This window comes from Proteocatella sphenisci DSM 23131, from assembly GCF_000423525.1.
Lineage (GTDB): Bacteria > Bacillota > Clostridia > Peptostreptococcales > Filifactoraceae > Proteocatella > Proteocatella sphenisci.
This window is the reverse complement of sequence record NZ_AUID01000007.1, coordinates 1-115,343: the sequence shown is the minus strand read 5'-3', so window position 1 is coordinate 115,343 and position 115,343 is coordinate 1. Positions and strand designations below refer to the sequence as shown.

At 40.1% G+C, this 115,343-nt stretch carries 104 protein-coding genes, 1 pseudogene, 1 riboswitch and 1 other annotated feature (1 of these 107 running past the window's edge); of the genes and pseudogenes, 78 read left to right on the top strand and 27 right to left on the bottom strand.

Features of this window, described 5'->3' with window-relative positions:
* The 3 genes in view from G558_RS0103725 to G558_RS0103715 are tightly spaced (at most 40 nt apart) and all read right to left on the bottom strand, a layout consistent with a single transcriptional unit that may run on beyond the window.
* Nucleotides 1-6,158 carry the 5' portion of an S-layer homology domain-containing protein gene (locus tag G558_RS0103725; RefSeq protein WP_028828972.1) on the bottom strand. It extends 352 nt beyond the left edge of the window, so 6,158 of the gene's 6,510 nt are visible here — the first part of the coding sequence; it begins with the start codon at nucleotides 6,156-6,158; its stop codon lies off the left edge, out of view.
* Nucleotides 6,159-6,198: 40 nt separating this feature from the next.
* Nucleotides 6,199-6,540, bottom strand: coding sequence for a hypothetical protein (locus G558_RS12295; RefSeq protein WP_051188441.1), 342 nt, complete (start codon nucleotides 6,538-6,540; stop codon nucleotides 6,199-6,201).
* Nucleotides 6,537-6,914: a response regulator gene (locus tag G558_RS0103715; protein ID WP_028828971.1), complete on the bottom strand. Its 378-nt coding sequence runs from the start codon at nucleotides 6,912-6,914 to the stop codon at nucleotides 6,537-6,539. The genes G558_RS12295 and G558_RS0103715 overlap by 4 nt, the downstream gene beginning before the upstream one ends.
* Before the next feature lie 171 nt (nucleotides 6,915-7,085).
* Here G558_RS0103715 and G558_RS0103710 point away from each other — a divergent pair, with 171 nt between their 5' ends.
* From G558_RS0103710 to G558_RS0103700, 3 genes are read left to right on the top strand one after another with little or no spacing between them, the layout of a single operon-like run.
* Nucleotides 7,086-7,811, top strand: coding sequence for a LytR/AlgR family response regulator transcription factor (locus tag G558_RS0103710; protein ID WP_028828970.1), 726 nt, complete (start codon nucleotides 7,086-7,088; stop codon nucleotides 7,809-7,811).
* Entirely contained in the window at nucleotides 7,808-9,574 is a 1,767-nt protein-coding gene (locus tag G558_RS12290; RefSeq protein WP_051188440.1) for a hypothetical protein, read from the top strand. Before G558_RS0103710 ends, G558_RS12290 begins: the two co-directional genes overlap by 4 nt.
* Entirely contained in the window at nucleotides 9,567-11,492 is a 1,926-nt protein-coding gene (locus G558_RS0103700; protein WP_028828969.1) for a sensor histidine kinase, read from the top strand. Before G558_RS12290 ends, G558_RS0103700 begins: the two co-directional genes overlap by 8 nt.
* A gap of 37 nt (nucleotides 11,493-11,529) precedes the next feature.
* On the opposite strand, the gene G558_RS0103695 is transcribed toward G558_RS0103700, so the two are convergent.
* On the bottom strand, nucleotides 11,530-12,135 hold the full coding sequence (locus G558_RS0103695) for a TetR/AcrR family transcriptional regulator (RefSeq protein ID WP_028828968.1): 606 nt from the start codon (nucleotides 12,133-12,135) through the stop codon (nucleotides 11,530-11,532).
* A 154-nt stretch (nucleotides 12,136-12,289) separates the two neighbouring features.
* On the opposite strand from G558_RS0103695, the gene G558_RS0103690 reads away from it, so the two are divergent.
* Together G558_RS0103690 and G558_RS0103685 are read left to right on the top strand one after the other, a co-directional pair.
* Nucleotides 12,290-14,506, top strand: coding sequence for an efflux RND transporter permease subunit (locus G558_RS0103690; protein WP_028828967.1), 2,217 nt, complete (start codon nucleotides 12,290-12,292; stop codon nucleotides 14,504-14,506).
* Nucleotides 14,493-16,529, top strand: a complete 2,037-nt coding sequence (locus G558_RS0103685; protein ID WP_028828966.1) for a hypothetical protein — start codon at nucleotides 14,493-14,495, stop codon at nucleotides 16,527-16,529. Before G558_RS0103690 ends, G558_RS0103685 begins: the two co-directional genes overlap by 14 nt.
* An 18-nt stretch (nucleotides 16,530-16,547) precedes the next feature.
* Here the strand turns inward: G558_RS0103685 and G558_RS0103680 are convergent, their stop codons facing one another.
* Nucleotides 16,548-17,903, bottom strand: coding sequence for an MATE family efflux transporter (locus G558_RS0103680; RefSeq protein ID WP_028828965.1), 1,356 nt, complete (start codon nucleotides 17,901-17,903; stop codon nucleotides 16,548-16,550).
* A 202-nt stretch (nucleotides 17,904-18,105) separates the two neighbouring features.
* On the opposite strand from G558_RS0103680, the gene G558_RS0103675 reads away from it, so the two are divergent.
* The 5 genes from G558_RS0103675 to G558_RS0103655 all read left to right on the top strand — a co-directional run bounded on the left by G558_RS0103675 (nucleotide 18,106) and on the right by G558_RS0103655 (nucleotide 23,521).
* Nucleotides 18,106-19,350: an HlyD family secretion protein gene (locus tag G558_RS0103675; RefSeq protein ID WP_028828964.1), complete on the top strand. Its 1,245-nt coding sequence runs from the start codon at nucleotides 18,106-18,108 to the stop codon at nucleotides 19,348-19,350.
* Entirely contained in the window at nucleotides 19,351-20,289 is a 939-nt protein-coding gene (locus G558_RS0103670; RefSeq protein WP_028828963.1) for an ABC transporter ATP-binding protein, read from the top strand.
* A 1-nt stretch (nucleotide 20,290) separates the two neighbouring features.
* Nucleotides 20,291-21,049, top strand: a complete 759-nt coding sequence (locus G558_RS0103665) for an ABC transporter ATP-binding protein (protein WP_028828962.1) — start codon at nucleotides 20,291-20,293, stop codon at nucleotides 21,047-21,049.
* Entirely contained in the window at nucleotides 21,046-22,173 is a 1,128-nt protein-coding gene (locus G558_RS0103660) for an ABC transporter permease (protein ID WP_207636194.1), read from the top strand. The genes G558_RS0103665 and G558_RS0103660 overlap by 4 nt, the downstream gene beginning before the upstream one ends.
* Before the next feature lie 109 nt (nucleotides 22,174-22,282).
* A complete protein-coding gene (locus G558_RS0103655; RefSeq protein ID WP_028828960.1) occupies nucleotides 22,283-23,521 on the top strand; it encodes a TolC family protein in 1,239 nt (412 codons plus the stop codon).
* Nucleotides 23,522-23,748: 227 nt separating this feature from the next.
* Here the strand turns inward: G558_RS0103655 and G558_RS0103650 are convergent, their stop codons facing one another.
* From G558_RS0103650 to G558_RS12285, 4 genes are read right to left on the bottom strand one after another with little or no spacing between them, the layout of a single operon-like run.
* Complete coding sequence (locus G558_RS0103650) at nucleotides 23,749-24,705, bottom strand: siderophore ABC transporter substrate-binding protein (protein WP_036931521.1); 957 nt, start codon at nucleotides 24,703-24,705, stop codon at nucleotides 23,749-23,751.
* 18 nt (nucleotides 24,706-24,723) lie between these two features.
* Nucleotides 24,724-25,479 carry an iron ABC transporter ATP-binding protein gene (locus G558_RS0103645; protein WP_207636193.1) on the bottom strand — a complete coding sequence of 252 codons (756 nt, stop codon included), beginning with the start codon at nucleotides 25,477-25,479 and terminating at the stop codon, nucleotides 24,724-24,726.
* Nucleotides 25,476-26,438, bottom strand: coding sequence for an iron chelate uptake ABC transporter family permease subunit (locus G558_RS0103640; RefSeq protein WP_028828957.1), 963 nt, complete (start codon nucleotides 26,436-26,438; stop codon nucleotides 25,476-25,478). The genes G558_RS0103645 and G558_RS0103640 overlap by 4 nt, the downstream gene beginning before the upstream one ends.
* Entirely contained in the window at nucleotides 26,438-27,418 is a 981-nt protein-coding gene (locus tag G558_RS12285; protein WP_051188438.1) for an ABC transporter permease, read from the bottom strand. Before G558_RS12285 ends, G558_RS0103640 begins: the two co-directional genes overlap by 1 nt.
* Before the next feature lie 332 nt (nucleotides 27,419-27,750).
* On the opposite strand from G558_RS12285, the gene G558_RS0103630 reads away from it, so the two are divergent.
* From G558_RS0103630 to G558_RS12280, 5 genes are read left to right on the top strand one after another with little or no spacing between them, the layout of a single operon-like run.
* A complete protein-coding gene (locus tag G558_RS0103630; protein WP_036931518.1) occupies nucleotides 27,751-28,608 on the top strand; it encodes a nucleoside hydrolase in 858 nt (285 codons plus the stop codon).
* A 56-nt stretch (nucleotides 28,609-28,664) separates the two neighbouring features.
* Complete coding sequence (locus tag G558_RS0103625) at nucleotides 28,665-29,906, top strand: ABC transporter substrate-binding protein (RefSeq protein WP_028828955.1); 1,242 nt, start codon at nucleotides 28,665-28,667, stop codon at nucleotides 29,904-29,906.
* Nucleotides 29,906-30,790, top strand: coding sequence for an ABC transporter permease (locus tag G558_RS0103620; protein WP_051188437.1), 885 nt, complete (start codon nucleotides 29,906-29,908; stop codon nucleotides 30,788-30,790). The genes G558_RS0103625 and G558_RS0103620 overlap by 1 nt, the downstream gene beginning before the upstream one ends.
* Nucleotides 30,783-31,598 (top strand): ABC transporter permease, encoded by an 816-nt coding sequence (locus G558_RS0103615; RefSeq protein ID WP_028828953.1) that lies wholly within the window; start codon nucleotides 30,783-30,785, stop codon nucleotides 31,596-31,598. Before G558_RS0103620 ends, G558_RS0103615 begins: the two co-directional genes overlap by 8 nt.
* Nucleotides 31,561-32,250: an ABC transporter ATP-binding protein gene (locus G558_RS12280; protein WP_156888496.1), complete on the top strand. Its 690-nt coding sequence runs from the start codon at nucleotides 31,561-31,563 to the stop codon at nucleotides 32,248-32,250. Before G558_RS0103615 ends, G558_RS12280 begins: the two co-directional genes overlap by 38 nt.
* A gap of 146 nt (nucleotides 32,251-32,396) precedes the next feature.
* Here G558_RS12280 and G558_RS13320 read toward each other — a convergent pair whose 3' ends face one another.
* The gene (locus tag G558_RS13320; protein WP_028828952.1) at nucleotides 32,397-33,620 is read right to left on the bottom strand and encodes a C40 family peptidase; all 1,224 of its coding nucleotides are present in this window, start codon (nucleotides 33,618-33,620) and stop codon (nucleotides 32,397-32,399) included.
* A 421-nt stretch (nucleotides 33,621-34,041) separates the two neighbouring features.
* Between G558_RS13320 and G558_RS0103600 the strand changes: the two genes are divergently transcribed.
* The 21 genes and pseudogenes from G558_RS0103600 to G558_RS0103500 all read left to right on the top strand — a co-directional run bounded on the left by G558_RS0103600 (nucleotide 34,042) and on the right by G558_RS0103500 (nucleotide 54,651).
* Entirely contained in the window at nucleotides 34,042-34,920 is an 879-nt protein-coding gene (locus G558_RS0103600; protein WP_028828951.1) for a copper amine oxidase N-terminal domain-containing protein, read from the top strand.
* Nucleotides 34,921-34,934: 14 nt separating this feature from the next.
* Nucleotides 34,935-36,629: an S-layer homology domain-containing protein gene (locus G558_RS14410; RefSeq protein WP_028828950.1), complete on the top strand. Its 1,695-nt coding sequence runs from the start codon at nucleotides 34,935-34,937 to the stop codon at nucleotides 36,627-36,629.
* Between the two features lie 52 nt (nucleotides 36,630-36,681).
* The gene (gene glpX / locus G558_RS0103590) at nucleotides 36,682-37,680 is read left to right on the top strand and encodes a class II fructose-bisphosphatase (RefSeq protein ID WP_036931516.1); all 999 of its coding nucleotides are present in this window, start codon (nucleotides 36,682-36,684) and stop codon (nucleotides 37,678-37,680) included.
* Between the two features lie 54 nt (nucleotides 37,681-37,734).
* Entirely contained in the window at nucleotides 37,735-39,222 is a 1,488-nt protein-coding gene (locus G558_RS0103585; RefSeq protein WP_028828948.1) for a phosphohexomutase domain-containing protein, read from the top strand.
* 27 nt (nucleotides 39,223-39,249) lie between these two features.
* A pseudogene (gene rho, locus G558_RS12270) lies at nucleotides 39,250-40,422 on the top strand (transcription termination factor Rho); the annotation flags it as partial.
* A 94-nt stretch (nucleotides 40,423-40,516) separates the two neighbouring features.
* Nucleotides 40,517-40,720 (top strand): 50S ribosomal protein L31, encoded by a 204-nt coding sequence (gene rpmE, locus G558_RS0103575; RefSeq protein ID WP_028828947.1) that lies wholly within the window; start codon nucleotides 40,517-40,519, stop codon nucleotides 40,718-40,720.
* Between the two features lie 128 nt (nucleotides 40,721-40,848).
* A complete protein-coding gene (locus tag G558_RS0103570) occupies nucleotides 40,849-41,424 on the top strand; it encodes a thymidine kinase (protein WP_028828946.1) in 576 nt (191 codons plus the stop codon).
* Between the two features lie 3 nt (nucleotides 41,425-41,427).
* Nucleotides 41,428-42,402: a DUF1385 domain-containing protein gene (locus G558_RS12265; protein WP_051188435.1), complete on the top strand. Its 975-nt coding sequence runs from the start codon at nucleotides 41,428-41,430 to the stop codon at nucleotides 42,400-42,402.
* A gap of 12 nt (nucleotides 42,403-42,414) precedes the next feature.
* The gene (prmC, locus tag G558_RS12260; RefSeq protein ID WP_051188434.1) at nucleotides 42,415-43,377 is read left to right on the top strand and encodes a peptide chain release factor N(5)-glutamine methyltransferase; all 963 of its coding nucleotides are present in this window, start codon (nucleotides 42,415-42,417) and stop codon (nucleotides 43,375-43,377) included.
* A gap of 88 nt (nucleotides 43,378-43,465) precedes the next feature.
* Entirely contained in the window at nucleotides 43,466-44,530 is a 1,065-nt protein-coding gene (gene prfA / locus G558_RS0103555; protein WP_028828945.1) for a peptide chain release factor 1, read from the top strand.
* A gap of 17 nt (nucleotides 44,531-44,547) precedes the next feature.
* The gene (locus tag G558_RS0103550; RefSeq protein WP_028828944.1) at nucleotides 44,548-45,627 is read left to right on the top strand and encodes an L-threonylcarbamoyladenylate synthase; all 1,080 of its coding nucleotides are present in this window, start codon (nucleotides 44,548-44,550) and stop codon (nucleotides 45,625-45,627) included.
* Nucleotides 45,628-45,644: 17 nt separating this feature from the next.
* A complete protein-coding gene (gene rpiB, locus G558_RS0103545) occupies nucleotides 45,645-46,091 on the top strand; it encodes a ribose 5-phosphate isomerase B (RefSeq protein WP_028828943.1) in 447 nt (148 codons plus the stop codon).
* A gap of 1 nt (nucleotide 46,092) precedes the next feature.
* Entirely contained in the window at nucleotides 46,093-46,722 is a 630-nt protein-coding gene (gene upp / locus G558_RS0103540) for a uracil phosphoribosyltransferase (protein WP_028828942.1), read from the top strand.
* 103 nt (nucleotides 46,723-46,825) lie between these two features.
* Nucleotides 46,826-48,067: a DUF1576 domain-containing protein gene (locus tag G558_RS0103535; protein WP_028828941.1), complete on the top strand. Its 1,242-nt coding sequence runs from the start codon at nucleotides 46,826-46,828 to the stop codon at nucleotides 48,065-48,067.
* A gap of 16 nt (nucleotides 48,068-48,083) precedes the next feature.
* Nucleotides 48,084-48,464 carry a hypothetical protein gene (locus tag G558_RS12255; protein ID WP_036931513.1) on the top strand — a complete coding sequence of 127 codons (381 nt, stop codon included), beginning with the start codon at nucleotides 48,084-48,086 and terminating at the stop codon, nucleotides 48,462-48,464.
* Between the two features lie 126 nt (nucleotides 48,465-48,590).
* A complete protein-coding gene (gene acpS, locus G558_RS0103525) occupies nucleotides 48,591-48,977 on the top strand; it encodes a holo-ACP synthase (protein ID WP_028828940.1) in 387 nt (128 codons plus the stop codon).
* Nucleotides 48,974-50,131 (top strand): alanine racemase, encoded by a 1,158-nt coding sequence (alr, locus tag G558_RS0103520; protein WP_028828939.1) that lies wholly within the window; start codon nucleotides 48,974-48,976, stop codon nucleotides 50,129-50,131. Before acpS ends, alr begins: the two co-directional genes overlap by 4 nt.
* Before the next feature lie 28 nt (nucleotides 50,132-50,159).
* Nucleotides 50,160-50,522: a type II toxin-antitoxin system PemK/MazF family toxin gene (locus tag G558_RS0103515; protein WP_036931540.1), complete on the top strand. Its 363-nt coding sequence runs from the start codon at nucleotides 50,160-50,162 to the stop codon at nucleotides 50,520-50,522.
* Nucleotides 50,523-50,638: 116 nt separating this feature from the next.
* Entirely contained in the window at nucleotides 50,639-52,807 is a 2,169-nt protein-coding gene (locus tag G558_RS0103510) for a DUF5693 family protein (protein ID WP_028828937.1), read from the top strand.
* Nucleotides 52,797-53,924 (top strand): polysaccharide pyruvyl transferase CsaB, encoded by a 1,128-nt coding sequence (gene csaB / locus G558_RS0103505; protein WP_028828936.1) that lies wholly within the window; start codon nucleotides 52,797-52,799, stop codon nucleotides 53,922-53,924. Before G558_RS0103510 ends, csaB begins: the two co-directional genes overlap by 11 nt.
* Nucleotides 53,905-54,651: a WecB/TagA/CpsF family glycosyltransferase gene (locus tag G558_RS0103500; RefSeq protein ID WP_028828935.1), complete on the top strand. Its 747-nt coding sequence runs from the start codon at nucleotides 53,905-53,907 to the stop codon at nucleotides 54,649-54,651. Before csaB ends, G558_RS0103500 begins: the two co-directional genes overlap by 20 nt.
* Before the next feature lie 60 nt (nucleotides 54,652-54,711).
* Here G558_RS0103500 and G558_RS0103495 read toward each other — a convergent pair whose 3' ends face one another.
* Together G558_RS0103495 and cobT are read right to left on the bottom strand one after the other, a co-directional pair.
* Nucleotides 54,712-56,460: a phospho-sugar mutase gene (locus tag G558_RS0103495; protein ID WP_028828934.1), complete on the bottom strand. Its 1,749-nt coding sequence runs from the start codon at nucleotides 56,458-56,460 to the stop codon at nucleotides 54,712-54,714.
* Between the two features lie 34 nt (nucleotides 56,461-56,494).
* Entirely contained in the window at nucleotides 56,495-57,574 is a 1,080-nt protein-coding gene (gene cobT, locus G558_RS0103490; protein ID WP_036931510.1) for a nicotinate-nucleotide--dimethylbenzimidazole phosphoribosyltransferase, read from the bottom strand.
* Nucleotides 57,575-57,711: 137 nt separating this feature from the next.
* Here cobT and G558_RS0103485 point away from each other — a divergent pair, with 137 nt between their 5' ends.
* Together G558_RS0103485 and cls are read left to right on the top strand one after the other, a co-directional pair.
* Nucleotides 57,712-58,578: a DNA-3-methyladenine glycosylase family protein gene (locus G558_RS0103485; protein WP_028828932.1), complete on the top strand. Its 867-nt coding sequence runs from the start codon at nucleotides 57,712-57,714 to the stop codon at nucleotides 58,576-58,578.
* A 23-nt stretch (nucleotides 58,579-58,601) separates the two neighbouring features.
* A complete protein-coding gene (gene cls, locus G558_RS0103480) occupies nucleotides 58,602-60,092 on the top strand; it encodes a cardiolipin synthase (protein WP_051188433.1) in 1,491 nt (496 codons plus the stop codon).
* Nucleotides 60,093-60,175: 83 nt separating this feature from the next.
* Here cls and G558_RS0103475 read toward each other — a convergent pair whose 3' ends face one another.
* From G558_RS0103475 to G558_RS0103450, 6 genes are all read right to left on the bottom strand, one after another.
* On the bottom strand, nucleotides 60,176-60,808 hold the full coding sequence (locus G558_RS0103475; protein WP_028828930.1) for an amino acid ABC transporter ATP-binding protein: 633 nt from the start codon (nucleotides 60,806-60,808) through the stop codon (nucleotides 60,176-60,178).
* A gap of 9 nt (nucleotides 60,809-60,817) precedes the next feature.
* On the bottom strand, nucleotides 60,818-61,459 hold the full coding sequence (locus G558_RS0103470; protein ID WP_028828929.1) for an amino acid ABC transporter permease: 642 nt from the start codon (nucleotides 61,457-61,459) through the stop codon (nucleotides 60,818-60,820).
* Between the two features lie 22 nt (nucleotides 61,460-61,481).
* Nucleotides 61,482-62,294: an amino acid ABC transporter substrate-binding protein gene (locus G558_RS0103465; protein ID WP_028828928.1), complete on the bottom strand. Its 813-nt coding sequence runs from the start codon at nucleotides 62,292-62,294 to the stop codon at nucleotides 61,482-61,484.
* A gap of 103 nt (nucleotides 62,295-62,397) precedes the next feature.
* Nucleotides 62,398-62,673: a binding site (T-box leader), on the bottom strand.
* A 96-nt stretch (nucleotides 62,674-62,769) separates the two neighbouring features.
* The gene (locus G558_RS0103460; RefSeq protein WP_028828927.1) at nucleotides 62,770-63,519 is read right to left on the bottom strand and encodes a sulfite exporter TauE/SafE family protein; all 750 of its coding nucleotides are present in this window, start codon (nucleotides 63,517-63,519) and stop codon (nucleotides 62,770-62,772) included.
* A gap of 21 nt (nucleotides 63,520-63,540) precedes the next feature.
* A complete protein-coding gene (locus tag G558_RS0103455) occupies nucleotides 63,541-63,873 on the bottom strand; it encodes a cyclic-di-AMP receptor (RefSeq protein WP_028828926.1) in 333 nt (110 codons plus the stop codon).
* Nucleotides 63,874-63,962: 89 nt separating this feature from the next.
* Entirely contained in the window at nucleotides 63,963-64,817 is an 855-nt protein-coding gene (locus G558_RS0103450; protein WP_036931508.1) for a tRNA 2-thiocytidine biosynthesis TtcA family protein, read from the bottom strand.
* 162 nt (nucleotides 64,818-64,979) lie between these two features.
* Between G558_RS0103450 and scfB the strand changes: the two genes are divergently transcribed.
* From scfB to G558_RS0103410, 8 genes are all read left to right on the top strand, one after another.
* Nucleotides 64,980-66,362 (top strand): thioether cross-link-forming SCIFF peptide maturase, encoded by a 1,383-nt coding sequence (gene scfB / locus G558_RS0103445; protein WP_028828924.1) that lies wholly within the window; start codon nucleotides 64,980-64,982, stop codon nucleotides 66,360-66,362.
* Between the two features lie 55 nt (nucleotides 66,363-66,417).
* Nucleotides 66,418-67,527: an AI-2E family transporter gene (locus G558_RS0103440; protein ID WP_028828923.1), complete on the top strand. Its 1,110-nt coding sequence runs from the start codon at nucleotides 66,418-66,420 to the stop codon at nucleotides 67,525-67,527.
* Nucleotides 67,528-67,645: 118 nt separating this feature from the next.
* Nucleotides 67,646-68,905, top strand: a complete 1,260-nt coding sequence (murA, locus tag G558_RS0103435) for a UDP-N-acetylglucosamine 1-carboxyvinyltransferase (RefSeq protein WP_028828922.1) — start codon at nucleotides 67,646-67,648, stop codon at nucleotides 68,903-68,905.
* A 43-nt stretch (nucleotides 68,906-68,948) separates the two neighbouring features.
* A complete protein-coding gene (gene mreB / locus G558_RS0103430) occupies nucleotides 68,949-69,965 on the top strand; it encodes a rod shape-determining protein MreB (protein WP_028828921.1) in 1,017 nt (338 codons plus the stop codon).
* 65 nt (nucleotides 69,966-70,030) lie between these two features.
* The gene (locus tag G558_RS0103425) at nucleotides 70,031-70,894 is read left to right on the top strand and encodes a DUF5685 family protein (protein ID WP_028828920.1); all 864 of its coding nucleotides are present in this window, start codon (nucleotides 70,031-70,033) and stop codon (nucleotides 70,892-70,894) included.
* Nucleotides 70,884-71,528, top strand: a complete 645-nt coding sequence (locus tag G558_RS14405; protein ID WP_028828919.1) for a DnaJ domain-containing protein — start codon at nucleotides 70,884-70,886, stop codon at nucleotides 71,526-71,528. Before G558_RS0103425 ends, G558_RS14405 begins: the two co-directional genes overlap by 11 nt.
* A complete protein-coding gene (locus G558_RS13315; protein WP_051188432.1) occupies nucleotides 71,519-72,037 on the top strand; it encodes a hypothetical protein in 519 nt (172 codons plus the stop codon). The genes G558_RS14405 and G558_RS13315 overlap by 10 nt, the downstream gene beginning before the upstream one ends.
* A 3-nt stretch (nucleotides 72,038-72,040) precedes the next feature.
* The gene (locus G558_RS0103410) at nucleotides 72,041-72,871 is read left to right on the top strand and encodes a (Fe-S)-binding protein (RefSeq protein WP_028828918.1); all 831 of its coding nucleotides are present in this window, start codon (nucleotides 72,041-72,043) and stop codon (nucleotides 72,869-72,871) included.
* Here G558_RS0103410 and G558_RS0103405 read toward each other — a convergent pair.
* Nucleotides 72,843-73,529 carry a TVP38/TMEM64 family protein gene (locus G558_RS0103405; RefSeq protein WP_028828917.1) on the bottom strand — a complete coding sequence of 229 codons (687 nt, stop codon included), beginning with the start codon at nucleotides 73,527-73,529 and terminating at the stop codon, nucleotides 72,843-72,845. The two genes, G558_RS0103410 and G558_RS0103405, sit on opposite strands and share 29 nt — an antisense overlap.
* Nucleotides 73,530-73,612: 83 nt before the next feature.
* A complete protein-coding gene (locus G558_RS0103400) occupies nucleotides 73,613-75,544 on the bottom strand; it encodes an ABC-F family ATP-binding cassette domain-containing protein (RefSeq protein WP_028828916.1) in 1,932 nt (643 codons plus the stop codon).
* 179 nt (nucleotides 75,545-75,723) lie between these two features.
* On the opposite strand from G558_RS0103400, the gene G558_RS0103395 reads away from it, so the two are divergent.
* From G558_RS0103395 to G558_RS0103385, 3 genes are all read left to right on the top strand, one after another.
* Entirely contained in the window at nucleotides 75,724-76,374 is a 651-nt protein-coding gene (locus G558_RS0103395; protein WP_028828915.1) for a redox-sensing transcriptional repressor Rex, read from the top strand.
* Nucleotides 76,375-76,448: 74 nt separating this feature from the next.
* On the top strand, nucleotides 76,449-77,462 hold the full coding sequence (locus G558_RS0103390) for a PTS transporter subunit IIC (protein WP_028828914.1): 1,014 nt from the start codon (nucleotides 76,449-76,451) through the stop codon (nucleotides 77,460-77,462).
* Between the two features lie 99 nt (nucleotides 77,463-77,561).
* Nucleotides 77,562-78,638: a PIN/TRAM domain-containing protein gene (locus G558_RS0103385; protein WP_028828913.1), complete on the top strand. Its 1,077-nt coding sequence runs from the start codon at nucleotides 77,562-77,564 to the stop codon at nucleotides 78,636-78,638.
* A 73-nt stretch (nucleotides 78,639-78,711) separates the two neighbouring features.
* On the opposite strand, the gene G558_RS12245 is transcribed toward G558_RS0103385, so the two are convergent.
* Nucleotides 78,712-79,173, bottom strand: coding sequence for a threonine/serine exporter family protein (locus tag G558_RS12245; RefSeq protein ID WP_051188431.1), 462 nt, complete (start codon nucleotides 79,171-79,173; stop codon nucleotides 78,712-78,714).
* The gene (locus G558_RS0103375) at nucleotides 79,173-79,955 is read right to left on the bottom strand and encodes a threonine/serine exporter family protein (RefSeq protein ID WP_028828912.1); all 783 of its coding nucleotides are present in this window, start codon (nucleotides 79,953-79,955) and stop codon (nucleotides 79,173-79,175) included. The genes G558_RS12245 and G558_RS0103375 overlap by 1 nt, the downstream gene beginning before the upstream one ends.
* A gap of 148 nt (nucleotides 79,956-80,103) precedes the next feature.
* Between G558_RS0103375 and G558_RS0103370 the strand changes: the two genes are divergently transcribed.
* The 7 genes from G558_RS0103370 (at nucleotide 80,104) to G558_RS0103335 (ending at nucleotide 87,237) form a co-directional block, all read left to right on the top strand.
* Entirely contained in the window at nucleotides 80,104-80,850 is a 747-nt protein-coding gene (locus tag G558_RS0103370; protein ID WP_028828911.1) for a hypothetical protein, read from the top strand.
* Nucleotides 80,851-81,035: 185 nt separating this feature from the next.
* A complete protein-coding gene (locus tag G558_RS0103365; RefSeq protein ID WP_028828910.1) occupies nucleotides 81,036-82,427 on the top strand; it encodes a sodium-dependent transporter in 1,392 nt (463 codons plus the stop codon).
* Nucleotides 82,428-82,575: 148 nt separating this feature from the next.
* Nucleotides 82,576-83,187 (top strand): hypothetical protein, encoded by a 612-nt coding sequence (locus G558_RS0103360; RefSeq protein ID WP_028828909.1) that lies wholly within the window; start codon nucleotides 82,576-82,578, stop codon nucleotides 83,185-83,187.
* An 11-nt stretch (nucleotides 83,188-83,198) separates the two neighbouring features.
* Nucleotides 83,199-84,323: a tRNA 2-thiouridine(34) synthase MnmA gene (gene mnmA / locus G558_RS0103355; RefSeq protein WP_028828908.1), complete on the top strand. Its 1,125-nt coding sequence runs from the start codon at nucleotides 83,199-83,201 to the stop codon at nucleotides 84,321-84,323.
* Nucleotides 84,324-84,615: 292 nt separating this feature from the next.
* On the top strand, nucleotides 84,616-86,031 hold the full coding sequence (radA, locus tag G558_RS0103345; RefSeq protein WP_028828907.1) for a DNA repair protein RadA: 1,416 nt from the start codon (nucleotides 84,616-84,618) through the stop codon (nucleotides 86,029-86,031).
* Nucleotides 86,032-86,069: 38 nt separating this feature from the next.
* A complete protein-coding gene (locus G558_RS0103340; protein WP_028828906.1) occupies nucleotides 86,070-86,591 on the top strand; it encodes a transcription repressor NadR in 522 nt (173 codons plus the stop codon).
* An 82-nt stretch (nucleotides 86,592-86,673) separates the two neighbouring features.
* Entirely contained in the window at nucleotides 86,674-87,237 is a 564-nt protein-coding gene (locus G558_RS0103335; protein WP_036931504.1) for a hypothetical protein, read from the top strand.
* Nucleotides 87,238-87,355: 118 nt separating this feature from the next.
* Here G558_RS0103335 and G558_RS0103330 read toward each other — a convergent pair whose 3' ends face one another.
* A complete protein-coding gene (locus tag G558_RS0103330; RefSeq protein WP_028828904.1) occupies nucleotides 87,356-88,786 on the bottom strand; it encodes a YARHG domain-containing protein in 1,431 nt (476 codons plus the stop codon).
* Nucleotides 88,787-88,959: 173 nt separating this feature from the next.
* On the opposite strand from G558_RS0103330, the gene G558_RS0103325 reads away from it, so the two are divergent.
* From G558_RS0103325 to G558_RS0103235, 19 genes are all read left to right on the top strand, one after another.
* Nucleotides 88,960-89,796: an energy-coupling factor transporter ATPase gene (locus tag G558_RS0103325; protein WP_028828903.1), complete on the top strand. Its 837-nt coding sequence runs from the start codon at nucleotides 88,960-88,962 to the stop codon at nucleotides 89,794-89,796.
* Nucleotides 89,781-90,644: an energy-coupling factor transporter ATPase gene (locus tag G558_RS0103320; RefSeq protein WP_028828902.1), complete on the top strand. Its 864-nt coding sequence runs from the start codon at nucleotides 89,781-89,783 to the stop codon at nucleotides 90,642-90,644. Before G558_RS0103325 ends, G558_RS0103320 begins: the two co-directional genes overlap by 16 nt.
* Nucleotides 90,637-91,437: an energy-coupling factor transporter transmembrane component T family protein gene (locus G558_RS0103315; protein ID WP_028828901.1), complete on the top strand. Its 801-nt coding sequence runs from the start codon at nucleotides 90,637-90,639 to the stop codon at nucleotides 91,435-91,437. Before G558_RS0103320 ends, G558_RS0103315 begins: the two co-directional genes overlap by 8 nt.
* A gap of 89 nt (nucleotides 91,438-91,526) precedes the next feature.
* Nucleotides 91,527-91,955 carry a hypothetical protein gene (locus G558_RS12240; protein WP_051188430.1) on the top strand — a complete coding sequence of 143 codons (429 nt, stop codon included), beginning with the start codon at nucleotides 91,527-91,529 and terminating at the stop codon, nucleotides 91,953-91,955.
* Nucleotides 91,956-91,969: 14 nt separating this feature from the next.
* Nucleotides 91,970-92,374, top strand: a complete 405-nt coding sequence (locus G558_RS0103305; RefSeq protein ID WP_028828900.1) for a hypothetical protein — start codon at nucleotides 91,970-91,972, stop codon at nucleotides 92,372-92,374.
* A 105-nt stretch (nucleotides 92,375-92,479) separates the two neighbouring features.
* Nucleotides 92,480-93,097, top strand: a complete 618-nt coding sequence (gene fic, locus G558_RS0103300; protein WP_028828899.1) for a protein adenylyltransferase Fic — start codon at nucleotides 92,480-92,482, stop codon at nucleotides 93,095-93,097.
* A gap of 346 nt (nucleotides 93,098-93,443) precedes the next feature.
* The gene (locus G558_RS0103295) at nucleotides 93,444-94,439 is read left to right on the top strand and encodes a TAXI family TRAP transporter solute-binding subunit (protein WP_028828898.1); all 996 of its coding nucleotides are present in this window, start codon (nucleotides 93,444-93,446) and stop codon (nucleotides 94,437-94,439) included.
* Nucleotides 94,439-94,936 (top strand): DUF1850 domain-containing protein, encoded by a 498-nt coding sequence (locus G558_RS0103290; RefSeq protein ID WP_028828897.1) that lies wholly within the window; start codon nucleotides 94,439-94,441, stop codon nucleotides 94,934-94,936. Before G558_RS0103295 ends, G558_RS0103290 begins: the two co-directional genes overlap by 1 nt.
* Before the next feature lie 18 nt (nucleotides 94,937-94,954).
* A complete protein-coding gene (locus G558_RS0103285) occupies nucleotides 94,955-96,955 on the top strand; it encodes a TRAP transporter permease (RefSeq protein WP_156888495.1) in 2,001 nt (666 codons plus the stop codon).
* A gap of 138 nt (nucleotides 96,956-97,093) precedes the next feature.
* Entirely contained in the window at nucleotides 97,094-99,097 is a 2,004-nt protein-coding gene (locus G558_RS0103280; protein WP_028828895.1) for a phosphodiester glycosidase family protein, read from the top strand.
* A 79-nt stretch (nucleotides 99,098-99,176) separates the two neighbouring features.
* Nucleotides 99,177-99,277: riboswitch (SAM riboswitch) on the top strand.
* Between the two features lie 94 nt (nucleotides 99,278-99,371).
* Entirely contained in the window at nucleotides 99,372-100,553 is a 1,182-nt protein-coding gene (gene metK / locus G558_RS0103275) for a methionine adenosyltransferase (protein WP_028828894.1), read from the top strand.
* 112 nt (nucleotides 100,554-100,665) lie between these two features.
* On the top strand, nucleotides 100,666-100,824 hold the full coding sequence (locus G558_RS13920) for a hypothetical protein (protein WP_169337707.1): 159 nt from the start codon (nucleotides 100,666-100,668) through the stop codon (nucleotides 100,822-100,824).
* Nucleotides 100,825-100,964: 140 nt separating this feature from the next.
* Nucleotides 100,965-101,885 (top strand): DMT family transporter, encoded by a 921-nt coding sequence (locus G558_RS0103265; RefSeq protein ID WP_036931503.1) that lies wholly within the window; start codon nucleotides 100,965-100,967, stop codon nucleotides 101,883-101,885.
* Nucleotides 101,886-101,896: 11 nt separating this feature from the next.
* A complete protein-coding gene (locus G558_RS0103260) occupies nucleotides 101,897-102,541 on the top strand; it encodes a cyclase family protein (RefSeq protein ID WP_028828892.1) in 645 nt (214 codons plus the stop codon).
* A 3-nt stretch (nucleotides 102,542-102,544) separates the two neighbouring features.
* Nucleotides 102,545-103,228, top strand: coding sequence for a YkgJ family cysteine cluster protein (locus G558_RS0103255; RefSeq protein ID WP_028828891.1), 684 nt, complete (start codon nucleotides 102,545-102,547; stop codon nucleotides 103,226-103,228).
* On the top strand, nucleotides 103,228-104,427 hold the full coding sequence (locus G558_RS0103250; protein ID WP_028828890.1) for a DUF362 domain-containing protein: 1,200 nt from the start codon (nucleotides 103,228-103,230) through the stop codon (nucleotides 104,425-104,427). The genes G558_RS0103255 and G558_RS0103250 overlap by 1 nt, the downstream gene beginning before the upstream one ends.
* Nucleotides 104,428-104,545: 118 nt before the next feature.
* On the top strand, nucleotides 104,546-105,454 hold the full coding sequence (locus G558_RS0103245) for a hemolysin family protein (RefSeq protein ID WP_028828889.1): 909 nt from the start codon (nucleotides 104,546-104,548) through the stop codon (nucleotides 105,452-105,454).
* Nucleotides 105,455-106,458: 1,004 nt separating this feature from the next.
* Nucleotides 106,459-106,761 carry a LysO family transporter gene (locus tag G558_RS0103240; protein WP_028828888.1) on the top strand — a complete coding sequence of 101 codons (303 nt, stop codon included), beginning with the start codon at nucleotides 106,459-106,461 and terminating at the stop codon, nucleotides 106,759-106,761.
* The gene (locus G558_RS0103235; RefSeq protein ID WP_028828887.1) at nucleotides 106,754-107,347 is read left to right on the top strand and encodes a lysine exporter LysO family protein; all 594 of its coding nucleotides are present in this window, start codon (nucleotides 106,754-106,756) and stop codon (nucleotides 107,345-107,347) included. The genes G558_RS0103240 and G558_RS0103235 overlap by 8 nt, the downstream gene beginning before the upstream one ends.
* A gap of 93 nt (nucleotides 107,348-107,440) precedes the next feature.
* Here the strand turns inward: G558_RS0103235 and G558_RS0103230 are convergent, their stop codons facing one another.
* Together G558_RS0103230 and G558_RS0103225 are read right to left on the bottom strand one after the other, a co-directional pair.
* Entirely contained in the window at nucleotides 107,441-108,583 is a 1,143-nt protein-coding gene (locus tag G558_RS0103230; protein WP_028828886.1) for an NAD(P)-dependent malic enzyme, read from the bottom strand.
* Nucleotides 108,584-108,602: 19 nt separating this feature from the next.
* On the bottom strand, nucleotides 108,603-109,238 hold the full coding sequence (locus tag G558_RS0103225) for a flavodoxin family protein (protein WP_028828885.1): 636 nt from the start codon (nucleotides 109,236-109,238) through the stop codon (nucleotides 108,603-108,605).
* Between the two features lie 239 nt (nucleotides 109,239-109,477).
* Between G558_RS0103225 and G558_RS0103220 the strand changes: the two genes are divergently transcribed.
* Both G558_RS0103220 and G558_RS0103215 read left to right on the top strand, forming a co-directional pair.
* Nucleotides 109,478-110,038 (top strand): helix-turn-helix domain-containing protein, encoded by a 561-nt coding sequence (locus tag G558_RS0103220; protein ID WP_028828884.1) that lies wholly within the window; start codon nucleotides 109,478-109,480, stop codon nucleotides 110,036-110,038.
* Nucleotides 110,039-110,105: 67 nt separating this feature from the next.
* The gene (locus G558_RS0103215; RefSeq protein ID WP_028828883.1) at nucleotides 110,106-112,250 is read left to right on the top strand and encodes a Tex family protein; all 2,145 of its coding nucleotides are present in this window, start codon (nucleotides 110,106-110,108) and stop codon (nucleotides 112,248-112,250) included.
* Between the two features lie 72 nt (nucleotides 112,251-112,322).
* On the opposite strand, the gene udk is transcribed toward G558_RS0103215, so the two are convergent.
* Nucleotides 112,323-112,976, bottom strand: a complete 654-nt coding sequence (gene udk / locus G558_RS12230) for a uridine kinase (RefSeq protein ID WP_051188429.1) — start codon at nucleotides 112,974-112,976, stop codon at nucleotides 112,323-112,325.
* A gap of 73 nt (nucleotides 112,977-113,049) precedes the next feature.
* Nucleotides 113,050-113,901, bottom strand: coding sequence for a metallophosphoesterase family protein (locus G558_RS0103205; RefSeq protein ID WP_028828882.1), 852 nt, complete (start codon nucleotides 113,899-113,901; stop codon nucleotides 113,050-113,052).
* A 107-nt stretch (nucleotides 113,902-114,008) separates the two neighbouring features.
* Between G558_RS0103205 and G558_RS12225 the strand changes: the two genes are divergently transcribed.
* A complete protein-coding gene (locus G558_RS12225; RefSeq protein WP_036931502.1) occupies nucleotides 114,009-115,214 on the top strand; it encodes a DNA recombination protein RmuC in 1,206 nt (401 codons plus the stop codon).
* Nucleotides 115,215-115,343 lie beyond the last annotated feature (129 nt).

The window sequence follows — 115,343 nt, the reverse complement described above, 5'->3', positions numbered from 1 at the left end:
CTATATGGGCTGTTTGATTTTACATCTGTAAAGCTGCTGATAGTGTAGGCTTTGGTGTCCACTTCTGATAGTCTGCCAAGTGCTGTTACCAGCATGCCTCGCGTCATAGCTAAACTCGGTGAAAAGGTTGTATCAGAGGTTCCAGAAAGAAGTCCTCTTCCTACCACATAATCAATAGATTCCCTTGCCCAATGGCTTCCTATATCTGTGAATTTTGCTGTTGGTGAACTATAACCGACACCATAGCTTGAGAAATGCCTGGTTGTGAAAATAACATAGCCGCTGTTTGCATCATAGGCAGAGCCTGCAATGCGGGTGGCATTGCCCTTTGCGTCTACATAGACTGCATATAGGCCACCGACTGCTTCGTTCTTGACAGGCGTATATGGAATAGATACTGTTGCAATTCCATCTCCAAAGTTTGATACGTTCTTTTGGATTCCATAAGCAATGGTGATGTCATACACTGGTCTTTTGCCAATCATCTTTTTCGCTGCATCAGAAAGATTTGTTTTAGGTGCAATGGCAATACTTATATTGCCTGAGCTCTGCTTTTGGATTTCAGTAAGGGCCTCTTTGTCGAAGCTTACGGTAACAAGAGAGCTCTTGATTTCAAGATTGCTTACTCCTGAGCTTACAAGGCTATCTAAAGAACTGCGTGTAAGGACGGCTGCTAATGAAGATGATCCCTTTGGCATTATTACGTTAAGTGAAAGGGTGATGTCGTTTGCTGTCTTGCCCTGTGCTTTTGCATCCGCCTGTGCTTTGGCAATGGCATCCGTTACCGCTTTTTCTGGAATAGGTGCATTTGCTACTCCATTCGTCCCTGAGCTTGCTGTAATGGTAGTTGTTGATGTTGAACTTCCAGTAGGAGAAGAGCTGCCACTGGAGTAATCACCGCCGCCAGAAGATGAGCCGCCAGAAGATGGAGTGCTGACAATTAGCGTGCCGTTTACAACATTGCTGATTGTGTAATTGTTTGCTGCATCAGTCGTCAGAATAGGATCTGTCACAGTTATCGTATAGTTGCCTGCTGTTTTGCCATCGGCCACAGTTGTCGCGCTTGCAGGGGTCATAAAAATGCTACTCTCCGAGTCTCCCGTCGTAATGCCTGTATAGCTGATCGTGAAACTTGGGAGAGCTGAGCCCATCATCATGTTTTTATTGTCGGCTATTACGCTTATACTTGCCTTGGTTATGGTAAAGGTCACAGTTTTAGTGCCAATATAGTTATCGTTTTCACCAGTAATAACAACCTGATAGCTTCCAGCGTCCTTTGGAGTGGCATGGGGACTTAAATCTTCCCAAGTTGGAATACTGGTGGAGCCAGTGTTTTTCTGCCACTGATAGTTGTATTTTAGAGCGGAAGTTGAGGATGTTGGAGTCACGCTGACTGCTGAGCCATCGTAAACTTTGTCTGCTATGAAAGCAGTTATTGCCGCTTGTTCCTTATCAATGGAGTTGAAGGTCAGTGTAGCGGTGACATTTTCATAGTTATCGCTGGAAATTATTACTCTGCAAGTTGCAGACTGAGGAACTACAGTGGGTGAGATGGTATACTCGTTGCCACTAATAGTCAAAATATTCCCAGAGTCTTCCGTTTCGGTTACGCTTACGATATTTACGTTCCTGAAGCCTGAGGGCAACGTGAAGTCAGAAGGTGTTACCGTGCCAATGGTGGTTTTATTAACCACGGCGCTGATGTTGGAGCTTATAGCCGTGTCGTATGCTCCCTTGGTGATGGCAGCACCGGTAAAGGTATAGTTGCTGCTGGCGAGCTCATAGTTGCCTGCCTGTGAGCCATACGTCGTTAGAGTCAGATTTACGGTTTTTCCTGTTCCAAATTCCACATCGTCTGCTGCATACATGCCTGGAGTTGCAGCAACAAAAATATCGTCGCTATCAATTTTTCCGCTGAATACTAACATGCCAGTTAAGCTTCCAGCGCTTGAGCTTCCATCGTAAGGCTTGGTGAGCGAAACCGTACCATCACCGGTTATGGTAATCTGCGCAGGGCTAATGTTAACGGTGACGCCGCTTATGTCAGATAGGGTATAGTTTGCTGCAGAGCTGCCAGACAGCACGGGCTTTGTGATTGTGACCATCTTACCGATGCCTGCGTCCGCATCAGTGATTATACCGCTGGAAGGCATGGTAGCGCTTACACTGTCGCTTCCGACCTTTCCGTCCAGTGTGCCAACGGTTAAATCCACGGCAATTGTTCCGTCATAGAGACGGTTTGTAGCTGTAAGATCGGTAATATTTAACTGCTTAGGCGCAATTGTAAAGTTGATTTCATCGCTTACGCCGGTGTAGTTTGTGTTACTGTCCAAAACAGAAAGGACCAGTTTGTAGGAGCCGGCATTGGTAGGTGCAGTGGTGCTGGCATCATAGCTTGTACCAGCGCTACCGGTATAGGTATAAATTAGTGGACCACATTCGCTTGTCATGTCTTTTACGCCCGCATTGCAGGTTGCAGTACCTGTAGGAATAACGGCGTTGCCATTATATGCGCGGTCCGTTACACTGACCCCAGTAATTGTAGTGTCAGCTTTGTTTACGGTGATTCCGCCTACGATGCAGGTCTTTGTAATGCCGCCCTCGGTGTAGGAGAGTTCAATGGAGGTCTGACCAACAGACAGCGCATCGTAGGTAACGAAATTAGTTACGACCATGCTACTGCCGCCAAATTGTTGTGCAGTAACCGTCAATCCAGTTGTATCGAAGCTATCGCCGTAGACATAAGCGGTCTTGCTCGGCATAGTTGAGCCAATCGAAATTTGGGTCAGTCTGTCCGCTGTAATATTAAGAGAGACTATGCCGTCGGCCATCTCATAATTGTCAGTATCACTAGGTGTAAAAAACCAACTGTAGTCGGCGGTGCCAACGGTGAAGGTCGTATCTGCTGACAGCTCGAGTTTTCCATTCGTATTTCCGGTCTTGGATAGGTGAGTATTTACTATATTAAGTGCGGTTGTTGGCAAAATTTCTGATGAACTGTTGAATGATACCGTTCCCACATCAGGTTTAGCTTTCGAAGGGATGAAGGTATAGTTTGCTGTTATATCTTCATAGTCGGCACCGCCGGATTTGGTGGCAATAATGGTCACAGAGCTAGAGCTTGCGGCAATAATCTTGACATTACCTGAGCTATTCACGGTAGCAGCATCACCACCAGAGGTGACCTCCCATGTTACGTCTCCGCCTCCAGTGCCCCCGCTAGTGCCTAACGAAAAATTGTCGCTATAGCTTGTAGAATTGGGTTTGCCTGTAATAATAAGCTTAGCCTGGTCAGGCTTATTAATCTTATAGCTTAGGGCAGGGCTCTTAGCACTATTATAGCTTACACCATTGCCGGTGACTGAAGGAGTATAGATGGCTGTAATGCTATGGTTTCCGCCACTGACATTTGTCCAATCATAGAATACACCGTATGATGTTATAGCAATATTGCTGGCAATGGTGACCTCGCCATCCTTGATGGTCAAGGTGCCGGGAAGTATTTCGTTAGAGGCACTTGACAAGGCAATAAATAGTTTGACCGTACTGCCTTGAAGGGCGCCACTTTCCGGCGTGGGAAACACGGTTACTGTGGGTGTTATTTTTGTGATTGTAAAGGTCATTGTAGCATTAATAGTATAGCGTCCGCCTGCTACATCGGTTATTAAAACGCTAGCAGTACCCGCATTGAGGTTGTTACTGTAACTAACCGTGTACTCACTTGGATCAACAATGGTGCTTCCATCCTTAACGGTAATGGCAGGCTCCTGCGCATTACCTGTGTATGCGAAGCTGGTGCCTGCTATCTCGATGGTCGTGTCCGGTTCGGAGATGACCATGGCATTGCTGGTGGCTTTGGCGGCACTGATGGTCGCCGTTGCTTCGACAGAGGCTACGATATAGTAAGTGCCCGCATTTATGGGGGAACTTGACAGCTTGTTAGCCTCATCAGTACTGTCCTTGTACCATGTAAAAGTTATATTTTCATAAGAAGTGTTTTCCAGAGTAAGCTGGACTTCTGTGGGATTTGCAAGTGCAGTTCCGTCCCAAATTTTGCCTGGAGTGTAACTCTTAAAGCTGATGCGAGCAGGGGTCAGGTTGGTGTATGTTCCACTGGTTGCATGTACCGTCTCACCACTAAATTGTGGGTAGGTGTCCGCTGTTCCGACATCAACGTTCTGATACCAGACCTGCGTTCCATCTTCAACGCTGTTGTTCAAAAAATAGCAGACTTCACCACTGGTAAATTCTGCCCTAGTCTTGCCAGTCGCCGAGGTAGTACCTGAATAAAGGTGTCCAATTCCTTCTGAAACAGAAGAACGGGAAGAATCGAAATAGCAGTTGCTGATTGTGCTTTCACTATTCGCACCTACCACGGCGCCACACCAAGTATTGTTGCTCACAACTCCGTAATTGTAGCAACTCGTTATGCTTGAGTTTTTGTAACTGTCGCCACAGATACCGCCAGCTCTTTGATCTGCGCTGACCGTTCCAGAATTCCAGCAGTTTGAAATCGTTCCCTGATAATTATAACCAGAAATACCGCCGCAATAACTTGCACTCCCCGTCGAAATTGTTGTGGTAACAGAACCTGTATTTACACTCTTTTCGATTGTTGATGTAGAATTACTGCCGCAAATACCGCCCACATATTGATAACCAGAAACGACGGCACCGTTTGTGCAGTTGGAAATTGTGGTACCACCGCTGCTAGACCCACCGATACCTCCTACATAAATTGATCCATATACATATGAATCCGCCAGTTTCAAATTTTTAATCGTTGCGCCTACGCACCTTCCAAAGAATCCTATATAATATTTATCTCCTTCGTTGATGTACAGACCGCTGATGGTATGATTTCCGCCGTCAAAGGTGCCTATGTATTCAGTGACGCCCGAAGTGTACTTACTATTCCCGCTAATTGGCAACCATTCCGTCAGACTGCTTGTATCGGACACCAGCGAACCATCTTCAAGCACTTTTGCATTGTCTGTAATGTCCTTCATTAGAGTAGCACAGGCCGCCGTATTTTTCGCTGTTCCATCCGTCAGCGTGCCGTTGACAACTCCAGCAAACCAGTATAATTCCGCTATTGTTGTAATTTGGTATGGGGTACCAGCAGTGCCGTCACCCATTGCCGGTTTGCTGCTTCCTGATCCTGCTGTCAGAAGCATTGCCGAATACACGGTGAAATGCTCCGCCTCTGCTTCGAGTGTCCCTGTTTCCTGATCCACGGTGGTATCCAGTCCCTTCGCTTCGTTCAAGCTATCATCCATGTGAAAGACCTTTAGCTCCTGCTTTGCTGGACTGTATTCTTTTAGCATAGGTAACTGCGCAAAAGAAACCCTAACTTCGCCCTTGCTGGTGTCGGGCTGAAGCTCGTTGCCATCCGCGTCTGTGATGGTGATGTCAAAAGAAACCAGTTCTTCTGCGGTTTTAGCCGTATCCTCTGCTTTGATTTCTTTGCTGACAGCATCCTCAATTTTTGCCTTGTCTTGGGCACTTGTGACCTTTTCTACATGAAGGAAGGAGCCCACTGGGAAAACATCCTTTTCTGCCTTGACTGTGATTTGGATTCCGTCTATGGTCTTGCTCTCGTTGAATGCCCATTTGCCGATGTCTATAATTTCTACCTGAATCTGGGGCAGGCTTACGCTATCTTCAAGGATATAAGTCTCTGGGAGAACTGGCTCATAGAGAAATGTTGCTCCTGCACTCGCTGAATCAAAGCTATCCAAAGTGCTAAGCTCTTCATTAATTTTCCATGTGATTCCTGTCAACGCCTGCTCGGTATCTGCACTGTATAAATTCACACTGGTTACAGAGCCAGTGGTAATTTCGGTTAGAGCTACCGGGACATTGTCCAATGCCACTGTAGAGTCACTGTATGTAGCTGTGTTATTACCTGCGCTTCCCGATGCGTCTAATGAATAGACGCCGAGTGTTACGCTGAGCGTATCTGGCAGCATGATTTCCGATTCCTGAGTACCAACAGCAAGCTGCTGACTGGCAATCTTACTGGACAGCTCTGCAAAAGCAGTTATGCTTTTTGTATCCTGTGAATAGTCAGAAACGCCATATCCTGTGACTGGGTTTAGCATCAGCACGGCGAGCGTTGCTGCCAGTAGTCGCTTTATCATTTGTTTTGTTTTCATAATCTCCTCCATTTTCTATGCCCTTCTTTTTGAAGTGCTATTACCTTGTGATAAATTCTGTTGTTGCAAGCGGCCCGTTAGCGAAAAATGTTACGCCAAGCCGTTTTGCTTCCGGCTCAAACTCTCTTCTGTCGCACAGCCAAAGTATGGGAAGCGCAATGTTCTGTGTTCGCAGATAATCACAGGCTTTAAGACCCTCGGCTCCGGGATAACCGACAACAGCAAGTGATACCAGCCAACCATCTCTTAGAAAATACGCCAGCTTTACATCGCCGCGCTGCTCCGGATCGTCAAAAAAACTTAGAAAACTGTATTCTCCGCGCTGTTCCAGTGCAGCGGCAAGTGCTTGGTCTATCCCGCACAGTGCGATTGTCTTAGTCATTTTTTGTTTTCCTCTCCTTTTCCAAAAAGCATCAGACATCCTGCCACTGCTTCGCTCAACTTAATATCAGATACTGGTTTACACAAAAATCTGCTTACACGGTACTGATAGCCGAACAGGCTGTAATCCTCATCAGAAATCCACAAAATGGGCACTTCAGGTGCTTTTTCCCAAAGCTGACGCACTGTTTCCAGACCTGTTACACCATTTAACGCAACAATTAGCAGTGAAAATGTTTTTAATTCCAGTATCCTAAGAAGTGCTTGGACGTTATTACAATTTGTAATTTCAAGTTTTTGGGGCAAAGCGGCCACCAGCAGACGGCTTGCCCAGACATCCTCTTCCAAAAACGCCGTACACAATCCAACATTCACGTGACCGCCTCCTTTCCTCAGTTTGATAGTTTGTTTTAACATAACATTTCGTAAATTGATCTTCAATACTTTCTGAACAAGCGGTCGAAAATCTGAACAAGCGGTCAAAAAAATTGCAAAATATGTGATATACTATTTAATGGATAGTTATATGTAAGGGAGGATTTTTAAATGAATGTTGCAATAGTAGATGATATGGCTTCTGAGTGTGACATACTCTTTGGCCTTTTGAAAAAATATGAAACTGATCACAAGCAAACAATACAAATAAAAGTTTTTCGCAGTGGCAGGGAACTGCTTAGCGATTATATACCGGGAAGCTATGATGTTATTTTTATGGATATTTTCCTCAACAAGGAAAATGGTGTGGATTGCGCGATCAGGCTGCGTCAGCTTGATGAGAATGTAAATCTCATTTTTCTTACCACCAGCTCGGAATTCGGGGTAAAAAGTTATGATGCCAGGGCGGCGGATTACATAGTAAAACCAGCCACGCTGGAAAGGATATCGAGGGCGCTCCAATATTGCAAGATTGCGCAGTTACAGAGCGAGCCTACGGTCACGGTTACTACAAGGAATCAGCCACTTGAAATTTCCCTGAAATTTATTCTTTATGCTGACTACCAGAACCGCTCCAGCTGTATTCATTTAAAGGATTGTATTGTTCCGGTATTTGGAAGTTTTGCGGAGATTTCCGGCCAACTTACAGCCTATCCACAGTTCATGTCATGTTTTAAGGGAATTGTGGTAAATTTAATGGAGGTAGGAGAGCTTTTTGGCGATCATCTAATTTTGAAAAATGGAGAAAAACTACCAGTTAGCAGGCGCCTGCATAGGCAGGTACAGAGGCAGCGCCTGAGTCTAGCTGCAGGTTCGCTAAGGGGGGAGGGAATATGAAAATTATACTTACATTGATTTTAACTGTCCTTCTTCTTGGGATGGCACCTGCGCCATGTGTATTTGCAGCAGAAGAATCGGCCTTCCCTGTTTTCGCACAAGTAACTACTCCAGCGGTTGCTGTAACTACTCCAGCGGTTGCTGTAACGACTCCAACAGTTGCAGTAACGACTGAGAAAATAATCCTGAGCAGCTTTGATGAACCCAAACAGACAGACGCTGTTGCATTTGCCGTCGGAACTTCTCAAGATGAAATTATCGACTGGTTTTCCTCTTCTGTTATGGGTTTTTCCGGCTATGACGTGGATGGAAATTATTATGACATGAGTTCCGGAAAATGGAATGTAGATGCGGTGGAGACGGCTGCAGCTGGCATATATTATGCATTTACATCACCCGATCTTGGAAGGGAATATACTCTGGCAGAAGACCTTTCTCTGCCCCGCCAACTTTGCGCGGTTTCTATTCAGGCACTTGGTGAACCAGACATAAACTGCTTTGTATCCGGTCGTGGCTTTGTGCATTTTCCATGGGTACTTTCTGCCGAGCAGGAGGAAGGGCTGGATGAATTTTCTGTGTGGTTGCGGCAGGATGGGGGAGAATGGACAAGTTTAAATGATGGTTTTTTACTTATATCAGATGGGCTCCAGATTTCTCAGCGAGTTTTTACATATGGAAGCACTTATGAGCTTAAGGTAAAGTATCCCGGTGGTCAGACTGGCATTTTGACCTTTAAATATGATGGAGAACTTAGTATTATTAATTATTTAAGTGGTGACAGGGATGGAGGTGACGTAAACGGAACGGTTTCAGGAACAGGCACTCAACCTGCTCCAACCACTCCTCAGGCACCGGATAATCCAAATGGGGATAATAATCAGAAAGGCGATAACTATATGCCCGCTCCGAGCCATTCATCCTCAGAAACAGAGGATACTTCGCATACAGAGGATAATTCGCAGATAGAGGATATCTATAAAGACTATGGGATAAACAGTAATAATAATAATTTACAGATTCAAGTTTCTGTTATAGAAAAACCAGCCACCGAGGACCTTGATGTGGTCGCCGAATCAGCTTTACCTGTGCCTTCCAATACCTTATTTTCAAGTGAAGAGAAAAGCACTTCATCTGCGCAAAAAAATGATAAAATACCCCAGCAGAAGCATAAGGCTCAAGCATTGACAGACCAGATGCCGGATTATAAGAATACGCTCTTTGAGAAAAGTCCCATATTGGATGAATCCTTTCCTGTCATAGAATCCTATTCTCCAGCCCAGACGGTCATTTCAGGTAGACGCCTAAAGGATCTGTGCAAAGAGGGAGAAAGTGTCGTATTTGGGTCCGGTGATTTAACTGTGAGCATCCCAAGCGAGCTGCTTTTAGGACTAAATCTTTCGGAGTCAGATACTTTGACGGTTAGGTTGACCCAGAAGGAAGGCAATCAGATTATACTTACAGTAGGAGTTTCTGACAAATCGCTTATGCTACTTTCGGGAACGGTATTACGGCTTCGATATATTCCGCAGTCGGAAAATGCGGATATAACCATTAGAAACGATTCTGGTGAAGAGATTACAGATATTTCCTATGATGGAGAGCTTCTACGCTTTGCGGCAGATACATCAGGAACTTATACAATTACAGAGCAATTAAGAACACAAGAGATGCAAAAAAGTATGTCGCCCTTGCTGCTTACATCATGGGGATTGATTTTAGCTGTGGGAGGTATCAGATTTTTCAGGAGGAAGTATAATGGATAAAAAACCTTTCGTAATACGGAAGTTTCTGGCACTACTTCTTATGGTTGCCCTTTCATCCGCTATGTTTCTCGTATTATACAACTTTGACAACAAGTACACAAAAACAGCGCACCAAGCCATTAACGGTGCGCTGTATGTTTCGGAAGCAGACTGGACGGACAACCCTGTTCGATATCTGCGCGATGGATGGCGCTACTATTCGGATCGTTTGCTGACACCGGAAACCTTAAAGAAAGAGAGTGACAATTATCAGTACATATCCATTGGAGAAGAGTCCAATTTTGCCATGGGAGACTCACGCCGCTCCCCTCATGGCAGCGTCAGCTATGCCTTAACCCTTTATCTGCCTGAGGAGGTGCATTCCTATGCTATTGAGTTACCGGAAATATATTCTGCCTACCGGTTTTATATTAATGATAAGCTGAAGCTACAAATGGGGGAACCAGACGCAGACGATTATAAAGATCAGACCCAATGTCGTGTCATTACCTTTGAGGCCTCCGGTAAGATTACGCTTTTACTGGCGGTAAGTAACCAATCTTGGGTATACAGTGGTCTTGTTTATCCGCCTGCCTTTGGCGAATCGCTGAATATCTATACAATTCGGGGATTGCGGTTTGGAGTTTGCCTTATTCTGGTCACGGTGACACTGATGCTTGCTATTTTCAGCTTTTATATTGCCATTCGCACACGCAGGGGAAATAATATATGGCTCTTTTTCCTTTTATGCCTTTTGAACGCAGTGTTTACCTCCTACAGAGTTGTGCATGGTATCCTGCCGCTGCCTGTTCAGCCTTGGTATTGGATTGAACTGGTCAGCGGGTATCTGGTAACACTTCTTGTTGTCCTTCTTCACAATCGTATCTGTGACATCAAAAGGATGGCTCGGGTTGTCAGCGGCATACTTGCAGGATCGGTCTGTGTACTGGCGTTTTTTTACGGATTATTTGCCTCTCATCTGACACTGCCTATAATGCTTGCCTTTTCCAATCTAGTTTTCGGATTCAAACTGCTTACAGCTCTTTACCTTTTGTTTACTGGCCTTGTGGCAGTGAGAAGGAATATAGACAAGGCGAGGATACTGCTCTATGCAGATATTTTGTACGCCTGCGCTTTTGTATGGGATAGATTGCTGCCTAAATACGAGCCAATCTTTAGCGGCTGGTTTCAGGAATGGGGAAGCTTTGGTCTTGTACTAGCAATTGGAGTGGTTTTGGGATATGATGTTGCCATGGGTTACCGACACAGTTTTGTCTATGCGGAGGAACATAGGCAGATGAAACGCCAGCTTAGCATCCAGGTAGAGAATTTGAGACAGATAAACGAGAAGGTGGAAGAAAGCGCCAAGCTGAGACATGATTTCCGTCATCACTTACGCACTCTTATGACACTTGCAGGAGAAGAACGCTGTGAAGAATTGGAAAACTATATCCGCGGTATCACGGAAATAAACGAAGGGACCAGGCTTGGCCGTCTGACAGATAACGTCGAGCTAGACGCACTGGTGCAGTATTACAGTAATCTGGCACATTCTTCCGGAATTCAATTTCGTGCAAGGCTTTCCGTTTCCGAAGTGCTACATTTTCCGATTGTCGATCTGTGCGGGCTTCTTGGAAACCTAATGGAAAATGCGGTGGAAGCCTGCCAGCGTCAGCAAACTGGGGATAAGACAATATTTATTGCTGGGCGGACACAGGACGGTCAGATTGAGTTTGTTGTGGACAATAGCTTTAATGGGGAACTGAAAACCAGGGGCGAAAAATATTTATCCTCTAAGCGAAACGGCTTAGGTCTTGGAATCTCCTCTGTCTTGGAAACTGTGCAACGCTATGACGGCGTAATCAATATTTATGCCGATAAAAAAGGATTCCATGCAGAGTTGTCTTTACCGCTTGAAATAGAGCAGGGAAGATTTTAAGGGAACCCGCGGGTTCCCTTTTTTTGTCACAAATATATTATGCCAGTACGCTTATTGCGGCTCCGGTTATTATTTTGTCGATAATTTTTATAAGATCGTTTTTGGGAAAGTGAAGGTCTGTGTCAAACCAGTGCTGGAGCTGACCCAGTATGCCAAAGCTTATGAAGGTAATGTAGTATTCGTAGATTTCCTTGTTGTAGTTTGGAAATTTTGCTTTTATAAACTCGGCTCCATTGTCTGATATGAGCTGCCTGAATTTGGGCATAAAGCTAATGTTGCTATTGGCTTGGAACATGCTGGAGCATATGTCTTTGTTTTCGAGCATGTAGTCGGCTATGGGGTCTAACATAGGCAGAAGCGTTTCCAGCGATGGGTTGCCGGGCATGTGTTCTCCTGTTGATTTGGGTTTGTACTTGTCGATCATATCTTGAAACTCGGTTATTATGTCGTCTTCCATTTTTTCCATGAGGTCGTAGGCGTCCTTGTAGTGAAGGTAAAAGGTGCCACGGTTGAGGTCGGCTTTATCTGTTATATCTTTTACGGTTATATCTTTGAGGTCACAGTCTCGTACCAGCTCAGAGAGTGTACGCTTTAGCAGGTCTCTTGTCTTTCTTATTCTTCTGTCTACTTTTATAGTTTTCATATTATTCCCCTTTTTTTGAATAAATGAACATAAATGATACATTTGTTTATTAGTGAACAAATGCCACCTTATTGATTATTGAAGTATAGCTATAAGAGTATTATAATATACACTGGATTGAAAATCAACACAATGTTTATTAATGGAGGCTGAGATGAAATTAAAGGGTATAGATAAAATTGTTCATTTTATAGTATACAAGGGCACAAAGATAGAAAAGGCGTTCATTGCCATGTTTCTTATCTTTGCCATATGTTTTCCTTTTGTAGGGGTAAATTATGATTTGAGTGAATACTTGCCTGACACAGCGCCTTCAAGAGAAGCCCTGGATGTCATGGAGAAGGAGTTTGGTTATCCGGGTATGGCAAGGATAATGCTTGAAGACGTGACTCTTTATGAGGCAAGGAGAATCAGAGACCAGATTTCTTCGGTAGAAGGAGTGGACATGGTGACGGGAGCTGATACGGCTACTGATGTTTATATGGCCTATCCTTTTGCGACAGAGCCAGATGCCCTGGATGATTACTACAAGGATGGAAAAGTGCTTATGGATGTAGTTTTTGAAGAGGGAAGCTCTGAAAAATCTACTCATGAGGCTCTGGATCACATATATGAGATAGTGGGGGATGAGGGATATTTTTCAGGGTCTGCTGTAAGTAACAAGTCAAGGCAGGAGACTATAGTAAAAGAAGTTGCCATGGCTATGGTAATTGCCCTGATTATAATATTTTCTATACTTGCCTTTACTACTACATCCTGGTTTGAGCCTGTGCTCTTTATTGGGGTCATGGGAGTTGCCATTATAATCAACATGGGAAGCAATATAGTTTTTGGAAGGATATCATTTTTTACTTTTGCAACGGCTGCCATACTTCAGTTGGCGGTATCCATGGACTATTCTATATTTTTACTTCATACTTTTACAGCCTATAAGCAAAAGGGAATGGAGATACACGATGCCCTGGAGATGGCTCTCAAGGATTCAGCCAGTCCTATTTTGGCAAGTGGAGCCACTACTATAGTAGGGTTTTTGGCTATGGCTCTCATGAAATTCAGCGTGGGTAAAGACCTTGGATTTGTCCTTGCAAAGGGTATAGTTATAAGTCTTGCAACGGTTATGTTACTTATGCCGGCCCTTATAATGAGATTTAATGAAAAGATAGAAAAATATGCACATAAGTCTTTTATGCCTCCTTTTGGTTCTTTTGCAGACAAGATGTACAGAGGAAGAAAGGTGATTATAGCGCTTTCTATTATAATTATAATTCCCTGCTACGTAGCCCAGGATATGAACGTGTTTCTTTATGGAGATGAGGCTCTAGGCGAGGGGCCAGGGACTAAGGTATATGAACAAAATCAGATAATAGATGAGGCTTTTGGAAGAAGCAACATGATTATAGCCATGGTGCCGGTGGGATCTGTTGTGAGTGAAAAAAGGCTCACTGAGGATCTGGAAAAATTTGAATTTGTAAACTACGCCAAGTCCTTGGCAGGGGAGTTGCCTTCTGGGGTTCCACAGGAATTCTTGCCGGCCAGCCTTACTGAGAAGATGAAGACGGAAAATTACTCGAGGATACTCATATCTATGAATACGGCAGAGGAGAGTAATTTTGCATTTGAGTGCAGTGAAAAGCTGGATGCCAAGATAAAAGAATACTACCCTGAAAATTCACATGTACTGGGACTTACTCCAACTACCATAGATATGAAAAATATTTTAAATGAAGACTACAGTTTCGTGAATATGCTGTCTATGCTGGGTGTAATACTGGTCGTTGCCATAAGTTTTCAGTCGGCGCTTGTACCCATGCTGGTTATAATACCTATAGAAGCGGCCATACTCCTTAATATGGCATTTCCTTATGTGACAGGAGATACGGTCCTCTTTATAGGATATATAATAGTGAGCTGCCTTCAGCTGGGGGCGACTGTGGACTACTCCATACTGGTGACCAGCAATTATCTGGGAGCAAGAAAGGAAATGCAGCCATCTGATGCGGCAAAAGCCTCTATTGAAAAGAGTGCGCTTTCGGTTCTGACTTCGGGATCTATACTGACAGTTGTGGGATATGGACTCTTTTTTATTTCTACGACCAGAGGGATAGCCCAGGTGGGAAGATTTGTCGGCAGAGGGGCCATGATGAGTATAATTTTGGTGCTTACCCTGCTTCCAGCCCTGCTGGCTCTCTTTGATAAGCATATAGCAAGGCAGCAGCAAAAAGCAAAAGATAAGCGTGAAAAAAGAAGAAGCAGAAGAATTATCATGAGTGATGGAATAAATGAAAAAAAAGCAAACAGGAAGCTAAAAAAATTACGGAGAAAAAAAGCAAAAGAAGATGAAGCGGAGGTCGATTTTGATGAAACTGCATAAAAGGATTGGAGCTATGGTAACGGCAACGGCTGTTATGACGTCGTTTATATGGGGAGGAACTGCTTATGCGGCGGCGCCAACACCTGGACATGATGAGACTATGTATGTAAACCTTAATTATTATGGGGCTATAGATGAAACGAGAATAGTAAAGAGTTACAGCGTAAACGGGGCTGAGAAGATAGTGGATTTTGGAAATTATTCCAAGGTTACCAACATGAGTAATCTTGAAAAACCACAGATGAACAATGGCAAGGTCATATTTAAGGCAGAAAAAGACCTCAAGCGATTCTACTTTGAGGGAATTCCTTATGATCAGTCACCTGTGCTGCCCTGGAAATTTGATGTTGGCTACAAACTCAACGGAGTAGAGATAAAGGCAGAAGACCTTGCTGGGAAAAGTGGACTCATAGAGATGAAGCTCAGTGCAATTCCAAACAAGAAGGCAGGATCTTATTACTCCAACAATATGCTGCTTCAGGTGGCGGCTATGGTGGATATGGACGAGGCCCTGAGCATAGAGGCTCCAGGAGCCCAGATACAGACTGTAGGAAGCAAGAAGGCGGCCATATTTATGGGGCTTCCTGGTGAAGAAAATGAATTTGTGGTAAGGATAGGCTCTGAAGATTTTGAGTTTCCTGGATTTGGAATAATGATAATCCCAGCTACGCTTTCTCAGCTGGAAGACCTAAAGGATCTAAGAGAAACCAAGGATAAGATAGAAGACTCGGCAAATGCAATGAATGCGAGTATGGATGTGGTGCTTAACACCCTTGAGAGTATGCAAGACGGCATAAAGGGGACATCTCAAGGCCTTCGTGAACTCGACACAGCCAGAGAGACTATAAGCACATCAAAGGAAAGTCTTTATGATAAGGCAGACATATCAATAGAGAATCTGGACCAGAGTGCAAGGCAGGTAGAAAAGCTTATTCCTCATCTTGAGGAGGCACAAACCCTTGCAGACAATGTAAATAATCAGCTAAATATAATGGTAGACACCACTAAGACTATAAAACCGAAACTGACAAAGCTTCAAAGAGTTTTGGAAGACCTTAATGATAATCTGGACTCACTAAGTGATATGGTAGAAGACCTGGGAGAAGTGAAATCCTCCTCATCACGCAGAAGCAGGACTCTTGTCATGGCTGTCAACAACAACATAGCAGACTATAATCAAATTGCGGCGTCTTTAAGTGAAGATGTATCAAGTATGGATGCTGCAGGAGATATTGTCGGTGGAGGAGAATCTGGTGGAGGCTCGGCGCCAGTAAGTGATCCAAAGATAGATGCCATACTTGGAGGAGTTTCTCAAGTGGGAAGTGGCCTGAGTGACATGGGAGCCATGCTTGGGGGGCTAAAGAGCGTAGCCGGAGAGTATTCAACTGATATACAAAGCGCTATGGGAAATACAAAGGCCCTTAATGCTACGGTTATTGAGGTTTCTGATATTGGAAAGAAAATGATAGACCAGATTGCAGACCTCAACAAGATTATTGATGAAAATCACCCTGCCCTTGTAGAATCACTCAAGGATTCAAAGGAGAGTATGGAGCTTGCGACAAAGAGTCTAGATGATGCTCACAGCTTTGTAAGAGAGGCAAAAGACCTTATGAAAAAAAGCGGGACTCAGCTTGATGAAGGAAGCAAGAAAAGCCTTAACAATCTTGCGGATGTTTTGGATAAATCGATAAAGGGACTCGAGCAGACAGGGGTTATAAGAAACGCTAAAAACACTGTAAAAAAACTCATTGATGATGAGTGGGAAAAATACACAGAGACTGAGAATCATCTGCTTAATATAGATACTTCGGCCCCCATGATGTCTTTTACATCCAAGCAGAACCATAGCCCTGAGAGCGTTCAGGTTATAATGAGAACTGCAGAAATAAGCAAAGACAGCCCGGACAAGGCCGTAAAAGACCTTGAGTCTGGTGCTGTCCAAGACAGAGGAACTTTTGGAAGCAGGGTAGCTGACATATTTAGAAAAATGTTAGATATAGTAACTTCTGTATTTTCATAGAGGCGCCCGCTTGCCTGTTTATGCCTGGTACTCCAGCATTACTTTTTTTCTGTAGAAATAATAAAAGACAGGAAGTATGAATCCTTTTATTATACTAGTTAGACTTATAGCCCACCATACTCCGTTTACACCAAGGGCAGTTGCGGATAAAAACAGGGCTATTGGAATCCTGGCTCCGGTAAGTAAAATACTTATCATAGCCGGGATTTTTGTTTCTCCAAATCCGTTAAACATTCCTATGGTTATTATTTCTATGCACATGAGAATCTGTGAGTATCCAAGTATACGAAGGTAGTTTACCCCGCTTGGGATGGATGCGGGCTCATTTATAAAGAGCTTGAATATTGGTTCTCCAAAGAAAACAAGTCCAACTGTGGCAAGTGCACCAATAGATATGGATATCATAGCAATAATCCTTATTCCCTTGTCTATACGGTCAAAGTTCTTGCTTCCATAGTTTTGGCCCACGAAGGCACATATAGCTATGGCCAGGCCGTCTGCGGTTATCCATGAAAGTGATTCAATTTGAGAACCAACCTTTTGAACGGCTATCTCGGTGGCTCCAAAATTGGATATTATCCTGGCAAGGAGTATGGAAAATACGCAATACATCGATGACTGGAGGGCGCTTGGAAATCCAATTTTTGCGATTTCTCTTATTTTTACAAAATCAGGTTTGCTGAATATCTTTATGTCCAGATGGGGCTGAGGATATTTTTTTATGTGAAGTATAAATAATAGCCATACAAGCGCCTGAGCACCTGCCGTAGCTATGGCAGCTCCAGCTACTCCAAGCTTTGGAAAGGGTCCTATTCCAAATATAAGCAAGATATCAAATACTATGTTAAAGACAAGTCCGCAGGTATTTAATAAAAAGGGCGTTTTACTGTCTCCTGAGGCATTAAAGATTGCCGAAAGGACAGGAGTGGTGTAGGCAAATATCATGGCAAATCCTACTATTATAAGGTAGATACGGCCCTGCTTTATTATGACTGGGTCCCCAAGGCGGAAAAAGCCGATTATTTGGGAATTAAAAAGCATTATAAATATGGTGAAGGCCCATGCTATAAATGAATTGAGCCACATGGAGGCCTGAGCGTATTCTCTTGCCAGATGAGGCTGTCTTTTCCCCATAGACTGAGAGATGGTTATCTGAGCTCCTATCCTTGATATGGAAGAAGATGCCTGGGCAAACCACATCAGAAATCCAGCGCTTCCTACTGCGGCAACTGCTCCGCTTCCCAGCCTTCCTATACAGATCATGTCTATGAGGTTGTAGGCCATATTTATAAATGAGGTCGCAAGTATGGGCATTGATAAGTATATTATTTTTTGCGGTATACTTCCGACTGTTAAATCTTGTTTTTCGTTCATCTTATCTCCTATAATATAATGTGACAGTTAAGTGGTAAATGGGCTAATTAATGTTTATGTTAATTCCCCATTAAATATTATAAAGCAAATTAGGGTAAATGTCATTGAAATCATGATCAATTAGTTTTTTATGTGTTACCAATGTAACACTTTTTTCACGTGATGCAGTGTTATAATATAAAAAAAGAAAGGTTGGAATAGGATGAAAAATATAGTGGAATCATTTAAAAATAACGGAAAGTATATTTTCATTGTACTTATAATCGCTGGGGCTTTGGCTTCTATCTACATTTATAATGCTAGTATCACTGATAATTCAAGCATTTTTAAGACTGCAGAGGGCACATATGTCAAAGCCTCGGGCACTGTTGAGAACAATAACGTAATTATAAGCAGTGAAGTGAGCGGGAAAATAATTGAGATAGATGCCAAAGAAGGTGAAACACTCAAATTGGGCCAGATAATTGCCAAAATTGAAAATACCGCCCTCGCCAGTCAGTATGAAAAAACAAAAACCAATCTGGAAACAGCAAGGCAAAATGTTACAGCCATTGAAGATAATATATCGACTTATAGTGTACAAAATGAAAAAATAATTGCACAGGCTAACAGCGGCTATCTGGCAGCGGAAGCAGAATATCAAAAAGTAAAAGATGGATCAAGCGCAGAAGAAATCAGTCTTGCAGAAGAAGCTGTAAAGCAGGCAGATATAAACCTAAGCTACATAAAGGCAAATCTGGACAGGAGCAGTGCAATGCTTGCGGCGCAGGGAATTTCTCAGGTAGAGTATGATGAGGCTGAAAAAAACTATCAGATGGCAGAATCTCAATATAAGGCAGCTAAATCCAAACTTGATCTTTTGAAGTCAATGCCAACGGCCTCAAATTTAAAGATTGCCCAGAGCAGGGTGCTTCAGGCAAAGTCAGGGTATGAGCTTGCCGTATCGAGTGGTCAGATGCAGATGGTAGATCTGGAAAATAGGCTTGCATCGGCAAATATTCAAATGAATCAGGCACAAAAAGAAGTAAGTCAGGCAGAAGCTGAGTTTGAAAAAACTCTTATTCGCTCACCCATGGATGGGGTTCTCAATTCTATATTCTTTGACAAGGGTGAATTTCTTACAAGTGGGAAACCCGTTATGGAAATTTATGATCCTGCCAGAACGGAAATCCAGGTATACGTGTCCGAAGCAAACATAGGTCACATTAAAACCGGTCAGGATGTCAGTTTGTTTGTCGATTCACACACTGATCAGGCTTTTGAAGGAAAAGTGGTTCGAATTAATAATGAGGCAGAATTTACCCCTAAAAACATACAGACAAAAGAGGAACGTGTAAATACGGTATTTAAAGTAAAAATAGAAGCTCAGGATTCAAATGGAGTCATAAAACCGGGTATACCTGTGGAAGTCAATATAAAAATAGATGAGGTAGAGGAGGGGAAATAGATGAAACCGGGCATAAAAATCACTTCTCTTTCTAAAAAATTCGGTGATATAAAGGCTGTTGACGGAATAAGTCTTGATGTTAAACACAATACCATCTTTGGACTTATTGGACCAGATGGAGCAGGCAAGACGACTACCATGAGAATCCTATGCTCATTGATGAAACCTGACAGCGGAACTGTGGAAATAGGTGGACTGGATGCAGGCACACAAAGCGATGAAATCATAAAACATTTGGGTTACATGCCTCAGCGTTTCAGTCTTTACGGAGATCTGACCGTCCTTGAAAATATGAAATTTTATTCGGATATATATGAGATTCCAAGAGATGTCAGAGAGAAAAAAATAGAATATCTTCTGAAATTCAGCAATTTAAAGGATCATTCATATAAACTGGCTGACCAGCTTTCAGGCGGAATGAAGCAAAAACTTGCGCTTTCATGTAATTTGATTCATACACCTGATTTTCTGCTACTGGATGAACCCACAATCGGGGTGGATCCAGTCGCCAGAAGAGAGTTCTGGAAGATTTTGTTTAATCTAAGGGACGAGGGCACAACAATATTTATAAGCACGCCGTATATGGATGAGGCTGAAAGATGTGATGAAATAGGCCTTATGGACAAAGGCATGATTATTGCCAGAGATACCCCTTCAAATATTATCGAAAGCTTTCAAAAACACATTATATGCATCTATTCTGACAATAATTATAAAGCCAGAGATCTTGCTATAAAGCAGGAATACGTTGAAGATGCCTACCTGCTTGGCGAAGAGCTTCATATTGTAGTATCGGATTATGAAGGTGCCCGCACAAAGCTGATGGAAGATCTTAAATCAATTGATGTTGAGATAAAAACTATGGAAAAAATAAGGCCTTCTCTTGAAGATGTATTTGTAAATATCATTAAAAGTCAGGAAAGCGGAGGAGGAATTTAGGGTGGAGAATGCCATTGAGATTAAAAACCTTACAAAAAAGTTTGGCGATTTTGTTGCAGTAAATAATATCAGCTTTAATGTAAAAAAGGGAGAGATTTTTGGATTCCTGGGGCCAAACGGGTCTGGAAAAACGACAGTTATAAGGCTGCTTATAGGGCTTCTTGATGCCACTTCGGGTTCTGGAAATGTTCTGGGCTATGATATCATTAAGGACAATGCCGAGATTCGAAAACATACGGGCTATATGTCTCAAAAATTCAGTCTTTATGAGGACATCACTGTAGAAGAAAATCTTGATTTCTATGCAGGTATATATGGAGTTCCTAAAGATAAAATCAATCAGCGGAAGAAAGAGATTCTGGAAATGGCAGACCTGGTCGGAAAAGAAAAACTTATTACAGGAAGCCTTTCTGGGGGTTGGAAGCAAAGACTGGCACTGGGATGCGCAATCATTCATGATCCGGACATGCTATTTCTCGATGAGCCTACTGGTGGGGTTGACCCTATAGCAAGGAGACAGTTTTGGGACATAATATACAATCTTTCTCAAAAGGGCGTGACCATCTTTGTTACTACCCACTATATGGATGAAGCGGAGCATTGTAATACAATAGGTTTCTTTTATTATGGCAATGTGCTCTTGATGGACACCCCTAACAATATGAAGAAACATGTGGGCAGCATTGACAAGGTAAAGCCGTCTTTGGAAGATGCTTTTGTTTTCCTTGTGGACCAGAAAAATAATGAGGTAGAATCATGATGAAATTAAATTTTAGAAGAATTCTGGCCATTATAAAAAAGGAATTCTCTCAGATAAAAAGAGATAAAAGAACCATTGCCATCATAATACTGATGCCTGTTATGGAGCTTTTACTGTTTGGTTATGCAACGTCTACCAGTGTAGATCATATACCTACAGTGGTTTTAAATAATGATATTGGGATTGAAAGCCGGGTACTGCTTGACAATTTTACAAATTCTCAGTATTTTGATATTGACTATAATGCCAATAATTTACAGGATGTACAAGATTATATAGACCAAGGTCATGCAAAGGTGGGGGTCATTATTCCGCCGGATTATTCAGACACTATAAGGCGTGGACAAACGGCCCAGATACAGCTGGTCATTGATGGCTCTGACCCGACAACGGCGCAGACTATATTATCAAGTGCGGGCGCTGTAGTTCAGTCTTTATCGGTAAAGATAATCAGTCAGACTATGGGAATTGAGATGCCCAGGCCCCTGGACTTAAGGACCAGGGTCTGGTACAACCCTGACATGAGCAGCGTATATTTTAATGTTCCAGGACTGATCGGAGTTATTTTGCAAACTGTAACGCTCATGCTTACTTCCTTTTCCATAGTAAGAGAAAGGGAACGGGGCACACTCGAACAGCTTATTGTAACTCCAATCACGAAAATGGAGCTGATGATTGGTAAGATTATTCCCTATATAATTCTAGGTTTTGTAGATATTGTACTTGCACTGGGGCTAAGCATATTCTGGTTTAGGGTTCCGGTCGCCGGAAGTATCACGCTGCTGCTGATGTTCTCTGTAATTTTCCTGTTCAGCGCGCTTGGAATGGGACTGCTGATTTCAACAGTATCAAAAAGCCAGCTTCAGGCCATGCAATTGTCTATGTTTATGATTATGCCCAATATTTTGCTTTCTGGATATATGTTTCCAAGAGAGGCCATGTCGGCTCCAATCTATGCCATAAGCAACTTCTTTCCGCTGACCTTCTTTTTGAATGTGCTTCGTGGAATCATTCTTAAGGGAAACAATTTTGGAGATCTGATTTTTGAATTTTTTGTTTTAGTGGCTTTTGGTATAGGATTCCTTGTACTTTCAACTATGAAATTTAAAAAGAAAATCGAATAATTAGGTCGCAAATCAGACGCGAAAATGATATATTATGTCTGGAAAAATATGGTATAATAAACATAATAGTAAATTTTATACATCGGTGAGAAATATATGAGGTGATATTTTGAAAATAAAAAAGAATAATGTAAAAAAAATGGCGTCGGTTTCACTTGCAGCCCTGCTTTTTTCAGGGATATATGTTCCAGTTGCTAATCAGGCGTATGCAGCAGGTCCGCTTAATCCCCCAAAGATCCAGCCCTACGTTGAAAAAGAACCAGAAGCCATAGTAAAACTTCCTCTTGATTTTGAGACTGCAATAAAAAAAGCGGTTGAGTACAGCATAACTACAAAGATGGCCGAGCTTCAAAGAGAGACTGTCCAGGACAATATAGATGATCTGTTCAACAGATATGACACACTGTTCCTTATAGAGGATCCAGACATGCTGACAGGTACTCTTGCCAACATGGATATCTACAGCACGACGCTTACAACTACCAGAGATCTCCTTAAAAGACAGAAAACTGTGGACTCTGAGAGCCTTAAGATAACTATAGCAGGACTCTTTAATAATATTGTGCAGCAACTCGATACCATAGAGCTGACAAATAAAAAAATTCTTCAAGGCGATGCCAACGTAAGATTAAATCAGAAAAAATATGATCTTGGAATGCTATCAAAAAACGATCTGGATCTTGCCATTGCAGCAAACAAGGCCCTGAAAAATGATCTTATGATTTTAAATATAAAACTTGATGAGCTTTTTGCAGAACTTGAAAAGAATACGGGAATCTTGAAGATAGCCGAGACGTATGAAATAGTACCTCTTGAAATGGAGTACAAAGAGTTTGTGATGGAGGCAGAAGATCTGGTTAGATACAAGGCAAACATAGAAAATTATGATATATCCATACTTGCCAAGAAAAATGAGGTAGAGAAAAAGACTACTACATTCCAAAACTATCCTGAAATATACAACTTTCAGTACCTTTCATATCTTGCGGGCAACCAGCCATCCGCTCCGACAATGGACTACAAGAGCACAAGGGATGAAAAAAATGTGGCAGAACTGGATATGAGTCAGACTATAAAAAATGCCAAGCTTAATGTTGACAAGAACTATGCAAATCTTCAGCAGCTTCAGCAAAATATAGAGATTATGAGCATAGAACGTGAAAAACTTGCATATCAGCTCAAGACCCTTCAGGCTCAGTATAATCTTGGAATGGTTGCAAAGAATGTGTATGAAAATACTATGATTTCAAAAATGGAGCTTGAGAACAAGCTGAGCGGTCTCAAAGTTCAGCAAAAACAGCTTAAACTCCTCTTTGAAAGTCCTTACTTTGCGGGAATGGGAATGTAGGGTTTTCGGTAAAGGAGTTTGATTTCAATTTTGCATTTTGTGGCACTGTTGACAGAAAAATTCAGTTTGGAGCAGATAACACCGATTTTGAAGTGGCATCGGGATTATATGATGAGCAGGATAGAAAGGCTCGAATCCGGGCTTGAAGCGACAATTTTATAAAAATGTAAAGCCCCACCTTCAGCATCAGAGAGGGTGGGGCTTTTTTCAGGATTAATCAGTATTTTTTAAAGCACTGCGTTTTCGATGTCCCTGAGCATAGTGTCTGTAGCTGTGATTCCGCCCTCTGCAAGGTACCATACGTCCGGAGTCAGGTAAACTATGTTGTCGTTTTTGTATGCCTGAGTCTTTTGTACCAGCTCATTATCCATGACTTCGACTGCTGTTTTTGCGCCTTCTGAATTTATGGCTGTATCACGGTCGAGTATGAACAGGTATTCGGGGTCAAGATCCACTAGGAATTCAAAAGATGACGAGTTTCCATGAGTGCTGTCAACGTCCTGGGCTATGTTCTCAAATCCCATCTGAGTTCCTATTAGGGCGCATCTTGAAGTGTTTCCGAGAGTGCTGAGCGAGCTGCTTGACACTACTCCAATTATCGCTGATCTGGAATCCGCGGACTGTGCTATCTTAGCAAGCCTGTCTGCGTATCCGGCAGAGATTTCTTCTGCTTTTTCACCGAGCCCGAATATGGATGAGAAGGAGCTCAGGTTTGAGTCAAAGCTCTCCATGTATCCTTTTTCATAGTCTATTCCAAAGCAGATGGTCGGAGCTATCTTTGAAATCTCCTCATACTGCTCTTCCAGCCTCGTGCCTATGAATATGACGTCCGGCTCTGATGCCATGAGGGCTTCCATGTTGACTTCCTTTACGGATCCAAAATCCTCCAGGTCAGCATTTTCTGTGTATGCGGTGAGGTAGCTAACTGATGATGATTTTGGAACTCCGACTACTCTGTCTCCGAGCTCCATCGCATCTATCATGTCGAGGCTTGCAAGATCAAGGACCGCGATTCTCTGCGGATCAGAGGGCAGCTCTGTGCTTCCGAGAAGGTGCTCCACGGTGACTGTTTCTGATACAGGTGCGGCTGCTGCTTCTTCCTGATCTGAGCCTGCGCATGCTGTAATTGAAAGTGCCAGTACGGCGGCACCTAAAAGTGCTGTGAATTTTTTGAATCTCTTCATTATAATATGCTCCTTTTTTTAATAGTATATGGATAATGGCTTGCCATCTATCTCTCTGATTTCAAAATCCACGTTGTAGATTTCTGAAAGTATGTCCTTACGCATAACTTCTTCGACTGTCCCGAATTTCTCTATCTTTCCGTCCTTGAAGGCGCAGATGTAGTCTGAGTAGAATGCGGCGTAGTTTATGTCGTGCAGAACGAGGATTATGGTCTTTCCAAGCTCGTCGCACAGTTTTCTTATTATCTTCATCATGTTCGTGGCGTGGTATATGTCGAGGTTGTTGGTCGGCTCGTCGAGGAACACGTATTCGGTATCCTGAGCTATGACCATGGCGATGTATGCTCTCTGCCTTTGTCCGCCTGAGAGCTCATCTACGAACTTGTCCTGCATGTCAGTCAGCTCCATGTAGGCAAGGGCTTCGTCTATTATCCTGCTGTCCTCTGATGTAAGGTGGTTTCCGCTGTATGGGAACCTGCCGAATGAGACTAGCTCTCTGACTGTCAGCTTTGCGTTTATATTGTTGCTCTGTGTGAGGATGGCGAGCTTTTTTGACAGGTCGTTGCTCTTCCACCTCAGTATGTCGCGACCTTCGAATTCGACGCTTCCGCTGTCACGCTCTACAAGCCTTGAGACCATCCCGAGCACCGTTGATTTTCCGGCTCCGTTTGGCCCTATGAGTGATAGCACCTTTCCTTTGGGTATCTCAAAGTCTACGTTCCTGACTACGTTCTTTCCTCCGTATGATTTGGAAAGCCTGTTTATTTTCATCATCTGATAGTCCTCCTGCTCTTGAGCAGCAGGTACATGAAGTATAGCCCACCGCCTGTGTTTATGAATACGCTAATGTTTACGTTGAAATTGAACACGTGCTCTATCAGGGTCTGCCCTGCAAGCAGGACTGCCATCCCGGTAAGGGTGGCTCCGGCGATAAGGTATGAATGTCTGTAGGTTTTGAACATCTGCCTCGACAGATTGGCTATTATCAGCCCAAGGAAGGATATGGGTCCCACCATGGCTGTTGCTATTGATATGAAGACTGCAACTCCAAGCAGTAGCTTTCTCACGACTCTGTCATAGTCCACGCCGAGGTTTATGGCCTTAGCCTTACCTAGCTGTATTATGTCAAGGAGTGTTAGCTCCTTCCTCAGAAGGTATATAACCATAAGGATGAGGACGAGCGCGAAGAATATTATCCCTGAATTCACCTTGTGAAAGCTTGCCACGAGAGCGTTCTGCAGTGTAGCGAATTCATTTGGATCCATGACTCTCTGCAGTGTAGAGGTTATGCTTGTGAACATCGTAGCCATGACCGTACCTGAAAGCAGGATGTAGAGTATATTTCTCTTTGTCTTTTTAAACAGCAGGCCGTATATCAGCATTGAGGCTGAAACCATAAGCGCCAGGTCTATGGCAAATGAGATATTCTTGTTCGTCACGAGCACTGATCCTGATCCGAGTGCGAACACTACGAGGGTGTGTATCAGGATATACAATGAATTCATTCCCAGAAGGCAGGGAGTCACGATGACATTGTTTATCAGAGTCTGAAAAACTATGGAGGCGCTGCCTATGCAGAAAGCGGTTATGAGCATCACGGTAAGTTTTGGAGCTCTTATGCTCATGGCATAGTCAAAGTATTTTGTATTAACGGATATAAACTGAAATGCTGCGGCTGCAAGGAGCACGAGCGATATAAGTATCAGGGTCTTTCTGTTGAGTGATTTGTTCATTAGCTCTGCCTTGCTCCTTTCACTGGATTGAGTTTTTTTATGAGAAGCATTATAAAGATTATGCTGCCCAGGACTCCCACGGTTAGATTTACAGGGATTTCATAAGGATACATTATAAGCCTTCCAGCCATGTCGCACATGAGCACGAATATGGCGCCAAAGAGGGCGGTGTCTATGAGGTTTGACTTTATACGGTCACCCTTGAACATGGACACTATGTTTGGAACTATGAGGCCGATGTAAGGTATGGTGCCTGCAGTCACTACTATGCCTGCGGTTATCATCGCGGCTATGGAGAGCCCTGCGAAGAGTACCAGGCTGTAGTTCACTCCGAGGTTCTTTGAAAAATCCTCGCCCATGCCCACTATGTTGAAGTGGTTTGCGAACAGAAATGCCAGTACCACGAGCGGAAGCACTATATATACTATCTCGTAGCGTCCCCTTATTATCAGGGAGAAGTCTCCGACGAGCCAGGAAGAAAGCGCCTGGACCATTCCGTATCTGAAGGAAAGGTATTCTGTCAGTCCTCCGATGATGCTACCAAACATTATTCCTGTAAGGGGCACCATTATTATGTCGTTGAACCTGATTTTCTGCATGAAGTATACGAAAATGTAGGTCCCTGCTATTGCGCTTATGAAGGCGAATACTGTTTTGCCTGCAAGCGTCGAGCTGGGAAGAAATATCATGGCGAGCAGTATCCCAAGCTGTGAGCTTGCTATGGTGGCGCCCGTTGATGGCGAAACGAACTTGTTCATGCAGAGCTGCTGCATTATCAGTCCGGCAACGCTCATTCCGACTCCGGCGAGCACTACCGCCATGAGCCGCGGAAGCCTTGATATCAGGAATACCTGTATCTGGTGCATATCGCCGCTGAGTATCCCGGAGAGCTCTATGGAAATCACCCCGATGAACAGTGAGACTGCAGACAGTATTATAAGTATTGCTGACAGGGTAAGGGTAAGTTTTTTTTCTTTCATTGTTACCTCCGGGGTCATGTTTAAAAATGGTTAGCATTAACTAACTGAATCTCAAATAAAAAGTTAGCTACTGCTAACTAAAATAGATTGTAACATGCAGAATATTTGTCTGTCAATACAAAAGTAGCAATTGTCACGTAAAATAGTTTCGAAAATACCTGCGAAACTGTGTACAGAGCTTGCTATAGACAGATTCTATAAAACCTAAAGAAATTATCTATAAGGTGTTTTTTTAAGCGACATTCAACTGAAACGCAGGATATGATATAATTAAAGAGTTTATGTAGAAAATTATATGCTGAAATTCAGATTTAATAAAGAATGGAGAGTTTATGAAGATTTTGTTTGATTGCGACAATACCTTTGGAGTAGACGGATGCGATGTGGATGACGGGCTTGCGCTTCTCTATCTTCTTGGCATGGATGCTGAGATAATGGGGATTAGCGCTACATATGGAAATAGCGACCTGGACACCGTATTTTTAAATACAGAGCTCATGATAGAGGAGCTGGGACTGGATCATATTCCTCTTCTTCGGGGAGGCGCCTTTGAGGGTGATTATAAAAGCGAGGCATCGGATTTTCTGGCGGATATGGCAGAGCGCTACAGGGGCGAGATATATCTGCTTGCGACCGGATCTCTGACGAATGTCTATGGAGCTTTTCTTAAGGATAGGAGATTTTTTGAAAACCTTGCAGGGTTATGCCTCATGGGAGGCATAACAGATACTCTGTATATAAACGGCAAGGTAATGAATGAGCTCAACTTCTCCTGCGACAGCCCGGCGGCGCTGGGTGTTATAAGGGAAGCAAAGAATCTCAGTATAGTAACCGGAAACAACTGCCTGAAGGCATTCTTTTCACATGAGGGTCACAGGGCCAGGCTCGGAGGCTCAAAGATAGAAATTGCCAGGTACATCGACGAAAAGACTTCATACTGGTATGACTGCATGAAGAAGTATGACATAGATGGATTTTACAACTGGGATGTTGTCTCTGCGGCATATATAATGAAGAAAGAGCTTTTTGAGGACTCTTTTTGCGTGATAAATCCGGACGAAGACTCTATGAAATCGGGGAGGCTGCTTGGAAACGGCGCACCTGTAAGGGTCAATCTTCCGATTATAAAGGATTCTAATATTTTTGAAGATGAGGTATACAGGGCCTACCGCAGCGTAGATATGAATTAAAGCATGGATATTGATAAGAATGATACAAAATTATAAAAAGAGAGGAAAGTAAAGAAATGAAAAAAAGACTTATGGCAATTTTTACGGCGGCGATAATGGGAGTGACGCTCCTTGCGGGCTGTTCAGGAGGAAGTTCATCCGGTGATGCCGAAAAGGCAGCGGGTTTTGATGCATCGGCGGATTTTGAGGAAATAACAGAGCAGGCGAGAGGCACTAAGGTGACTTTTTACGGCTGGGGCGGAGATGACAAGCGAAATCAGTGGCTCGATACTGTAGTGGCGTCCTCGCTGAAGGAAAACTATGACATAACGCTTGAGAGAGTTCCTATGGACATCGATCAGATACTGTCAAAGCTCTCCGGAGAGAAGCAGGCTGGCACTGAAGAGGGATCTGTAGATGTAATCTGGATAAACGGAGAGAATTTTTATTCTGCAAAGGAAAACGGGCTGTTGTTTGGTCCTTTCGCAGGATATCTGCCTAATTATAAGAGTCTTATAGACGCGCAGGATGTTGAGAACCTTTATGACTTCGGATATCCTGTGGAGGGATTTGAGGCTCCATATGGAAAGGCTCAGCTGGTACTCATGAATGACAGTGCGATTAATCCTGAGACTCCAAAGAATACGGATGAGCTCATGGAATATGCAAAAAAACATCCTGGCAAGGTGACATACCCTGCGCTGCCTGATTTTACAGGAAGCGCTTTCGTAAGGAACGTTATTTATGATATATCAGGTCATGAGATGTTTGCTGACATGGAGGCGGACAAGGAAACGGTGAGAGCTGCCATAGCTCCGGCGATGGAGTATCTTAAGGAGCTAAGCCCATACCTGTGGAATGAGGGCAAGACTTATCCGGCATCCTCGACGCTGATGGACAATATGTTCGCTGACGGCGAGCTTGCTATAAACATGAGCTATTCGCCTTATTCAGTGGCGCTGAGCATAGCGGACGGAGTTTATCCGGATACGGCGAGGGCGTTTCTGTTCGACAAGGGAATGATAGGAAATACGAATTACATGGCGATTGCTCAGAATTCTCCTAACAAGGCGGGCGCAATGGTGCTCATAAATGAGATCCTGTCAGCGCAGATGCAGGCGAGCCAGCTTGATGTCCTCAAGACTCTGCCGGTAGTATCGCATGAACTGCTTTCTGACGAGGAAAAGGCGCTTTTTGATGCTGTGGACACAGGAAAGGGAACTGTAGCTCAGGATGAGCTTCTTTCAAAGAGGCTTCCTGAAATGCCTGCAAAGCTTGTTCCGATAATAGAAGAAATCTGGCTTGAGGAAGTAGCATAATGAAGAAACTGTATCCATATCTGCTCCTGTCTCCGCTTATTTTTCTGGGGGCAATATTTGCTCTGGGTGTGTGCAATGCGCTCATCCAGAGCCTTGGATATATACCGGCATTTGAGATGAGAGAGCTCACGCTGGATTACTACAGGGCAGTGATTTCTGATCCTGCGCTTTTTGCGTCTGTAAAGACCAGCCTGCATACGGCTCTTGTGTCATCTGTAATTTCAGTGGTTGCAGGAGTCGCAATCTGCAGCATGCTCGTGTCCCTTAGAGGGAGATCTTCAGGCAGGATTTTTGCGAGGATGACTGACATAATAAGGATTCCGATACTGGTGCCGCATACTGTTGTGGCATTTTTTGTCATAATAATATTTTCCCAGAGCGGGCTGCTTTCGAGGCTGATGTATGCAGCCGGAGCGGTGTCTTCTCCTGAGGATTTTCCGATGATCCTGTTTGGAAGAGACAGCGCAGGGGTCATAATTGGATATATATGGAAGGAAGCGCCTTTTGTGGCGTATTTCGTGCTGTCGTTCATGGCGAGCATAGATGACAGGCTTGGAGAGGCTGCGAGAAACCTGGGGGCAAGCCCTCTGCAGTCTTTTTTCCATATCGTGCTGCCGCTGTGCCTCCCGGTCATAAACAAGGCCTTCGTTATGATATTTGCCTTCGCTTTTGGAGCGTACGAGCTGCCGTTTCTTCTGGGAGCGACAACGCCGAGAGCGCTCCCTGTGCAGGCGTATATTGAGTACATGCATCCGGATCTGCGCCACAGGGCATATGCTATGGCAATGAATGGCATAATACTTATAATCACGCTGGGGATTTCGGTAATATATTACTGGATGACGAAGAAGGCTGAGAAGATTGAGGGGAAGCACTATGAATAGGAAGTTATCATGGATAAGAGAAAACAGGGCTGCAGGGCTTGTACTATATTTTGCCGCAGTCTGTATACTGGTTCCGCTTCTCATTCTTCCTGTATGGATATTTTTTGGAAGGTGGCAGTGGCCGGAGCTGTTTCCGTCTGCATTCTCGCTGAGGGCGCTGAGGATGATCTTTTCGGATGTCGGAATTCTGAAGGTGATTTTCTCAAGCATACTGCTCTCCGGCTGCGTGGCTGTCCTGGCGACTGTCACGGGAATAATGGCGGCAAGGGCAATAGTACTGCATGATTTCAGGGGAAAGAGGCTGGTCACGTTTTTCAGCATGCTTCCCATGATAGTTCCGGCTGCGTCCTTTGCGATGGGGGTACATGTTGTATTTCTTAGGATGGGGCTTGGAGATACCTGGACGGGGCTGCTGCTGGTGCATATGATATATTCGGTGCCATATACGGTGAGCATAATGACTGACATAACGGCCATGGCGGGAGACCGGCTCGAGCTTCAGGCTCAGGTCCTGGGAGTTAGTCCGCTGAGGGCTTTCTGGCACATCAGCCTGCCTATTATGATGCCGGGAGTACTGTCGTCTCTGAGCATGGCCTATATAGTCTCGTTCAGCCAGTATTTCCTTACGCTGCTGATTGGCGGAGGAAGGGTAAGGACACTTTCTGTCGTTATGGTGCCATATATCCAGAGCGGGGACAGGACCGTGGCATCGGCGTATGCTACGCTGTTCATAATGACGCTGATGATTGTATTTGGAGTGATGGAGTTTTTTGCGAGGAGGAAATATGAGCAGGCTTTTGCTGACTGATATAAATGTAGAGCTTGGAAAGAAACATATACTGAAGAATGTCAGCCTGGAGGTAAAAACAGGTCAGCTGATATCGCTTCTCGGGTCTTCGGGATGCGGAAAGAGCACCCTGCTCAAGACTGTGGCCGGGATAATAGAGCCGTACTCGGGTGATGTCATGATTGATGGAAGATCCGTGCTTGGCGTGCCTGTGCACAGGAGAGGGGCTGTCATAGTGTTTCAGGACCTGAGGCTCTTTCCTCATATGAGCGTGGCTGAAAATGTGGAGTTCGCTCTTAAGATGAGCGGCATGAAAAAACAGCAGTACAGGGATAAAGCCCGGGAGCAGCTTTCAAAAGTAAGGCTTGAAGGGCTTGAGGACAGGCGCATAAGCCAGATATCCGGAGGGCAGATGCAGAGGGTAGCCCTGGCGAGGGCTTTTGCAGTAAATCCTTCTGTGCTGCTCCTTGATGAACCTTTTTCGAGTCTTGATGAAGAATTGAGGCTGGATATGGGAGAACTCCTCCTTGAGCTCCAGAGAGAATCGGGGCTTACTACGGTTATGGTTACACATGATACTAAGGAGGCGAAAAGGCTGTCTGATGCCATAGCGTATATGAAGGACGGCGAGATAGTCAGATATGAGGAAGATGTTCAGTGTGACAAGCCTTAATTCTCCACAAATTCGTCTGAGCATAATTCGTATAATTTGGGCAAGTTTAAAAATGTATGTATCTTAAGATACATTGGAGGCGTAAAAAAAACACCAGTCGATTCGACTGGTGTTTTTATGTCAATTTATGATTTTGAAATCTGTGACTACAGTACTCGAACTCCGTATGAGAAGTTTCTGAATTGTGATAATGGAGATATTTTTACACTCTGCCCTGGTTGTGGGGCATGGATGTAAGATCCTCCGCCTACATATATTCCAACATGTCCTGGTCCGTATACCAGATCACCTGGCTGCAGATTGGACGCTGATATTCTTGTACCTGCTTTTGATTGTGAATATGATGTTCTTGGAAGTGATACTCCCAGCTGTCTGTATACATATGATGTAAAACCTGAACAGTCAAATCCGCTTGGAGTGGTGCCACCCCATCTGTATGGTGTTCCAAGATACTGCTTTGCGATTCCAACTACCCCGCTTGCAGTACTTTTTGTTCCGTAAAGAACTACTTTATCTTCTGGTTTTTCAACTATTTTCTGTGTAAGGACCTTGTTTTCTACAGGGTTTCCGTTTAGCATTGTTACGAGACGGTTTACTTCTCTGACACCGGATTTTCCTTGTGATTTAACTTTGGTCTCTCCAAGTTTCATTGTAGGATCTGCTACTTTTGTAACTTGAAAGGGTACTGCTATTGCTTCCTTTTTTTCATATGATGTCTTTATATCGAAAAGTTGTGAAACTTCATCTGTCTTTGGAACCAGGCTTCTTGTAAGTTTTGAACGTGATACTGTGGCACTTGGATTAACTGTTGCAAGTGCTTCATGTGATTCTAGTATATTTGCTTCTGAGACTTTTTCAAGCTTAAGTATTTCTACGTCTTGTATAAAGTTTACTCTCACGTTGCTTATCTTGGCTGAGTCTGAATTTATGACGTAGGGTTGTTTTACAGCATTAAGTACTTTTTGTGCCGTTTCTTCGTCTTTAACTGCCATTACTGCTTTGCTGTCAGATTTAATAATGTATGCTGGCATTTTGATGTCAATCGACTGTTCAAAATTATGTTTCATTACATCTGCACTGGTGAATTCTCTGTTATCCATTTTTCCTTTTTGATAGCTTACACTAAGGTCGTATGTTGCAGTTTCACCTTTTTCATCTCTTATTTGTGTATTAAAGCTGTTTACTGTTTGTTCTGCCTGGGCCTTTGTTTTTATATATCCGACATGTTCTCCGTTGGAAATAATCTCATATCCAACACCTGGCTGATAATAAAATAAAGTGCCGACTAAGCATACTAAAGATGCTAGGATGAATAGATAGGGGCTGCGTAACATGGAATGCTTCGTCTTACTGGTTTGAAGCTTTATCATTTGCTGTATCCTCCATTTCTCTTTCTTAACATTACCAATTATAGCATGGTTTTTTTGGATTGAAAAGCTTTTTATTACAAAATAGTTACAGTTTCATTTTACCTGTTTAAAGTGTCGACAAAATGGTAAGTGTATAAGTTGATTAAATCAGTGGGTGCAAAAAGAAAGAAAAATTGATGTGTCTGTGAAAAATTACAAAAAGTTTACAGATAAATTACCCCATTAAACCATATTTGCCAGCTTACATTGGCATAAAGGCGCGTTATGTTTTGATTTATTAGCCTGGCCGTGATATAATTGTAATGTTATATTGTAATATGCTTGTCATGGAATCGTTAAAATTATTTGATAAAATGAAATAGGATACATATATAAATATTTTAGTTTTTTGACATGAAAATGTATAATCTGGAGGTATATAATGAAGAGATTTTTGAGTATCTGTACTGCGAGCTTTGTATTTATGGCTGGAGGAGCCTTTGCGACGCCTGGATACGCGCAGTCCAAAGATAATGTTACTGTGATTGTGGATGAGCTGCCTATGAATGTCGTAGGACACCCGGCGGTACTTGATGAAAAAGCCAGCAGGGTAATGATTCCTTTTAAGTCACTGTTTCTGGCTATTGGGGTTGCGGAAAAGGATATAAAGTGGAATGCGGCTACAAGCACGGCTAAAGGGACCAGAGAAGGTATTGAAGTAGAACTTACAAAGAACAGTAATAAGGCAAAGGTAAATGGAAAATCTGTAGATTTGGATGCCCCACCTGTAATTATGGGTACAAGTATGATGGTACCTCTTTCATTCGTAGCTAACCAGATGGGTGGAGGAACAAAGTGGGAAGGCAATCCTTCATATAAAGTGGATATAAGCATGGGGTCTGGACTTTTTCCATCTGAACCAGTAAAGCCTGTAGAGCCGACTAAACCGGTAGAACCAGTAAAGCCGGTAGAACCAGGCACTGGAACAATTACAGTTCCTTTAAAGGATACGGCAGCTTCTAACAGCCAGATCCACGGAACATGGGCCATGCAAAGTGTAAGTAATGTCAAGTATGCGGTTCAGTTCAAGGCAGACAAGACTATGGACATAAAAAATATTTCTTCAAATAAAGTTGCAAAAGGAACCTATACTATAAGCGGAGACAATTTGACTGTGAAATCGGATGTCTTGAGTGGGACTTACAAACTTGAAAAAACTACTTACAGTGGTACGGTATATTATATTTTAAACAATACAGATTCTACAAAAACACTAGCTGTCACAGCGGTAAGCTATGATGAATTTGCAAGTGTATATTAAACAGGAGGTATTATATGAAAAAATCAATACTCAGTTTACTTGTGGCATTTATGGTACTTGGAAGCACGGTGACTTCTTATGCTGTGAGTTTCAGCGATCTTACAAACTCTAAGGGAGCACCTCACTGGAGTTCTGTTTATATCAAAGATATAGGAGACAAGGGACTCGTAAGCGGATATTCTGATGGGACCTTTAGACCAAATAGTCCGGTTTCCAGAGTGGATGCAATAGTATTTATGTCAAGACTCTATCCAACAGACATCATAAAAGATACTTATACTGACAATAAGGCCAAGTGGACTACTAAACTCAATACTTACAATATACCTGAGTATGGAAGGCCTGCAATAGTTTTTGCACTTGAAAACAGCTGGTTTGGAGAGGCCTATCTTAAAGAATTTATAGATTCTAAAAAGAAGCAGAAAGAAGCTCTCAGATACGAATTTTGCGTGTACCTTGTGAGAGCCCTCAACTGGGAGACCCAGCTGAGCAATGCTGCAGTTGTCAAATATAAGGATGCCAATACTATAATAAAACAGGCGGTGGCTTATATAGAACTTCTTGGGAGAAAAGGCATAGTAGCGGTCTCTGGAGAATTTATGCCCAACAAGTCTGTAACAAGGGGCGAGACTGCTAAAATGCTTTCTATATCATACCCAAGCAGTGAAAGAGCTAAGGAAGATTCTGGAAATACTGACCCTGGAACAGGGACTCCAACTCCAACTCCAACCCCAACTCCAACCCCAACTCCAACTCCTGACCCTGGCAAAATAATAATGCCAAGTGGAGTTATAGTAGAAGGTATTATTAAAAGTATAAATCTTGACGATAATAATATGGTCGTTACGATTGAGGATTCCAGGGGGAATATCCTTGGTTTCTCAAACAAAGCCAGCGGTGTAGTGGTAGCTGTGGATGGAAAGAGCGCAAAGCCTGAGGATGTAAAGGTGGGTTACTCTGTAAAACTTTATACAGACAGTACTACTGTAAAAGGTCTGGAGGCTGTTAGCAAACTTGACGTTAACAAGACTGAGCTGGCAGAGATAGTAGAAGCTACTTCTTCTTATATAGAGATAAAGCTTTCAAACGGAAAAACAGAGCAATATGACATAGGATCAAAAGCAGATGTACAAAAAAATGGAAAGTCTGCTTCTGTTTCGGACCTGGCATCTGGGGACGAGGCCAAGATAAAGATTGAAAAATCTATTATAACTGAGATTGAAGCAAAGAGCATAAAGCGTACATTAAAAGACGTCATCATAAAAGGCGTAACTATAAATTCCAACTCCAGCGCTCTAGTGACTTTTATGGATGAAGACGGGGCTATAAGGAAGATGAATATTACAAACTCTTCTGTTATATATATGAAAAATTCAAGGGCTGGCATTTCTGATATAAAGATAGGTTATGAAGCTGATGTATATGCAAACAGCAATGAAATTCTGGATCTTACTCTTTACACTCAGACAAAGGGTGAAGTTTTTGTTGGGACTATAACAGATGTCAATACTAAAGAAGATTATTTCTTTATGAAAGATTCTGAGGCAAAGACTATTAAGGTAATGATGGACTCAAAAACGGATATATATGATTATATTACAGGCAAGGCTCAATATGTAAGGGATCTTGAAAAAGGCCAGAAAGTAATTATAACTGGTTATGAGGGCATTGATGTAATTGAAGCGACAAGGGTATCTTATTATTATTAGAACAAATCGATGTTAAACTTTATGATTTTATATATTTTGGGAGGATTTATTGATGGATGATCGCAACTTGGCTTTGGAACTTGTCAGAGTAACTGAAACAGCAGCGCTTGCTTCTGCAAAATTTATGGGCAGGGGAGACAAAAACGGTGCTGACGGAGCGGCAGTTGAAGGCATGAGAATGGCCTTTGAAAGCGTTAATATAAGAGGTGAAATTGTAATAGGTGAAGGTGAACTCGATGAGGCGCCAATGCTTTATGTTGGAGAAAAAGTAGGAAGTGGTTTTGGACCAAGTTATGACATAGCTGTTGATCCGCTTGATGGCACGGCTCTTATAGCAAAGGGTCTTCCTAACGCAATAGCAGTAATTGCAATGGCAAATCAAGGCTGTATGCTCAAGGCTCCTGATACTTATATGGAAAAGATAATAGTAGGACCTAAGGCAAAAGGCTGCATAGATATAAAAAAATCTGTATCTGAAAATCTCAATGCTGTAGCAGAGGCGCTTGGGAAACCGGTAGAGGCTATAACGGCTACTATACTTGACAGAGAACGTCATCAGGGTATAGTGGATGAGATAAGAGAAGCTGGAGCCAGAATAAAAGTATTCAATGAAGGTGACATAGCAGCTGGTATTGCTACATGTTTTGAAAATACTGGTGTAGATATAATGTTTGGCATGGGTGGAGCGCCTGAGGGAGTAATCGCTGCGGCGGCTGTCAAGATACTTGGCGGAGACATGCAGGGCAGACTTTGCCCAATGAGTGAGCAAGAAATTGAAAGATGTCACGAGATGGGCTTTAGTGATGAAGATATAAACAAAGTGCTTACGCTGGATGATCTTGTATGTGGAGATGAGATATTCTTTGCAGCTACTGGAGTTACTTCGGGAGACTTTTTGAGAGGCGTGGTTTATGATGTAGATAACAGAGCCACTACTCATTCGGTAGTAATGAGAGCCAAGAGCGGCACTATACGTTTTGTGGAAGCTACTCATAAACTTGACAAGAATGATATACTAAGAAAGCTTATGAAAGCTTATGGAAACAGATAAGAAAGATCGGTTTTGATTATCTGATGAGGATGTTGAGAAAGGGAAATAATTAAAATGCTGTCAAAATTTTTGAAATTACAGAATGGCACTGATATCAGAGGTATTGCATTGGAAAACGATAAGTATGACGTTAATCTGAGCTGTGAAACGGTGCACTCTATAGCACTGGGGATACTCAAATGGCTTGAAAATCGTGAAAATAACTCCTGTGAAAAATTCAGAATTGCTGTAGGGATGGATTCGAGAATATCGGGTCCAAAAATCAAAACTGAGATTATCAGGACTTTTGAGAGCTGCGGGGTAAATGTTATTGACTGTGATATGGCGACGACGCCTGCAATGTTTATGACTACTGTCATGGACCAATATAGCTGCACAGCGGCCCTTATGGTAACGGCCAGTCATCTACCGTACTTCCATAATGGAATGAAGATATTTACAAAAAAAGGCGGCGCAGAAAAATCTGACATAAGTGAAATATTAAAGTTTGCAGCTGAGACAGATCCATCTGAAACAATGAATGAATTTACCGGAAGGGTAACAGAGGCAAACCTTATAGAAGACTACTCAAAGTTTCTGGTATATAAGATAATGAAAGATACTGGAATGAGCAGACCCCTTGATGGTCTTAAGATAGTTGTGGATGCAGGAAATGGAGCAGGTGGATTTTTTGCGAAAAAAGTTCTGGCAAGTCTGGGTGCAGATGTAAAGGGTAGTCAGTTTTTGGAGCCAGATGGAATGTTTCCAAACCATGCCCCCAATCCTGAAGACAAAGAGGCTATGAAGTCTATATCAGAGGCTGTACTGAGAAACGGAGCAGATCTTGGTATTATATTTGATACAGACGTGGACAGGGCGGCAATTGTCTCTGATGACGGTGGCGAGATAAATCGGAATTCTCTTATAGCACTTATATCAGACATAGTGCTGAGAGAACATCCAGGATCTGTCATTGTTACAGATTCGGTTACTTCAAATGGGCTGAGTGAATTTATATCCTCTCGTGGAGGTATTCATCACAGGTTCAAAAGAGGCTACAAAAATGTTATAAATGAAGCGATAAGAATAAATGCAGAAGGAAGCGACAAGGCTTATCTTGCAATAGAGACTTCGGGACATGCAGCACTTGAAGAAAATCATTTTCTTGATGATGGGGCTTATCTTATAGTCAAAATACTAACAGAAGTTTCCAGGCTGAATCAGGAAGGGCTCAAGATACAAAGCCTCATATCTGATCTTAAGCAGAGTGCGCAAAGCAGGGAGTCCAGGATAAAGATAAATGAACCTGATTTTGCTGATTATGGAAAAAAAGTACTCAAAGATTTTGAGGCTTTTGGAGAAAGAACACAAGGGCTTGAAGTGGTATTTCCAAACCACGAGGGGGTAAAGCTTAAGACTGATTACGGATGGTGTCTTTTGAGGATGTCTCTGCATGAACCTGTCATGGCGCTCAATGTTGAGTCAGATGAAACGGGCGGAGCTGAGCGTATAATGGATATTATCGGGGCTTTTTTAAGAAACTATGGGGGATTGGAATTTTAATGACTTGTAAAGGAATAGTGGATGAAGCCGGAAAGAGTTGATTTATATACAAAAGAAGAATATTCGGACATGATAAACGATGAAAATGCCCAGCTTTCAGAAGGGGTTCTGGAAATTCTTCCCGATGGATTTGGTTTTTTACGTGGTGAAAATTATCAGTCTACAGAAAATGATGTTTATATCAGTCCTGCGCAGATAAGACGATTTAATATGAAGACTGGGGACAAGGTTTGTGGGATAACCAGGGATCCTAAGAACAATGAGAGATTTAGAGCAGTGCTTTATGTAAAGCTCATTAATGACCTCAAACCTGAAGTTGCTGCCAACCGCAGAGACTTTGACAGGCTTACTCCTATTTATCCAAACCAAAGACTGGTACTTGAAACTGAGACGGAAAACCTGTCATCTAGAATAATAGATATAATGGCGCCTATTGGAAAGGGCCAGAGGGGGATTATAGTTGCCCCGCCAAAGGCAGGAAAAACAACTCTTATCAAGAAGATAGCAAAGGCTATAGAAAAAAATAACCCCGATGTGGAACTTATAGTCCTGCTTGTAGATGAAAGACCTGAAGAAGTTACGGATATAAAAGAGTATGTGGAAAGTGATGTTATCGCTTCTACATTTGATCAGGAACCAACAAATCACATCAAGGTTGCCGAGATGGTCCTTGCCAGAGCAAAATCTCTTGTCGAACATGGCAAAGATGTGGTAATATTAATGGATAGTATCACGAGGCTCTCAAGAGCATACAATCTCACCATAACCCCAACTGGCAGGACTCTTTCGGGAGGACTCGACCCTGGGGCACTCTATGGGCCAAAAAAGTTTTTTGGTTCGGCGAGGAACATGAGAGAAGGCGGATCGCTTACCATAATAGCTACTGCGCTGGTTGATACTGGTTCAAGAATGGATGACATGATATATGAAGAGTTCAAGGGAACTGGTAATATGGAGCTTCATCTCGACAGAAAGCTTGCCGAGCGAAGAATATACCCGGCTATTGACATATTCAAATCTGGTACGAGAAAAGAGGAACTTCTGCTTTCTGAGAAAGAAATGGAAGCTGTAGTTACTTTGAGAAAATACTCCTCGAACAAGAGTCTGCAAGAAGTAGCAGAAGATGTCATTTCAGTAATGAAAAACACAAAGGATAACAGAGAATTTATGGATGCTGTAAATAAAGCTATGAAACAGTAATTGTAAAGAAGGTAATTTTGACTTGAAATAATATAGTCCATATGCTATAATGTACAAGTTAAATTATGATTTTATGTGAGGAGAGGTGAAAAAAATGAAACAAGGAATTCATCCAAAGTATAATGAAGTTCAAGTACACTGTGCTTGTGGATATACATTTACAGCTGGGTCTACAAAGAACGAAATACGTGTAGAGACTTGTTCACAATGCCATCCTTTCTATACAGGTCAAAGCAAGAGTATAGAAAAAGGCGGAAGAGTTGAAAAGTTCAACAAAAAATTCAACAGAGGCGAATAGCATTAAATGGACACGGGACTTTATATCCAGTGTCTTTTTTTTTGCGTTGATTCTAATTTCTGGTTTATTTTATATATAGAATCTGATATAATAAAGTTGTAGAAGTATGACTTGGAGGAAAAAAATATATGTATAGACCCAGTGGACACGGATATATAGAGATGGTTGTAGGACCCATGTATTCGGGCAAAAGCGAGGAGCTCATAAGAAGGCTCACAAGAGCAAAGATAGCAAAGCAGGAGGTTATAGTTTTTAAACCTTCGATAGATGACAGGTACAGCGTGAAGGACGTGGTTTCGCACAGCGGGATTGCTATTCAGGCGGTGGCTGTAAACGATCTTGATACAATATGGGATTTTATAACTGATAAAACTCAGGTTGCAGGATTTGATGAAGTTCAGTTTTTTAATCAGGGAATAGTTGATATTGTAATAAAACTTGCAGACATGGGAGTACGGGTAATCTGTGCAGGTCTGGATATGGACTTTAAGGCGATCCCTTTTGGGGTTATACCAGAACTTCTTGCGAGAGCTGAGTTTGTGGACAAGCTTCAGGCTGTGTGCGTAAAATGCGGAGATCCTGCGACCAGGACTCAAAGAATAATAGATGGAAAACCGGCCAGATATGAGGACCCGGTTATACTGGTGGGCGCGACTGAAAGTTATGAGGCAAGATGCCGAAAGTGTCATCAGATAGGAGTGTAAGTTATGTATATAAAGGATAAAGCAAGAATTTCTGCAGGCGGTCAGGCTCTTATTGAAGGAGTTATGATGAAATGTGGCTCAAGCAAGGCCATAGCTATAAGAAAGAATGACGGAACGATTGAGGTAAAGAGGCATAAACTTACTGTTGCAAAAGATGGAAGCTTAAAAAAACTGCCTTTTGTGAGAGGAATGTTTATGCTGATCGAATCTATGGTAGAAGGTGGCAAGGACCTTACCTATTCTGCAAATCTTTTTGCTGAAGGATTTGAAGACGAAGAAGAATCGAAATTTGACAAGTGGCTCAAGAAAATTTTTGGAGACAGGCTCGACGATGTCATAAATGTGGTATCGGTAGTGCTTTCTGCTGTTATAGCCATAGGACTTTTTATAGTGTTGCCTACGGTTTTTGCAAAGGGGAATTCTGCGGACAGGACTTTTACTGTAGCCCTTAGAGAAGGCGCTCTCAAGCTTACGATTTTTGTGGGATATCTTTTTATTATGTCCCAGATAAAGGACATAAAGCGAGTTTTTCAGTATCACGGTGCTGAACACAAGAGTATATTTGCGTATGAGCAGGGAATCGAACTCAATGTTGAAAATGTAAGAAAGATGGGAAGACTGCATCCAAGATGCGGAACCAACTTTATGTTCGTGGTTATAGCTATTTCTATTGCTATATTCAGTTTTGTGGGTATAAGAAACGTATGGCTCAGAAGTTTGTTAAAGATTGCAGTATTCCCGCTGATGGCTGGAATATCCTATGAGGTAATAAGGTTTGCAGGAAAGCATCAGAACTTTTTTACAAGAGCTATGGTATGGCCAGGGCTTATGATGCAAAAAATAACTACAAAAGAACCTGATGATTCTCAGCTTGAGGTCGCGATTGCATCTCTAAAGGCTGTGCTTGAAGATGAGGGTATAATAGAAAGAGAATTTTCGACTAGGGCTGAGGTAATAAGTCCGGAGACGATTGTATAAAGGGGTGCGGATTTGTCGGTAGATAAAAAGTTTTTGCCTGATAGCAGGTTTTCGCTTGGAGATATAGCAGCTATCGGACGGATCCTGCTCGTGGAAATGGGACTGGATTATTCTGCGGCTGCTCTTGAAACGGATCTGATAATAAGAGAGGTAACCGGCTTTGACCGGATTCATATAATGATTAATTCAGATCAGGAGATTGAGCAGGGCTTTTATGACAGGATAATGGAGCTCCTTAATCTGAGAAGGACTAATATGCCCATGGCTTATGTACTTGGGCATCGGGATTTTATGGGGCTGGATTTTTACTGTGAACCAGGAGTTCTCATACCAAGGTCTGACACTGAAGTCCTTGTGGAAACAGCTATTGAAAAGCTTGGGAAAATGGATACCTGTAAAAGCATCTATGGCATAGAAATAGGTCTTGGAACAGGAATTATATCAGTTTCACTGCTCAATCACTTTTTGCATCTCAGTATGGTTGCAGGAGATATTAACCAAAAGGCCATTGATCTTTCGAGGAAAAATGCGCTTTATGCAGACAAGCAGCGCCGGGAAATGTCTGGAAAAGACATGGTCAGCGTAAGCAAAAGGCTGAGCGTAATATATTCAAACCTCTTTGATAATATAGAGCCTTTGAAACTTTATGACAGGGATAATCACGGAGATCTGTATGACTTTATAGTGTCTAATCCGCCCTATATAAGAACTGAGGTCATCGAGACTCTCATGAGCGATGTAAAGGATTTTGAACCTCGCAACGCTCTTGATGGGATGGATGACGGTCTGTATTTTTACAGGCAGATTATAGATAAAGGGTATCTTATGATAAGGCCCGGAGGATTTGTGGCATTTGAAATTGGCTTTGACCAGGGAGAGGAGGTAAGTGAACTTATGAAAAAAAGAGGGTATAAAGATGTGGAGATACGTAAGGACCTTGCCGGACTCGACAGAGTGGTTACGGGATTCAAGTAGCTGAGCTCCCAATACAAGGCAAAGTTTGATTTATGAATGAAAATAAAAAATACGGATATAGGATGAATATGCGAGAGAGAGGTTAGTTATGTTTGATAAATTAGTTGTACTTGAGGATAAGTTTGAAGACCTGAATATGAAGGTTTCGGACCCGGAGATAATTTCAGACCAGTCCAGGTGGCAAAAGCTTATGAAGGAGGTTTCGGATCTGGAACCTATAGTAAGCAAATACAGGCAATATATGAAGACTAAAGAAGATATAGAGGCGGCAAAAGATATTATTGATACTTCTGGTGATGAAGAGTTTCGTGAGCTTGCAAAGATGGAGCTTTCTGAAAAAGAAGAAGAAATGGAAACCATACAAGCTGAGCTTAAGATACTTCTGCTTCCCAAAGATCCTAATGATGAAAAGAACGTTATAGTAGAGATAAGAGGCGGGGCAGGTGGAGATGAAGCGGCCCTCTTTGCTGGGGTACTTTTCAGAATGTATTCTATGTATGCATCAGGGCGAAGATGGAAGGTAGAACTGCTTTCTTCAAATGAGACTGGAATAGGTGGCTACAAAGAAGTTGTATTTATGATAAATGGAAAAGGTGCATACTCAAGACTCAAGTTTGAGTCCGGAGTTCACAGGGTTCAAAGAGTTCCAGACACAGAGTCAAGTGGAAGAATACACACTTCTACGGCTACGGTTGCCGTGCTTCCTGAGGTTGAAGAAGTAGAAGTAGAGCTGAATATGAACGATGTAAGAGTGGACGTTTTCAGATCTTCTGGTAACGGTGGACAGTCGGTAAATACGACTGACTCAGCAGTAAGACTTACCCATGGGCCTACTGGTATAGTAATATCTATGCAGGATGAAAAATCTCAGCTCAAAAATAAGGAGAAGGCATTTAAAATTCTTAGAGCCAAGCTCTATGATATAGAGCTTGAAAAGTCTCAAAAGGCAACGGCTCAAGAGAGAAAGAGCCAGGTTGGAACTGGAGACAGATCTGAGAGGATAAGGACTTATAACTATCCTCAGGGAAGAGTTAGTGATCACAGAATAAACATGACTCTTTACAAGCTGGAGCAGTTTGTAAACGGGGATATAGATGAGATGATAGATGCTCTTATAACTACTGATCAGACTGATAAAATGCAGTCTATATAAGGTATAAGGTGAATAAAATGGGTGCCAAAATAGCAAGAGTCTCCCAGGGAGGCTCATCGGAATCTGAATTAAAAAATCTGCGCGAGGCGGGCCGGATTTTAAAAAACGGGGGGACTGTAGTATTTCCTACAGAAACCGTATATGGACTGGGTGCAAATGCACTTTCTCCTGATGCAGCCAAAAAAATATATGAGGCCAAGGGCAGACCTTCTGACAATCCTCTTATAGTCCATATATCAAGACTTGACATGCTCTATGAGATAGCTGAAGATGTAGGAAGTGACGCGCTCATGCTTGTGGATGCTTTTTGGCCGGGACCGCTGACTATGATTTTTAAGAAAAAAGATATTGTGCCCCTGGCTACGACAGGAGGTCTTGATACAGTTGCAGTAAGGATGCCCAGCCATAAGGGGGCTCTAAAACTGATTGAGGCTGCAGGAGTCCCTATAGCGGCGCCTTCTGCCAATATATCAGGAAGACCCTCTATAACCAAGGGAAGATACCTTCTTGATGAGTTTGAGGGTAAGGTAGACATGATAATACTGGGTGAGGATTCTGAAATTGGGATAGAGTCTACGGTTGTGGACATGACAGAGGAGATTCCTCTGGTACTCAGACCTGGAAAGATAAGCCAGAGTGATATTTTTCAAGTTATTTCGACGGGGGATTCACAAAAGTTGAAATTTCTGGAAAAAAAACTGGAGGACATAAGTGGAAGGCACTGCGGGAAACCGGCAAGATCTCCGGGAATGAAGTACAGGCATTACAGCCCTAAGGCCAAGGTTATACTTGAAGGTCCACAAAAAAGTGCTGAGCAGGTTTTAAATGAAGCTATGTCTATGGTGACTGAAGATGGCAAGCTTCTTTATGAAGAACCAGAAGTTATGGTCCTCTGCCTTAAAAAGAATGAAGAGCTCTATGGAGACCATGCTTATGTACTGGGAGAAGACAGCGAAGAAGTTGCAAGAAACCTCTTTACCAGTCTTCGCATGATGGATGATATGGGCGTAAAGCTTATAATAAGTGAGTTTTTCAGTGGAGATGAGCTTGCTTGCGCAGTTATGAACAGGCTTGTCAAAGCTTCATCAAATATATAAGAAATATGGAGGATAATATGAAAATTGGAGTAAGTTCTGACCACGGGGGTATTAATCTAAAAGAAAAGATAAAGCTTCATCTTCAGGCAAGAGGAATGGAAGTGACAGATTTTGGGACAAATTCTCTTGATTCTGTAGATTATCCAGATTATGGAAAAATTCTGGCTGAGGCAGTGATTAGCAAAGAAGTTGACTATGGCATTGCAATTTGTGGTACTGGAATAGGCATATCACTGGCTGCAAACAAGGTAAAAGGCATAAGATGTGCAAATGTGTCGGATACGTTTTCAGCGAGAATGGCAAAGATGCATAACAACTGTCAGATGATAGCGCTTGGCGAGAGAACAGTGGGACCGGGCCTTGCTATGGATATAGTGGATGCGTTTCTAAACGCTGAGTTTGAAGGTGGCAGACATGGAATGAGAGTATCTAAGATAATGGAAATAGAAAAAGAGGAGATATAATATGTCTAAAGTTGTAATTTTTGATCACCCGCTTATTCAGCACAAACTAACTATGATGAGGGATAAAAACACAGGATCACTGACTTTTAGAGAACTCGTAAAAGAAGTTGGAACACTCATGGTATATGAGATTACAAGGGATCTTCCTCTTGAAGATATAGAAATCGAAACTCCAGTTACAAAAATGACTGGCAAGGTAATTGCTGGAAAAAAACTGGCAATAGTACCTATATTAAGAGCGGGACTTGGGATGGTAGAAGGCATACTTGAACTCATTCCGGCTGCAAAGGTTGGACACATAGGTCTTTATAGAGATCCGGTGACTCACAAGCCTGTTGAGTATTTCTGCAAGCTTCCACAAGATCTTGCGGACAGAGATATTTTCGTAGTTGATCCGATGCTTGCTACGGGTGGTTCGGCAGAAGCTGCAATTACTATGCTTAAGGACAAGGGAGCAAAGAAAATTATACTTATCTGTCTTGTAGGATGCCCTGAAGGTGTTGCATTTATACAAAAACATCATCCGGATGTGGATATTTATCTTGCGGCGTGTGATGAAAAACTTGACGAAAATTGTTATATAGTGCCTGGTCTTGGTGACGCAGGGGACAGAATATTTGGAACAAAGTAATTTGCTCTGATTTTTATTTGGGTAAACCTTGATTCGCGGATAGGCTCTGTGGATTGAGGTTGCCTTTATATAAAGAGGTTGTAACTATTAAGAAAGGAGTTTTATGAAAAAACGAAGACTGCTGTATTATTATTTATGGATAATTCTTCTGTTTTCATTTTTTATAGTATGTGGAGCCTGCCTTGAGCCTCCTGGTGAGATTGCAAGAGGACTCTACAATATAGTAAAGGATCCTTCGGTGCTGGTATCTGACTACCTGGCTATTGGAGGAATCGGAGCGACGTTTATCAATGCGGGGCTTTTGGGGCTGATATGTACGGGGATAGTAATGAAGCTGGATATGAAACCTAACGGGTCTATATATCTTGCGCTGTTTTGTGTATTTGGTTTTGGGTTTTTTGGAAAAAATTTACTTAACATTTGGCCATTACTTTTTGGGGCTTACATGTATTCGAGAAGAAAACAACAGCCGTTTCGTAACTACATAGTAATAGCCCTTCTCAGCACGAGCCTTGCACCGGCAGTAAATCAAATTTTTGTGCTCATTGAAGGTCCTACTCTATCTGCTATGATACTTTCTGCTACTTCGGGAGTTTTGCTTGGCTTTGTAATGCCTCCTATAGCGTCTCACTGCGTAAGGATGCATGAGGGATTTATACTCACAAATTCTGGATTTGCAAGTGGTTTTGTAGCTATAATGTTTGTATCGCTCTTCAGGTCTTTTGGAGTGGAGCTGAAGGGAAGAGAAGTCTGGTCGACAAATTACACAAATGAGCTTGCAGCTGCAATAATATTTGTTATGATTGCTATGATTTTTGTGGGATTTATAAAAAAGGACGAATCCTCAAGAACTCTTGTAGAGCTTAATGAGGAAACTGGGCGTCTGGTTACTGATTTCTTTGTACTTTATGGAAATCATATACCCCTTATAAATATGGGCATGCTTGGAATAATATACACTGTGTTTACTCTGGTATGGGTTGGGGAATTAAATGGACCCTTTGTGGCAGGGATTTTTACTATAGTAGGGTTTGCAGGATTTGGCCTGAATGTAAGGAATGTCATTCCTATTACAGTTGGAGCAGTTATTGGGTCTATGCTCAATATATGGCCTCACGACTCAAATACGCTTATGCTTATAATTCTTTTTGGTACGGCGCTTGCACCTTTTTCGGGATATTACGGACCAGTATGGGGAGTGGCAGCAGGGTTTATACATATGTGTATTGCACTTAACCTGAGCAGTATAACTGCCGGGATAAACTTATATAACAATGGATTTATTGCTGGAATTGTGGTAATATGTCTTTTGCCAGTGGCTTCATCGCTGAGAGACGATTATTGATTTGGAGGTATTTGGGATGAACAGACGCAAAACTACGCATGTGGATCACAGACTCATCAGTATAATTGATGAGATGCTGACTTTTTTTTACAGCCTAAGGGTTGAGAATTTAAAGATGGATATGAACATAGAAGATACTTATACAGAGCTTTGTTTTAGTGCAAAGATAAAAGAACCTATTGACCCGAAAAGGCTTGCCAAGATAAAAAAGTTGCTTGCATCTCCAAGAGCACATGAGATGGAAGAATATTACTGGGGTCTGACGGGAAACGACATGACTCCAAGTACAGAACTTAGTCTGGTGGGCATGATGATAGATGAATTTGCCATAGAATATGTTGATGGAAGTGATGATTTTTTTATAAGGATGAGGCGTGATAATGTACGAATGAGGTAAAAAATAAGGGAATTTGGAAAAAAATAAGGGAATTTGGAAAAAAACAATTTAAATTTTTATTACAAACCTTTTCCTGAGTTGACAAATATCCTGAAAGGGTATAAGTTATATGTTAAGGAGTTTATTATGGCTGTTTTAGGAATAGGGACGGATATTATCGAGATAGGAAGAATCTCGGACATTTTAAGCAGAGGAGACAAATTTCTTGAAAGAGTGCTTACATCAAATGAGCGCAAACATCTGGAGGATAAGGGTATGAAGCAGGAATCTGTGGCATCTATGTGGTGTGCCAAAGAAGCTGTTGCAAAGGCCCTTGGGACAGGAATCAGGGGATTTGAAATGAGAGATATAGAGATTTTGCACGATGAGCTTGGAAAACCACTGGTAATGCTTCATAAAAATGCAGCAAAGACTGCCCAAAGGCTTGGGGCAGGAGATATTTCGCTTAGCATTTCGCACTGCAGAGATTATGCGGTAGCTATGTGTGTAATCGAAAGGAAAGGAGCTTTATGAACACTTATATGCCTACATGGGCAGAAATAAATCTGGATAATATATTACATAACTACAGGAGCCTCAGGGCTCTTACTAAAGAAGGAACTAAGAGCTGCGCAATCATAAAAGCCAATGGCTATGGCCATGGCAGCGTGGAACTTGCCAGGGTGCTTGAAGAAGATGGATGCGACTATTTTGGAGTTGCCACAGCAAATGAGGCACTTGAACTGAGAAAGCATGGCATCAAGTCAGCGTTGATGTGTCTGGCTTACATAGAAAAAGATCTTTATGGTGAATTTATTGAAAAAGATATCGACATACCCCTCTTCACCTATCAGAGCGCAAAGGATGTTTCTGATAAGGCGGTCGAACTTGGGAAAAAAGCCAGGATTCAGGTGAAACTGGACACTGGAATGTCAAGGGTTGGATTTCAGTGTGAGGATGAGACTGTAGATGAGCTTGAAAAGATAAGCAAACTTCCTAATCTGGTTTTGCAGGGCATATTTACTCATTTTGCAAAGGCTGATGAGTGGGACAGATCAGAGACTGAACTTCAGTACAGTAAATATGATAAAATTGTTAAGGCCATAGAAAAAAAGGGTATAAGATTCAATATCAGACATGTATGCAACAGTGCAGGAACTATTATGTATCCTGAGTATCATCTGGATATGGTGAGAATGGGCATAAGTCTGTATGGTCACTATCCTTCTGATGAAGTGGAAAAAGAGAGAGTTGATCTAAGACCAGCTATGGCATTGAAGACAAAAATCTCACATGTAAAACTGCTCGAAGAAGGCAGAGGCGTGGGTTATGGTCACAAATACATGGTAGAAGATGGAAGTAAGTACATAGCTACTGCGCCAATCGGATACGCCGATGGTTTTACACGTATGCTCAGCCAAAAAGCAGATGTAATGATAAATGATAATCTTTATAATCTGGCAGGAAATATCTGTATGGATCAGAGTATGTTCCTTGTGGATGAAACAGTTTCAACTGGAGATATTATAACCATTTTTTCTGAGGATGAAAAAATTAGAGTGGAAAGGTTGGCCAAGCGACTTGGCACAATCAATTATGAGATTTTATGTATGGTTCAAAGAAGGATTCCCAGATTATATATAAGGAATGGGAAAATTTTGAAGACTGTAAATTACCTTATTGATTGATGGTCAGTTTGATGGCAAGGATAAAATTATGGAAATAAGTACGATTATTAAGAGAGGCGAAGTTTATTATGCCGATCTTAGTCCAGTCGTAGGTTCGGAGCAAGGTGGAGTGAGGCCGGTACTTGTTGTGCAAAATGACATTGGGAACAAGTACTCGCCAACCATTATTGTAGCGGCGATAACATCTCAGTTGAACAAGGCAAAACTGCCTACACATATTGAAATTAAATCCGGAAACTACGGTCTGGTCAAGGACTCGGTATTGTTGCTGGAACAAATCAGGACAATTGACAGAAAAAGACTAAAAGACCGAATAGGAAGGTGCGATGCGGCGTTTATGAAAAGAGTTAATAAAGCGCTGTCTATAAGTATTGCACTAAATGAAGAATAGTTTATACATATGCCAGTCGTTTGATAGAACGACTGGTTTTCTGTTGTGCAAATGACATGGAAATGATATAATATTATCGTATGTAAAAAAAAGAAAGAGACTTGAAAGGAACGATTATGAAGATAAACAGAATCTTGGCTGCAGCGATGGCTGTGGGGATTGCGTTTTCTGCGATTCTCTCACTGCAGAGGTTTGACACAGAATCAGACTATAAGACGTATGAAGTAAATATGTATTATTCAGAGCTTGAAAAAGTGGCATCACAAGAAGGCAAGAGCATGGATACTGTGCTCCAGGAAATGAAGGGTACAGGCATAACAAATATGCTTATAAAAGAAGATACCATTCAGAGTCTAAAGCAAAATCCTGCTGTCAGTCTCTCAACCAGGATGGATGGATATGATCTTATTATAGAATCTGAAGACAGCGCACTTGTTAAGCGTATATACGCAGCTTTTATGGATGTCAAAAAAGATGACAGGACCGTAAGTCTTGAAAAAGAAAACACTATAAGAATTGAAGGAAACTCACTTGATTACATAGAAGGTCAGGTACTGACCGTGGGATCATACGGGCAAAAAAATACAACAGCTACGGTGTGGTCGGGGTCTATGCTTGAAACAGTAGGGCTTGGATATGATGATTCGGCCATAGAACTATCTAAAAAGCATGGATTTGGAGTATCGCTTTCTCCTAACTACTATGCTGATTTTGAGTCCGCAGACAAGGCGGTAGATGCATATTTTGAAGCGGTAGACAAAAGCGAAATTGATCCGAGTCATATAATTTTTAGTGGGAACCAGGTTCTTGCCTATGACTATAGTGACATAAAGAAAATGCAAGATGAAGCAAGTGAAGCGGGAGAGAAAAAGTTTGTATACCCGCCACTTGAAAAATTTGCAAGAGGACTTGAGGACAGGGATATAGCAGTGGCTATGATTGAATCGAGTTCTCAGGGGGGATACCTTAAGACCGATGGAATGATGGATCTTCTAAAGCTCATGGATTTTGATGCTGTAGGTTCTTATCTGACGTGGGATTTTGTTATTAACAAATATGACTATGAGATACCATTTCATCACAACGGTGAAGAAATAGCCAATATTATGTTCAGGGGTATAACGACTAGAAATATAAGAGTTATATCTATAAAACCTTTTGTTAAGGAGGGAAGATATATTGCTGACCCTCAGGCCTACAAGAATGTCCTTGATAATATAGAAAAAAGACTGGAAATACTAGACATCAATCCTGGCAGGCTTAAGACAATGGGACTTTTTGATCCAAATAAACTTCTCAGAATCCCCGTTGCAATGGGTATAATTGCAGCCTGGCTCATGATAGTGGACAATATATTTGTTGTAAATAAGAAAAAAACCATGTATATACTACTGGGACTGGGAACTGCAGCTTCGGCGGGATTGATAGCTTCTGGCATAATGTCTGTGATTGTGGAGCAGGGGTTTGCGCTCCTTGGAGCAATGACATTTCCTTCACTGGCAGGCTGCTGGATAATTTCAAAACTAAGGAAGATAGAGAAAAATGAACTTTATTATTCAAAGACAAAAGCCTTTTTTAAAGCAGAGATAATTACAGTCTCAGCCATGCTGATTACTTTTGGAAGTGTACTGTTTGAGGTAGCAATGCTCACTCACAGTAAATATCTGCTTGGAATAGACACTTTTGCAGGGGTTAAAATTTCACAGATGGTACCCATGGCAATAATAGTGCTTATGTATCTTTCATATTTTGGATACAAGAGAGAGCCGGGGACACAAGTTACTGGAATAACTGGAGCAGATGCCCTGAGATTTGCAAATGACACTATAAAGATGTGGCAGGTGGTAGCGGCAGGTATATTTGGAGTTGTGCTTATGATATTTATGGCAAGATCTGGAAATGCGGCGCCAGAACCTTCTGCAGTAGAAGTTCTCATGAGAAATTTCTTTGAGTTTATCTTTCCGGCAAGACCAAGAACCAAGGCTATATTTGTAGGTTTTCCTTTTACAGTGATCATGTTTTACCTGGCACACACAAGAAGAAATCATAAGATGAATATTGCCTTTATAGTACTTTCAAGTATTGGACTTGTAAATACTGTAAATACATTCTCACATACCAAGGCAGCGCTTACAGTTTCTGTATTCAGAACCGGGTCAGAGATATTGGTTGGAACAATGGTAGCTGCTCTAGGTATTATGGGTATAGAGCTTGCATTACATGTGTATAACAATTTAAGAAAAAAAATAAAAAATGAGAAAGGCAGTGTTGTAGATGGGTTATAAGATTCTGCTTTCGGGTTATTTTGGATTTGACAATGTTGGGGATGAAGCTATCCTGAGCGCTATGGTCAAGGGTATACGAAAGGAAATGGCGGATTCGGAGCTTGTTGCCATGTCGGCAAATCCGGAACTTACGGCAAGAAAAAATGGAATAAGAGCCATAGACCGTATGAGTATATTTGCTATACTAAAAGAAATGAAAAACACTGATCTTTTTATAAGTGGGGGTGGATCACTTTTTCAAGATGTAACCTCAAAAAGATCTATACTTTATTATCTGGGAGTCGTGTACCTTGCCAAGGTAATATTTCGTAAAAAAGTCATGATATATTCTCAGGGCATAGGACCTGTCAATGATCCTAAGAACAGAAGGCGCATGGCAAAGCTTTTCAAAAAACTGGACCTGATAAATGTAAGAGACAATCAGTCAAAGCTGGAGCTAAATTCTATGGGTGTAAGAGAAAATATCAGAGTTAGCACTGACTCAGTATTTTCTCTTGAAAAGCCGGACCATGTTATTGGATCTGAGATACTTTCAAATTACGGGGTGGATACCACCAAGATGACACTTGGAGTTTCAGTTAGAAACTGGAAAGATCACACAGCAAAGATAGTTGAAGAAGTTGCAAAAACAATTGAAGCTTTGAAAGACAAGGATATGAATGTAGTTATTCTTCCTTTTCATTTTCCTGATGACCTTGAGCTGAGTGAAAAAATACATGATAAGCTAAATATGAAAGATCTGGGAGCGATTAAGGTCTATACTATAAAAAACCTGATGGGCGAACATGAATTTCTTTCTGTTATGTCTAACATGGATATAATGCTTTCTATGAGGCTTCATGGGCTTATATTTGCTACGGTTTGCAATGCTTATCCTATAGGTATATCATATGATCCCAAGATACAGAGTCTTCTTGAGGAAATGGGCAGAGAAAAAGCGCTTGAAGTGGAGGACATAGATGCTAATATCCTCGTTGAGCAGCTTGAATATGCAATGAATAATCTAGAAGACCTTAAGGAAAAGACGGCGGATACGGCGCATATGATGAGAGAAAAGGCGCTGCTTAATAATAAGATGGTAAAGGAGCTGCTTACAGATGAGAATATTAGGGGTTAGGATAGATCATGTGGATATGAAGGGGGCTTTGAAAAAGGCGACTGAGAATATAGACCCTCTCAAACCTTTTGTTATAGTGACTCCAAACAGTGAGATAGTAGTAAAGGCCAATCAGGAGAAAGAACTGCTTAAATTCATTGAAAATGCAGGAATGGTAGTGCCTGATGGCATAGGACTTGTAATCGGGTCAAAGCTGGTAAAACAGCCTTTAAAAGAGAGAGTAACAGGTATTGACCTTATGGTTGAGCTTGTAAAGTATGCGAGTCTCAACAAGAAGAGTGTATATTTTCTTGGAGGAAAACCTGGATTTGCAGACCAGGCTGCGGACAAACTCAAGGAGCAATTTCCAGGCCTTGAAGTTGCCGGAACCCATCACGGATATTTTAAGGGAATTCATACTGGAGCCAAGGGACACTCTGAAGAAGTATCTGTTATTGAAGATATTAAATCAAAAAAACCAGACATGGTCTTTGTAGCCTTTGGAGCACCCAAACAGGAATACTTTATTGATGCCTACAAGGATGTGCTTGGGGCAGGGCTCCTCATGGGGGTTGGAGGTTCGCTTGATGTAATCTCTGGAAATGTAAAGAGAGCTCCGCAAATATATCAGAAGATGGGAATGGAGTGGGCATACAGGCTTGCCAAAGAACCATGGAGAATAAAAAGGGCGGGAGCGCTTCCTATTTTTGCCCTGAATGTGCTTATAAAAAAAGACAGACCCATGTAGGTCTGTCTTTTTTTGGGGTGCTGGGCATGGGCCAAATCCAAGCATTTTATAATTTTTAGCTTATATTTTTTTGAGTTCTGCAAGTACGGTTTCTTTTAGAATAGCCAGTTTTTCTTCTGCTTTTTCTTTAGTATCGGCCCTTGTACAAGCGTAAATCTTGATTTTTGGTTCTGTACCAGACGGTCTAAGTGCATACCAGCTGCCGCATTCAAACTGGAATTTCATGGCGTTTTGTTTTTCTATATCTATTTTAGATATATGTTCTGAGCCAATGTCCAGTTCTTCTTGGAGTCTGTAGTCTATATATTTGGATAGCTTCATGTCTGCAATCTGTTTTGGATATGCGCTTCTGTACTCTTCCATAATTTTTGCTATTTTTTGCTGGCCGGTGATACCTTCCATAACAAGAGATACTGTATCTTCTTTGTGGTATCCAAATTCTTGGTAGAGGTCGTCTAAAACGTCTACAAGGGTCTTGCCCTCAGCTGAATAAAATGCAGCGGCTTCGGCAAAGAGCATAGCTGAGGTTACTGCGTCTTTGTCTCTTACAAAGGTGCCTACTGCGTATCCTATGCTTTCTTCGTAGCCCATTATCATGGTCTTGTCTTTTGTCTTGTCAAGTTCGTTTTGGACTGCGAATATGTTTTTGAAGCCTGTCAGCACGTTGACCATTTCAACCCCATATTTTTGAGCTATGAGGGTTCCCATTTCTGCAGTTACTATAGATTTTACTATTATGGAATTGGGCTTTATGAGGTTTTTGCTATCCATCTGTGACAGGATATAGTGTATAAGGAGGACTCCTGCCTGGTTTCCATTTATCTCCTGGTATTTTCCCTGGTATTTTACCATGATTGCAACTCGGTCGCAGTCTGGATCTGTGGCGATAAGCAGGTCGGCATATTTTTCTTTTCCAAGTTTTATAGAGTATTCAAAGGCCCTTACGTCTTCAGGGTTGGGGTATTCTACAGTAGGGAAATTTCCATCTGGAAGCTCCTGCTCTTTTACTACATATACATTTTCAAATCCTCTTTCTGCAAGGATCCTTCTTACAAGTATATTGCCGGCTCCGTTAAGGGGAGTATAGACTATTTTTATATTTTTGTTGAGTGAGTCATCGTTAAGAGACTGGGCTTTTGCCTTTGCAATAAACTCATCATCTATTTGACTTCCTATATATTCAAGCAGGCCGTTTTCAAGGGCATACTGCTGAGTGTATTTTTCTTTTTGGGCCAGGAACTTTATGTCTTCAAAGTTTGTTATCTTTTTTATTTCTGCAAGAATCATGTCTGCTATATCATCTTTTATCTGAGAGCCTTCCTGCCAGTAAACTTTGTAGCCGTTATAGTTTTTGGGGTTGTGGCTGGCGGTTACGTTTATTCCACCGGCAGCGCCGAGTTTTCTTATTGCAAAACTTAGCTCTGGAGTTGGTCTTAAGGCATCAAAAAGGTAGGCCTTGATTCCATGTGAAGCTAATACAAGGGCGGCGGTAAGTGAGAATTCTTTTGAAAAAAGTCTGCAGTCATAAGCTATAACAAGACCCCTGGATGCAAATTCGTCTCCAAAAGATTTGATTACTTTTGCAAAGGCATCTGTTGCCCGGGCTATTATATATTGATTCATGCGGTTGGTGCCTGCCCCCATTTTTCCTCTAAGTCCTGCTGTTCCAAATTCGAGGTCCTGGTAGAACCTGTCTTCTATTTCATTTTTGTCGCCCTCTATGGCTCTGAGCTCATTTTTTGATGTTTCATCAATTATTGTCGAGTTGAGCCAGTTTTGATATTGCTGGTCGTAAAGTGGTTTTTCCATGATAAAAATCTCCTTTCAATTGTGAGGTTTATATTTATCTGATTCCTGTGTCTGGTACTGGTGAGGAATCAAAGGTCATCATATTGGTATATATGTGGTTTGCAGCTTCTATGAGATTGAAGAAAAGCACTGCTCCGCTTCCTTCGCCAAGTCTCATGTCCATATCCAGTGGAGCTTTCAGGTCAAGCATTTCAAGTGAAAGTGCTGAAGCTGGCTCTGCAGATTTGTGAGAGGCCATCATGTACTGGGTAGACTGAGGACAAAGCTCTTTTGCAAGCAGGGCGCCTGCGTAGGATATAAATCCGTCAAGGACTACTGGTATTGAGTTTGCAGCGCAGCCAAGAATGGTTCCTGTAATTGCTCCTATCTCAAAACCACCTACCTTTGCAAGTATGTCGACAGGGTCATTTTTGTCGGGGCGGTTAAGCTCTATGCCTTTTCTTATGGTGTCGATTTTGTGCTCCAGTCCACAAGGCAGGGTGCCTGCCCCAAGTCCTGTGACTTCACGTGGGTCTTTTTGTGAAATTACTGATATTATGGCGCTGCTCGGCGATGTGTTACATATACCCATTTCTCCAAGGCCTATAACTTTGTAGCCTTTTTCTATATACTCCTCAGCAAGTTCAATCCCGGTAGCGATTGAAAGAAGCGCTTCTTCGCGGGTCATGGCTGGTCCTTTTGCGAAATTTGAGGTAGATTTTCTTATTTTTTTGTTAAGGACTCCTTCAAGGGCCTGGTCTGTATTTATCCCCATATCGACTGCCAAAACATCGCTTCCCTGGAGTTTTGATAGAATTCCTATAGAGCAGGTTCCTTTTGCATAGTTTGGAAAGTGAAGAGCGGTTACTTCTTGGGGCTGTTTGCTTATGCCTTCTTCGTATATGCCGTGGTCCCCTCCGTAGGCTATTACTATTTTGGGGTTGGTCTGGAAAAACTCACTCCTGTATATTCCGGCAAGGCTTATACTTATATCTTCAAGCTTTCCAAGTGATCCTGGAGGTTTGGCAAGATTGTTTTGTCTGTCTTTTGCTATGGATATGTATTCCTGGCTTACAGGTTTTATTCTGCTGATTGTAGAATTTAATAAATTTCTGTTTGGATCAGTATTTTTCATTAATTTTGTGCTCCTTTTCATTTAGGCTGGTACTTTATTATTATAACAGATTCGCCAAAGTTTTTCACCATTATAGGGTATGGATAATTGAGTTTTTGTGTAGTATAATTGAGTAAATGTATTAGATGGAGGAAACTATGCAAGTAATTCAAAGTGGAAATGCTATTGTGCTCAAAGGAGCAGAGGAATTTGAACCAAAAAATATTTTTGAAAATGGTCAGTGTTTCAGATGGACCAAAGAAGAAGATGGGTCTTATACTGTAGTTGCCATGAAAAGAGTAATAAACGTAAAAAAAGATGGCGATGAGGTAATCATTGATAATTGCAGTATAGATGATTTTAATGATATGTGGCACAGGTATTTTGATTTTGACAGGGACTATTTTTCACTCAGAAAAGAGCTTTCGCTTGTGGATGACCACCTCCTTGCTGCTACTGAATTTGCCCAGGGACTCAGGATACTGAGGCAAGATGTATTTGAGATGGTAATTTCTTTTATAATCTCGGCCAACAATCAGATACCACGCATAAAAAAGGCTGTGGATTTCCTAAGTGAGCTTTGCGGAGAGCCTATAGGAGTCTACAGAGGAAAGATGAGATATGCATTTCCATCTGTGGAGGCTGTTGCGAATATAAGTGATGAAAATCTCGCTGCTATAAAGATTGGATTCAGGGCTCCTTACATCGTAAAGAGTGCAAGGATGATACTTGATGGAGAAGTGGATCTTAAATCTTTGGATAAACTTGAATATGAAGAGGCCTGCAAGGAACTTGTAAAGCTTGTGGGAGTAGGGCCAAAGGTGGCTGACTGCATACTTCTTTTTGGAAATGGAAGAGATATTGCCTTTCCTGTGGATACCTGGGTAATAAAGTTTATGAATGAATACTATCTGGAAGAGAGCGACAAAAATATGAACAGGATTAAAAAAAGAGGGATTGAAATATTTGGAGAAAAAGCTGGATTTGCCCAGCAGTATCTTTTTTATTATGCAAGGAGCAGATAGCTCGCAGTAACTGGGGGTAATTTATGAATTTTTCTATGATTGATTTTTATTCAGGAGCTGTATTTTGGTTCTGGCTTACACTTTTTTCTATCGCTTTTGTGATATTCTTTGAAAGAAGGAATCCATCGACCACGATGACCTGGCTGCTTATGCTTATAGTTTTTCCTTTCGTTGGACTGGTCATGTACTTTGTATTTGGAGAGAACTTGCGGAAGAAGAACAGCAAAAAAATTCAAAAAATGAAGGAGGCTCTGATTTCGGCTGATGACACAAGATCGGCATATGACTTGGTTTATTTGATAGAGGAACAAAAGAGGTGGCTGGATTCTGATGAAAGTGATAGTTTTTTTAACAAAGATGATAAACAAGCCATAAAGCTTTTACTTAATTCGGGCAATACTCCGGTTACTATGGGGAATGATATGAAGATATTTGAAGAGGGGATATCCAAGTTCGAAAGCCTTCTGGAAGATATAAAAAACGCACAAAAACACATACATCTGGAATATTATATAATAAAGGATGACAATATAGGAAACCAACTCAGAGAAGCTCTCATAGAGCGAGCTAAGGCAGGGGTAAAGATAAAGCTGCTCTATGACCCTATTGGCTGCTATCCCCTTGTTACAACCAGGAGACATTTTATAAGCAGTATGCGCGATGTGGGGATAGAGGTACTTGCCTTTATGCAGGACAAAAGACTCTATTACAGGAATATAAATTACAGGAATCACAGAAAAATAGTGATAATTGATGGTAAAATTGGATATCTTGGAGGAATAAATATAGGGGATGAATATGTTCATGAGGATTCTAAATTTGGGTTTTGGAGGGATACTCATCTGAGATTTGAGGGCAATGTTGTTGTTATGTTGCAGATGGTGTTTTTGCAAGACTGGTATCACAGGACCGGAAGGTCTGAGTTCAGGAAGTCATATTTTCATGTATTTGAAGAATCCAAGGGTCCGGCAATTATCCAAATTGCGGCATCTGGGACAGATTCTGAGCACCCCACCATATATCAGTCGTTCTTTTACAACATAACGCATGCTCAAAAGTCTGTCTATATACAGTCTCCTTATTTCGTTCCTGACGAGGCCCTGCTTATGGCTATAAAGTCGGCTGTGCTTTCGGGTGTAGATGTAAAGATAATGTTTCCTGGCATTGCAGACCACTTTACGGTCCATCATGCATCTCATTCATATCTTGCAGAAATTGCAGAGCTTGGAGCCAAGGTTTATATCTACAAGAATGGGTTTATACACTCCAAGGTGATGATGGTGGATAATGAATTTGCAAGTGTGGGAACGGCTAACATGGATGTCAGGAGTTTTAAGATAAATGCGGAGATAAATGCTCTTATATATGATGATGAGTCTATCTCTAAGCTTTATGATATGTACGAACGTGATTTGAAAAACTGTGAGAGGCTAGATCCAGATACTTATCAGAAAAAATCTATAGGTACACGTTTTATTGAGGGTGTATGCAGACTTTTCTCTCCTATATTATAAAAAAATATGAAATAAATAATAAAAAAATCAGGTCTTCCAACTTTTAGGTTAGAGGGCCTGATTTTTTATGGGTATCTGTAGTTTTAGTTGATAAGTTTTGAGCTGACCATGTGGAGTTGCCTGGTGGCTACCATGTCACAAAAGTCATTGTCATGTGATATAACTATTATGCACATCCCTTCTTGAGCCAGGTCTCTGAGGATGCTGGCAATGCCTTGCGTAGTTTTGTTGTCAAGGGCTGAGGTGGGTTCGTCAAAGCACAGGACTTTGGGATTTAACATACAGGCCCTCGCTATTGCAACTCTTTGCTTTTGGCCACCGGACAGCTCAAAGGGGTAGTTGTTTTCTTTGGAGTCTATGCCCAGCTTACTAAGGAGCTCTCTTGCTCTTTTTTGGGCCTCGGCCCTGGTCATTGCCTTTTGAGAAACCGGGGAGATGGTGAGGTTGTCGATTATACTCAGGTGGGGAAAAAGATTAAAACTTTGAAAAACCAGACCCACTTTTTCTTGGACAAATTCACTTCTGGAATCGCCATCTATTGTTATTTCCCCACTGTCATAAGTTTCAAGGTTACAGATACATCTTATAAGGGTGGTTTTCCCAGCTCCGGACTCTCCTCTTATGCAAAGGATCTCCTTGCTGTAAGCCTTGAGTGATACATCTGTCAGTACCTGCAGCTTTCCAAATTTTTTATTAAGATTCTTTACTTCAAGCATGAGATCCTCCTATTCATAATATCCAAAGTGTTTTTCCATAAGGTCAAAGGCTCTTGACAGGACAGCTATGACTGTCAGGTATATAAGTCCGACCATCATGAATGGAATCATGGATGAGAAGGTATTTGCAGCTATCTTGCCTGCTCTTAGCAAATCGCCCAGGCCAAGGATGTACACAAGAGAAGTATCTTTTATAAGGGTTATAGTCTCGTTTCCCATGGCTGGGAGTATGGCCTTTATGACCTGTGGCAGCACTATCTTAAAGAAGGTGTTCTTTTTACTCATGCCAAGTATCTTTGCAGCTTCGTACTGGCCCTTGTCAATTCCCTGAAGTCCACCTCTTACGATTTCAGCAAAGTAAGCGGTGTAGTTTAGTATAAAGGCAAGACCTGCTGCGGTTTCTCTTTGAAGGACTATATTCATGTAGGGAAGGCCAAAGAATACAAACATCAGCTGAAGTAGCAGCGGGGTGCCTCGCATTACGTATATATATGCTGAGGTAATATATTTTAAAGTTTTAGCTCTGGACATCTTCAGGAGCGCCACTATTACCGATAAGGGCAGAGATACAGCCAAAGTTATTACTGACAGTGTCAGGGTGGTTTTAAGGCCGTCCAGCATTGAGGGTAGTAGCAGTATTATAGTTTCCATGTTTCCTCCTGTTTAGATTATATTAATTTTCTGAGAACCATTTATCATTTATTTGTGTGTAGGTTCCATCTGCTTGCATTTCTTCAAAAGCTGCATTGATTTTTTCAAGAAGCAGGGCATCTGATTTTCTTATACCCACTGCGTACTCTTCTTCACCAAAATTATCTTCTAGTACTTTGTAGTTTTCCTGTCCTCTAAGTTTCATGTAGTATCTTGCCAGTACTTCGTCAACTACTATGGCATCTGTTCTTCCAGCTTCAAGATCCATGAAGGCTTCGTTGTTGGTATCAAACTGGATTGGCTCTGAGTCATTTAGTGATGCTGTAAATTCGGCATCTGCAATTACTGCTTCGTATGCGCTTGATTCTTTTTGAACGGCAACATTGAGTCCTGCAAGATCTGATTTTGTATTTACCGGGCTGTCTGCAAGTGTCACTATAATCTGTCTGTTGTTGAGGTATGGGGTTGAAAAGTTGACTTTTTCTTTTCTGGCATCTGTGATGGTATATCCGTTCCAGATTACGTCTATGTTTCCTGCGTTAAGCTCTGTTTCTTTCATGGACCAGTCTATGGGCTGCATCTTTACTTCCAGGCCTATTCTGTCTGCGACTTCTTGAGCAAGGTCCACGTCAAAGCCTGTAAGGTTTCCGTCTGCATCTCTAAATCCCATTGGGGCAAATGTATCATCGAGTCCCATTGTAAAGTATCCCTGGGCTTCAAGGTCTGCCCATGTATCGGCAGAAGCTGTTTGGTCTGTACTTGAACATGCTGTGAATCCTGTTACCATAGTTAATACTGCTGCTGTTACTGCCATAAATCTTTTGATTTTTTTCATGATTTTTCTCCTTTTTGAGTTTGCTTTAATTAAATTAAGTGGGGTTAACAATAAATGTCAATTTTTAATCGGTATTAAAAAAAGCCCTCATCCTATGACTATGTCAAAGGACGAAAGCTTTTGCTCGCGTGGTTCCACCTTTATTTGCAGATTCTTCACAAAATCTGCCTCTTAAAGTACGTAAACATCAGATAAATATGATATAAAGATACTCCAGCATTTGGTAACGGATGCATTTACCGGTTCAGTCTACTCTGCGCAGGGCATTTGGGTGAACAGCTCAAAGATGTGTTCAATATAATCTATCCAGTTCTTTTCACCAGGCAGAACCTCTCTTTAGGAATTAATTATATCTACTATTTCTTATCAAAGCCTTTAAATTTTTGGACAATTTAGTTTTTTATCATCTTACACTCGTATCTTGTTTTTGTCAATACTTTTTCAAAAAGAAATTTTTAAATTTTTGAGATTTTTTTTATAGATAGGCGTAAAGCAGCTTTGCAAATGCGCCAAAAGCCATGACAAGAAATACTGGTTTTATAAGCTTGTAGCCGTTTTTGACTGCTGCTCTTGCACCGAGCTGGCCTCCTGCTATCATTGCAATTGCCACGGGTATTCCGATAGTATATTTTATTTTGCCACTTATTGCAAAAGTTATAAGTGAGGCTATGTTACTTGTGAGGTTTAAGGCCTTGGCATTGCCGTTGGCATGGACAAAGTCGAATTTGAATATGTACATAAGTCCAAATATTATAAATGTGCCTGTACCTGGACCAAAGAAACCGTCATAAAAGCCAAGCAGGAAGGCCAATAGCATTCCGACTGCTGTGCTTTGTTTAGTTGCTCCCCTATAGTGGTTTGTTCTTCCAAGGGACTTGGAAAACATAGTATATAATCCAACAAAAAGAATCATAAGCATTACTACTGGTCCAAGAAAACTCTGATCTATCAAGAGTACAGATTTTACTCCCAGCACTGCCCCTATGAATGAAAGTGGGACCATGAATTTAATAAGGGAAAAGTCTATCTTTCCATCTTTTGCAAATTTTGCTGTGGCAAAAAGAGATCCCCAGGATGAGGAGAACTTGTTTGTTCCAAGGGCCATGTGGGGAGGAAAACCTGCAATCAAATAGGCGGGAAGGCTTATTAACCCCCCGCCACCAGCTACTGCGTCTATAAATGCTGCTACAAAGCAGGCTATTATCAGAAATATAAGACTGGCCATATATGATATCCTTTTTACTTGTTATACTTTTATAAACTGGTCTACGTCAATAACGAAGATAGTTGCGCCACCTACTGTAACTTCAAGAGGAAGCCCTATATGAGACCCTGCGTTAAAGAACTCTGATATTGGAGATGCCACCAGTTCGCTTCTGGTTTTACATATATTAGTGATTGTGTCGAGGGCTGTCTGCAGGCGTTCATCTTCTACACCTATAAGAAGTGTGGAGTTTTCGGATTTAAGAAAACCACCACTTGTGGAAAGTTTGGTAACCCTGAAGTCGTTTTCTATTAAAGAAATACGGAGTCTGTGAACATCATCGTTGTGTACTATGGCTATTATAAGTTTTGACATATGAAACCCTCCTCGTGGATGCTTTAATTTTCTATATATTCTAATTATAACACAAAGTTTGAATTCCTAATCAAAATTTTCCACTATATTTAGTAGTTATGGAGAAAATTTTCTTTTTGATCATTGCGCTGCCAGGCTATACATGCATCAAGATTTATGTTTTGTGCGGATTTGAAAATAGATTTTTCCACGTTGGGATTGGTCTTTTTCATATTTTCTATAAGGTCTTTGATTTCATATCTTGTGGTAGCTATTTTTCCGGCGGCAACTGCACACCCGCAGTTCATTGCAAGGATGCCATTGTTTTTGGTATATCTTTTTATGGCATCTTCTCTTATATAATAAAGGGGTCTTATTATTTCCATGCCTGAGAAATTTGTGGACTTGAGCTTTGGCATCATGGTCTTGAAACTTCCGGCATAGAGGATGTTCATCATAATTGTCTCTATTACATCGTCATAGTGATGGCCCAGAGCCATCTTGTTGCATCCCAGTTCTTCGGCTTTGTTGTAGAGGGCTCCTCTTCTCATTTTTGCGCACATATAGCATGGGTTGTCTCCTGCAATTTTCCCTGCAACCTCAAATATATTGGTGTCAAAAATATTTACGGGGATTTCCAGATGGTCGCAGTTTTTAAGAAGCTGATTTTTGTTTGTATCATAAAATCCTGGATTCATTGCTATAAATTCGAGCTCAAAAGGAATCTGGCTATGGCGGTGAAGCTCCTGGAAGAGCTTGGCCATTATGAGACTGTCTTTTCCACCTGATACAGTTACGGCTATACGGTCGTTTTCTTTTATCATCTCAAAGTCTCTTACAGCTCTCATAAAAGGAGACCAAAGATGCTTTCTGTATTTTTTTATTATGCTGCGCTCTATGTCTTTTATGTCCTTGAGATCACACTCTGGAATCATTAGTTCGCAGCCTTTTCCTGATAATATCATTCGTATCCTCAATTCGTTTTAAAATTAATTATTATTTGCTCTTATAATTATAGCAAATTTGCCACTCCTTTTCTACAAATTTTATATCACAGTTTCTATTTTTGTTATATAATATCATATTAGGGATGTTATATAAAAATAGAATAGTTTTAGGAGAATAAAATGAAATTAATTCACAAATTCAGACAAAATGCTTATAATTTTTTACTTGATGTAAATTCGGGTTCTGTTCATCTTGTAGATGACATAGCATATGATGTGCTCGACTATTATGAATTGGGAGAAAAAGCTGCACTTGAAGGGCTTTTAAATAATTATAAATCAGAAGATATAAAGACTGCATTTGAAGAACTAAAAGAGCTTGAAAAAGCCGGAGTTTTTTATAGTGATGATATATTTCCGAACACGGATTTATTTCTTTCAAGAAAACCTGTAGTGAAAGCTATGTGTCTTCATATGGCCCATGACTGCAACCTCAAGTGCAAGTACTGTTTTGCAGGCCAGGGAGATTTTAATGGACCTAAAGGCCTTATGAGTTTTGAAGTGGGCCAAAAAGCGCTGGATTACCTTATTGCCAATTCTGGAAACAGGAGAAATCTGGAGGTGGATTTTTTTGGAGGAGAACCCCTTCTTAATTTTGAAGTAGTTAAGCAGCTTGTAGAATATGGAAATTCCAAGGCCGAAGAAAATGGAAAGAATTTCAGATTTACCATAACTACAAACGGCGTACTTTTGGATGATGAAAAAATAGAATATATAAATAAATATATGCATAATGTAGTGCTGAGCCTGGACGGAAGAAAAGAAATCAATGATAATATGAGGCTTACTTTGAACGATAAAGGAAGCTATGACCTCATAGTTCCCAAGTTTCAAAAGCTCATAAGTCAGAGGTCAAATGATAAATTTTACTATATAAGGGGAACTTTTACAAGGCACAACATGGATTTTGGAAAAGATGTACTTCACTTTAGGGATATGGGATTTGAACTGACCTCTATGGAGCCGGTTGTGGATCATAATGACAATGAGTATGCTCTGAAACCGGAAGATATTGAAAAAGTTAATGCTGAATACGACAGATTTGCAAAAGATTATCTGGAAATCAGAAAGACAGACAAAAATTTCAAGTTTTTCCACTATATGATAGACCTTAGTGGAGGCCCTTGCGCTATAAAACGTATCTCTGGGTGCGGGGCTGCACTTGAGTACCTTGCCATAACCCCTGATGGAGACATATATCCTTGTCACCAGTTTGTTGGAAATGAAGATTTTAAAATGGCAAATCTTTTTGATGAAAAGATAGATTTTCCTGTACAAATTACTGATCAGTTCAGCGCATGTAATGTGGAGACCAAAGAAGACTGCAAGACTTGCTGGGCCAAATTCTACTGCTCTGGCGGATGTCATGCAAATGCATACAACTTTAACGGGACTGTAATGAAGCCCTACAGGCAGGGATGCGATATGCAGAAAAAACGAATTGAATGTGCTATAATGGTTGAAGCGGCTCTAAAGCTGGAAGAAATGGAAAAAGAAAATTAATTGTATATTATTATAATAGCTCGAATGTGATATGTGACATTCTACAGGAGGCGGCGTGGTTAGCAGGATAAAGAAGAATTTAAACTGGATTGTTCTGGCACTGGTGATAATAATTATTTATAAGGGCGTTGAAAACTACCAGTGGGTATTTAATAATTTTAAACATCTTATAAGTATACTGATCCCATTTTTCTGGGGTTTTGCCATAGCTTATGTGCTAAATCCGCTCATGGTCAAACTGGAGAAGAAATTCAAGATGCATCGCGCACTTTCCATGGCTATATGCTATCTCTTGTTCTTTGGGGTTATAACTCTCTTTATAATTATTGTAACACCGATAATACTGAGAAATCTTTTTGATATAATAGAAAAACTTCCAGATTATATACAGAATCTCCAGCTCTGGTTTAACACCACACTGCTCAAACTTTCGCTTGTGGAACGTCTTAACCTTCAGGAGTATATTCAGTCTAATATATCAGAGATATCTGCCATGCTCCTGGAGTTTCTAAACCTTACCATAAATGGGCTCCTTACAAAGGTCATAGGAATTACTTCTGGACTGCTTAAATTTATTGTGGGTATAATTGTTTCGGCTTATGTCCTTGCTGAAAAGGAAACATTTGCTCTTGCAACCAGAAAACTTATACTTGCTATGGCAGGCCAGAAAAGATTTTCTAAAGTTATGGATTTTTTTGAGCTTTGCAACAAGGTTTTTTCTAACTTTTTCATTGGAAAAACCATAGATTCCTTTATAATTGGAATTATCTGTTTAGCGGGACTAAAGCTCCTAAATGCTCCCTATGCAATTCTCCTAAGTACCATAGTGGGCGTAACCAATATGATTCCTTATTTTGGACCCTTTATAGGCGCTATACCAGCTGTACTTATAACTCTTTTTATAAGTCCGGTCAAGGCGCTTTGGGTGGCAATCTTTATACTGGTGCTTCAGCAGGTGGACGGAAATATAATTGGACCCAAGATACTTGGAGATAAGGTGGGGATTTCACCATTTTATATAATACTGTCTATTCTTATCGGTGGCGGATTTTTTGGAATGCTGGGCATGCTGTTTGCAGTACCCATGTTTAAAATAATCAGCATACTTTTGGTCAGATATCTGGACGCAAGGATAGAGAAGCAGAGGGCTGTAGATATTGTATAAAAAATCATTTTAATATTAATAATAATATGATATAATATATAACTGCAGGTATAATTTTACTTTAGCAAAAAAGGAACGATTTTAGATAAGAATATTCGAATTTGAAAGGATGAAATTCGTGGCATATATAGTTGTGAAAGAGAGCAAGCCTCTTAGAGGAACAGTAAGAATAAGCGGTTCAAAGAATGCCGTACTTCCAATAATTGCAGCGACACTGCTCGTAGATGGAGTGTCTGTTATAAAAAGTGTACCTGATCTTCGAGATGTCAGTGTGATGTCGGATCTCTTGAGATACCTGGGTGCAAAGGTTGAGTATGATGGAGAAACACTTATAGTTGATGCCAGGGAGATAAAAGATACTGAGGCTCCTTATAACCTTGTGAACAAGATGAGAGCATCTTTTCTGGTTATGGGATCGCTTCTTTCCAGATTCAATACCGCGAAAATTTCCATGCCTGGAGGATGCGCTATAGGAACAAGACCTATAGACCTTCACCTAAAGGGTTTCAGAGCTATGGGAGCTGAGATTGTTTCAGATCATGGATATGTAGAAGCCCATGCGGAAAAACTTTCAGGAAGCAAGATATATCTGGACTTTCCTTCTGTGGGAGCTACTGAGAACATAATGATGGCAGCTGTAAGAGCTGAAGGCATAACTACTATAGAAAATGCGGCTGAAGAGCCAGAGATAGTTGATCTTGCCAACTTCCTAAACAAGATGGGAGCAAAGGTAAGAGGTGCTGGAACTAACACTATAAAAATAACCGGAGTTGAAAAACTCGAAGCTGTAGAACATACGGTTATACCGGATCGAATAGAGGCGGGGACATATATGGTCGCTGCTGCAATGACAAAGGGTGATGTTTTTGTGGACAACGTTATAATTGACCATATAAAACCGGTAGTTGCAAAGCTTATTGAGGTTGGATGCACAGTAGAAGAGCATGAAAATGGGGTAAGGGTAATAGGCACTGATAAAATAATGCCTACAAATATCAAAACGCTTCCTCATCCTGGATTTCCAACTGATATGCAGTCGCAGTTTATGGCTATGCTGTGTATGGCAGAAGGCAAATCTACTATTACTGAAACTGTGTTTGAGAACAGGTTTATGAATGTGCCAGAGCTAATCAGAATGGGCGCTAACATAGAGATAAACGGCAAGTCTGCAATCGTAGAAGGCAGAGACAAACTTACGGGTTCTGAGGTTATGGCGACAGATCTTAGAGCGGGGGCAGCCCTTGTAATAAGCGGACTTGTAGCTGAAGGTGAAACTATTGTAAAAAACATATATCATATAGAAAGAGGATATGTTGACCTTGTAGGTAAACTATCCAGACTTGGAGCGGAGATTTGCAAAGTTGAGGAAAGTGTTTAATTTAAAAAATGATTATTTAGAACCATTATTTAGGAGGTAAAGAATGACACCTGAAATAGGTATTGATTTAGGGACCGCATCGGTGCTTGTATATGTAAAAAACAAGGGCATCGTTATGAATGAGCCATCTGTTGTAGCTATAGATACTACTACTGGCAATGTACTTGCAGTAGGAGAAGAAGCAAGGTTGATGATAGGAAGAACACCAGGAAGCATAATAGCCATAAGACCTTTGAGAGAAGGGGTTATATCTGACTATCAGGTAACTGAAAAAATGCTCAAGTACTTTATCGAGAAGGTAACTGGCGGAGTGAGCATGTTCAAGTTTTTCAAGCCAAAAGTGATGGTATGTGTGCCATCAGGGGTTACTGAAGTTGAAAAAAGAGCAGTAATAGATGCTACTATGGAAGCTGGAGCAAGAGAGGTATTTCTTATAGAAGAACCTATAGCAGCAGCAATTGGAGCTGGAATAGAGATTTCTAAGCCAAACGGATGCATGGTGGTAGATGTTGGTGGTGGAACTACTGATATAGCAGTAATATCACTGGGTGGTATAGTAGAAAGCACTTCAATAAAAGTAGCGGGAGACACTTTTGATGAAGCTATAACAAGATATATGAGAAAAAATCACTCAATGCTTATCGGAGAGAGAACAGCAGAAGAAATCAAAAAAACCATAGGAACTGCATATCCAAGAGAAGAAGAAGTGTTTATGGAGATAAGAGGAAGAAACCTTGTGACTGGACTTCCTGAGCTTAGAGAGATAAGCTCTACTGAGATGCTTTCTGCGCTCAAAGAATGTGTTGTTCAAATCGCTGATGCGGTGCACTCGGTTCTGGAAAAAACACCTCCTGAGCTTTCTGCTGACATAAGCGACAAGGGAATTCTTATGACTGGTGGAGGATCTCTGCTTTGGGGTCTGGATAAACTTATACAAAAGAGGACTGGAATCGAAGCATATGTAGCAGAAGATACAGTATCATGTGTTGCAAGAGGAACGGGAGAAGCCCTGAATTCGCTTAAATACATGAGCCACAACTCATACAAGAAGAAATACTAGGACGTGATATAAGGGGAAAGGCAGAGAAATCTGTCTTTTTCTGTGATTTTATGACAGGAGATTTTATGTTTGGATATGTAAGAACCAACAAAATGGAGCTGAAGCATAGAGAAATCCTGACCTACAAAGGATATTACTGCGGCATATGTATGACGCTGAAAAAAGAATATGGAAATCTAAGCAGACTTTCGCTCAATTTTGACACTACTTTTCTTCAGATACTTCTGACCTCGCTCTATGAACCAGAAGATCATGGAAAAATGATGCGCTGCATATCACATCCCCACAAAAAAGAAGCGGTTATAACTAACGAAATATCGAGTTACTGCAGTGCGATGAATATAATACTGACCTACTACAAGCTCAAAGACGACGTAGAAGATGAAAACTCTGTAAAAGCAAGAGCACTCATGTCACTCCTTAAAGGGGCATTTGAAAAAGCTAAAAAAGCTTATCCTGACAAGGAGAAAGCTGTAAGAGAAAATCTGGAAGAACTTTTTAAACTTGAAAAAAGCAAGAGCAATGACGTGGAAGAGATGGCAAATATATTTGGATATATAATGGCAGAGCTCTTTGACTATAAAAAGGATGTATTCAGCAAAAATATGTATCAGGCGGGTTTTTATACTGGCAAATATATATATATACTTGATGCATTTGAAGATCTTGAAGAAGACATCAAAAAAGGCAGCTACAATCCGTTTTCAGACAGGCTTGCAGATGATGATTTTAAAGATGATGACTTTAAGGAAGAGATAAAACAGCAGCTGTTTTTCCTGCTTTCCTGCCTGAGTGAAGAACTCGATAAATTACCACTCCTCAGGAATAAGGGGATAATTGATAATATAGTGTATTCTGGAATAGTACAAAGACTTAATAAGGCAATGAATGAAATGTGTGACGAGGAGGATATTTTTAATGGTAACTAGAGATCCATACGAGGTATTAGGTATACCCAAAACAGCATCAAAAGACGAAATAAAGAAGGCATATAGAGATTTGGCGAAGAAATACCATCCAGATGTTCATTCGGACAATCCGCTTGCCGATCTTGCAGAGGAAAAATTTAAGGAAGTTCAATCGGCATATGACCAGATAATGAATGAAGAAGAAGCCAGATCGGGATTTAATACAAGAAACTCGAGAAATTCTAATTCTGGAGGATATAATTCTGGTTCTGGCGCTTCATCGTCTGGGAGCGGAGGCTACAGTTACGTTGGGATAAGGACTCTCATAGCAAGAAATGATATAAGAAACGCAAGAAAATCTCTTGATTCAATTGCCCTGAAGACTGCTGAGTGGTATTTTCTTTCAGGAGTGGTATACAGCAGATTTGGAAATTCGGGACTTGCGCTTAAGGATATGGCAATGGCAGTAGAGATGGATCCGGGAAATACAGAGTATGTAAATGCATATTATTCTCTTCAAAATCAGAGCCAAAATTATCAAAACACCTACAGACAGTATAATTCTGGAGGAAATTTGGGGAACTTGTGCTGCCAGCTGTGGTGCATGGATTCTTGCTGTGAATGCGTAGGATGTGATCTTATATCATGTTTATAAAAAGGGACGCAAATACCAGGAGCTCGGATATAGCTTTTATGGGAATTATGCTCGCAATAAATCAGATACTGCTTTATTTTGCGGGGATAATGTCTTTTAATGAGACTATATTCCTAGGGCTTGCCAGTGTAATAATAGGCATAGTCATAATTGAGAAGGGGATAAAAAACGGTATAGTTTTTTATATATCTTCGGCTATGATGGGGGCGGTGCTTATGCCAAATAAGCTCAATGCCCTGGGATATATATTTGTACTTGGGCTTTACACTGTCGTAAAATACTATATCGAGAAATCGGGAGAAATAAAAAAAGAAGTTATCACTAAAGCGGTATATTTTTTTATAATTTCGCTTGCAGCTGCAATTGCAGGGAGCAAGTTTATCTATGCCAGCAGTGCTATAATTATTCTTCCCATGTTTGTGCTTATAATGGCTGTATATGATTACAGTGCTACGGTAATACTCACTGCCTACATAAAGAACCTGGGTGGAAATTTAAAGAAAGGCTAGGGAATGAAAGATAAATTTAAGAAATATAAAAACCAGCTTATTGTAGAAAACCATCAATTGATTAGTTTTAGCCCTGTATTTGCTAAAAAAATATCTAAAACAAGGTTGGATGCAATGCGAGGAGATGGAGAGCAAAATGAAGAAAATATCTTTTTCCCGGGATGTTCGCTTATGAGCCTTGGTTATGATGCGGTCATAGAGCTCTATGATATACTTCTTAAAATGGATCCGCAGATGGGAATATCCGGATTTTGCTGTGGAAAACCTTCCAAACATATATGGGAGGGAAAAAAACTTTCGAAAAGAACTGAAAAGATAAAAAAAAATCATAAGGCTAAGATATATACGGCGTGTCCTAATTGCTTCAAGACTCTTGGAGATGGGGGAATGGACGTAGTTTCTATATGGCCTTTAATAGATGAATACTTTCCGCAAAACAAAAAAAATATATACGCTGGGGACCACATGATGATTCATGATCCTTGCACAGCGAGGCATAATGTTTTGGATCACGAAGCGGTAAGAAGCATAATGAACAAGCTTGGAATAAATGTCCTGGAATTTGAAAATAACAAAAAAAACACCCTCTGCTGTGGAAAAATGAATATGACCATGGCCCTTAATCCTGAAAAAGGGATGAGGATACTTGAAAAGAGGGTATCTCAGTGCACTTCTCCTAAGGTTGTCAGCTACTGCGCTTCGTGTGTGCATTCTTTTGGAATGGGAGGGTGTCAGGGAATGTACGTATCAGAACTTTTTCTCAAAAAAAAGAAGAAGCCTTCATGGGCAAACCGTATAAGATTTGTCATGAAACTTCCTCATATTCAGGATTAAGGTATTTATTTTTAATGAGTATGCCAGCTATAGTAACGATTACGGCTAGGACAGCGGCTGTCAGATAGTATTTCCAGCTGTCTTGTCCAGCTGTAAGCCCGGCGGCTCCTATAGTAAAAAAAGATACTCCTGGAAACATGAATATGAAGGTATATATAGTATATTCCCAAAATCCTATGCCTGTTATTCCGTAAGCAAAATTTTGAATATTATAGGGAAACAGCGGAACCATCCTTGTTATCATGAGGATGACCAGGCTGTTTTTTTCGTTGTCTGAAAAGAGGAGCTTTTGTAGCAGCTTATTTTTTTCAAGTAGAGGCTTTATACTGTCTTTAAGAAAGAACCTGCTGGCAAGAAAGGCTATGCATGCCCCAAGAGTGGTGGCAAACAAACAGGCAATTATACCAAGCCATGGACCCAACATTATCCCGGCCACCACTGCAAAGGTTACTCCAGGAAGAGCGAATACCACTGACCCTACTACTGTAAATGCAGTGTAGCTTACAAGGGCAAGAATCGGGTTTTCTTTTACCAGCGTGCTTAAAAAAGCCAGGTTATTTGCATTGCCCAGGTATGAAGACCACTCAAAGTGGTGGTCGCAGGCTGCAATCATTACTATGATCACAGCAAATATTATTAGTTTATATTGTTTTTTCATACTTTCATTATATCATCGCCTTAAAATGCTTTCTAATCGAAAATAATTATAAGCGAGATAGAGAAAAGTTATAATGAAGCTTCTTATTCTTCGAGCATAAAATGGAGCGCTTCCCATTTTTCAAATGTTTGAGCAAGGATATTTTCCAGATTTGCCTTGTCTTCTGTGACTTTTTTTGCCATTTCGGGATTGGAATATATTTCCTCCAGGCAGAGCTTTTGGTCGCATTCTTCTATTTTAGATTCCAGATCTGTTATGGTTTCTTCGATCTGTGTGATAGTGTTTTTGAGTTTTCTTACTTCTTTTTCTTTATCGCGGTCTTTTTTCTGCTGGGCCTTTATCTGGGTTTTGGTAGTGCCGGTCTGGTCTGCTTCGTTTTGAGCCCTCTCCTTGTCTTCTTTTTCGTGCTGGAGTTTTTCCTGGTAATAATCATAATTTCCGAGGAATTCGCGTATGCCGTTTTCAGAAAGCACTAAAACTTTGTCTGCGAGTTTGTTTATGAAGTAACGATCATGGGATATGAAAAATACGGTGCCTTCGTATACATTGAGGGCGTTTTCGAGGACTTCCTTTGATTCTATATCTAAATGGTTAGTCGGCTCGTCAAGGAAGAGAAAATTGGCTTTTGAGAGCATGAGCTTTAAAAGCGATATTCTTGACTGCTCTCCTCCGCTGAGTGAAGAAATCTTTTTGTAGATATCGTCTCCTGTGAAAAGGAAGGCTGCAAGCATGCTCCTTATTTTTGTTTCGTTAATTGAAGGATATTCATTCCAGACTTCATCTATTATAGTCTTGGTCTGATCCAGGTCTTTTCTTGTCTGGTCAAAGTATACTGGGTGAACATTGGTTCCGTATTTAATTTGGCCTTCATAATTTTTGTCTTTTCCAAGAAGTATATTGAAAAGAGTGGTTTTTCCTATTCCGTTTGGTCCAAGAAGGCCAACCTTTTCGTTCCTGAATATCTCTACATCTAGGCCTGAAAACAGGGTTCTGTCGTCAAATGTTTTGCACAAAGACTCGGCTTTCATAACTTCATGACCACTTGTGATAGAGGGACTGAAAGTTATAGATGCTTTTTTCTTTGCAAAATCAGGCTTGTCTACAACTTCCATCTTGTCGAGGAGTTTTTCACGGCTCCTGGCCCTCTTTACCTGTTTTTCTCTTCCAAAGGCTTTGAGCTGGGTTATTATATCTTTTTGTCTTTTGATTTCGTCCTGGTTTTCTCTATATTCTTTTTCCATGAGTTGCAGGGCAGTTTCTCTTTTTTCCAGGTAATCGCTATAGTTTCCGCTGTAGTGTGTAAGGATTTTATTGTGGATTTCGAATATATTGTCAACTATCTTATCCAGGAAGTAACGGTCGTGGGAAATTACTACCACATTGCCCTTATATTGCTTCAAATATGTCTCCAGCCATTCCACAGCTATTGTATCGAGGTGGTTGGTTGGTTCATCAAGGAGAAGGACATCTGGTTTTTTGAGCAGGAGTTTTGAAAGCATGAGCCTGGTCTGCTCCCCGCCGGAAAGTAGTTTAACTGATTTTTCAAAGTCTGATTCAGAAAATCCAAGTCCTTTAAGGATGCCTCTTGCCTCGGAATTGTAGGAATAACCATTCATATTTGTGAATAGCTCGGTTTTTCTGGAATATTCGTTCATAAGAGAATCCAGTTTTTTGTCATGGGCAGATGCTGAAATACTGTGTTCTAATTCACGTATCTCATTTTCAAGCTTTATTACGTCTTCGAAGCAAAGGAGAGCTTCGTCTAGAAGGTTGTTTTCTGATTCGGTTTTTACATTTTGTTCCAGGTAGCCGATTGTTATATCTTTACCAAGGAAAATCTGTCCAGAATCTTTTTCCAGCTTTCCGGATATGATTTTAAAAAGGGTGGTTTTTCCTGCCCCGTTGGACCCGACAAGGCCTATTTTTTCTCCTTCGTTTATTGCGAAAGAAATATCTTTTATAATTGTTTCAATACCATAAGATTTGGTTATATTATTTATTGAGAGTGTAATCATTATTTTCTCCATCACTTATTATTTGTGTAAATTTTTAGGTATATTTGCGCTTTCAATATAGATTATATCATATTATGTCGAAGAAATTCTGTATATTATTTGACATTTTTGTTAAAATTTGGTTTAATTAAATATTATAGGGTTAAAATAACAGAATAAAATAGGACGAGGTGGATTAATTGAGCAAATCAGACAGAGACATTTCTATGGCGGTAATAAGAAGATTACCAAAGTATCATAGGTATTTAAAAGACTTGATAGACAAGGAGATATATAGAATATCTTCCAAGGAACTGAGTGAGATTATTGGCTTTACAGCTTCTCAGATCAGGCAGGACCTCAACAATTTTGGCGGGTTTGGTCAACAGGGTTATGGTTATAACGTTGAAGAACTTTATGATGAGATTGGAAAAATACTTGGACTGGACCACGAGTACAGCGCTGTTGTAATTGGAGCTGGAAATATGGGGCAGGCACTTGCAAATTATCCATGGTTCCAGAAAAAAGGCTTTGCGGTAAAAGCTCTTTTTGATGCAAATCCAAAGCTCATAGGGCTTAGGATGAGAGAACTACAGATTTATGATGTAGAAGAGCTGGAAGAGTATATTGAAAAAAATTCCATTAAGATTGCGGTTATATGTACACCAAGGGAGCATGCACAGGCAATAGCAGACAAACTTGCAAAAACTAAAATCGAAGGAATCTGGAATTTTGCTCCCATAGATCTGGATATCCCATCAAGAATAATAGTAGAAAATGCTCATTTGAGTGACAGTTTATTTGTACTTTCTTATATGCTTAATGAAGCACATACTCACAAGGACGAATAAAGCTTATCTTTGAAATTTAGACGTATAATCTTGAATATCAAGTTTATACGTTTTTTACTTTGCGAGGTCATATTATGAAAAATGGATTTTTGAAAAGAAAAAATATTGAGATTTCATTTAAACGCTACCTTACAGACGCCCTTGGAAGTATGGCGCTCGGACTCTTTGCTTCGCTTTTGATTGGAACTATATTTAATTCTATAGGGCAGAAGCTGGGCATAGGTCTCTTTACTGATGTGATAGCTCCTCTTGCAAGAACTGCAACGGGGCCGGCTATTGCTGCGGCTATAGCCTATGGTCTTCAGGCGCCGCCTTTGGTGCTTTTTTCAACTGCAATAGTAGGTCTGGCTGCAAATGAGCTTGGAGGACCTGTAGGGGTCTACTGCTCTACTCTCATAGCGGTAGAGCTGGGTAAGCTTGTTTCCAAAGAAACCAGTATTGATATTATAGTAACTCCTGCTGTCACTATACTCGTTGGGGTAATTACGGCTCAGTTTGTAGGGCCCTATGTGTCTGCTTTCATGACAGGTCTGGGCGCAATCATAATTAATGCCACACAGATGCAGCCGTTTTTGATGGGCGTCATTGTGGCGGTTGTCGTTGGGATGACTCTTACCCTGCCTATAAGCAGCGCTGCAATATGTATGATGCTGGGCCTTGGGGGTCTTGCGGCGGGGGCAGCTACGGTAGGATGCTGTGCAAATATGATAGGTTTTGCTGTTATAAGCTACAAGGAGAACGGGTTTGGAGGATTGATGGCGCAAGGAATTGGGACATCCATGCTTCAGATGCCCAATATAATAAAAAATCCCAGGATATGGATACCCTCAATTGTAGCATCAGCCATACTTGGGCCACTTTCCACTATTGTTTTTAAGATGGAAAATATACCTATAGGTGGGGGGATGGGAACCTGTGGACTGGTTGGTCAGATTGGAACTGTGAGTGCCATGGGCGGCCGATCTGAGGTATATATGGCTATGGCATTGCTTCATTTCATACTTCCGGCTGCAATATCGCTTATTGTTGCGTCAGTACTTAGAAGATGGGGATGGATAAGACCAGGGGATATGAAATTAAATCTGTAAAAAAAATTGTAACCAAATCTTAAATTGTATTGTCAGCAAAAAAAGAATATAATAGATATGTATCATAAAAAAACAAGGGGAAAGGAGGTAGTAATAATTATGGTGAAAAGATTATTAAGAGCTATTTTTACATTTGTAGGTATAACCACGGGTTTTGCGACCTATCTTTATGTGAATGTAATAATAGACAGGCTTTATAATGTGTCTAAATTAGTTGAAGTTGCAGTGTTTACAGCTTTGACACTGGGCATGGGGATGCTGTTTTTTTTACTGACGCCATATTTTATCAAGGTGGGACAGAAGATAATATTAAAGATTGAGAAAGAATCGGCATCGGTGGGGACCTTTGACATGCTGGTTTCTCTTGGAGGAATTATAATTGGACTTATTGTTGCATATTTTATAAGTAGTTTTGTAACTCAGATACCTGTAATTGGTTCAGCTATTTCGGCTGTGGTATACATTTTTCTCGCATTTCTTGGATACAGACTTTCGACCAGAAGAAAAGAAGAAATCCACAGTATTGCAGTCAACTTAAAACTTAGTCAGCACAAAGAAAAAGGAAGTAGAAAAGTTATTTCAGGTGTGCCTAAAGTACTAGACACCAGTGTCATAATAGATGGACGTATTGCAGATATTGCAAAGACTGGATTTATCGAAGGAAAATTTATTGTTCCGACTTTTGTACTTGAAGAGCTTCGTCATATAGCAGATTCTGCAGATGATCTTAAGAGGATTAAGGGAAGAAGAGGACTCGATATCTTGAATATTATGCAAGAAGAGCTAAAACTGGATTTTGAAATATCGGATATGGACTTTGAAGATATTACAGAAGTGGACATGAAGCTGCTCAAACTGGCCCAGACTGTTAACGGAAAGGTCCTTACCAATGACTTTAATCTAAACAAGGTAGCTCAGTTTCAAGGGGTTAAAGTACTTAATATAAACGAACTTGCCAATGCAGTAAAGACTGTTGTAATTCCTGGTGAAGAAATGTTTGTAGTGATTATAAAAGAAGGTAAGGAACATAACCAGGGAGTTGCATATCTGGATGATGGAACTATGATAGTAGTTGAAAATGCAAAAAAACTTATAGGACAGCAGTTTACTGTAGTCGTGACTACGGTGCTCCAGACAGCTGCCGGAAGAATGATATTTGCAAAGATGAAAAATTAATTGAAAAATAAAATATTAATATATATAAAAAGCTGAGACCTCAATTTTCAAGGGTCTCAGCTTTTTATATATATTAAACATCGTGTCTGTCTTTTTTGAGTCTTCTTGCAATGATGTTTCTTGAAATTTTTCCAAATGATGAAACAAGCATGATACCTATTGCTATTGCACCAGCTACTGCAAGGGTCTGAAGTCCTTTGGCCAGAGCATTTTCTATCTGATTCTGAGTGAAATAATACATAGTCATGTAAAGTGAGTAACCAGGAGTTATAGGAAGTATACCTGGTATAACAAACATGGTCACAGGATTTTTGCTTATCCTGGAAAAAATCTCGCTCATCATGGCTACGGCTATAGCAGCGGCAAGGTTGGAAAATGCTATGCTGGCTTCTGCCTGGGTCAGTGCTACGTTTACCATCCAGCCAATAGCTCCGGTGAGGCCGGCATAAATCAGGAGTTTTTTTGGAAGGTGGAAAAATATTGCGTAGCCTATAGTGGCAAGGAGTGAGTATGTGAAATGGGCTATCATAGGCATTAGATAACACCTCCATACTTGATATATATACTTAGGACTGAACCTGCTGATATGGCAATGGCTACTGCAAGCACCGCGGCTTCAAATACCTTGGACATACCTGAAATAAGGTCACCTGCAATAAAGTCCCTCAGGCCGTTGGTGAATGAAACTCCCGGAAGAAGCGGCATTATGGATCCAACTATTATCATGTCCATGTTGTGGCCTATTCCACTTTTGAGGCTGAGTATTGCAAGGATTGATATGATTACTCCGCTTACAGCATTTGAAAGAAAGGAGTTGTTGTCCAGATCGTACATCTTCATGGATGTAACGGTAGCAATAATGGATATTACAAGAGCGCAGACAAGGTCTGAGGGTGATCCTCCAAGCATTCCTGTAAACATGGATGAAGCTATACCGCATAAGACGACCCTGAAGGAATCGGGGTATTCTGATCTTTTCAATATAGATTCGAGCTCTACTATTGCCTCATCAAGGCCTATGTCATTATTAACAAATTCTCTTGAAAAATTATTAACCATGGCCACTCTTTGCAAATTGGTAACTCTGGTGTCAATGCTTTTCATAAAGGAAAAGCCGTCGTGGCGGTCATCAGCTATTATTATTACCGTGGGCGTGACAAAGGCGCTCACATGATATATATTTCTGGAGTGACATATTCTGAGTATGGTATCTTCAACTCTGTATGTTTCCCCGCCGTTGCATAACATTATTTCACCTGCAAAAAGTGCAAGCCTTAATACTTTTTTCTTTTCCTGCTCTATTGTGGCAGTATCCATAAAATCACCTCCTGGTTTATCTTTTCGACCATCAAATAATATCACATTATAGGATAAAAATAAACCTGCTTGAGGTTAAATAATTGTTAAATACCAAATATAATGATATAATTAGTACATTCAGTATTTAGAAGATAGAGGTGGATATATGAAACAGAGAATTCTTGTCATAAAAGAAATATTTGGAGAAAGAAATGAGCTTGCATTTGTGCTCGTAGAACCATATATAAGAGAAAGACTAAGCGAAGGAAGTCTGGTGAATGTTCATGAGACCCATCATACGGTTCTTCGGAGCTTGCTGGAGGAAGAAGAAATTTTTCAAGAAGATATAACTCAGGAAGAAATAAATCTTATGTTTAATATAAATACCTATGACAAGGTAATATATGTCCCGCAAGATGCGCAAAAATCTACGGACATTTTGGTTTATGATCCTGATATGATAGATAAAAATATGATATTTTATCACATAGGAAATATGAATGTAGTGGAAGCTTATGACAATATAGAAATAAAAGGAGATCACCATACTGAAAATCCCGAGCATGAAAGTGATGTGCTAAGTGAGCTACCAGTTGATGAAGCGAGATTTTTCTGGCTCATGGTTTCGCTTATACCCTGGCTTATATTTTTACTTATGAATCTCCTGGGTTATGGAAATGTATCTGCACTGCCACTGGCAATAGCTATAATTTCACTCCTGCTTAAAAAGAAAGCCAAGAAAAAAAAGAGATACAGGGAGTTTTTTTCAGAATATACCAATGTTGGATTTTTTGTATTGCTTCTTGTTTTAAATTATCAAAATCCTTCATGGCTTTATAATATAGCTGTAATCATTACAATTATGGGGATGCTCATAATGCTTCTTATGAGTTTCATAAAAGATGAAGAATAATAGTGACTATATAAAGGTCGGGATTTAATCCCGATCTTTTGTTTTTGAGTCAAATTGAGAAATTTGAGAATTGTCAAAAAATTCTGTTGCATATTTGTGTAATTATGTATATAATAAGTAAAGATTAAATGCAATTATTTGTTTATTATCAAGCATCATTCAAAAAATTGAACAGGAGGTTTACTATGGAAAACAAACAAAGGGGTCAGTTTGGAAGCAGTTTTGGATTCATAATGGCTGCAGTAGGTTCGGCGGTAGGGCTTGGAAACCTATGGGGATTCCCCTACAAAATGGGTAAGGGTGGAGGATTTGCATTTTTATTTCTTTATCTGATATTCGTTGTAACGGTAGGATTTATAATAATGCTGGGAGAGCTTGCTATTGGTAGAAAGGCAAAGATGGACGCGGTGGGTTCATACAAGTCTATCGATAAAAAAGCAGGATTTGTCGGGGGGCTTGGAGTGTTTGCGGCCTTTGTCATCCTTTCGTTTTACTGTGTACTGGGAGGATGGGTACTTAAATATGCAATAACATTTATTGGAGAAATGTTTGGAGCTGGCTTTGGTGGAGTAGCGGGGGCTGATTATTTCGTCGCATTCATCACAGGTACTACTGAACCAATACTGTGGTTCGCACTCTTCCTTGGTATATCATGCTTTATAGTGCTGGCAGGAGTTGAAAAAGGTATCGAAAAATACAGCAAGATAATGATGCCGGCGCTCTTTGTCATGCTGATTGTAATAATAATAAGAAGTGTTACTCTTCCAGGAGCAGTTGAAGGACTTAAATTTATGTTCAAACCTGACTTTTCAGTATTCTCAAGTTTTGAGTCTACAGTTGCAGTAGCAGGAACGGCGCTTGCGCAGATGTTTTTCTCGCTTTCTCTTGGTATGGGAGCTATGCTTACTTATGGAAGTTATCTTGGAAAAGATGAAAACCTTCAAAAAAGTGCACTTATAATACCTATTCTGGATACTCTTATAGCTATACTTGCAGGATGCGCTATAATGCCTGCAGTATTCGCATTTGGCCTTGACCCTTCTGCAGGACCTGGACTTATGTTCATAACTCTTAAAGAAGTATTTGCATCAATGCCTATGGGAAGTTTCTTCGGATTCTTGTTCTTTGTACTTGTATTCTTTGCAGCTGTAACTTCATCTATATCACTTCTTGAGGTTATATGTGCATACTTTATAGACAGTAAGAAAATGAAAAGAAAAAATGTTACTATGATGGCGGGTCTTGCAGTATTTATACTTGGAATACCAGTTGCACTTAGCCAGGGAATGCTTTCTGGAGTAAGGCCTATAATGGGTATGGATATACTTGACTCTTTTGACTTTATCGCAGAATATACACTTATGCCTCTTGGCGCACTGTTCATGTGTTACTTCGTAGGCTGGAAGTGGGGAGCTAAGACTATTACTGATGAGGTAGCATCTTCTGGATATCCTTTCAAATTAAAGGGATACTTTAGCTTCATGATCAAATGGGTTACTCCATTACTGGTTGCTTTTGTTCTTTATTCTGCATGTATATCACCTATAGTTAAATATTTTGCAGGTGGTGGACAGTAAAAATAATAAATAAAAATAAATATGATATTAAAGCGGGCCACTCAAAAATGGTCCGTTTTTTTTATTGACCAGGGTCCTAATGTGTTCACAAAGCCGCTAATGTGTTGTATAATTAAATATCAGGGTATTTAAGGAGAGGGAGAAAAATATGAAGGCGACAAAGGTATTTACAATGATCGATGATATTGTAAAAAAGATAGAGAAATCAGATGATATAAAGAGTTCTGATGGAGAAAAAATGATTGTCCAGCTCAAGGAGCTGGGACATATATACAGGGATATTGAAATTCCAGAAGATAATATGGCTGTATATGATGCACTAAAGCAAAAAGGGGAGTGGCTCAAGAGTCAGTTCAGTGCAAAAAAATCAAGTGACAAGATAAATAAGGAAATAAACCACTATATAAGGCTGCTCAAAGCTTCTCTTGCTGATTTTAGAAAAGAGTCGGGAAAACTTATAGAGTTTCACCGTATGTTCGTCTTGCTATGCCTTTTATTTCTTACACTAGCACCTCGGCTATATGGTCCATTGATGTCAGCCATGCTTATTATACCAGTTTTTGGGGCACTTAGAGGCATAAGAGACAGGAGAAGAACAGGGATTTACCTTTCTGCAATTATAATTCCCCTGGCCCTGGTTACTGGTATAAACTGGGTAAAAGCTGGACCAGGCCTATTTTCAGTTCTTGGGGCTGTAGTTGCAGTTTTTGCCATATTTATGATTTATAAGATATATAAAATTAAGGATATGTTTGTCTAAAGGAGTAAAAGATGAAGAAAAAAGTTGTGCTTGGAATGAGTGGAGGTGTGGATTCTTCGGTAGCTGCACTCATACTCAAAGAACAGGGATATGATGTAGTAGGTATTTTTATGAAAAACTGGAATGAAGAAGATGAAACGGGAATATGTACTGCGACTGAAGATTATGAAGATGTTGCAAGAGTGGCGGCTCAGCTTGGAATTCCATATTATACAGTAAATTTTGAAAAGGAATACTGGGACAGGGTATTTAGTTATTTCCTTAAGGAATACAGAGCGGGAAGAACTCCAAACCCTGATGTAATGTGTAATCAGGAAATAAAATTTAATGCATTTTTAGATTATGCGCTCAAACTGGATGCAGATTATATAGCTATGGGCCACTATGCAAGAGTAGAGGAGAAATCGGGCAAGTTTTATCTTAAAAGAGGCGTGGATTCAAACAAAGATCAGACCTATTTTCTTGCAAGAATTGGACAAAAAGCGCTTGAAAAAGTCCTGTTTCCAATAGGAGATTTACCTAAATCTGAGGTAAGAAGAATAGCTGACGAACATGACCTTGCAACTGCAAAGAAAAAAGACTCTACAGGAGTTTGTTTTATAGGCGAGAGGGATTTTGACGAATTCCTGGATAAATACCTGCTTTCAAAGCCGGGAATTATAATGACGGTTGAAGGAAAAGAAATTGGAAAGCACGACGGACTTATACATTACACATATGGGCAAAGGCGTGGAATTGGGATTGGTGGAATCGGAAGTGGAGAGCCCTGGTTTGTGTGTGGAAAAAACCTTGAAAAAAATATATTGTATGTAGCTCAGGGAGAAAACCACAAATCACTCTTTACAAAGAGTCTTATTGCTGATGAGATGTTTTGGACTCTGGATGAACCCTCAATCATGCCACTTAAATGCACTGCCAAATTCAGATACAGACAAGAAGATATTCCAGTTACTGTATATGACATGGGAGAGAAGAAAATCAAGATAATATTTGATGAGCCTGTAAAGGCTATAACTCCAGGCCAGGTGGCTGTGCTTTATGACAATGATATATGTCTTGGAAGCGCTATTATAAACAGTGCAGAGCCAATAGAGCCAGAGTACAGATTTCTCTATGAGAGCAAGAAAAACAATTAAGACAAGTAAAGTGCTTGATATAAAAGACAGAGTGAGTCATTCGAAAGAAAAAGAACCGCTCTGTTTTTACATAAAAAAAGATAACAAGCTGGCGGGGAACCAGCTTGTCATTAAGGGGTTTTTTACTATATGTTCTGGTTGATTGTAAGGTATTTGGGAGAAAACCTTAAATCAATGTCTACAACTTCATTATAATGACAAAATAAAGAATACCTATAAAAAATATGTGTGAAATATGTAAAAAAATGTTACAGTTGTTTTTCAAAGTGAATTTTTGAAAAGGAAAGGGTCCATGAAAACTAAGACTATATACAAATGTATGAGCTGCATGAATGAAAGCAGCAAGTGGAGTGCAAAATGCCTGGAATGCGGTTCATTTGGGACTGTTGAAGAGATGACTGTTGCAAAAACTTCAAAAACCAAAGCAAATTCCATGCTGGCATCGGCATCAGCTGCTTCTGTAAATCCGCTTCTCAGGCTGAGGGATGTAAAAACCGGGAACAGTGACAGGATAGTCAGCTCCCTCAATGAATTTAACAGAGTTATGGGTGGGGGCATAGTTAAGGATTCAGTAAGCATAATAACTGCAAAACCTGGAGCTGGAAAATCTACGCTTCTGCTTCAGGTGGCAGATGACCTGGCTTCAAAGGGTTATAAAGTACTTTATGCTACGGGTGAAGAGAGTGAAAGTCAGATAAAAAGCAGGGCTGACAGGATACTTAAAAATATAAATCAAAATATATGGGTAGTCCCTGACAACAGCATGAATAATGTCCTGGGTCATATAGGGGCAGTAGATCCAGACCTCATAATAATAGACAGTATCCAGACTTTTACCCTCGAAGAACACTTTCCTTCCAGGGCGGGTTCGCCTACTCAGACTATGGAGTGTGCAAACGCCATGGTAAGGATTGCCAAAAATCCTTCGAGACCAAGGGCTGTAATACTTGTGGGCCAGATGAACAAGAACGAGGAGATGGCAGGGCTCAGATCGCTTGAGCATCTTGTGGACACTGTACTGGTTATTGAAGGAGAAAATGAAGAGCAGCTCAGAGAACTCCAGTCTACCAAAAATCGTTTTGGAGGCACCGGAGAAATGGGATTTTTTTCGATGACAGAAGAAGGGCTTGTGTCTATTGACAACCCATCTGAGTTTTTCATGACTATAAGATCTGAATCTGACCGTGTTTCGGGGTCTGCACTGACTGTAGTAAGGGAAGGAACAAGGCCCATAATACTTGAGATAGAAAGCCTGGTGTCGACTTCATTCATGCCATATCCTTCCAGAATTGGGGAAGGGCTCAGAAGGGATCATCTAAATATACTGGTGAGCATACTGGAACAGAGGGCCAAATTTAATCTCCTTAACAAAAACGTGGTTATAAAGACTACAGGCGGACTCAGGGTAAAGGAAAATGCTATAAACCTGGCTATACTAATGAGTATAGTTTCTTCTTTTTCTGAAAAGCCAGTGCCGGGAACCTATGTTTTTATTGCGGACGTGGGTCTTACTGGAGAACTTAAAAAGGTTCCTTCGACAGAGCAGAGGATAAGAGAACTTGACAGGATGGGTTTTGAGAGGGTTTATATAGCGCCGGGAACATTTTCGAGAAAAATTAAATTTGAGAATATAAGAGTGGTAGAGAAAAAGACCCTTATTGAAGTTATTTACGACGTATTTGGAAGTCTTGAGAGATTTAGTAAGTAGGGGGAGCTTTTAGTAAAGGGATTGGAAAGGAAGTTTTTATGAGTGCTAACAAAAGAAGGGCGGAGATACTTGAAATTCTTAATGGGAATCCGGTAAGTGCATCAACTCTGGCTGTTAGATTTGGAGTAAGCAGGCAGGTTATAGTTTCAGACATTGCTCTGCTCAGAGCATCGGGCCACCGCGTGATCTCTACTCCAAAAGGTTATGTAATAGACATCATGCAGGAAAAAAAAGAAGGAATACTAAAGGTCATTATGTGCAGGCATCTTAATGAAGGGCTTGAGGAGGAACTCTTTACAATTGTTGACAATGGGGCGACCGTTATTGATGTAATAGTTGAACACAGCGTATATGGGCAGATACAGCTAAATCTCAATCTTTCCTCAAGGTATGACTGCGAAGAATTTTTGAAAAACCTCAGGGAGAGCAATTCGTCTCCGCTTGCAGGGCTTACTGATGGAGTCCATTTTCATACTATACTATGTCCGGATGAAGAGTGCTATGAGAGAATAATTGCAGATCTGAAAAAACAAGGGATTTTAACGGAGGAAAAGATTTAGGCTTGACACGCCACTTCATAGGGAGTAATATGTATATGCAGGTGTAAAGACACCTGACATTACTTATTCGAGGAGACTTAATATGAGAACGGCTACAAGATCAAAAAGTACAGAAAGCGTAGTGTTGGCAGGACTTTTATGCGCTACTGGAATTATAATTCCTATGTTTATGCCCAAGGTGGTGCTGGAACCTGCATCATTTACCCTGGCCAGCCATGTGCCTGTCTATATTGCAATGTTTATATCGCCACTGGTAGCTTTTGCTGTGGCTATTGGGACTACCCTGGGATTTCTCATGAGTGGGCTCCCTATAATAATTGTAATGAGAGCCTTATCGCATGTGGTTTTTGCAACTGCAGGGGCGCTTTGGCTGACGAAATTCAATCTTAATTCTGTTTCAAAAGCAGCAACTTTTGCAGTAGTAACTTCTTTGCTTCATGCTTTTGCAGAGTTTGTGGTTGTGTCTACATTCTATTTTGGAGGCAATGTTTCGGAAAAATTTTATGAGAATGGATTCTTGAGATCTGTTATACTTCTTGTTTTTATAGGGACGTTTATACATAGTATGGTGGATTTCACTATAGCTTATGTGGTAGCAAAGCCTCTTTGTAAATCTGGTGTAAGGTTGAAAGCTTTTCAAGGTTAAAAACTGGTATATTAATTGAAAATATAAAAACAAGCATAAGTAAAAACCCACAAGGCTACGAATAACTTTTAGTTAGTAGTCTTGTGGGTTTTTAAAGATTGCTATAGGTTTGATTATATTATTTCAAGGAATCTCTGTATTTTACTATTGTAGCAAGATTTACATTTTCTATTTCTGAAAATGAAGAGGCTGCCTGGGATGGAGAGGAAAGGTTTTTGTCTGGTTTGTACCATGATTTTTCCATGAAATAGTCATAGTATTCTCCTCCAAAATCAAAGTGCCATCCTTTGCGTGCATACATTTCGTTTATTACAAATCTTATCTCAGCCTTGTCCATTCCTGAGAGGTCTTCTTCTGCAAGGTATTGCACATCTGAAGGAAGCAGATATTCTTCACCAGTGGTTTGCTCGGACTCGAGATCAGTCGCAGCATCTGGATCAGTCGCAGTATCTGGATCAGCCGCAGCATCTGGATCAGCCGCAGCATCTGGATCTGTCTGCGTATCATCTGGAAGTGGAACACCTATGCTTCCTCCTTGATCTTCTTGCGAAGACTGTGGTTTTTTTATGGAGTCCATAAGAGAATCAAACAGACCTGTCTTAAATGCCGCAAATATGGATACTGAGATAATTATTACAGCAAGCAGTGACAAAATAAGAGGCATAGGTGATTTTTTCTTTTTTCTCGATTTTGATTTTGCTTTCGATTTTGATGAGTTGTTTTTTTTCTGTGGTCGATCACCTTCTGATTGAGGAGGTCTCTTTTTGGGCTCTTCGGAATTTGAAAATTCGAGCTCTGTCACTCTTCCCCCTGATTTACTTACCTGATGCTTGCTTACGTATGAAGACGAGTTCGTTTTTCGAGAAGGATTTTCACTGCCAGAAGGTATCTTTGACTTTTCTGTCTCTGGAGGTTTTTTTTCTATTTGGGGTCTTACTCTTTTGTTGGCTGGTATGGTAGTGTAGACTGTAGTGTTATCAAAGTCGTCCTTTGGGCCATATATCTTCTTTTCTTCAGCTCTTACGGCTTCTTTGAGCTCAGACGGGACAATCAGAGGCTGGCCTATTGAATTAAGAAAATCTTCTTCAATAGATATTGACTTGTTGTCTTTTTGTTTTGGCGCTGATGGAGCTTTTGCAGCGGCATCTATGTATTCGCCTATAGTATCTTCTGCTTTGATGCTTAATCTCTCTTTTCTGGAAGCGAGAGCTGGGCTTTTGTTTTTTTCTATGTGGTAGGATTTTAAAGTGGCATATACCTCAGGATCTGTATGAAGCTCGAGCGTGGTTCTGTATTTTATGAAATTTTCGTCAAAAAGTTCGGTATTCCCGTCAACTTCGAATATGTCGAGCATAAAATTCACAATTGAGCCCGCATATATTTTATTGAGGGAAAGTTGTTTTCCTACATTGAGGACAGCTCCAAGAAGATCTTTATTGTTTTCGATTTCAGAGAGTGCCTGATCATATGCTTTATTTTTGTAATAGTATTCAATTTTTTCAAAATAAAAAGATGCTCTTTCCTTGGTAAAAAATGGATTTCTTTGCAAAATTTGACACCGCCCTCTAGTTTTATTATGTACGTTTTAATTATATCATAAATGAGTGAGAATTAAAGAAAAAAATATAAATATAATTTAAAAATATTTCGCAATATCAGTATTTATGTTAATATGTATAGGTGTATTTACACTTGGATGAAATTTTGTGTAAAGGAGAAAGTATGTCGGAGATAGTTAAGGTTGAAAATCTGATTTTTAGATATGATGATGAAATAATTACGAAAAATGCGGTAAATAATGTCTCGCTTAATATAGAAGAAGGGGAGTTTGTTGTGATTATAGGTCACAATGGCTCTGGTAAAAGTACGCTTGCAAAACACTTCAACGGAATATTTTACCCTACTGAGGGAAATGTATACATCAAGGGGATGAATACAAGAGATGATTCTCTTATCTGGGATATAAGGCAAAAAGCGGGAATGGTATTTCAAAATCCGGACAATCAGATAGTGGCTACTATTGTAGAAGAAGATGTTGCATTTGGTCCTGAGAATCTGGGTATAGAAAAATCCATAATAAGGCAGAGGGTGGATGAAGCGCTTGCACTTGTAAATATGACCGAATTTGCCAAGAAACAGCCACACAATCTTTCGGGAGGCCAAAAGCAAAGAGTTGCCATTGCAGGGATAATAGCAATGAGACCTGACTGCATAATATTTGATGAACCTACCGCTATGCTGGACCCAAGCGGAAGAAAAGAAGTTGTGGATACTGTTTTAAAGCTCAATAAAGAAGAAGGTAAGACAATTATTCATATAACTCACTTTATGGATGAGGCTATAAATGCAGACAGGGTCATAGTAATGGATGAGGGCACAATCACTATGCAGGGAAAACCCAGAGAGATATTTGCTCAGGTTGAAAAGCTAAATGCACTTGGCCTGGATGTACCGCAGATGACTGAACTGGCACATGAACTGGGCCTTGAAGGTATAAAGCTTAGAGAGGATATACTTACTGTAGAAGAAATGGTGGAAGAATTATGTCAATTATTATAAATAATCTGAGATACGTATACAACGAAGGTACTCCTTTTGAGAGTATAGCTATAGATGATGTAAGCATAGAGATAAAAGATGGAGATTTTGTGGGCCTCATAGGGCACACGGGCTCTGGAAAGAGTACTCTTATACAACATCTTAACGGACTGATAAAGCCCAGTGGGGGCACTATAAACATAAATGGTATGGATATAACAAAAAAAGGGATATCGCTTGTAGACGTAAGAAAAAAAGTAGGACTTGTGTTTCAGTATCCGGAGTATCAACTTTTTGAAGAGACTATCTATAAAGATATTGCATTTGGTCCTGAAAAACTGGGACTTAGCGAATCTGAAGTTGAAGAAAGAGTCATAGAAGCCATGAATATGGTGGGACTGGATTTTGAACGCTCAAAGGACAAGTCGCCTTTTGAACTTTCTGGAGGGCAAAAACGAAGAGTGGCAATAGCTGGGGTAATAGCTATGAAACCTGAGGTCTTGGTACTCGATGAACCTACAGCTGGACTTGATCCTCATGGAAGAGATGAAATACTGGACCAGATCAAGGAAATACATGCAAAAAACAAGACCACAGTAATACTTGTTTCACATTCCATGGAAGATGTGTCGAGGATGGCAGACACTCTGATTGTAATGAACAGGGGTAAAATAGAATTAACGGGAACACCCAAAGAGGTCTTCAGGCATGAAAAGAGACTTGATGAGATAGGCCTTGGCGTTCCTAAAGTTGTGACACTTATGAATGAACTCAGAAGCAGGGGTTATGATATTGAGCCTGATATAATAACCATGAAAGAGGCAAAGGAACAGATTTTGAGATTGATAAGGAGTAAAAATAATGCTTAAGGATATAACGCTTGGGCAATATTACCCAACAGATTCCAGAATACACAAGCTTGACCCAAGGGTAAAGATAATGTTTACATTTGTATTTATGGTAACTATATTTATGATAAACAAATTTTATCCATTTGTATTTATAGTGGCATTTCTTATGCTGCTGTCAAAAAGTTCCGCTGTACCTGGTAAGTTTCTTATAAAAGGGGTAAAGCCACTATGGCCTCTGCTTTTGATAACTTTTTTCATAAATGCACTTTTGACTCAGGGAGAAATTTTGTGGTCGATTGGATTTTTAAAGATTACTTATGAGGGGTTAAGGCTGGGAATGTTTATGATAATAAGACTGGTGCTTCTTATAGTTGGAACATCACTTCTTACGCTAACTACTTCTCCTATAGAATTGACTGATGGAATAGAAAAGCTCTTGAATCCCTTCAAAAAAATCGGGCTTCCGGCTCATGAAATCGCAATGATGATGACCATAGCACTAAGATTTATTCCTACTCTGCTTGAAGAAACAGACAAGATAATGAAGGCTCAGATGGCAAGGGGAGCTGATTTTGAGAGCAGAAATATTGTTGAAAGAGCAAAAAGCCTTGTTCCGCTCCTGGTTCCACTTTTCATAAGTGCATTTAGAAGAGCTGATGAACTCGCTATGGCTATGGAGTCCAGATGCTATAGAGGTGGAGAAGGCAAGACAAGGATGAATGAAATTTCAATGTCCAAGTCGGATTACGGAGCTTTTATATTAAGTACAGCTATAATGATAATGATAGCATGTACAAGATTTTTGAATTAACCAAATGCAAAAAAAAATAGTTCTGTTAATATTTGAAATAATTTGGTATAATCGTTTTATTAATAATATAATTAAGGTGGTATAAAAACGTGACTGAAAAAAGAAAAGCGATGCTGCAGATAGCGGCTATAGTAGCAGGATTTGTGCTGCTGGTTGTGGGAACTATATTTTACAAAAGTTTATGGCTCAAGATTCCTTTTGGAATAATGGCTATAGGTGTTGGTGTACTCCTTGTAAGGATGTATCTTTCTTATAAAAGGAAAAAATATGCAATTGAAGGCAAAGTACTTACAATTACGCCTCCAAAGAACAGATTCAAATTAGGAAAGTATACAGTTATAGTAAAGACTGGAAAATCCTCAAAGAAACTTTATTCATGGCAGAAACTGAACATGAAGATAGGTAATTCATATGCCATATATTATGAAGAAAAATCTAATCAGATAATAAAGTATGAAACTATGAAGATAAATATGGCGGCGAGACCAAAAGGTAATATACCTCCTCAGTTCAGATAAGAAACGGTGAAAAAATGTATAGACTTTTAGGAAATGATGTATTAGACACTGAAGAACTTTCAAAAGCTATTGAATCTTTGACCTTGCTCCGTGTGAGAGAAGATATAAGCAACGCAACAAAAAGAGATGATGCTGCAGCGCTTAGACTCGAGCTTGGCATAAGTATCCTGGGTTATGATGATTCGCTTGAGTACGAAGACGAAGAAGTCATGAATGAATTAATGGCCAAATCTGATGAGTATGTGAAAGCCCAACTCAAGGATGTTGTTTCGAAATTTGGGGAATATCTGGCTTATGACGCATATTCATACACTTTTGATGAGGTGTCAAAATCTACACTTATTGTTATGGCTGTAATGAGTACTCAAAATTCATACAGAAAAATGAGAGACGTAATAAAAAGACTGTTGACAGTATAAAAGAAAATATCGGCATAGTCGTGTAAAGCGGCTGTGCCATTTTTGATAAAATAGAGTGGATTTATGGAGGATTAAGATGTTTGTCTAATGTGAAAGGAGAATTTTATGGCTTTAGAAAACAAATTGGGCATTACTGAATCTGCAGAACTTGCACGTATTGAGGAAAAAATCAGCAAGAAAAAAGCTCTTGAACTGTTTGAAATGGGCTTTTTGGATACATTTGAAATTGGAACATTCAAGGGATTATCTCAAATTCATAAGTATCTATTTGATGAAATTTATGATTTTGCTGGAAAAATACGTAGTGTGAATATTGCAAAGGGTAGTTTTCGTTTCGCACCACTTATGTATCTTGAACCTGCGCTTGATAATATCGGAAAAATGCCACAATCGACATTTGGCGAAATCATAGAAAAATATGTTGAGATGAATGTGGCTCACCCATTTAGAGAAGGAAACGGTAGAAGCACAAGAATATGGCTTGACTCAATATTAAAAAAAGAATTGCAGAAAGTCATTGATTGGAACAATGTAGATAAAGAGGATTATCTGCTTGCAATGGAAAGGAGCCCCATTAAGGACGTTGAAATCAAGGCTCTTCTAAAATCAGCCCTTACTGATAAAATAAATGATCGTGAAGTTTATATGAAAGGTATTGACGCAAGCTATTATTATGAGGGATACAAGATATTTAAGACGGAAAATATCAAAAATGAAAAGTGATTTGGATAATTCTGGGGGATTTTGCTGCCTGCCTTTTGTTGTAACATTAAAGAGAAGAAGGTGGCTTAGCTAAGAAAAAGAGATGTCAATCTGGCAACTCTTTTTTTAATGAACAAAAATCTTTATAAATGACGATGATCGCACTGTTAATTTGACTAATAATGAACCAGAGCTTAGTTTTAATGTCACAAATCAAAGCGGTTCAAATATGATATTTTCTATTGAAAAATGCGAAGAATTATGATATCTTATATGAAACAGGATATTATAATGCTTGACGCAATATTCGGATTAAACTGTTAATTGCGAGAAAAGTGCTAAAATTATGCATGGGAGGAGATTTATAATGAAAAGAAAACTAAAATCAGGATTTGCTTTACTTACAGTTCTAGTAATGGGGATGTCACTTGCAGGATGTGGTGGTTCTGGAGATACTACAGCTGCTACAGATGGAGAGCTGACTAACAACGGTAACTACATTTTTGCTACAGGTGGAACATCTGGTACTTATTACCCGCTTGGTGGGGCTATGGCAACTATAATAAACGGCGCGGTTGAGGGAACTAACATAACTGTTCAGTCAACAGGAGCATCAAAAGAAAACATAATGCTTGTTTCAAAGGGTGAAGCGGACTATGCAATAGTTCAAAATGACGTACTTGACTATGCTGACAAAGGGGTACAGCTTTTTGAAGGAGAACCTATAACGGGAGTAAGTACTGTTGCATCAATATACCCTGAGATAGTACAGCTTGTTGTTGGAGCAGACAGTGGAATAAATACAGTAGCAGATCTTAAGGGTAAGAGAGTATCCATAGGTGATGCAGGTTCAGGAGTTGAGGCAAATGCACTTCAGGTTCTTGAGGCATATGGAATGAGCGTGGATGATATAAAGGTAAGCCGTCTTTCATTCAAAGAGAGTGGAAACGCATTTAAAGACAATCAGCTTGATGCATTTTTTGTAACAGCTGGAGTTCCAAATACTGCTATTGTTGAGCTTGCGGTTACAAGACCAATACAGCTTCTTAATATAGATGGAGCAGAGGCTGACAAACTTGTAGCTGATTATCCATTCTACACAACTATAACAATTCCTAAAGATGTTTATGGAACGGCTGAAGATATAAATACAATAGCGGTAAGGGCTATAATAATATCCAGAGCAGATCTTAATGAAACGGAAGTTTACAACTTTACAAAAGCACTATATGAAAATCTTGATACACTTGGACAGTCACATGCAAAAGGTAAAGAAATTCTTCTTGAACAAGCAACAGACGGAGTAACTGTAGCATTACATCCGGGTGCAGCAAAATACTATTCTGAGGTTGGAGTAGGGTAATGAAATATAATATACAGATGGGGCTCAGGGCCCTGTCTGTTTTATTGATTATCATGATGCTTCTTTTTATACCAGCTACAAAAAGAGTAAATCTCAGGACATCGCAAGGTAGTCTCATAGGGAGTTTCAGTCTTGGAAATGGCGAATATTTTGATATTGTATTCAGGCACTCAGTAAACAAAGGACTTATAAGAGAACGATATTATATGGATATGAAAACACAAAAAATCAATCTGACAAGTGGGTGGTTTGAAAACTACGGTGCAGGGATGATGGATACTATAGATGAAAATATGAAAATGACAGAAGATGGAGATATGCTGAGGATAGATTTTGCGCAAAACTGGATGCAAAGCGTAAACTATGCATCTGCAGGCATAGCCAACCATGTTTTCATATATGGAGACAACAGGGTAAAACTATATGATTTGCAGCCTTATAAGACTATAAATATAAGGATTGAAAGAACATCTTACTATGAAATTATAAAGACATAAAAGAAAGGAAGTGCAAATTTGAAATTTGGAAGAAAAAAAGACGGGGAAAATCTGACTGGCAGTTCTCAGGTTGAAGAGGGCTTGGTCCAAGATGATGAGGTTATAGACAAAGATGAGCTTCTAGCGAAACTGGATAAGGAATCGGCATACAGAAAACTCGATGGAATCTGGAAAAAAATCACTACGGTAATGCTGTTTTGCTTTACAGCTTTTCAGTTATACACCGCACTTATGGGAACTTTTCCGGCTCAGCTTCAAAGAATGATACACCTTGGTTTTGTAATAACTCTGGCATATCTGCTTTATCCTGCTACCTCAAAAGGAAGCAGAAAGAAAATTGCTTTTTTGGATTATATATTTTCGGGGGCATTTTTCTGTATAGTCGCTTACTACATAATGAATTATGAAGCGATAATAGGGAGGTCGGGATCATATAATCAAGTTGACGTAATAGTTGGTGTAATTGGAACCATACTTGTTATGGAGGCCTGCCGAAGAGTTGTCGGATGGCCTATAGTTATAATAGCAATGGTTTTTATTTCCTACGCATATTTTGGAAGAAATATACCTGGATTTTTTAACCATAGAGGTTACAGCCTTGAGCGTATAGCGACTCATCTCTTCTATACTACTGAGGGAATAATAGGACTGCCGCTTGGAACTTGTGCTACCTATATATTCCTGTTCATACTTTTTGGGGCATTCCTTGAGAAGACCGGAATTGGACAGTTCTTTATAGATGTTGCCAACTCGGTAGCCGGTTTTGCTGCGGGAGGACCTGCAAAAGTTGCGGTACTTACTTCAGCGCTTCAAGGTACCATATCAGGATCATCGGTTTCCAATACGGTATCTACAGGATCTTTTACAATACCACTCATGAAATCACTTGGATACAAGCCTGAATTTGCTGCAGCGGTTGAAGCAGCTGCATCTACAGGGGGACAGATAATGCCTCCTATTATGGGAGCGGCAGCCTTTCTTATAGCTGAGGCTGTTGGAGTTCCATATCTGGAAGTTGCCAAGGCAGCTATAATTCCAGCTCTGCTTTATTTTACTGGAATATGGATGATGATACATCTGGAAGCAAAAAAAATTGGACTTGTAGGAATTCCAAAAGACCAACTTCCAAAAGTTGGCCCTATTTTGAAAGAAAGAGGACATCTTATACTTCCGATAGTTGTGATAATAGTGCTTCTTGCTATGGACAGATCGCCTATATATGCTGCAACCAGAGGTATTTTGGCAGCTGTTATAGCGCCTTATCTTAGAAAGAGTACTTACGTTCCACTTAGAGATCTTTTTGATGCTCTCATAAATGGAGCAAGAAATATAATAAGTGTTGCATGTGCCTGCGGGGTTGCAGGTATAATAGTTGGGATAGTAACCCTTACAGGGCTTGGACTAAAACTTGGTGGAGGCCTGATTTCGGCGGCGGGTGGAATGGTTTCACTTACGCTTTTCTTTACCATGATAACATCTCTTGTGCTTGGAATGGGAGTGCCAACAACTGCTAACTACCTTATAACATCGACTATAGCAGCGCCAATAGTAATGCAGCTTGGAGTACCTCCTCTGGCAGCCCACTTATTTACATTCTACTTTGGAATACTTGCTGACATAACTCCTCCTGTTGCACTTGCAGCATATGCGGGATCAGCTATAGCAAAAGGAAACCCCTTTAAGACCGGGGTCCAGGCTACAAAACTCGCCATTGCGGCCTTTATAATACCTTATATATTTGTAATGAATCCGGCACTGATACTAATAGATACCAATTTCATTGAAGTAATTAGAATAACGGCTACTTCACTGGTGGGCATGTTTGGTATAAGCGCAGGGATGACGGGCTGGGTATATGGCAAGGCAAGTAAGTTGGAGCGCCTGCTTCTTATAGCTGCAGGACTCATGCTAATAAATCCTACCGTGATGACAGATATCATCGGGACGGGTGGTATAGCACTTATGATAGCTTATCAACATATAAAATACAAAAAGATAAAACCTGCTAAAGTAGCATAGATTTTTTCAGCGGCACCATAATGGTGCCGCTTTTTTGTAGTGGAAGTGTAACCACTATGTAATTGTAATAACTTGTTAATAGGGTATAATTTAGAAAGGGGAGAAATTTGAATGATTTAGATTTAGGTGAGGAGTAATATGAAAAAATTAACTTTAAAAAACAAGTTTAGAAAAATAATTGTAACATCGCTAATTGCGGTTCAGTGCTTTTCGAGTTTCAGTTATGCAGAAATGATATATGAAAATTCGTATCAAATAACTGTGAGTGATGGAATAATACACAAAAATATAGTTCAGACATATGAAAATGGAGTACAATCTATAAATCTCATAATTGCGGATATGTCAAAACGAGGAGTGGATTTAGAGATCTTGTATAATGATGTGTCGGGATTTATGAACAGAGAGACTCTCAGCAAACTGACGGCGCAAAAGCCAAACACTGTCGCATCAGTAAATGCAGATTTTTTCTCCATGTCCAGCCCAAGTTATTCTATGGGACCTATGGTGGATGGCGGGAAAATAATATCTTCGCCTTATTATGACAACGGCAAGATGGCAAGTTTTGTGATGGATGAAAATCAGCAGGTCTTTATCGATTATCTTAGATCTGGGGTAGTAATCAAAAATGAAACGACTGGTACGAGCTCAACTGGTTACAGCATAAACAAACATTCTGGCACTTATGCTTCCCCGGTCATAATAACTAGTGAGTACAGGAAGGTTTCGCCTGGGCAGTCATCTGTAACTGGGGCGGTATTGAGAGAAATAGTGGTTGAGAACGATACTGTAAAAGAGGTCAGAACCAGTAAAGCTGGTACAAATGTTCCAAAAAATGGATATGTAATCTCAGCAAGCGGGGCAAGGGGGGACCTTTTGGCTTCGTCATTTTCAGCAGGTGACAGTGTGCAAATGAGTACTTCTATGAAAGACAGCTATCCCGATATGAAAGAGGCTGTGGGTGGAGGAACTATGATACTTAAAGGGGGTATGCTTTCTCAGATAACCCATAAAATTTCAGGAAGGTCGCAAAGAACTGCCATAGGAATAACTTTTGACAATAAGATTGTATTAATGACTGTAGATGGAAGGAAAAGTCCATATATAGGTATGACAGAGACAGAAGTTGCTGACTTTTTGAGAACACAAAATGTCAAAGACGCCATGATGTTTGATGGCGGGGGATCAACGGAAATGATAGTAAATGGGAAAATAAGTAATGACCTGGCGGCTGAAAGAAAGATTGTAAGTGGAGTAGCGCTTGTTAATAATAATTCGAGAGGATATTTAAGCAAGCTTGAAGCGGTACTTGAAACTAAGAATATAGTTCAGGGAGACAGAGTAAAATTATCTGTTCAAGGCTTTGACTCAGGCATGAATCCTGTTTCAACAACTGGAATTACTGTTGCTGGAAGTGGCCTTAGTGTAGACTATAAAAATGGCTATGTAACGTTTTTGTCTGGAGGAAATGGAAGTATCACTGTCAGATCAGGCAGCGCGAGCTCGGTAATGCAATTAAGTGTAGCATCTGTAAATCCAAAGGATTCAAAGAGGACTGACTCTATGGCAAATTACGATACTGTGATAGTTCCAGATGCGCTCAAAGACAAGAAGGATGTATTTTCTCAGGCGATAAATGGCTTGCTTGTTGACAAAATTAATAATAATTCAAATCTGGCTGTAAACTATTTTAACAAAAATCAGGAGCTGAGCGATGCAATCAAGATATCCAAAGAGTCTGTATACAAGGGGGCGCAGTTTGCAGAAAAAGATTCTGTAAGGTATGTGGGCCTGGATACAAATTCGGGAATAAGTGGTACTAGTGGTCAGTGGAAGGCGATTAAAGATGGACTTTCGTCTTCTAATAAAAATATAGTTATAATGATGAATACTTCTATGAATCTTTCGGTATCTGAAAAGACGGTTCTGAGAAATCTTTTGCAGGATGCGTCTGCTTCAAAAAACATATTTGTTATAAGTAAGGGAGCCGAGTATTCGTCTTATTCTGAAGGAAATGTCAGCTATATAACACTCAGAGATTTTTCTAATGTAAAAGCAGGCAAGGAAGAAGATTACAGATTTTTGACATTCAAGAAAACTGATAAGGGCCTTGTTTACGGCTTTCAGAGTTTACTGCAATAAAAAATAATATGTATTTTGGAAAAAGTGGTTGACATGCGCTATGAGATATATTAAAATGAAGCAAATGAATATTCTTGATACCTTATCAAGAGCGGTGGAGGGATTGGCCCTGTGAAACCCGGCAACCAGCAGAAATGTATGGTGCTAATTCCTGCAAAATTTAGTTTTGGCAGATGAGGTTTGTTAATGACAAAAACATTAATCCTCTTTGCTGTTGCAAAAAAAAGGTTAATGTTTTTTTATTTATTGTATAAAAAGGAGAACAGAAGAAAAAATGAGAAGACTATTCACTTCGGAATCAGTTACAGAGGGGCATCCAGATAAGATTTGCGATCAGGTTTCAGACGCTATACTTGATGCGATTTTTGCTAAGGATCCAAATGCCAGAGTAGCTTGCGAGACAGCAGTTACAACAGGTATGGTAATGGTTATGGGCGAAGTATCTACAAACACATATGTAGATATTCAATCAATAGTAAGAGAAACAGTAAAAGAAATAGGTTATGACAGAGGAAAATATGGATTTGATTCTGAAACATGTTGCGTTCTTAATGCAATACACGAGCAGAGTGCTGATATAGCTATGGGAGTTGATCAATCTCTTGAGCATAAAGCTGGTGAAGTAGAAGAGTCGGGTATAGAGACTGTAGGTGCAGGAGATCAGGGAATCATGTTCGGTTTTGCATGTGATGAGACACCAGAGCTTATGCCACTGCCAATATCACTTGCTCATAAACTTGCAATAAGACTTTCCCAGGTAAGAAAAAACGGGACTCTTGATTATCTAAGACCAGATGGAAAGACTCAAGTTACTGTTGAATATGATGACAATGGGCCAGTGAGAATAGATACGGTATTAATTTCTACTCAACACGCAGAAAGCGTTACTCTTGAGCAGATAAAAAAAGACCTGATGGAAAATGTTATTGTTCCTGTAATAGACCCAGCATTGCTTGATGAAAATACTAAATATCTTGTAAACCCAACGGGAAGATTCGTAATTGGCGGACCTCATGGTGATGCAGGAGTTACTGGAAGAAAGATAATTGTTGACACTTACGGCGGATATTCAAGACACGGCGGCGGAGCATTCTCAGGAAAAGATCCTACAAAGGTTGACAGATCAGCAGCATACGCAGCGAGATGGGTAGCCAAGAATGTTGTTGCAGCAGGAATTGCAAAGAAATGTGAAGTTCAGCTTGCATATGCAATAGGTGTTGCGAGCCCGGTTTCAATCCTGGTTGATACATTTGGAACAGGAATCGTTGGAGACGACAAAATAGCTGAAATAATAAACAAAAACTTTGACCTTAGACCAGGAGCTATCATAAAAGAGCTTGACCTGAGAAGACCTATATACAAGAAAACAGCTGCATATGGACACTTTGGAAGAACTGACATAGATGCACCATGGGAAGCTCTTAACAAGGTTGATGCTTTGAAAGCGAGCCTGTAATATGAAAAAAATCGTAGTTTTTGGAAGTCAGCATTGACCAGGCTGCGAGCCGGTAAAAGAGTTACTTTTACAAAACGATATAAAATTTGCATATGTGGAAATTACACAGAGCATGTTTGCACTCAAGCAGTTCCTTAAATACAGAGACACCAGAGAAGAATTTGACAGAATAAAAAATGTGGGAGCTGTTGGTATACCATGTATAGTTGTAGACAGTGAAAATTTTTATTTTGAAGATCAGATTGAAGAATTTCTTGAATCTGTAAAATAAAAGATATAGATGACCGAAAATGCGTGCCTTATTACGCGTTTTCGGTTTTTTATTGCCGAACGGCTTGCAAAAAGTACTCTCAGTAGTATAATAGTAGTCAGAACAGAAAAATATAATTAAAATTCAGGAGAATTTATTTAATGGACCAGATAACAAAAAATTACATAAAAATAGGACTTGCAGGAGTATTTTGGGGGACGCTGGGTTTTTTTGGGAAAACTTTAGAAGCTTATGGTATGAGCTCTGAGATGATAGCTTTTTCAAGATTGTTTTCAGGGTTTTTAATTTTGTTTACTATTTTTGCATTCAAAGACCCTGGTGTGCTTAGGATTGATAAAAAGGGACTGTGGAGCGCAATGATAATCGGGATAGTATCCCAGGGAATATTCAATCTGGCATATTTTGGGTCTATAAAACTTGTCGGAACATTTACGGCAGTAGTACTCCTTTACGTTTCACCTGTTATAATGTTTCTTCTTGGAACTTTTATGTATAAGGAAAAGTCGAGCAAAAAGAAGGTGTTTTCCGTTACGCTGTGCCTTGTAGGGTGTATATATGGGGTTACGGGAGGAGATTTTTCGACCTTACAGAGCAATATATCAGGAATACTGCTTGGACTATTAGCAGCACTTTGTTATTCGCTTATGCCGGCGCTCAGTAAAAAGACGACAGCTAAGTACAATCCTTTTACAATAATAATATACAGTTTCATGTTTGGAGCACTTATGCTCATACCCTTTGCAAAACCCCTGACTTGGATAATGGGAGTGAGAGACAGGTCGGTGTTTCTTACCATAGGCCTGTTTGGACTTGTAGCCTCAAGCATACCCTACTGCCTCTATATACCTTCGCTTTATAATGTCCAGGTTTCAAAGCTTGGGGTAATAGCATCTATAGAACTTGTAGTTTCTATAGGTATTGCTGTGATTTTTCTCAAAGAACCCTTAAATCTGGGTAAGATTGTGGGAGCTTCTATAATAATGATAGCTATACTTGTAATGAATACCAATATAGAAATGCCCCGTCTTAACAAAAAGTACAGAATTGTTAAAAAGAAATGAAAGGAGATACTATGAAAGTCATTGATCTTACACATACGATTGAAGCCAATATGCCTGTGTTTCCGGGTACAGAAAGGCCAATTCTGGAGCAAGCAAATACAATAGAAAAAGATGGATTTAAAGAGACTCTGCTTACCATGTTCTCTCATACGGGAACGCATATGGATGCACCTGCCCACATATTTAAAGATGGAAAAACCCTGGACGCATATGATGCTCAGTATCTTACTGGCAAAGGACTGGTGGTTGACTGCAGTGGAAAAGGTGAGGGTGAAGTTATAGTGCCTGAGGACCTTGAGCCATATATAAATAAAATCGAAAAAGCAGATTATGTACTTTTTAATACAGGCTGGACCAGGTTTTGGGGACAAGACAGCTACTATGGAAAATTTCCTTGCCTGCACATGGACACAGTAAAGCTTTTAATAAAAAAAAATATAAGAGGAATAGGGCTTGATGTCATATCTCTTGATCCTATGGAAGATACAAATCTTAGCAACCACAAAGAAGCGCTTGGCAAAGGTCTCCTTATTATAGAGAATCTGTGCAATCTTGAAGAATTAAATGGAAAAGAATTTACTCTTTGTCTTATGCCCCTGAAATTTAAAGATTCAGATGGAGCTCCGACAAGGGTTATTGCAATTACAGAAGGATAAAAAATGGAGATAATGCTCACACAAGAGCTTTCAAAAATATATAAAAAAGTTCCTGAAGGACAATGCTCAGGATGCGCAAGATGCTGTCACGAATCTGTAGGGGCCAGCTTTGCAGAGGCACAAGTAATCTATAAAGACCTTAAAAACATGCCTGAAAAAAAAAGAGAGGCTCTAGTAGATGCCTTACTTGAGTATTATTTTGATGTGTATCAGTTAAGAAAAAAATGTCCCTTCCTTAATAGAGAAAACAGATGCGAGATATATTATTCAAGACCGCTTAACTGCCGAATATATGGTCACTGGAATAAAAAAGACTACAACGACAATCTAAACAGACTGGATATTCAAAATAGAGAGATTGCACAGATTTTATCTGAAGAATATGGGTATAAAGTTAAAGGGAATTATCTGGATTTTTCAATAGAGTACTGCAATTCATTCAAGGGCAAAATCCTGAGCAAGAGCGAGAGAAATGAGCTTTATGATGCGCTTATAGTTCTGGATTCAAAGATGTTTGTGAGCAGGGGGATAAAGCTCGCTTATGAAGATAAAGGCATTGTTGAACATCTTGTAGACAAGCTGCTTTCAAAGGAAAAAATATTTGAGATAAAAATGAGCAAAAAGCTTTCTTCAAGGATGAGAAAGAGGCTCAAAAATATAGCAAAACTTAGAATTGGAGTCATATAATGTCGGAAATAGTTATAAAAAAATGCGATGATTACGATTATGATAATGTAAAAGAAGGTATTTACGGGATTTTGAATCAGGCCCAGGTATGTGCCAAAATTAAGTCAGGTATGAACGTTGTCGTTAAGGCAAATCTTCTTTCTAAAAAAACTCCAGACCAGTGCGTTACTACAAATCCGGAAGTTATAAGAGCTGTATGCGAATACATAGCATCATGCGGAGCTAAGGCCATAATAACTGACTCACCAGCAGGGCCTTTTAATGAGAATGCCCTAAAAGCCATATATGGGGCAACGGGTATGGCTATGGCAGCCAAAAACTCTGGTGCACAGCTCAATTATGATACGAGTTATAAGAATGTAAAGCTTGCAAATGCCAAAACTCTGGACAAGATAGATATTATAACAAGTGTCGTTAATGCGGACATGATAATAAATGTCGCAAAGCTCAAGACTCATGTTATGATGACCTACACAGGAGCTGTAAAAAATCTCTACGGGGTAATACCAGGCCTTACCAAGGCGGCATATCACATGAAGCTTCAAGAGCCTGACAATTTTGCAAATCATCTTATAGACATATGCGAATTTGTGAAACCGGATTTTTCTATAATTGACGGTATTCATGCAATGGAAGGGGATGGTCCCAACAGCGGAGAAAAAGTGGAGTTTGGATTTCTTCTTGGAGGTTCTAACCCTTATGAACTGGATTCTGTGGCAAGCACAATGATAGGAATGAAAAAAACCGAAGTGCCAACTCTGGTAAATGCTCAAAAAAGAGGATTGGTAGATGACAAAAACATTACCATAATACTCGATGAAGAGGACGAAGAATATGTTGCCATAGATATGGATGAATTTACAGAATATGTCTCCATACTGGAGCTGAAGCCATTCAAGAAACCCAAGATTGCAAGTGTGAACTTCCTTTCAGGAAGAGTGCCTAAAAGTATTGAAAAATACCTTGTTGAAAAAAGTAAGTCCAAGCCTTATTTTATAAAAGATAAGTGTATAGGGTGTGGTCACTGTGTTAGAAACTGCCCAGCTGAAATAATTCATATTCAAGATGCTAAGGCTGTGGTAGACCTCAGTAAGTGCATAAGTTGCTTTTGTTGTCACGAAGTTTGTCCAGAAGATGCAGTTGAAATAAAGGTACCTTTTATAGCAAAGATGCTTTTTAGAGAAAAATCAGGTAAATGATATAGATTTAAATTAAATCATATGGACAATATCTCAAAAGAGGTATAGAATATAATATGTAAGGGTCGTTTTTGGGTCCTGATAATATGTAAATTGTAAATATAATTGGAGGAAAAAAATGGAAGATGGCGTCGGGCGATTTATTAAGAATTTTTTTAATAGGCCTGTAGGTATTGTTGCTTCAAACTGGAGCACCAAAAAGAAAACTACAAAAATCACTGTTCCTGAAGATAGAGACAGGCAGGAAGAGAGTGCAAAGGAAGAGTTTATAAACAGCTTTGAAGATGATGAAAGAATGAAGCTGTACGTGAATGATTTTGAAAGGAATATGATAACGAAGGTGCTCAAACTTTACGATCTTAAAGCGAGAGATGTTATGATTCCAAGGACGTCGGTTTTTGCAGTAGACATTAATGACGACATAACAGATATACTCGATGAAATAATTGAGGAAAGATATTCACGTGTGCCGGTGTATGACAAAGATATAGATAATATAATTGGGGTGCTTCATGTAAAAGATGTGTTTGCCCAGGTGAGAAAAGGAAATCTTGAACTTGTTAATCTGAGAGGACTGATGAGAGAGCCGTATTTTATACATGAATACAAGCCTATAGACAAACTTCTCATTGAAATGCAAAAAGACAGAAATCATATGGGACTGATTATAGACGAGTACGGAGGATTTACCGGAATACTGACCATAGAAGATATAATAGAGGAAATAGTGGGAGACATCGACGACGAAGATGATGAACCTGAGGCTATTCCTGAAATACAAAGAATAAGCGATACTACTTATCGTATAGACGGACTTACCAGCATCTCTGATGTCAATGAGGTTCTTCATCTGGGCATTCCTACTGGGATAACAGAAACTATAGGAGCTCTGCTGCTTGGAGAACTTGGAAAAATTCCCCTGGAAGATAAAGATAAGAGTAGTGCTATTATAGGCAACGTAGAACTAAAAGCTATAAAGGTCAACGAAAAAAGAATAATAAACTTACTTTTAAAAATAAGAAATTAATAAAAATAGTTAAAATGCCCTCAAGCTCAGTTGTATAAACAACTTTGGCCTTGTGGGCGTTTTATATTAACTAATGTAAGAAAACTGCAACAATTAGAAAGTTTAAATATATATTTGCCGGGTATATTATTAATACAAGAAAGAATAAATAATAAAAACATTTATTCACTTGTTATTCCCTCGGATCAAGGGAGTATAAACAAAATGGCCATTGTAATAAAAAATGTTTTACGGAAGGACAGGTGTTGCGAAATCGAAATCAGTATTCCAAAAACAAAAAAGAGGTTTCAAAAGAGGTATGATTTATCATTAAAGCTATAAAATAATATAAAAGCCGAAGAGTATTTTTATAATACTCAGTGCGTAAAGAAGAGTGTATTTGATTTATTGTACTAAATTTGAAATCAAAGAAAATTTTCAATTCAGAACGTAAGCTTGAAAAGTAAACGTAACTGAGAAGTATGGTTAAACGAAAAAAGATTTAATATTTAACCTGAGTTGAAAAGGAGTACCGGGATGTAAAATTAATCGGTAGTTTCTCAAATGAGTTTGTGAGAACCAGGGAAAAATTAAATTGAACAAAGATTTAAAAGAACAAAGATTTAAAAGAACAAAGATTTAAAGAATCAGCCTAAAAGAACCTGATTCAGAGATTCAAAGATTCAGAGATTCAGAGATTCAGAGATTCAAAGATTCAAAGGCAACAAAGAAACAAAGTTTGTATCTGATACGAAAGAATTTGAAGTAACAATTTTGGTGCTGTTATAGCAGGTTGATATAAGAAGAAGTGTACAGTTTTAAATTTGACTAAACGTTTCTAATTTATCAAAATTATGGCCGTAAGAAAAGATAGGAAAGAACAATTGAATATGAATGAAAATATGATTTAAGGGCTGTTGATGGAGTACATCGGCAGTCCTTTAATCGCGTCAAAAATAAGGTTATATATAATATGCAGATGTGATATAATGAACTTAATAACTACATTATACAAGGAGGGTGTTATGACATCAAAATTACTTTTATATCTGTCTTTGCTTGCAGCAGGTCTGCTACTTGGAAGGGCTGGGGTCTTTGGAAAAAAGGTGTATTCATCGCTTGATCATCTTCAGATGATGTGCCTGATGCTTTTACTGCTGATGATGGGAATAAATCTGGGATCTGATAAAAAAATAGTAGAATCACTTGGGACCATAGGGTTAAAAGGGGTAATGTTTGGCTTATCCACCATTTTATTCAGTATTATTTTTGTTAATATCTATTCGAGGTTTGTTGTCAGCAGAGGAAAGCGAGGCGCAAATGACTAAGAAAATTCTGGCAGCAGTTATAATAGGAGCTCTTTTGGGATACTTTGTCATTCCAGATACATTTTTGCAATACATAGGTACGATTATGGATATAGGACTTTGCGCATTACTGTTTTTTGTAGGTATAGACCTTGGAAAAAACAAAGAAGTCTTTGTTCAGATAAGAGAACTGGGTATGGGCATATTAGCGCTTCCATTTGTGGTAGCAGCGGGAAGTATTTTTGGAGCTATGATAGTTGGAATTTTTGCCGGCTATGCTCCCAATGAGAGTGCCGCTATAGGATCGGGTTTTGCCTGGTATACACTGGCACCTATAATAATTGCACCCTATTCTGCAGAAATAAGTGCAGTGGCATTTTTGTCAAACGTAACAAGAGAAGTTTTTGCAATACTCCTCATTCCAATTATTGCACAAAAAATAGGATTTCTTGAAGCCGTCTCTACTACTGGAGCGGCGGGAATGGATACTCTACTTCCTGTAATATCAAAAGCTACAGATTCAAAAACTGCAATCATATGTTTTGTAAACGGAGTGGTACTTACCATGCTGGTGCCGGTACTGGTGTCTTTCTTTATACAGTTATAGGATTTTAGTTTTATATACAAAAAGAACCCCTGTTAATATGTTTCCCTCCAAAGGCGGATATTAACAGGGGTTCTTTTTTTCTGATTAAATTATCTAAAGTGCTTTTATGGCCTCTACTATTGCAGGGACAACTGATCTGTCAAGAGAGCTTGGAAGAATATACGTCTTTGATAATTCTTCATCTTTTACAACTGATGCAATAGCTTTTGCTGCGGCTATTTTAATTTCTTCTGTAAATGCTTTCAGACGAAGGTCAAGTACTGCTCTAAAAAGTCCTGGGAAGACAAGGACATTGTTTATCTGATTATCAAAGTCTGATCTGCCTGTCCCCACTATGAATGCGCCTGCATCGAGGGCGTCCTGAGGAAGTATTTCTGGAGTAGGATTGGCCATGGCGAATATGATTGGGTTGTTCATACTTTTAACCATGTCTTTTGAAAGCATGTCGGCTGCCGATACCCCTATGAAGAGATCTTTTCCTTTTATTACGTCTGCAAGTGTTCCGCTCTCACCATTTACGTTGGTAATTTCGGCCATCGCTGCTTTTGCTGAGTTAAGATCTGTTCTGTTTTTGCTTATGGCGCCTTTTGTATCGCAAAGGATTACATTTTTTATTCCTGCGCTCTGCAGAAGTTTACATATAGCTATTCCGGCTGCACCTGCTCCATTTATTACGCATTCTATGTCTGTTATGTCGCTTTTTCGCAGTTTAAGAGAATTTATAAGCGCTGCGAGTACAACAACTGCTGTTCCATGCTGGTCATCATGAAATACTGGGATGTCAAGTTCTTCGATAAGTCTTTTTTCTATCTCAAAACATCTTGGTGCAGATATATCTTCGAGGTTTATACCGCCAAATACTGGGGCAAGTTGCTTTACTGCTTTTATTATTTCTTCGGTATCTTGAGTATCGAGGCATATGGGGAATGCGTCGACGTCTCCAAATTCCTTAAAGAGTATGCATTTTCCTTCCATCACTGGTATTGCGGCTTTGGGTCCTATGTTTCCAAGCCCAAGTACTGCTGAACCGTCGCTTACTACGGCAACGAGATTTCCTTTGGAAGTATATTTGTAGACATCATCTGGATTTTCATGTATTTTTCTGCATGGTTCTGCTACTCCGGGAGTGTAGGCAGTGCTAAGATCGTCTTTTGTTTTAAGCTCTATCTTACTTTTTATGGCAATTTTTCCTCTGTTGTCTTCATGCATTTTTAAAGCTTCTATATTAAAGTTCATATATTTCTCCTGGCTCTTATTATCTTATAAAGTTAGTCATGATTTTTTTACGTCCTTTTGGTGGAGGAACTGCTTCTTTGGAATATTCAAGTGAGTTGAGCATCCATATCATGTTTTCACACATTACCTGAGTTGCCTGCATTCCTTCTGCGTCCTGGCTTATTTCGCCTGGGGTGGTACCATGGACAACGTTCCAGTAGTTTGATGCTGGAATTATCATTTCTGAAATAAGCAGGTAATGGTTTAACTGGTCAAAAGCGGGGATTCCTCCTGAACGCCTTACTGCAACAAGAGCAGACCCTACTTTATATCTCATTATATTTCCGTTGGCGCCACATGTATAATAAAGCCTGTCCAGAAATGATTTCATATTTCCGGCTATACCTGAATAGTGGACTGGAGACGCGAGTATAAGACCATCTGCTTCTTTTACTTTTTGGATAGCTTCATTTACGCTGTCACCCTTGATTATACATTCTTCATTTTTATTTTTAAAGCACATTCCACAACCCATACATCCTGCAACTGGCTTGTTTCCGACATGAAAAATCTCAAATTCGATACCAGCGCTTTCAAACTGCTCTTTTGCAAACTCAAGAGCTGAAGCTGTATTTCCCATCTTGTGGGGACTTCCATTAAAGGCTATTACTTTCATGATTTTTCTCCTTGTTTTAGATTATTGTATTAACTCAGTTTATTATACCATAATTACAAATGGAGAATACAAATTCTTATGGATGTACAAATTACACTTATATTGAAATACTTTAACTGTAATATTGATATAAACTGAAAAAAACAGCAAAAACAAGATATTTATGTAAAAAGTGTTAGATATTTATTGATTTCGTGGTATAATTAAATATACAAATCTATTGAGAAAAGGGTGACTGTATGCTTGGAGAAAGAATAAGAAGTGTAAGAAAAGCTAAAGGTTTCAAATTGGGAGATCTTGCAGAAATTACAGATTTGTCATCTAGTTACATATCACAACTTGAAAGAGGTCTGATAGAGCCATCGTTAACGTCTTTGAGAAAAATATCAAACGCGCTCAATATTCCAATTTACCTTCTGATGGATGATGTGGCAAAAGAAAATCCTGTTGTAAAGAAGGACGAAAGAGTAAAAATGTTCTTTCCTAATTCAGCGGTTTCCTATGAGCTTATGACATCTGTTGAGAATGGAGAAAAAAGCGGAGCTAAGATGCTGGCGGCAAAGTTTAGTTTAAGGCCAAAAACATCAGAATCTGAGGAATATACTATTCATGAAGCAGAAGAGATTCTGGTTCTGGTAAAGGGTGAACTTGAAGTAACGCTTGGACAGGAGAGCTATCAGCTCAAACCCGGAGACACTATATACATCCTTGGAAATGTTCCTCACAAAATAACGAATTTTGGAGAGAGTTTTGCAGAAGGATATTACATAGTTTCGCCACCTCAGATTAAGAATTTTTAAATTTCAACTAAGCAGCGCTTTTCATTGGAAGGGCGTTGTTTACGTTGTAGGAAGTGAAAGGGAAAATATGAATATAAATAATATGCTAAGGGATGAATTTAAACTTAGAATCGAACAGGTACAAAGTGCAACAGAGCTTATAGATGAAGGAAAGACCATACCCTTTATTGCCAGGTACAGGAAAGAGCAGACGGGAGAGATGTCTGACGAGGTGCTAAGAGATTTTTTCGACAGGCTAAAATATCTGAGAAACCTTTGCGACAGAAAAGAAACTGTAGTAAAATCTATAGATGAACAAGGAAAATTGACTCAAGAAATTGAAAAAGCGCTTGAATCTGCCATGACCATGGTGGAGGTTGAGGATATATATGAACCTTACAAGAAGAAGAGAAAAACAAGGGCTAGCCTTGCGGTTGAAAAAGGACTGGAAGCTCTGGCTTTAATAATTATTGGAGGGAATGGAGATCATGAAACAAGAGCGACTGAATTTGTAAATGAGGATCTACTAGTGAATTCTGAAAAAGAAGCCCTGGATGGAGCATCTGATATAATTGCTCAGATGATAGCGGATGATTTTGAGATAAAAAAACCTGTAAGAGATATTGTTAACAGAGAATCTCTTATAGAAACTTCTCTTAAAAAAGATGGGGATAAAAAAGAAACTGCCCTTACGTATTCTATGTACTATGAGTTTTCGGAGCTTGCTAAAAATATGCCAGCTCATAGAATTCTCGCTATAGACAGAGGAGAAAAAGAAGATGTCCTCAAGGTTAAAATAATTCATTCGCAAGAAAAAATAGAATCAATAGTAAGAAGAAAGTATATACAGACAAAGAATCACGAGCAAATTATGGCTTCTATTATAGAAGATGCGCTCAAGAGGCTTATGCTGCCTTCGCTTGAAAGAGAACTCAGAAGTGAAATGAGCGAAAAAGCCGGGGAAAGAGCAATCAGTGTATTTGGTAAGAATCTATCTAATCTTCTTATGCAGAGCCCTCTTCATGAAAAAGTGGTGCTTGGATGGGACCCGGCGTTTAGGACTGGATGCAAAATAGCGGTAGTAGATCAAACTGGGAAACTCCTTGATACTGCCACTGTATATCCTGCCAAACCTCAGGAACAAATAGAGGAAACAAGAAAGACAATCCTTTCCATGATAGAGAAAAACAAGGTCGATGTAATAGCTATAGGAAATGGTACAGCGTCAAGAGAATCAGAAAAAATAGTGGCAGATATAATAAAAGACAGCAGTCGGGATGTGAAATATATAATAGTAAGCGAGGCTGGGGCTTCTATTTATTCGGCTTCAAAACTTGGTACTGAAGAATTTCCGGATTTGAATGTATCTATAAGAGGGGCTGTATCTATTGCAAGAAGGCTGATAGATCCCTTGGCAGAGCTTGTTAAGATAGACCCGGAGCACATAGGAGTAGGCCAGTATCAGCACGATGTAAACCAGGGAAGACTAAAAGAGGCGCTCAACGCTGTTGTGGAGTCGAGTGTAAATAATGTAGGAGTGGATCTTAATACTGCATCAGTAGCGCTGCTTTCTCATGTGTCGGGGATAAGTGCTTCAATTGCTAAGAATATAATAGAATATAGAGAAGAGGCGGGAAGATTTAAATCCAGAAAAGAACTTCTCAAGGTCAAACGTCTTGGAAATGGTGCTTTTGAGCAATGCGCAGGATTTTTGAGGATAAAAGATGCAAAAGAAGTACTTGATAATACTTCGGTCCATCCTGAAAGTTATATCAAAGCAAAACAGTTGATGCAAGAACTTGGGGTAAGCAGTGAGGAACTTCTGGCTTCTTCAAAAGATGCGGTATCAAAGCTTGAAGAAGCTGCAAACAGAGAAATGGCGCAAAAACTCGACCTGGGCCTTCCTACGCTCAAAGATATAATCTCGGAGCTGAAAAAACCGGGCAGAGATATAAGAGAAGCCCTCAACGCTGTAATACTAAAGTCAGATATATTAGATTTAGATGATCTCTCAATTGGGACGACCATGCAAGGGACTGTAAGAAACGTAGTAGATTTTGGAGCTTTTGTAGATATAGGACTTAAAAATGATGGGCTGGTTCATATATCAGAACTTAGCAACAGCTATGTAAAAGATCCCATGTCTGTAGTTGCGGTAGGAGACATTGTGGATGTAAGGGTCATAGGAATAGACAGGGAAAGAAACAAAGTAAAGCTTTCGATGAAAAAATAAGTATTAAAAATATAATAAAAAAAGTAGGCCCCTTAAAAACTGATTGGTGAAGGTGGCCTACTTTTTTTATTATTAAATTTCTTGAATATATTCAGCTTGGAAATTCTTGGTACGATTGAGAATTGCGTTTACTCTGTCTATTATCATGTGAAGAGCCACGGTGTTATTGCCGCCCTTTGGAACTATGATATCTGCATGTTTTTTTGTAGGCTGTATAAACTCATCGTGCATAGGCTTTACAGTGCTAAGGTACTGGTTTATAACTGAGTCGAGGGAACGCCCTCTGTCTTTTACGTCTCTGGTGAGTCTTCTTATGAACCGGATATCATCGTCGGCTTCAACAAATATTTTTATATCCATGAGCTCAGCGAGGGCCTTGTCCTCAAATATAAGGAGTCCTTCCACTATTATTATGGGAGATGGAATAACTGTTATAGTTTCTTCCAGCCTGGTGTGTGTGACAAAGGAGTATTCGGGTCTTTCAACAGGAAGACTTTGTTTTAGAAGCTTAAGATGCTCGACCATGAGCCCTGTTTCAAATGCATTGGGATGGTCATAGTTGAGCTGAACTCGTTCTTCAAAACTTATGTCTTTGTTATCCTTGTAATAAAAGTCATGAGACAGTATTATTGAATTTAAGATGGAGTCTTTAAGATTGTTTGCAAGGGTGGTTTTTCCAGAACCGGAGCCTCCCGCAACTCCAATGACAAAGGGGGTATTGTACATAAATCTCCTTTCAAGAATATAGTCAAATGTATTTCGCTTGTGATTCTTGAAAAATTATAACATAATAATAAGACTATGTCATTAATCCTCGGTAAATCCCTGTTAAAATTTCTCTTATATAAAGATCTTTGTCTTGCATATCACTATTTCTTGCCAGCTCTGCAGCGAGTCTGTTATCATAAGGTACGCGGACAAATGAGATGCTAAGAGGGGAAGATTCCTTTGAGTCTAGCTGGCCTTCTATCATTAAATAAGAGGCTGTTGTTCCGTCAAAAGGCTGACCGACACTTCCCAGATTGTAAATTTGTCTTCCTCGAAGATTGCTTATGGCATTAGCATATTTTATGCTGAAGTCAGTGAAGTTGATGCCCAGAAGATCCTTGTATTCTTGAAATTTGCTTAGAAAGTAAGTGTCATCAAAAGTCACATGATAGGTATGATGGATGTCTCCATATATGGATATGTCAGACAGCTCAGGGGATTTGTAGCAGCTGAGATTTTGATTAAACATGAACATCTCAAGAAGTGTATTGAGATCAGAAAATTTATAAACTCTCCTATATACATTGAAGGGATGAGCATGAAAAATCCGTATTAGACGGCCACTCATGTAGAATTCTATTCCATATCCAAGAGATTTGAAATAATCAATATGACTTTGAGTAAGCTGGTTTCTGTAGAATCTTATGGGATTTTCATCTATGCCAGAGTTAAGTAGAAAATCCTCCCAGTTTCCAAGTATGGAGACATGACATCTTTGCATGGAAAGATCGATGACCTCTTTAGGGCTTGGCCCCTTGCCTATAAGGTCGCCAAGATTATATATGAGATCTATGTTGTTATTGTCAATGTGTTTTAGAACCGCTTCAAATGCCGGTAAATTTCCGTGTACGTCAGATAAAACTGCAATTCTTATTTTAATCACCTCATTTGTAATAATCTATTTGTTTATGTTATAATTATTATACCATAAATCAGAGAGCGCATAACAAAAAAAAGACCTCAGGCAAGGCTTGCGCATGAAAGGACAATATGAACTGGACTTACACTATACTTACATCAATTACAGTACTTAACGCAATACTTCTTATAGTACTTATCAATAAAATTGGAGGATTATCCTCTGCTGATTCTCTTTCTGAGCTCTTTAACAAAGAACGTGAAAATCAGCATCAGTTTTTTGCTGAAGAATTTAGAAACAATAGAATAGAGATGAATCAAGAAATAAGAGCTTCCATAGATAGTCAGAACAAAATAATATCCAGTAACACTATAGAGACTGAAAAAAAACTCGACGCAATAAGACTTTCTATAGAAAACAGGCTAAGTTCAATTCAGCGTGAAAATACAGTTCAGCTTGAAAAAATCAGAGAGACAGTAGATGAAAAACTTCAAAAGACATTAGAATCAAGAATAAGTGAATCCTTTAAAATGGTAAGTGAAAGACTTGAACAGGTATATAAAGGGCTGGGGGAGATGCAGACTCTGGCAATAGGAGTAGGAGATCTTAAGAAAGTCTTGTCTAATGTAAAGTCCAGAGGTGTGCTTGGAGAAATTCAACTTGGAGCAATACTGGAAGAAATACTTACAAAAGAACAGTATGAGTCTAATGTAATAACAAAAAAAGGAAGCCAGAATTTTGTAGAATACGCCATAAAACTACCTGGAGATTCAAATCCGGTTTATCTTCCAATTGATGCAAAGTTTCCAGCAGATGCTTATTCAAAACTGATAGATGCATATGAAGCTGGAGAAGCATCCGAGGTGGAAATCAGCAAGAACATTCTTATAAAAAGACTTAAATCTTTTGCCAAGGATATTCATGACAAATATATAGATCCGCCCAATACTACCGAGTTTGCCATTATGTTCCTGCCCTTTGAAGGGCTCTATGCAGAAGCGGTAAGGCTGGGAATGGTAGAAGAATTACAAAGACTCTACAAGGTAAACATAGCAGGACCTACGACTACAGCAGCTCTGCTTAATAGTCTCCAGATGGGATTTAAGACGCTTGCAATTCAAAAGCGTTCCGGCGAGGTATGGGATGTCCTGGGAGCTGTTAAGACTGAATTTAATAAATTTGCATCAGTTCTTGAATCAGCTCAGAGCCGTATAGAACAGGCAAACACCGAATTAGATAAGCTTATAGGGGTAAGGACCAGGCAGATAAAAAGAAAGCTAAAGGATGTGGAAGCAATTGAAAATTCTGAGGCCTTTATAGGAGAAGAGGCTGAATAATTCTTTGAAAAAATATATTGACGAAATGCATCCTAGATGGTATATTAATATACGTCCTCAAAAACGGATTGAAAAGACCCATCGTCGAATGAGGCAGTTCAAGACTTGAAGATGAAAAAAGTGTTGACA

Excerpts from the sequence above, each read along its gene's own strand:
- G558_RS12295 (WP_051188441.1), bottom strand. The coding sequence starts at position 6,540 with ATGACTAAGACAATCGCACTGTGCGGGATAGACCAAGCACTTGCCGCT.
- G558_RS0103710 (WP_028828970.1), top strand. The coding sequence starts at position 7,086 with ATGAATGTTGCAATAGTAGATGATATGGCTTCTGAGTGTGACATACTC.
- G558_RS12290 (WP_051188440.1), top strand. The coding sequence starts at position 7,808 with ATGAAAATTATACTTACATTGATTTTAACTGTCCTTCTTCTTGGGATG.
- G558_RS0103700 (WP_028828969.1), top strand. The coding sequence starts at position 9,567 with ATGGATAAAAAACCTTTCGTAATACGGAAGTTTCTGGCACTACTTCTT.
- G558_RS0103695 (WP_028828968.1), bottom strand. The coding sequence starts at position 12,135 with ATGAAAACTATAAAAGTAGACAGAAGAATAAGAAAGACAAGAGACCTG.
- G558_RS0103690 (WP_028828967.1), top strand. The coding sequence starts at position 12,290 with ATGAAATTAAAGGGTATAGATAAAATTGTTCATTTTATAGTATACAAG.
- G558_RS0103685 (WP_028828966.1), top strand. The coding sequence starts at position 14,493 with ATGAAACTGCATAAAAGGATTGGAGCTATGGTAACGGCAACGGCTGTT.
- G558_RS0103680 (WP_028828965.1), bottom strand. The coding sequence starts at position 17,903 with ATGAACGAAAAACAAGATTTAACAGTCGGAAGTATACCGCAAAAAATA.
- G558_RS0103675 (WP_028828964.1), top strand. The coding sequence starts at position 18,106 with ATGAAAAATATAGTGGAATCATTTAAAAATAACGGAAAGTATATTTTC.
- G558_RS0103670 (WP_028828963.1), top strand. The coding sequence starts at position 19,351 with ATGAAACCGGGCATAAAAATCACTTCTCTTTCTAAAAAATTCGGTGAT.
- G558_RS0103660 (WP_207636194.1), top strand. The coding sequence starts at position 21,046 with ATGATGAAATTAAATTTTAGAAGAATTCTGGCCATTATAAAAAAGGAA.
- G558_RS0103650 (WP_036931521.1), bottom strand. The coding sequence starts at position 24,705 with ATGAAGAGATTCAAAAAATTCACAGCACTTTTAGGTGCCGCCGTACTG.
- G558_RS0103645 (WP_207636193.1), bottom strand. The coding sequence starts at position 25,479 with ATGATGAAAATAAACAGGCTTTCCAAATCATACGGAGGAAAGAACGTA.
- G558_RS0103640 (WP_028828957.1), bottom strand. The coding sequence starts at position 26,438 with ATGAACAAATCACTCAACAGAAAGACCCTGATACTTATATCGCTCGTG.
- G558_RS12285 (WP_051188438.1), bottom strand. The coding sequence starts at position 27,418 with ATGAAAGAAAAAAAACTTACCCTTACCCTGTCAGCAATACTTATAATA.
- G558_RS0103630 (WP_036931518.1), top strand. The coding sequence starts at position 27,751 with ATGAAGATTTTGTTTGATTGCGACAATACCTTTGGAGTAGACGGATGC.
- G558_RS0103625 (WP_028828955.1), top strand. The coding sequence starts at position 28,665 with ATGAAAAAAAGACTTATGGCAATTTTTACGGCGGCGATAATGGGAGTG.
- G558_RS0103620 (WP_051188437.1), top strand. The coding sequence starts at position 29,906 with ATGAAGAAACTGTATCCATATCTGCTCCTGTCTCCGCTTATTTTTCTG.
- G558_RS0103615 (WP_028828953.1), top strand. The coding sequence starts at position 30,783 with ATGAATAGGAAGTTATCATGGATAAGAGAAAACAGGGCTGCAGGGCTT.
- G558_RS13320 (WP_028828952.1), bottom strand. The coding sequence starts at position 33,620 with ATGATAAAGCTTCAAACCAGTAAGACGAAGCATTCCATGTTACGCAGC.
- G558_RS0103600 (WP_028828951.1), top strand. The coding sequence starts at position 34,042 with ATGAAGAGATTTTTGAGTATCTGTACTGCGAGCTTTGTATTTATGGCT.
- G558_RS14410 (WP_028828950.1), top strand. The coding sequence starts at position 34,935 with ATGAAAAAATCAATACTCAGTTTACTTGTGGCATTTATGGTACTTGGA.
- glpX (WP_036931516.1), top strand. The coding sequence starts at position 36,682 with ATGGATGATCGCAACTTGGCTTTGGAACTTGTCAGAGTAACTGAAACA.
- G558_RS0103585 (WP_028828948.1), top strand. The coding sequence starts at position 37,735 with ATGCTGTCAAAATTTTTGAAATTACAGAATGGCACTGATATCAGAGGT.
- rpmE (WP_028828947.1), top strand. The coding sequence starts at position 40,517 with ATGAAACAAGGAATTCATCCAAAGTATAATGAAGTTCAAGTACACTGT.
- G558_RS0103570 (WP_028828946.1), top strand. The coding sequence starts at position 40,849 with ATGTATAGACCCAGTGGACACGGATATATAGAGATGGTTGTAGGACCC.
- G558_RS12265 (WP_051188435.1), top strand. The coding sequence starts at position 41,428 with ATGTATATAAAGGATAAAGCAAGAATTTCTGCAGGCGGTCAGGCTCTT.
- prfA (WP_028828945.1), top strand. The coding sequence starts at position 43,466 with ATGTTTGATAAATTAGTTGTACTTGAGGATAAGTTTGAAGACCTGAAT.
- G558_RS0103550 (WP_028828944.1), top strand. The coding sequence starts at position 44,548 with ATGGGTGCCAAAATAGCAAGAGTCTCCCAGGGAGGCTCATCGGAATCT.
- rpiB (WP_028828943.1), top strand. The coding sequence starts at position 45,645 with ATGAAAATTGGAGTAAGTTCTGACCACGGGGGTATTAATCTAAAAGAA.
- upp (WP_028828942.1), top strand. The coding sequence starts at position 46,093 with ATGTCTAAAGTTGTAATTTTTGATCACCCGCTTATTCAGCACAAACTA.
- G558_RS0103535 (WP_028828941.1), top strand. The coding sequence starts at position 46,826 with ATGAAAAAACGAAGACTGCTGTATTATTATTTATGGATAATTCTTCTG.
- G558_RS12255 (WP_036931513.1), top strand. The coding sequence starts at position 48,084 with ATGAACAGACGCAAAACTACGCATGTGGATCACAGACTCATCAGTATA.
- acpS (WP_028828940.1), top strand. The coding sequence starts at position 48,591 with ATGGCTGTTTTAGGAATAGGGACGGATATTATCGAGATAGGAAGAATC.
- alr (WP_028828939.1), top strand. The coding sequence starts at position 48,974 with ATGAACACTTATATGCCTACATGGGCAGAAATAAATCTGGATAATATA.
- G558_RS0103515 (WP_036931540.1), top strand. The coding sequence starts at position 50,160 with ATGGAAATAAGTACGATTATTAAGAGAGGCGAAGTTTATTATGCCGAT.
- G558_RS0103510 (WP_028828937.1), top strand. The coding sequence starts at position 50,639 with ATGAAGATAAACAGAATCTTGGCTGCAGCGATGGCTGTGGGGATTGCG.
- csaB (WP_028828936.1), top strand. The coding sequence starts at position 52,797 with ATGGGTTATAAGATTCTGCTTTCGGGTTATTTTGGATTTGACAATGTT.
- G558_RS0103500 (WP_028828935.1), top strand. The coding sequence starts at position 53,905 with ATGAGAATATTAGGGGTTAGGATAGATCATGTGGATATGAAGGGGGCT.
- G558_RS0103495 (WP_028828934.1), bottom strand. The coding sequence starts at position 56,460 with ATGGAAAAACCACTTTACGACCAGCAATATCAAAACTGGCTCAACTCG.
- cobT (WP_036931510.1), bottom strand. The coding sequence starts at position 57,574 with ATGAAAAATACTGATCCAAACAGAAATTTATTAAATTCTACAATCAGC.
- G558_RS0103485 (WP_028828932.1), top strand. The coding sequence starts at position 57,712 with ATGCAAGTAATTCAAAGTGGAAATGCTATTGTGCTCAAAGGAGCAGAG.
- cls (WP_051188433.1), top strand. The coding sequence starts at position 58,602 with ATGAATTTTTCTATGATTGATTTTTATTCAGGAGCTGTATTTTGGTTC.
- G558_RS0103475 (WP_028828930.1), bottom strand. The coding sequence starts at position 60,808 with ATGCTTGAAGTAAAGAATCTTAATAAAAAATTTGGAAAGCTGCAGGTA.
- G558_RS0103470 (WP_028828929.1), bottom strand. The coding sequence starts at position 61,459 with ATGGAAACTATAATACTGCTACTACCCTCAATGCTGGACGGCCTTAAA.
- G558_RS0103465 (WP_028828928.1), bottom strand. The coding sequence starts at position 62,294 with ATGAAAAAAATCAAAAGATTTATGGCAGTAACAGCAGCAGTATTAACT.
- G558_RS0103460 (WP_028828927.1), bottom strand. The coding sequence starts at position 63,519 with ATGGCCAGTCTTATATTTCTGATAATAGCCTGCTTTGTAGCAGCATTT.
- G558_RS0103455 (WP_028828926.1), bottom strand. The coding sequence starts at position 63,873 with ATGTCAAAACTTATAATAGCCATAGTACACAACGATGATGTTCACAGA.
- G558_RS0103450 (WP_036931508.1), bottom strand. The coding sequence starts at position 64,817 with ATGATATTATCAGGAAAAGGCTGCGAACTAATGATTCCAGAGTGTGAT.
- scfB (WP_028828924.1), top strand. The coding sequence starts at position 64,980 with ATGAAATTAATTCACAAATTCAGACAAAATGCTTATAATTTTTTACTT.
- mreB (WP_028828921.1), top strand. The coding sequence starts at position 68,949 with ATGACACCTGAAATAGGTATTGATTTAGGGACCGCATCGGTGCTTGTA.
- G558_RS0103425 (WP_028828920.1), top strand. The coding sequence starts at position 70,031 with ATGTTTGGATATGTAAGAACCAACAAAATGGAGCTGAAGCATAGAGAA.
- G558_RS14405 (WP_028828919.1), top strand. The coding sequence starts at position 70,884 with ATGGTAACTAGAGATCCATACGAGGTATTAGGTATACCCAAAACAGCA.
- G558_RS13315 (WP_051188432.1), top strand. The coding sequence starts at position 71,519 with ATGTTTATAAAAAGGGACGCAAATACCAGGAGCTCGGATATAGCTTTT.
- G558_RS0103410 (WP_028828918.1), top strand. The coding sequence starts at position 72,041 with ATGAAAGATAAATTTAAGAAATATAAAAACCAGCTTATTGTAGAAAAC.
- G558_RS0103405 (WP_028828917.1), bottom strand. The coding sequence starts at position 73,529 with ATGAAAAAACAATATAAACTAATAATATTTGCTGTGATCATAGTAATG.
- G558_RS0103400 (WP_028828916.1), bottom strand. The coding sequence starts at position 75,544 with ATGATTACACTCTCAATAAATAATATAACCAAATCTTATGGTATTGAA.
- G558_RS0103390 (WP_028828914.1), top strand. The coding sequence starts at position 76,449 with ATGAAAAATGGATTTTTGAAAAGAAAAAATATTGAGATTTCATTTAAA.
- G558_RS0103385 (WP_028828913.1), top strand. The coding sequence starts at position 77,562 with ATGGTGAAAAGATTATTAAGAGCTATTTTTACATTTGTAGGTATAACC.
- G558_RS12245 (WP_051188431.1), bottom strand. The coding sequence starts at position 79,173 with ATGCCTATGATAGCCCATTTCACATACTCACTCCTTGCCACTATAGGC.
- G558_RS0103375 (WP_028828912.1), bottom strand. The coding sequence starts at position 79,955 with ATGGATACTGCCACAATAGAGCAGGAAAAGAAAAAAGTATTAAGGCTT.
- G558_RS0103370 (WP_028828911.1), top strand. The coding sequence starts at position 80,104 with ATGAAACAGAGAATTCTTGTCATAAAAGAAATATTTGGAGAAAGAAAT.
- G558_RS0103365 (WP_028828910.1), top strand. The coding sequence starts at position 81,036 with ATGGAAAACAAACAAAGGGGTCAGTTTGGAAGCAGTTTTGGATTCATA.
- G558_RS0103360 (WP_028828909.1), top strand. The coding sequence starts at position 82,576 with ATGAAGGCGACAAAGGTATTTACAATGATCGATGATATTGTAAAAAAG.
- mnmA (WP_028828908.1), top strand. The coding sequence starts at position 83,199 with ATGAAGAAAAAAGTTGTGCTTGGAATGAGTGGAGGTGTGGATTCTTCG.
- radA (WP_028828907.1), top strand. The coding sequence starts at position 84,616 with ATGAAAACTAAGACTATATACAAATGTATGAGCTGCATGAATGAAAGC.
- G558_RS0103340 (WP_028828906.1), top strand. The coding sequence starts at position 86,070 with ATGAGTGCTAACAAAAGAAGGGCGGAGATACTTGAAATTCTTAATGGG.
- G558_RS0103335 (WP_036931504.1), top strand. The coding sequence starts at position 86,674 with ATGAGAACGGCTACAAGATCAAAAAGTACAGAAAGCGTAGTGTTGGCA.
- G558_RS0103325 (WP_028828903.1), top strand. The coding sequence starts at position 88,960 with ATGTCGGAGATAGTTAAGGTTGAAAATCTGATTTTTAGATATGATGAT.
- G558_RS0103320 (WP_028828902.1), top strand. The coding sequence starts at position 89,781 with ATGTCAATTATTATAAATAATCTGAGATACGTATACAACGAAGGTACT.
- G558_RS0103315 (WP_028828901.1), top strand. The coding sequence starts at position 90,637 with ATGCTTAAGGATATAACGCTTGGGCAATATTACCCAACAGATTCCAGA.
- G558_RS0103305 (WP_028828900.1), top strand. The coding sequence starts at position 91,970 with ATGTATAGACTTTTAGGAAATGATGTATTAGACACTGAAGAACTTTCA.
- fic (WP_028828899.1), top strand. The coding sequence starts at position 92,480 with ATGGCTTTAGAAAACAAATTGGGCATTACTGAATCTGCAGAACTTGCA.
- G558_RS0103295 (WP_028828898.1), top strand. The coding sequence starts at position 93,444 with ATGAAAAGAAAACTAAAATCAGGATTTGCTTTACTTACAGTTCTAGTA.
- G558_RS0103290 (WP_028828897.1), top strand. The coding sequence starts at position 94,439 with ATGAAATATAATATACAGATGGGGCTCAGGGCCCTGTCTGTTTTATTG.
- G558_RS0103280 (WP_028828895.1), top strand. The coding sequence starts at position 97,094 with ATGAAAAAATTAACTTTAAAAAACAAGTTTAGAAAAATAATTGTAACA.
- metK (WP_028828894.1), top strand. The coding sequence starts at position 99,372 with ATGAGAAGACTATTCACTTCGGAATCAGTTACAGAGGGGCATCCAGAT.
- G558_RS13920 (WP_169337707.1), top strand. The coding sequence starts at position 100,666 with ATGTTTGCACTCAAGCAGTTCCTTAAATACAGAGACACCAGAGAAGAA.
- G558_RS0103265 (WP_036931503.1), top strand. The coding sequence starts at position 100,965 with ATGGACCAGATAACAAAAAATTACATAAAAATAGGACTTGCAGGAGTA.
- G558_RS0103260 (WP_028828892.1), top strand. The coding sequence starts at position 101,897 with ATGAAAGTCATTGATCTTACACATACGATTGAAGCCAATATGCCTGTG.
- G558_RS0103255 (WP_028828891.1), top strand. The coding sequence starts at position 102,545 with ATGGAGATAATGCTCACACAAGAGCTTTCAAAAATATATAAAAAAGTT.
- G558_RS0103250 (WP_028828890.1), top strand. The coding sequence starts at position 103,228 with ATGTCGGAAATAGTTATAAAAAAATGCGATGATTACGATTATGATAAT.
- G558_RS0103245 (WP_028828889.1), top strand. The coding sequence starts at position 104,546 with ATGGAAGATGGCGTCGGGCGATTTATTAAGAATTTTTTTAATAGGCCT.
- G558_RS0103240 (WP_028828888.1), top strand. The coding sequence starts at position 106,459 with ATGACATCAAAATTACTTTTATATCTGTCTTTGCTTGCAGCAGGTCTG.
- G558_RS0103235 (WP_028828887.1), top strand. The coding sequence starts at position 106,754 with ATGACTAAGAAAATTCTGGCAGCAGTTATAATAGGAGCTCTTTTGGGA.
- G558_RS0103230 (WP_028828886.1), bottom strand. The coding sequence starts at position 108,583 with ATGAACTTTAATATAGAAGCTTTAAAAATGCATGAAGACAACAGAGGA.
- G558_RS0103225 (WP_028828885.1), bottom strand. The coding sequence starts at position 109,238 with ATGAAAGTAATAGCCTTTAATGGAAGTCCCCACAAGATGGGAAATACA.
- G558_RS0103220 (WP_028828884.1), top strand. The coding sequence starts at position 109,478 with ATGCTTGGAGAAAGAATAAGAAGTGTAAGAAAAGCTAAAGGTTTCAAA.
- G558_RS0103215 (WP_028828883.1), top strand. The coding sequence starts at position 110,106 with ATGAATATAAATAATATGCTAAGGGATGAATTTAAACTTAGAATCGAA.
- udk (WP_051188429.1), bottom strand. The coding sequence starts at position 112,976 with ATGTACAATACCCCCTTTGTCATTGGAGTTGCGGGAGGCTCCGGTTCT.
- G558_RS12225 (WP_036931502.1), top strand. The coding sequence starts at position 114,009 with ATGAACTGGACTTACACTATACTTACATCAATTACAGTACTTAACGCA.